We start from the raw sequence: 111,947 nt of genomic DNA, 5'->3' as shown, positions 1-111,947 counted from the left end.
AGGTGAACAGTTCCTCGTACTCATGCGTCAGCCGGTTGCTGCGCAGCGAGCGGTCTTCCAGGTCATGCTTGTTCGCCTGGGCGGCGGCCAGCGCCGCGGTCCGCTGGCCGCGCGCCGCGTCGATCAGGCTGTGCGCCATCCAGCTCTCGGTCATCACGCTGCGCGGATGGCCCAGCCACTGGCAGTCCTGGTCGGCGCGGGCCAGCCAGGTGGCGGCGGTGTCCAGGTCGCCGGCGGCCACGGCCAGCCAGGTGCGGATGTGGAAGGCGCCGGCGCGCAGCTGGCCGGGTGCGTCACCGCTGCGCAGCTGGGCCGCGTCGGCAAAGCGCTGCAGCAGCGGCCGCACGCCGGGCAGGCCGGTCAGCAGGCTGAGGAAGAAGCAGCGCTCCCAGGCCTGCAGGTCATCGCAGCGCTCCAGTGCGTCGAGCATCGCCGCCAGGTGCGGTGCCACGTCGTGGGCGCGTTGCTGGGCATAGGCGCCCCAGGCGCTGCAGAAGCCGACGAAGGCCCGGGTGGCCGGGTCCATCACGGCCGTGTCCAGGCCATCCAGCGTGCGCACCGCGCCGGCCAGGTCGCCGGTGTTCTGCCGCGCCAGGCAGGCATAGGCGCGCGGCAGCAGGGCCTGGGGCTGCAGGCCGGCGCGGTCCAGGCCGTCGGCGGCGGCGGTCATGGTGGCGGCCATGCCGTCGAAATCGAAGCGCGAGAAGGCGATCACGCCCTCCAGCATCCCCAGGCCCGGCCGGCGCGCACGCTCGGCGGCCGGGAGCAGGGCCAGCAGGCGCTCGGCATCCGGGCTGCCGCCGGCATGCACCAGGGCCGGCCCGCGCTCGGCCAGCAGGTCGGCGGCGCGGTCCCAGTCGCCCGCGCGGGCCAGGTAGCCCACCGCCCGCACCAGGTCGCCTTCATGGTCGGCGGCGCGGCGCAGCAGGTGGGGCAGCTCGCCGGGGTGGTCGCGCTGCAGCCGGCTTTCGAGGAAATCGCGGAACAGGTCGTGCAGCCGCAGCGTGGGCTCGTCGGCGTCCAGCGTGGCCACGAACAGGCCGCGCCGCTCCACCTCGTCGAGCAGGCGGGCGGTGTCGGGCAGGCGGCTGACATGGGCGCAGCGCGCGGCCGTCAGCTCGGGCAGCACCGCGCAACGCAGCAGGAACTGGCGCAGGTCGGCCGGCATGTCGTCCAGCACCTCGGTGGCCAGGAAGTCGAACAGGTGTCGCAGGGCCGGCGGACCGCCGCTGCGCTGGCTGTGGCCAGCGTGCAGGGCCTGGGCCGACAGGCTCAGCCGCAGTCCGGCAGCCCAGCCATCGGTCTGCTGCAGCAGGGCCTGGGTGGGCGTGGCGGCCTGGTCCAGGCCCAGGCTCTGCACCAGGGCCTCGGCTTCGCCGGCCGAGAAGCGCAGGTCGGCCTGGCGGAATTCGGCCAGCTCGCCGCTGGCCCGCCAGCGCGCCAGTGTCAGCGGCGGATCCACCCGGCTGGCGATGGCCAGGCCCCAGTGGCCAGGCAGGCGCTCGATCAGCATCTGCAGCAGCTGGAAGACCTGCGGGTCGGTGATGCGGTGGGCATCGTCGATGACCACCAGGCCGCGGGCCGCGCCGGCGCCTTCCAGCGCGTTGACCACCTCGTGGGCCACCGCGCGCAGGCCGCGCTGGGCCAGGGCCAGCGTGCCCAGCGCCTCGGGCGCCACCCGCCAGGGCAGGCCCAGCGGCGCCAGGGCGGTGGTCAGGCAGACCAGGAAGCGCTGCAGCTGGTCGTCGGCATCGGCCGACACCCAGGCCAGCGCGGTGCCCGGCGGCAGCAGGCGGATCTGGCGGGTCAGCGCTGCGGTCTTGCCGCAGCCGGCCGGCGCCACCAGCAGCGTCAGCGGGTGCTGCTGCAGCGCGGTGTCCAGCGCCTGCTCCAGCGCCGGCCGCGCCACCAGGCTGGTGCGCAACCGCGGCGGCTGGATCTTGGCCAGCGCAAACGACGACGGCGGCTCCAGCGATGCGGACATGGCGGGATTCTGCAGCAGGGCCAGCGCACCATGGCCCGGGCCATGGCCCGTCGTGGCCCGGGCGGCTGGCTCCTTCGGCCGATGTGGCGCAGGCGGCGTCTCAGCACACTGCCTGGCACCACAACCACCGATCCACCGGAGACCCACCATGACCACCGACACCTTGTTCGCCACCGAGACCCGCACCCCGGCCAGCCCCGCCGCACGCGCCGCCGCGCCGGCCGCCGCCGTTGCACAACGCCTGGACTTCTACGCGCCCATCCACAAGGCCCTGCGCAGCTGCATGCTCGACACCCTGCTGCGCTGCGGCCGGCTGGACGTGCAGGACAGCGCCGAGATGCAGGCCACGCTGGGCCGGCTGGACGGCCTGCTGCGCTTCTGCAGCCGGCACCTGCAGCATGAGAACGACTTCGTGCACCCGGCGCTGGAGGCCCGCCGCACCGGTGCCTCCTGGCGCATCGCCGGGGAGCATGTGGAGCACCAGCACCACATCGCCGCGCTGGGCGATCTGGCGGCGCAGCTGCGCGCCGCCGGTGCCGACAGCCGCCCCGCGCTGGCGCTGCGGCTGTACCGCCAGCTGGCGCTGTTCGTGGCCGACAACTTCCAGCACATGCATGTGGAGGAGACGGCCCACAACCAGGCGCTGTGGGCCACCCACACCGACGGCGAACTGACGGCCCTGCACGACCGGCTGCTGGCCAGCATCCCGCCCGCGGACATGCTGGACGACCTGCGCTGGATGGTGCCGGCGCTGACGCCGCAGGAGCGCGCCGGTCTGCTCAACGAGATCCGCCAGACCATGCCGCCCGAGCCGTTCGCCAACCTGGTCGATCAGCTGCGCCCGCACCTGGACCACGCCGCCTGGGCCAAGCTGGCCCCGGCCATCGGCCTGCCGCAGCAGCCCGGCCTGGTCTGCTTCGCCTGATTGCACTTGACAGGGGGACTTCCATGAAACGCTGGATCCAGATCAGCCTGCTGGCCGCCACCGCGCTGGCCACCCTGGGCGCGGCCGGCCTGGCCACCGGCGCCTGGCTGGGCGACCGCAAGGCCGCCCGCCGGATCGACGTGGCCGTGGCGCCGCTGGCCGTGCCCGCCGATGCCACCGCGCTGGCGCGTGGCCGCTACCTGTTCGCCAGCCGGGGCTGCACCGAATGCCATGGCGACAACGGCGCCGGCCGCCGCTTCATCGACGACCCCGGTGGCCTGGTGGTGAAGGCGCCCAACATCAGCCCCGGCCCGGGCAGCGTGGTGGCCGGCTACACCCCGGCCGACTGGGCGCGCGCACTGCGCCACGGCGTCAAGCCCGACGGCCGGCCGCTGTTCATCATGCCCAGCGAGGACTACGCCGGCTGGAGTGACAGCGACCTGGGCGCCCTGGTGGCCTATCTGCGGCAGATGCCGCCGGCCGCCGGCACCGGCATGGAGGCCCGGGTGCCGATGCTGGTGAAGACGCTGTACGCGGCCGGCGTGATCCGCGACGCGGCCGAGAAGATCGACCACCAGGCGCCGCGGCCGGCGCTGGCACCGGCGCCCGGATCGGCCGCGCACGGCGCCTACGTGGCCGGCATGTGCGTGGGCTGCCATGGGGCACAGCTGGCCGGCGGCCGCATCCCGGGCGCCCCGCCCAGCTGGCCCGCCGCGTCCAACCTGACGCCCGGCGCCGGTGGCGTGATGGCCCGCTATGCCGATGCGGGCCAGTTCATGGCCATGCTGCGCACCGGCCACCGGCCCGACGGCAGCGCGGTGAGCCCGGTGATGCCGTTCGCCGCGCTGCGGGCCATCGACGATGCCGACGCCGTGGCGCTGTACCAGCACCTGCGGCGCCTGCCGCCGGTGGACGCCGGCGGCTGAGCCACCGTCAGCCCCGGTGCAGCACGGCCTGCACCACCTGGGCCAGCCGGTCCAGATCGACCGGCTTGGTGAGGTAATCGGCAAACCCGGCCTGGCGGCCGCGCTCCACCGACGCCGGCAGCGCATCGGCACTGACGGCCACCGCCGGCACGCCGCGGGTGCGCGGGTCGGCGCGCAGGCGCTGCAGCAGGGTGAAGCCGTCCATGCCGGGCAGCTGGATGTCCAGCAGCACCAGCTGCGGCGGGTCGGCGGTGGCCATCGCCAGGCCGTCCAGCGGCTGGCTGGCGGTGCGCAGTTCCAGCCCGGGCAGGCGCTCGAACATGGTCTCCATCAGCAGCAGGTTGACCGGGTTGTCCTCGATGTAGAGCACCACCGGCCGCTGGCCAGTGGACTGGGCGCTGCCGCCCGTCGCCAGTGTCGCAGCCGGGCCGGCGGGCATGGCCATGCCCAGGTCAGCGGCAGCACCACTGGCCGGCGGCAGCTGCAGCCAGAAGGTGCTGCCGGCACCGGGCGCGCTGCGCACGCCGATCTCGCCGCCCATGGCCCGCACCAGGCCGCGGCTGAGCGCCAGTCCCAGACCGGTGCCTTCCACCGGCGTGGCATTCGCGTCCAGCCGCTCGAAGGCGCTGAACAGCCGGGCCTGCTGGTCGGCGTCCAGGCCCGGGCCAGTGTCCTGCACGCTGATGCGCCAGCCACCGCTGCCGGAGCCGCCGCCGTCCACCGCCAGCGCCTGGCAGTGCAGCTGAACCCGGCCCTGCGGCCGGTTGTACTTGATGGCGTTGCCCAGCAGGTTCAGCAGCACCTGCTTCAGGCGCACCGGGTCGGCCTGCACCGCGGCGCCGTCCGCCAGGCCCTCGGGCGCGGCGGGCAGGGCGATGCCATTGGCCCGGGCCAGCGGCTGCAGCAGGGCCAGCGCCTCGCCCAGCACCGGCGCCAGCGGCACCGGCTGCAGCTGGATCGTCAGGCTGCCCGATTCGACCACCGCCAGGTCCAGCACCTCGTTGATCAGCTTCAGCAGGTGTTCCGCACCGTGCAGGATCTCGGCCATCTGCTGCTGCTGCTGCGGCGCCAGCGGGTGCACCGTGTCGGTGGCCAGCAGCTGGCCGAAGCCGAGGATGGCATTCAGCGGCGTGCGCAGCTCATGCGACATGCTCGACAGGAACTGGCTCTTGGCGCGGTTGGCGCGCTCGGCCTCGTCGCGGGCAGCCACCATCGCCGCCTCGGCGGCCTTGCGGGCGCTGATGTCGATGGCGAAGGCGAACACCTGGCGCCGGCCGGTGGCGGCGTCCACGCTGACCGCATGGGTGACCTGCAGGAACACCGGCGGCCGCTGGGCGGTGGCGGCGTATGCGCTCTCGCTGTTGACCGGCACGCCGGGCTGCAGCGTCGCGACCAGCGCCCGCAGCCGGGCCGCGCGCTCCGCGCCCAGCACGTCGTCCATCAGCCGGCCCACGATGTCGGCCGGCTGCCGGCCGACCAGTTCGGCGAAGCGCTGGTTGACGTAGGTGTAGCGGAAGTCCTGGTCGGCGACGACGATGAAGCCGGGGAAGGCGTCGAGCAGGCTGCGCTGCTCGCGCTCGCGCGCCGCCAGGGCGCGCAAGGCGGTGATGTAGGCCGTCACATCGGCAAAGGTGCGCACCCTGCCACCGGTCGGCAGGTGGCGGGTGCGCACCTCCAGCAGTTGCCCGGCGCGCGTGCTGCGCACGTACAGGTCGGGCATGTCGTCCGGGTTGTCCGGCACGGCCAGGGGGCTGCCGTGGGCGTCCATCAACTCCAGCGCCTGGGCGACATCGCCGCGCGCGGCCTGGAAGCGGCGCAGGCTGTTCAGCGTGGTCCGCGGGTGGAACTCGCTGGCCGGCAGGTCCAGCAACTCCAGCAGGCGCTGGTTGTGCGCCAGCAGCCGGCCCTGGCCGTCGTAGTGCACGATGCCCTGGCTGATGCTAGCCAGCGTGGCCTCCAGGGCCTGGCTCTTCTGGAGCAGCGCTTCGCTGGTCTCGCGCAGCTGGCGCTCGGCGCGCTTGCGTTCGCTGATGTCGGTCCACAGGCCCACCGAGCCGACGCGCCGGCCGTCGGCATCGACGATGGGCGTGGCCTGGTTGAAGCAGTCGATGAGGCTGCCGTCGGGCCGGCGCAGCGCGATCTCGTAGCCGCCGCCGCTGCCGCCGGCGCGCCGGGCCAGTTCACGCTCGAAGATGGCGCGGTTGTCGCTGTCGACGAAATCGAAGATGCTGCGGCCCAGCAGCGCACCGCGCGGCTGGCCCAGGATCTGGCACATCGCCGGGTTGGCGTCGACGGTGCGGGCCTGGTTGTCGATGAACCAGAAGCCCTCGCTGGTGGTCTCCACCAGCACCCGCAGCAGGTGGTGCTGCCGGGCGTCGGCGCTGCGCAGGGCCACGTTCTCGCACACCAGGCGGTAGGCGCGGCGGCCGGTCAGCGCAAAGAAGCCCAGCGCCAGCAGCACCGCCAGGCCCATGACCGGTGGCACGCCCTGGTCGTTGAACAGCAGCCGGCCTGCCAGCGCCACCATGGTGGGCACGCCGAACAGCAGCGCGGCCGTGATGTCGTAGGCGTTGAGGATGAAGTTGCTGGCGCAGATGCCGGCCAGCATCATCACCAGCAGGGCCAGGTACAGCGGGTCGCCGCTGGTCATGGGCAGCAGGCTGGCGGCAGCCCACACCAGGCCGTGGCCGAGGAAGTTGGCGCGGAAGCGCCGCAGCCAGCGGGGCTCAACCGTGGCTGGCGGGCCGGCACGGACCATCGCACGCCACAGTGCCCAGCGCCAGGCCAGCACGCCCACCAGACTGGCCAGCCAGCCCAGCAGCAGGCCGTGCGGAATGGCCGGCCAGAGCATCGCGGTCAACAGCAGGGCCAGCACCAGTGCGCCGGCGCTGGCCCAGGGCACGTTGGCGCCATGCATGGTCAACTGCTGCGCCTGCAGCTGCTGCGCGGTGGCCGCCGCATCCGGCGGGCCGGTGGTGTCGAACGCGGCGGCGAAGGCGGATTGCATGGGCGGCTGCGGCGGGGCAGGGGGGCTCAGCGCAGCCGCACCCAGCGCAGCTCGACCGTGTCGCTGGGCCAGGGCGTGGCCTGCACCCGGCTGGCCATGGCCCAGTTCAGCTTGCGGCGGTACAGCGGCAGCAGCGGCAGGTCGTCATGGATCAGCCGCAGCGCCACGCCCACGCGGGCGCGGCGGCGGGTGAGGTCGGGCTCGGTGCGCACCGCGTCGATCAGCGCATCGAGCTGCGGGTTGCTGTAGCGGCCGGCATTGAAGGTGCCGCCGCCAGCGGGGTCGAAGGTGCGGAACAGGCCGTTGAGGGTGGTCCAGGGATCGGTCTGCGGTGTCCAGCCGAATTCCATGAAGCTGGCCGTGCCCTGGGTCAGCTTGGGGAAGAACTGGTTGGTCGGCGCGCTGCGCAGCTGGGTGCGGATGCCCACCTGGCTGAGCATGGCCGCGGCGGCCTGGCAGACGGCCTCACGCCAGGCGATGTTCACGCAGTCGAGCGTGACGCTGAAGCCACCGGGGTAGCCGGCCTCGGTGAGCAGGGCGCGTGCCCTGGCGGGGTCGAAGGGCAGGCGGCGGTCCAGCTCGGGCAGGTGGCCGTCGACCAGCGGCGCGATGAAGCTGCCGGTGGGCGTGCCCTGGCCACGCAGCACCTTCTGCACGATCAGGTCGGTGTTGACCGCATGGGCCACGGCTTGCCGCACCCGCCGGTCCTTGAACGGGTTGCGGCCTTTCACGTCGCTGCCGGCCAGCTCGTCGCGGGCCTGGTCGAAGGCCAGGTACTGGGTGCCCAGGTCGGTGACCGCCACCACCCGCAGCCGCGGATCGCGCTGCAGGCGCTCCACGTCCTGGAAGGGCGGGTCGGGCACCAGGTCCACCTCGCCCGAGGTCAGGGCAGCCAGGCGGGTGGCATCGCTGCGGATGGTGAGGAAGGTGACGCCGGCGAGGTTGCCGTTGCGCGCATCGGCGCGGCCCCACCAGCCATCGTGCCGGGCCAGCTGCACCTGCACGTCGGGCTGGTAGGCCACCAGGCGGAACGGGCCGGTGCCGTTGGCATGGCGCACCGCGTGGGTCTCCTGCTTGCCGTTGAAGTCCTGCGCCTTCTCGACGCCGTGCTTCTGGCTCCAGGCCTGGCTCATCATCGCCACCTGCAGCAGCTTCTCGGGCAGCACCGCGTCGGGTGCATCCAGCTCGAAGTCGACCGTCAGCGCGTCGACCTTGCGCACGCTGCGGATGCCCTTCAGGGTGAAGGCGCGCTGCGAGGTCGGCCCCTGGGCGCGCTGGATCGAGAACACCACGTCGTCGGCGGTGAAGGCGCTGCCGTCGTGGAAGCGCACACCGCTGCGCAGGAAGAAGCGCCAGGTGGCCGGGGCGGTCATCTGCCAGCGGGTGGCCAGCGCCGGCTCCAGCTTGAAGTCGGCATCGCGGTTGACCAGCGCATCGTGGATCTGGAAGGCCACCCGCGCGTGGTACAGCAGGGCCACCGCATGCGGGTCCATCGACTGCGGGTCGAAGGCGCTGGCGATGCGCAGCATGCCGACTGCCGGCGTGGCGCCCAGCGCGGCCGGCGCGCCCAGCAGCAGGGCCACCAGCAGCGTCATCGGCACCGACAGCAGCACCCGCGGCCACGGCCGCCAACCCGGCGGGCGCCCGGCGGCAACGGGACGCGGCAGGCCGGCGGGGACAGTGGCAGGATGCATGGCGGCAGTGGACAGGCGAGCGTTGGCGCGGGGTGGCGCAGCACCGCGCCATGCACTGATTGTGGCCCGCCGCGGCCGGCCCACCCGCCGCCGCGCCCGGTGGTCTGTGTGCACTGCTACGCTTGCCCCATGCCGATCCACGCGCCCACCGACGCGCCACCCCAACCGCCCCTGGCGCTGCGGCTCTGGCCGTGGCTGGGGCAGCTCAGCGCGGCCAGCTGGCGCGGCGACATCCAGGCCGGCCTGCTGGGGGCGCTGCTGGTGCTGCCCCAGGGCATCGCCTTCGCGGCGCTGGCCGGGCTGCCGCCGGCCATGGGCCTGGCGGCTGCAGCGCTGCCCTGCGCGGTGGCGGCCCTGGGCGGCGCCAGCCGGCATGTGATGTCGGGGCCGACCAATGCCACCGCGCTGGCGCTGGGCGCGATGCTGGTGCCGCTGGCCGCCGGCGACCCCAGCCTGCTGCTGCCGCTGGCCCTGGGGCTGACCCTGCTGGTCGGCCTGCTGCAGATCGGCCTGGCCGTGGCCCGGCTGGGGACCTTGGCCAACTTTGTCTCGCCGGCGGTGATGCTGGGCTTCACCACCGGCGCGGCCGGGCTGATCGCCTGGTATGCGGTGGCCGGGCTGCTGGGCGCCGAGGGCCGGGTGTCGCCCTGGCAGGCCTGGCAGCACGGCGTGGCGCCGTCGGCCCTGGCCGTGGGCGGGCTGACGCTGGTGGCTGCGCTGGCCGGCCGGCGCTGGTGGCGCAGCGGGCCCTACCTGCTGCTGGCGCTGTTGCTGGGCATCGCCGCCGGCTGGTGGTGCACCCGGCATCCGCTGCCGGGGCCGCTGCCGCTGCTGGTGGGCAGCCCGCCATCGGCCCTGCCGCAGTGGCGCTGGCCCTGGGAGGATGCCGACCGGCTGCTGCCGCTGGGTTCTCCGCTGCTGCAGGCGGCACTGGCGCTGACCATCGTGGCCCTGGGCCAGTCGATGGCCATCGCCAAGACGCTGGCCACACGCACCGGCGATGCGCTGGACGCCAACCGCGAGTGCCTGGGCCAGGGCCTGGGCAACCTGGCGGCGGCCTGCAGCGGCGGCATGGTGGTGTGCGGCTCGCTGAACCGGTCGGTGCCCAACCTGGAGGCCGGCGCCCGCACACCGATGGCCGCGGTGGCCGCGTCGCTGCTGCTGGTGCTGCTGGTGGCGCTGGCCGGGCCAGTGCTGGCCTGGATCCCGCTGGCCGCGGTGGCGGGTCTGCTGCTGACGGTGGCCTGGTCGCTGTTCGACCATGCGGCCTGGCGGCGGGTGTGGCGCGACGACGCCAGCGAGTTCGCGGTGGCCGCGGCCACGGCGCTGGCCACGCTGACGGTGCAGCTGGAGATGGCGGTGCTGGCCGGCGTGATGCTGTCGCTGGTGGTCTACCTGTACCGCAGCGCCCGGCCGGCGCTGCGCACCATGGGCTTCGACCGCCAGGGCGCAGGCCGGCCCTTCGTGATTCTTGGCGATGTGGGCGACGTGGGCGAGTCCATCGCGCCGCCGCCGGGCACGCTGCCCGAGTGCCCGCAGCTCAAGCTGTTGCGCATGGAGGGATCGGTCTGGTTCGGTGCGGTGACGCATGTGGCCGACCGGCTGCGCGGTCTGCGCGAGCGTGCTGCCGCCAGCCCCACCGGCCAGCGCCACCTGCTGGTGATGGCCAAGAGCATGAACACCATCGACCTGGCGGCGGCCGAGATGTGGGAGACCGAGCGCAGCCGCCGCGCCGAGCTGGGCGGTGCGCTGTACTTCCACCGGCCGCGGCCGCAGGTGCTGGCGCTGTGGCAGCGCACCGGCTTCCTCGACCGGCTGGGCCGCGACCATGTCTTCCCCGACAAGCGGCGCGCCATTGCCACCATCGTGCCGCAGCTCGATGGCGCGGTGTGCAGCCGTTGCCGCCACCGGGTGTTCGAGGAATGCGTCTGGCAACCGGGCGCGCCGATCGACGCCGGGCTGTGAGTGCCGGCTCGGGCCGGCGGTTCAGCCGGGCAGCCGCGCTGCCGCGGCGCCGTCGTTCCAGCCGAACGCTGAGCACGGCGGGTCCCGGCCGATGGCGTCGATGGCGTGGTGCACGCAGGTCACCATGTTGCCGGGCAGGGCCGGCTGGTCGCACCAGGACGGGTCGCTGCACTTGTGCGGCTCCAGGTTGAACAGCGTGCCCTGCCTGTCGACGTGGCCAGCCACCACGCTGTCGTTGCCGTCCACGCAGCCGGCGTTGAAGCGCGGCGGCAGCAGGATGCTGCCGTGAACCTGCAGGCTCAGGTGGACGTCCGGGATCAGGCGGAAACGCGCGTGCACCGCGGCGCTGCTGGCCGCCTCAGCCATGCTTGGCGGCGAAGGCCTGCGCCACCTGTTGCGCCAGCACCGCCTGATCGATGTCGGCCAGCCGCTGGACGTTGATGCAGCCCTTGCCGGTCTTGAACTTGCCCAGCGCGGGCGGGGTTGGAGCCGCACCACCGTCCATCAGCCCGTCGAAGACAATCTCGGCTTTCGGGATGAGAACCCCACGGCGCAGATGGTGCCGGTCTTGCCACCGGCCGGCGGATAGCGGTGGGTGCCGAAGCCGACAATCGCCGTGCCCCACATCGCCGGTGCCTGCCCGGTGGCCCGGGCCGTCAGCTGCACCAGGGCGACGCAATCCTGCCGGCGTGCCGGGTCGGCGATGTCGGCCAGGTGTGGTTCAAGACGCAGTGGCACGACCTGGCCTGCTGTCTCCCCGTCCGAAACGAGGTGGGAAAGCCGCAGCGCGCGCGGCGCGTCACCGGGGTGGTTTCGGGCCCCGCCAGTGTGGCACCGCGGCGGGACGCCGGCTCGCTGCGATCGTGGGACGACCGGGTGGCTGGCTGGGGTGCGGGGATGGCCTCAGGCATCGGCGCAGGGCTCGGTCACGGGATGGACGCGCCGATCGCAGCAGCAATTTTGGGGATGTCGCCAGCGGCCGGCGTCGCGAGAATGCCGGGCTCGATCTGCGAGGGGGAGTCCGATGTCCACGAAACCGATGGTCTCGATGAGCGACCTGCGTCCCGGCGACCTGCTGCTGCACGCCAGCAAGGGTGAGATCTCCAAGCTCATCATGTGGGCCAGCGACAGCGACTACAGCCACATTGCCATGGTGTTCGAGCCAGGCTTGATTGCCGAGGCGCGGTCGGCGGGCGTGCTGTTTGCCGAGCGGCTCGACGCGCGCGTTCAGAACATCGGCAAGGCCTTCCACTTCATCGATGTGCTGCGTCCGCGCCAGCCCGATCCACTGCCGGCCGATGTGCTGCAGGCGTTGCAGGAGAGCGCCCGTCGCCTCGAGGATGCGCACTTTGCGTTGAACCAGATGCTGGAGCTCGGGCTGATCTGCGCCCTGCGCAACAAGATGCCGGGTGGCACCCTGGTGCAGCGCCTGGTCGGCAGCCTCCTGGCGCGCCTGGTCCGCCAGGACCCGACGCGACTCGTCTGCAGCGAGTTCCTCTACCTGGCCTACCGGGATGCGCAGACGGAGCCGCCCGGCTTGCTGGCGCCGCGCTTTGAACACGTCGCCCGCCCGGATCGCCCGTTTCCCGCCGATTTCGACCTGTGGGAACTCCTGCGCGAGTACCAGAAGGCCAGCGGCGCGGAACCCGAGGGTGTCGTGCAGGAGATGCTGGCCGCCGCCGGCACCGGCGGCCTCGGTGCGCTGGCGAGCTCCCTGACCGGCGCCCAAGGTGGTTCTGCCGGCCTGCAGTCGCTGGTCGTCCAGGCGCGTCAGAAATCGGTGGCCGGGCTCTTCCTCCCGGTCGGAGGGGGTGCGGTCAATCCTGAGCTGACCTTGCCCCAGGACTTTGCCGACAGCGCGTCGTTCACGTTCCTGGGAACGCTGGTGCCGTGACCATGCCGCCGTCGGCACCGCCGACCGGTGGCCTGGAGTCTGCGCGCGACCTGCAGGCGCGGTTCATCGCCAGCGAGACGCCGAAGAGCCTGCTCATCGGGCTGGCCAGTGCCTGGCTGCTGGCCGCTGGCATGTGGGGCGGCCAGCCGGATGGGCCGGCGGCGGTGCGCTGCTTTGGCTGGGCTGGCGTGATCAGCCTTCTGCTGCTGCGCGGCTGCAGGATCGCTGCGCGCGTGCGGGTGGCCGAGGCCGGACAGATCGAGCACCTGAGCCGGCGCCTGCGATTCAACGCGGCACTGTTGGCCTGCCTGTGGGGTGCATCGGCGTTCCTGATGCTGCCGGGCAGCGATCTCGAACACCAGATGCTGCTGGTGGCCGCGATTGCCTTGATCACCATGGGCGGCGCGGTCGGCCGGGCGGTGCATGACCAGCAGGTGGCCTGGTTCGTGATGATCACCAGCGGCCTGTTCGCGGCCGGTCTGCTGTCCAGGCCGGGCCGCTTCCAGCTCTTCATCGGGCTGGGATACCTGCTGTTCGGCACCGTGGTGGCGCTGTTCACCCGGGCCCAGGTGAACACGCTGCAGCGCGAACGCGACCTGGCCTTGCAACTGGAGCGGGCGCGCATCGACGCCGAGGCGGCCCGCAGCGCGGCCGAACGGGCCAGCGCTGCCAAGACACGCTTCCTGGCAGCCGCCAGCCATGACCTGCGGCAACCGATGCACGCGATCGGGCTGCTGGTGGGCCTGCTGAAGGAGCGTGCAAACGCGCCGATGGAGGTGGAGGCTTTGGCGCACAAGGCGCAGCAGTCTGTGCACCTGATGGAGGACCTGTTCGGCAGCCTGCTCGACATCTCCAAGCTCGATGCCGGCGCGGTTCAACCGGACCGGACCGCAGTCTCGCTTCACGCGCTGCTGGCGCAGATCGATCAGACCTGGTCGCCACAGGCCGCTGCCAAGGGCCTGCGCCTGCGGGTGCGCATGTGCCGGGGTGCGGTGCACAGCGATGCGATGCTGCTGGGCCGCATCGCCCACAACCTGGTGGCCAATGCGGTGGCCTACACCCGGCGCGGCGGTGTGCTGGTGGCGTGCCGGCCACGTCAGGGTGGCTGGGAACTGCAGGTCTGGGACAGCGGTCCCGGCATCGCGTCAGAACACCAGGCCGCGGTGTTCGACGAGTTCATGCGTCTGGCCGCCCCGGGTGAGGGCCGCCAGGGCCTGGGTCTGGGCCTGTCGATCGTGCAGCGCAGCGCCCAGGTCCTGGGACATGCGGTGCGGCTGGCCAGCCGCCCGGGCCGCGGCTCCTGCTTCGCCGTTCACATGGCGGCGGCCCGCACTGCGCCGTTGGCGGTTCCGGGGCCGGTGCCCGACGCCTGGCTGTCAGCGCTGAAAGGGGCGTTCGTGGCGGTCGTCGATGATGACGCCACCAGCCGCGAGGCCACCGCCGCGTTGTTCATGGCACAGGGCTGTCTGGTGGTGTCCGAGGCGGGCGCTGCCGGATTGCTGGACGAGCTGGAGCGGCACCTGCGCGCGCCGGACCTGCTGCTCACCGACTGGCGCCTCGGCGCCCGGGACACCGGACAGGCGTTGCTGCTGGCGCTGCGGGCCCGGTATGACCTGCCCATCCCCGCGTTGCTGGTCACCGCCGACACGGGCCTCGAGCCCGCTGCCGCAGGGGCCGCGCCAGGTGTGGTGGTGCTGCGCAAGCCTGTCTCCGCGCGCCGCTTGCTGGTCGCGGCCCATGAACTGCTTGCCGGCCCTAGCGGATGGTCTCGAACAGCGGCACCAGCGGAGGCAGCAGCGCCACCTGCAGCAGAACTTCCTGCAGCCGCTTGGCGCCCGTCTTGGCCTTGATCGCCGAGACCTGCGAGCGCACCGTGGTCACCGACACGCCGTGCGCCACGGCGATCTCGCGCGGTGCGCGCCCAGCCAAGACGGCAGCGAGCACGTCCGACTCGGCGGGCGTCAGGCCGTGGAGGGTGCAGAACTGCTGGGTCGTGAGCCGCGCGCACACGGCGCGTCGCCCCAGCAACAGCATCACCGACGGGTTCCCGGCCTCGCCGTCCTGGCCCACCGGGACCACGGCCACGCTGACGCGCCGTGCACCGTTGGCGAACGTCAGCAGCCGGCGATGCCGCTGGGTCTGAGCGACATGCACGGCGCTCCTCAAGATGCTGGTCTGGGCCGCATCCTGCGCCACGATCTCGTTCGCCCGCAGGCCAAGCGGTGCGTCGGGCTCGGCGAGCTGCAGACGGGCGGTGCGGTTGCATTGCCAGCCCAGGCCCGCACCGCCGAGCGCGATGCCGTAGTCGATCTGGTCCAGCACATGCATCAGCACCGACAGGTCGGTGTGGCTTGCAGGCTGCATGGGTTGCCAGGTCGGCAGGGTTTGCGTGTCAATCCAGGCCATCGCGTCCTCCTTGTCGTGAGCCCCGTCTCGGGACGCGGCAAGCCGGCATTGCAGCGCGGCGTCGGCGGTACGTCGATTGGCCGTTTGGCTCATCCAAGTGGCTGGGCCGACACACGTGGCCAGACACGCCTGTCTGGCCGGCCCAGGCGATAGCATGCGTCGGCAACCTGGAGAGGGCTCGGCGATGAAGGTGCTGCTCGTGGATGACCATCAGCTGTTCCGGGAAGGCATGGCGCTGCTGCTGCAGCCCTTGGCCGATCCGCTGCAGGTGCTGGGCGCCGGCTCTGCCGAAGCGGCGCTGGAGTTGCTCGCGGCCCATCCCGATGTGGATCTGGTGGTGATGGACCTGGGCATGCCCGGCATGGGCGGGCTCAGCGGCATGGCACTGATGCGCGTCCGGCATCCAGCCGTGCCGTTGGTGGCCCTGTCTTCGGTCGATGACAAGCCTACCGTGCTGCAGGCGCTCGATGCCGGCGCCATGGGGTTCGTGCCCAAGAGCGCCAGCGCCGGTGTCATGCTGGCCGCGCTGCGCCTGATCCTGTCCAACGGCATCTACCTGCCGCCGTCGGTGTTCCTGGCGGCCGAACCGGCCGCGGCCGGATTTCAGGCGCCCGGCCCCAGGCATCCCGAGCAGTTGGGCCTGACGCCCCGTCAGGCGGATGTGCTGTACCTGATCCTGCAAGGCAAGCCTGCCAAGCTGATCGAACGCGAACTGGGCCTGTCTGCCGGCACGGTGAAGGCCCATACCTCGGCGGTGCTTCGGGCCTTGAATGTGACCACCCGCACGCAGGCGGTGGTGGCGGCCGGGCGGCTGCAGCTGCGGTTCAGCGCCCCAGCAGCGGCGACGCCGGCATCCGGCTAAATGCGGACTGCGGACTTCCCCCGGACCCTGTCAGGCGCCTGCGCCAAGAAAAAAGGGCCTGGCGTGCGCCAGGCCCTTGATCCGTCGTCTGTGGTGCCGGTGACCGGAATCGAACTGGTGACCTTCGCATTACGAATGCGCTGCTCTACCGACTGAGCTACACCGGCGTGTGTAGCCCATGAGTATAGCGTGGGAAGCTGCGGTGCAGCCTCAGGCGCGTGTGGCGTCTGCCGCAGCCTGGTGCAGTTCGGTGACGCGCTGCACCTCGTTCTTCGAGCCCAGCACCACGCTCACCCGCTCGTGCAGCTTGGTCGGCACGATGTCGAGGATGCGCTGGCGGCCGTTGGTGGCCTGCCCGCCGGCCTGCTCGATCAGGAAGGCCATCGGGTTGGCCTCGTACATCAGGCGCAGCTTGCCGGGCTTGTCGGGCTCGCGCTTGTCCCAGGGGTAGAGGAACACGCCGCCGCGCGACAGGATGCGGTGCACGTCGGCCACCATGCTGGCCACCCAGCGCATGTTGAAGTCCTTCCCGCGCGGGCCTTCCTTGCCGGCCAGGCAGTCGTCGATGTACTGCCGCACCGGCGGTGCCCAGTGCCGCATGTTCGACATGTTGATGGCGAACTCCTTGGTGTCGGCCGGAATGGTGACCTCGTTCTCGGTCAGCACCCAGCTGCCGGTCTCGCGGTCCAGGGTGAACATGGCCACGCCTTCGCCGACGGTCAGCACCAGCATGGTCTGCGGGCCGTAGACGCAGTAGCCGGCCGCGGCCTGCTGCTTGCCGGGCTGCAGGAAGTCCTCTTCGCTGACGCCGCGGGTGTTGGTGACCTTGCGCAGCACGCTGAAGATGGTGCCGATGGACACGTTGACATCGATGTTGCTGCTGCCGTCCAGCGGGTCGAACAGCAGCAGGTACTCGCCCTGCGGGTAGCGGTTGGGCACCACGTGGATGGTGTCCATCTCCTCGCTGGCCATGGCCGCCAGGTGGCCGCCCCATTCATTGGCCTCGATCAGCACCTCGTTGCTGATCACGTCCAGCTTCTTCTGCACCTCGCCCTGCACGTTCTCGGTGTCGGCGCTGCCCAGCACCTCGCCCAGCGCGCCCTTGTTGACGGCGATGGCGATGCGCTTGCAGGCGCGGGCCACGATCTCGATCAGCAGCCGCAGCTGCGCCGGGATGTGGCCATGCTCACGTTGCTGTTCGACCAGGTACTGGGTGAGGCTGATGCGTTTCATGGTGCGGTGGGGTGGTGCGGATCAGGAGTCGAGCGCCTTGGTGACGATCTCGCGCACGTCGTCGCTCAGGCGCGGGGCGGCGGCCACGCGGGCCACAGCCTCGCGGGCGGCGCTGCGCCAGGGCTCGGCCAGGGCGCGCCAGCGGTCCATGGCCCGGGCCAGGCGGGCCGCCAGCTGCGGGTTGATGGCGTCGAGCTCGAGCACGCGGTCGGCCCAGAACACGTAGCCGGCCGCATCGGTGCGGTGGAAGGCGGCCGGGTTGTCGCGGCAGAAGCCGCTGAGCAGGGCGCGGGCGCGGTTGGGGTTCTTCAGCGAGAAGTCGGCATGCTGCATCAGCGCCTTCACCCGCTGCAGGCCGCCACCGCTGGCCGGCTCATTGGCCGTGGCCTGCAGGTTGAACCACTTGTCGATGACCAGGTCGTCACCGGCGAACAGCGCATGGAAGCGCGCCAGCGCCGGTTCGGCCAGCGGCGACTGTGCATCCACCAGCGCCGACAGCGCGCCGAAGCGGTCGGTCATGTTGCCGGCATCCTTGAACCGCTGGTAGGCGCGGCCGGGCCACACGGTGTCGCCAGAGGCCACCGCATCGAGCACCAGCATGCGCAGGGCCTGGTTGGCCAGTGCCCGCTGGCCCGCCTGCGCGGCATTGGGGCGGTAGCCTTCGCGCACCTGGTGGGCCTCGAAGGCCCAGACCCAGTCGTCACGCAGCGCGCTGGCCAGCTGCCCGCGCAGCTGCTCGCGCAGGCGGTGGATGCGCTGGGGGTTGACCTCGCTGCCGACCACCTCGGCCACATAGACCTCGCTGGGCAGCTGCAGCACCTGGTCCTTGAAGGCGGGGTCCAGCGTGTCGTCGCGCAGCACCCGGCGCAGTGCCTGCAGGTAGGCGTCATCCAGCGGCGGCAGGTCGGCATCGCCCGGCAGGGCGGCCAGCAGCCGACCCAGCGACAGCCGCTGGCCGGCCTCCCAGCGGTTGAAGGCGTCGGCATCGTGCTGTAACAGCACCAGCAGCGCGGCATCGTCCAGGCCGTCGTCCAGCGTGACCGGCGCCGAGAAGCCGCGCAGCAGCGACGGCACCGGCGGCGCCTCGACATTGACGAAGGTGAAGGTCTGCTCGGCCTCGGTCAGCACCAGCACCCGCTCGGTGCCGGTGGCCTGGGCCTCGCCCTCCAGCTTCAGCGGCAGGGCGCGGCCATCGTCGGCGGCCACCAGGCCCATCAGCACCGGCACCAGGCCGGGTTGCTTCTCCGGCTGGCCAGGCGAGGGGGCGCCACTCTGGCGCAGCGTCAGCGTGTAGCGGCGGGCTGCCTCGTTGTAGCTGCCGCGGGCCTGCAGCCGCGGCGTGCCGGCCTGGGCATACCACTGCTTGAAGTGGCCCAGGTGGCTGGCCAGCGCGCTGCCGGGGTTGGCATCGGCGATGGCCTGGGCGAAGTCGTCACAGGTCACGGCCTGGCCGTCGTGGCGCTGGAAGTACAGGTCCATGCCGGCGCGGAAGCCGGCGCGGCCCACCAGCGTGGCCATCATGCGCACCACCTCGGCGCCCTTTTCATAGACGGTGGCGGTGTAGAAGTTGTTGATCTCGCTGTAGCTGTCGGGCCGCACCGGATGGGCCATCGGGCCGGCATCCTCGGGGAACTGCACCGCGCGCAGGTTGCGCACCGCATCGATGCGCAGCACGGCGCGGGCCGACGCGCTGCCGGCCATGTCCATCGAGAATTCCTGGTCGCGGTAGACGGTCAGGCCTTCCTTCAGGCTCAGCTGGAACCAGTCGCGGCAGGTGATGCGGTTGCCGGTCCAGTTGTGGAAGTACTCATGCGCCACCACGCTCTCGATGCCGGCGAAGTCGTCGTCGGTGGCGGTGGCGGGGCTGGCGAGAACGTACTTCGTGTTGAAGATGTTCAGACCCTTGTTCTCCATCGCGCCCATGTTGAAGTCGCCGACGGCGACGACCATGAAGCGCTCCAGGTCCAGCGGCAGGCCGAAGCGGGCTTCATCCCAGGCCACGCTGGCGATCAGCGCGTTCATCGCATGCTCGGTCTTGTCCAGGTCGCCACGGCGCACATGCACCTGCAGCAGGTGCTCCTTGCCGTTGCGCGCGGTGATGCGCTGCTCGCGGCAGACCAGATCGGCCGCCACCAGGGCGAACAGGTAGCTGGGCTTGGGGAAGGGGTCGTGCCACTTCGCCATGTGCCGGCCGTTGGGCAGGTCGGCCTGCTCCAGCAGGTTGCCGTTGGACAGCAGCACCGGGTACTTCGCCTTGTCCGCCCGCAGGGTGACGGTGTAGACCGCCATCACGTCGGGCCGGTCCAGGAAGTAGGTGATGCGGCGGAAGCCCTCGGCCTCGCACTGGGTGAAGAAACCGCCGCCGCTGGTGTACAGGCCCGACAGCTGGGTGTTCTTCTCCGGCGCGCAGGTGTTGCGGATCTCCAGCGTGAAGCTGGGTTGGTCGGGCGGGTTGTCGATGACCAGCAGGCCGTCGTCCTGGCGGAAGCTGACGCTCTCGCCGTCGGCGAGGCAGCGCAGCAGCACCAGGCCATCGCCGTGCAGCACCAGCGGCGCGCCGGGCGCGGCGTCGGCATGGCGTTCCACGGTCAGCCTGCTGGCGACGATGGTCTTGGCCGGGTCCAGGTCGAAGGTCAGCTCGACGCTGCGGATCCAGTAGGCCGGCGCCGCATAGTCTTCGCGGCGGATCACGGTGGCGGGGCCTTCACGCATGGCGGGAGGTTCCAATCAGGGTGGGTTGGGGGCGGCACGCGGCAGTGGTTGCCGCGGTCCGCCAGGGTCAGAGCCCGGCCTTCAGGCTGGCCTCGATGAAGGCATCCAGGTCGCCGTCCAGCACCTTCTGCGTGGCCGAGATCTCGACGTTGGTGCGCAGGTCCTTGATGCGGCTGTTGTCCAGCACATAGCTGCGGATCTGGTGGCCCCAGCCGACGTCGGTCTTGGTGTCCTCCAGCTTCTGCTGCTCTTCCATGCGCTTGCGCATCTCATGGTCGTACAGCCGGCTGCGCAGCCGCTTCCAGGCGACATCGCGGTTGCTGTGCTGGCTGCGGCCGTCCTGGCACTGCACCACGATGCCGGTGGGGATGTGGGTGAGCCGCACCGCCGAGTCGGTCTTGTTGATGTGCTGGCCACCGGCGCCGCTGGCGCGGAAGGTGTCGGTGCGCACATCGGCCGGGTTGATGTCGATCTCGATCGAGTCGTCCACCTCGGGGTAGACGAACAGCGACGCGAACGAGGTGTGGCGGCCGCCGGCGGAATCGAACGGGCTCTTGCGCACCAGGCGGTGCACGCCGGTCTCGGTGCGCAGGTGGCCGAACGCGTAGTCGCCCTCGACCTTGATGGTGGCGCTCTTGATGCCGGCCACGTCGCCGGGGGTCTCGTCTTCCAGCGTGGCCTTGAAGCCCTTGCGCTCGCAGTACTTCAGGTACTGGCGCAGCAGCATGCCGGCCCAGTCGCAGGCCTCGGTGCCGCCGGCGCCGGCCTGGATGTCGACGAAGCAGTTCAGCGGATCGGCCGGGTTGCTGAACATGCGCCGGAACTCGAGCTGCTCGACGGTCTGGCGCAGCTCGGCCGCGTCGGCCTCGATCGCGGCCAGGTCGTCGAAGGCCTCGTCGGCCTTGGACATCTCGTAAAGCTCGGTGTTGTCGGCGAGGTTGCTCTTCAGGTGGTCGATGGTGCCGACCACGTCTTCGAGCGACTTCTTCTCGCGGCCCAGCTCCTGGGCGCGCTTGGGTTCGTTCCAGACGCTGGGGTTCTCCAGCGCGGCATTGACTTCATTCAACCGCAGGGATTTGCGGTCGTAGTCAAAGATACCCCCGGAGCTGCTCGGTGCGGGCGCTCAGATCGGCGAGCAGCGTGCCGATGGCGTTGACTTGTTCGATGTCCATGGAGGGTGCGTGATGCGGTTTGATCGAGGGCGGATTCTCGCATGGGGGTGTGCCGGCGCGTGCCGGCATGCGGGTCTGGCCCGGGTGCCATCCGCCACGGCTTTGGTTAGCATCCGCCGCCCATGAGCCGACCCGATACCCCAGCAGCCTACTGGAGCCAGACGCTCCGGCTGAGTGCCGGGCTGCTGGGCCTGTGGCTGCTGGTCACCCTGGTGGTGTGCCTGCTCGGGCCCAGCCTGCGCTTCAACTTCTTCGGCTGGCCGTTCGGCTTCTGGGCCACGGCCCAGGGTGCGCTGCTGGTGTTCTGCGCCATCGTCTGGGTCTACGCGTTGGCGATGGACCGGCTGGACGCAGCCCACGGCCGGCCGGCCGGCGATTGAGCCGGCCGCTGCCGCGAGCCGCCGTCAGGGCAGGCTGATGGCCAGTGGAATGTCCACCGTCTGGCCGTGCAGCTGCACCCGCGCCCGGGCCAGCACCGTCTGCCCGGCGGCAAACACCCCGGCCTGGCCGGCGTCGATGCTGAAACGCAGGCGGTAGGTCGGCAGGCCCAGGCTCATCAGTTTCCCCAGGCTGCCGTACAGCGGAATCAACTGCTCCACCGTCTCGGCGTAGAGCATCGCGCCACCGCCGGCCGTGGCCAGGTGGCTGAGGGCCTCGACGTCGATGCGGCCGCTCAGGCCGATGGTGAACAGCCGCACGCCGTCGGCCCGGGCGGCGTCCACCACCTGCTGACGGCGCGTGGCGCAGGCGGCGGCACCGGCGCAGTCGGTGTCGGCGCCGTCGGTGAACACCACCAGGGCACGGGGCAGGCCGGTGCGCAGCAGCGGGCTGGCCACCAGTTGCAGGCGCATGGCGTCGATGGTGTCGTGCAGCGGCGTCTGCCCGCCGCTCTGGCCGGCCAATGCATCCAGCGCCGGGAAGGACTGGGGCGCCGCGGCAGCGTCGGGCACGGCGCCCAGCAGCGTCAGCGGCTGCAGCGGCAGGCGGGCGCCGGGCCCGCGGGCAAAGGCGCCCAGCAAGGCCTGGTCACCGGTTGCCAGCGTGCTGATCAGCGCCTTGGTGGCGTACAGCCGGGCGTTCAGGGGGTCGTTGTCGGCAATGCTGCCGCTCTGGTCGATCAGCAGGCCCACGGTGTGGGCAGCCACCGGCAGGGCGGGCACCAACTGCAGGCTGGTGGCCGCGGCATCGGGCTGGTAGGCATGGTCGGCCGGCGCCTGGCGCAGGCAGTCGGCCACCGCCGTGGCGGCGTCGGGCATGCACGGAAGCAGCTGGAAGTCGCCCGCCACCAGGCCCGTGACCGGCTGGGCATCTGCGCCCACCACCACCAGCTCCACCTCGAACACCAGGCTGCGGCCGTCGGCCGACCGCTGCGGCGCCACGCCGCTGCGGGTGGCCAGTGCGCCGCCGGCGGCGGCGGTGGCGCGCTGCAGGGTGACTGGCGCCGTGGTGACCACGCCGTTGGACACCAGAACCTCGGTGACCTGGGGCACGAACGTGGGCACGCTGATCGTGAACGACTGCGTGCCCGGCAGGACGGCGACGTGGCCCACGCCCTGGCTGTCGGTCAGCACCGCGGTGGCGCCGGCGGTGGCCGGCAGCACGCTGGCACCGGCCACAGGGACGCCGTAGGCATCCCGCACCACCAGCCTGGCCACGCCGACCTGGCCAGCCGGCTCGTCGGCACCGCCGCCACCGCCGCAGCCGGCCAGCACCGCGGCACCGGCCGCCAGCGCCAGCAGCCTCGGCCACCGTGCGGGCGGGGTTGTCGATCGAATTGTTCGCATGCTGCATCCCATCGGGTGGGCGCCCGGCGGCAGCTGCCCGGCGGGCAGCGCCACCGTCGGGCACCGATGGTCTGAGCCTGACGGCCGCACCGCGGCCGGCGCCTAGGACGGCGCCGATGCGGCTGTAGGACGCCGCCGCGTGCCCGCGGCCGTCAGCGCGGCGCCGCCACCGGCGGCCCCAGCGCGCGCAGCACATCGCGCACGTACTGCGCCCGGTCCTTGGGGTCGGCCATCTCGCGCTCGATGCGCAGCTTGTCGTTGCCGGCGAGCTTGATGTTCTTGTTCTTCTGCACCAGGGCGATGATCTTCATCGCGTCGATCGGGGGGTTGGGTCGGAAGGTGATGTTCATCAGCTTGGGGTTGGCATCGATCTTGGCCACGCCGTAGGGCTTGGCCAGTACCCGCAGGCGGTGGGTGTCGAACAGCGTCTGCCCCTGCGCCGGCAGCTTGCCGAAGCGGTCGGTCATCTCCTCCAGCAGCACATCCAGCTGCTCGGCCTTGTCGGCGGTGGCCAGGCGCTTGTAGAGGTTCAGCCGCACCTGCACATCGCCGCAATACGCATCGGGCAGCAGGGCGGGGGCATGCAGGTTGATCTCGGTGCTGCCGCCGAACACGCCGGTGGGGCTCAGCAGGTCGGGCTCCTGGCCGGCCTTCAGCGCCCGCACGGCCTCGGCCAGCATGTCGTTGTAGAGCTGGAAGCCGACTTCCATCATGTTGCCGCTCTGGTGCTCGCCCAGCACCTCGCCGGCGCCGCGGATCTCCAGGTCGTGCATCGCCAGGTAGAAACCGGAGCCGAGTTCCTCCATGCTCTGGATCGCATCGAGCCGCTGCTGGGCCTGCTTGGTCAGCGTCTCGGTGTCGGGCACCAGCAGGTAGGCATAGGCCTGGTGGTGGCTGCGGCCCACCCGGCCGCGCAGCTGGTGCAGCTGGGCCAGGCCGAACTTGTCGGCTCGGCTGATGACGATGGTGTTGGCGCTCGGTACATCGATGCCGGTCTCGATGATGGTGGAACACAGCAGCAGGTTGTGGCGCTGGGCGATGAAGTCGCGCATCACCGCTTCCAGCTCGCGCTCGGGCATCTGGCCGTGGGCCACGGCGATGCGGGCCTCGGGCAGCAGCTCGGCCAGGCGGTCGCGCCGGGCCTCGATGGTGTCGACCTCGTTGTGCAGGAAGTAGACCTGGCCGCCGCGCTTGAGCTCGCGCAGCACCGCCTCGCGGATCACGCTGTGGCCCTCGCTGCGCACGAAGGTCTTGATTGCCAGACGCCGCTGCGGCGCGGTGGCGATGACCGACAGATCCCGCAGGCCTTCCAGCGCCATGCCCAGGGTGCGGGGGATGGGCGTGGCGGTCAGCGTCAGCACATCCACCTCGGCGCGCATGGCCTTGATCGCCTCCTTGTGGCGCACGCCGAAGCGGTGCTCCTCGTCGATCACCAGCAGGCCCAGGCGCTTGTACTTCACATCGGGGCTCAGCAGCTTGTGCGTGCCGACGACGATGTCGACCGTGCCGTCCTCCAGCCCCTGCAGCGCCTGCTTCACCTCCTTGGCGGTGCGGAAGCGCGACATCTCGGCAATGCGCACCGGCCAGCGGCCGAAGCGGTCGACCAGCGTCCGGTAATGCTGCTCGGCCAGCAAGGTGGTCGGCGCCAGGATGGCCACCTGCTTGCCGCCGATCACCGCGATGAACGCGGCGCGCAGCGCCACCTCGGTTTTGCCGAAGCCGACATCGCCGCAGACCAGCCGGTCCATCGGCTGCGGGCTGACCATGTCCTGGATCACCGCATGGATGGCGGCGCGCTGATCGGGGGTTTCCTCGAAACCGAAGCTGCTGGCAAAGGCCTCGTAATCGTGCGCGCTGTAGCGGTGGGCATGGCCTTCGCGCGCAGCGCGGCGGGCGTACAGGTTCAGCAGTTCGGCGGCGGCATCGCGCACCTGCTCGGCGGCCTTGCGGCGGGCCTTGTCCCACTGGCCGCTGCCCAGCCGGTGCAGCGGCGCCTCGTCGGCGCTGACGCCGGTGTAGCGGCTGATCAGGTGCAGCTGGGCCACCGGCACATACAGCGTGGCCTTGTCGGCATAGGTCAGGTGCAGGAACTCGCTGGCGCCGTCGCCCAGGTCGATGTGGATCAGCCCTTGGTAGCGGCCGATGCCGTGGCTGGCATGCACCACCGGGTCGCCCACCTTCAGTTCCGACAGGTCCTTGATCAGCGCATCGACGCTGCTGGTCTGCTCCTGCTTGCGGCGGCGGCGGGCCTGCGGCGCGCTGGCGAACAGCTCGGTCTCGGTGATGAACTGGATCGAGACCGGCGGTTGCGCACCGGGCTCGAACCAGTGGAAGCCCGCGGCCAGTGGCGCGGCGGTGATGCAGAACTTCTCGTCGCTGCCTTCGAACTCGGCCAGCGTGCTGACGCTGGGCGGGCTGATCTGGTGGTCGCGCAGCAGTTCCAGCAGGCTCTCGCGCCGGCCATCGCTCTCGGCGACGATCAGCACCCGTGCTGGCGTGCTCTCCAGGTGGCGGTTGAAGGCGGCCAGCGGCTCGGTGGCATTGCGGTCGGCGGCGATGGCCGGCAGCGGCCGCGCCCAGTCGGTGGGGTCGTTGCCGCGCAGCGCCAGCGTGGCATGGCGGTTGGCGTTGGTGAAGAACTCGTCGCTGCGCTGGAAGATCTCTTCCGGCGCCAGCACCGGCCGGTCGGGGTCGGCGGCGATGAAGCGGTGGCGGTCGCGGGTGTCGGTCCAGAAGCGGTCCAGCGCCGCGTCCACCTCGCCATGCAGCACCAGCATGGCCTGCTCTCCGAGGTAGCTGAAGATGGTGCCGGTCTGCTCGAAGAACAGCGGCAGGTAGTACTCGATGCCGGCGGTGGCGATGCCCTGGGCGATGTCCTTGTAGATGCGGCTCTTGGTCGGGTCGCCATCGAGCTTCTCGCGCCAGCGCTGGCGGAAGGTGGTGCGCGCCGCCTCGTCCATCGGGAATTCACGCCCGGGCAGCAGCCGCACCTCGGGCACCGGGTACAGGCTGCGCTGGGTGTCGGGGTCGAAGGTGCGGATCGAGTCCACCTCGTTGTCGAACAGGTCGACCCGGTAGGGCACCAGGCTGCCCATCGGGAACAGGTCGATCAGGCCGCCGCGCACCGCGTATTCGCCCGGCGACACCACCTGGCTGACATGGTTGTAGCCGGCCAGCGTCAGCTGCGACTTCAGCGCCGCCTCGTCCAGCTTGGTCTTCTGCTTGAACCGGAAGGTGGTGCCGGCCAGGAAGCTGGGCGGCGCCAGGCGCGTCAGCGCGGTGGTGGCCGGCAGCAGCACCACGTCCACATCGCCGGTGTGGATGCGCCACAGCGTGGCCAGCCGCTCGCTGATCAGGTCCTGGTGCGGACTGAAGCTGTCGTAGGGCAGGGTCTCCCAGTCGGGGAACAGCGCCACCCGCAGGCCGGGCGCGAAGAACGGCAGCTCGTCGGCCAGGCGCTGGGCATCGGCCGGCTCGGCGGTGACGATGGCCAGCAGGTGCTTGTCTGCTGCGCGGGCCTGGCCCAGCCGCGCCAGCAGCAGGGCATCGCCCGATCCGGTGGGGCGGGGCAGGGTGAAGCGCTTGCCGGCGGCGATGGTGGGCAGTTGCATGGGGGCCTGGAGCGACAGAAAACGGCAACACGCCCCGGAGCGTGTGCTCGGGGGCGTGACTGGGCTGAATTCTAGAATCCGGGCGATGACAGACCACAACCAGGGGCCAAGCCCCCGCTGCTACGCGCTGGTGCCCTGTGCCGGCAGCGGCAGCCGCGCCGGCCTGCTGCAACCCAAGCAGTACGCCAGCCTCGCCGGCCGCAGCGTGGTGGCCCACACCCTGGCGGCGCTGGCGCAGGTGGACCGCCTGGCCGCCACGCTGGTGGTGCTGGCGCCTGACGACGGCCAGTTCGAGGACGCCGCCCCTGGCTTCACCGGCCCGCGTGCCTGGGTGGCCCGCTGTGGTGGCGACAGCCGCGCCGCCACCGTGGCCGCCGGCCTGGCCGAGCTGCAACACCGCGGCGCCCGGCCCGACGACTGGGTGCTGGTGCACGATGCCGCCCGCTGCCTGCTGCGCGCCATCTGGGTCGATCGGCTGATCGACGCCTGTCTGGACGACGCGGTGGGCGGCCTGCTGGCCTTGCCGGTGGCCGACACCTTGAAGCAGGCCAGCCCGGCCCATGAAGGTGGCGACCGCGTGGCCGCCACCATCGACCGCAACGCCAAGTGGGCCGCGCAGACGCCGCAGATGTTCCGCCTGGGACAGCTGCGCGAAGCGCTGGCCACCGCCGGCGCGGCCGTCACCGACGAGGCCAGCGCCATCGAGGCCCTGGGCCTGGCGCCACGCCTGGTGCCCGGCGACCAGGAGAACTTCAAGCTCACCTTCCCCGGTGACTTTGCGCTGGCCGCGCGCCTGCTGGCCACACGGGAGGTCGCTGCATGAGCATCCCCACACTGCGCATCGGCGAAGGCTGGGATGTGCACCAGCTGGTCAGCGGCCGGCCGCTGGTGCTGGGCGGCATCACCATCCCGCACAGCCACGGCCTGCTGGGCCATTCCGATGCCGATGCCCTGCTGCACGCCATCACCGACGCCCTGCTCGGCGCCGCCGCGCTGGGCGACATCGGCCGGCATTTCCCCGACACCGACCCGCAATTCAAGGGCGCCGATTCCGGCGTGCTGCTGGCCGAGGCGGCGCGCCGGGTGCGTGCCGCCGGCTGGCAGATCGGCAACATCGACAGCACCATCGTGGCCCAGGCGCCCAAGCTGGCGCCGCACATCCCGGCGATGGTGGCGCGCATCGCTGCGCTGCTGGGTCTGGAACCCGGACAGGTCAACGTGAAGGCCAAGACCGCCGAGAAACTGGGCCCGGTGGGTGAGGGCCGGGCGATCGAGGCCCGCGCCGTCTGCCTGCTGCTGCAGGCCTGAGCACCGGCGTCAGCCGTCGGTGCGGGTAGTGGTCTGCTCGGCGCGCACGTGGCGGGCGCGGCGCATCCGCAGGTGCACCACCAGACCGCCTTCCGGCGCGTTGGCCACCTCCACCTGGCCGCCCATGCGCTGCATCGCCTTGTCGACGATGGCCAAGCCCAGGCCGGCGCCGGTGGCGGCGGTGCGGGCCGCATCGCCGCGGAAGAACGGCGTGGTCAGCTGGCCCAGCTTCTCGGGCGCCACGCCGGGACCGTGGTCGCGCACGGTGCAGATCACCCAGCCGCCGGTGCGGGTGTTGCTGACGGTGACCATGGCAATGCCGGTGTCGGTGGTGCGGCCGTAGCGGCGGGCGTTCTCGAACAGGTTGCTGAACACCCGGCCCAGTTCCACCTCGTCGGCCAGCACCTCCAGGTCGATGCTCACCCGCGAGGTGATGCGGATCTCGGAGGGATCGCGGAACGAGGCCGCCTCCTTGTCGATCAGCTTGGACAGCAGCACCGGCCGCAGGTGGGTCTCGCCCGGGCGGGCGTAGTCCATGAACTTGTCGATGATGGCGTCGAGCTGGTCGATGTCGCTGGCCATGTTGCTGCGGGCCTCGTCGTCGACCACGCTCATCTCGGCTTCCAGCCGCAGCCGCGCCAGCGGCGTGCGCAGGTCGTGGCTGATGCCGGCCAGCATCACCGCGCGGTCTTCCTCCACCTTGGCCAGCTCGCGGGCCATGCGGTTGAAGCCCATGTTCACCTCGCGGATCTCGCTGGTGATGGTGGTCTCGTCCAGCCGCGAATCGAATTCGCCGCCGCGGATCTTGCTGGCTGCGAACGACAACTGGCGCAGCGGCTGATTGATCAGCTGGGCGATCAACACGACGCCGGCCAGCGTGGCCAGCGCGGCGCCCAGCACCCACAGTAGGCCCTGGCGGTCGGGTGGCGGCGGCACCAGACCGGCCGGCACCTGCAGCCACCAGGCCTCGCGCTCGACCACGAAACCGAACCACAGGCCCGGCGCACCGTTCAGGCTGCTGGCGACCACCAGCTCGGGGCCCAGGCGGCGGCGCAGCTCGCCGGCCAGGCGGGCCAGGGGGCCGCCTTCGGCCGGCACCGTCCAGACATCGGCCACCGCCCGGGCCTGCAGCAACAGGCCCTCGCGGGCGGCGAGGTTCTTCAGCAGCACCGGGCGGTTGGCACGGTCGCTGGTGCGCAGGGCCTCTGCGCTCAGCCGCAGCAGGCTGGTGAGGTGCGGCACGTTGCGCGGGCCCAGCCAGCCTTGCACGTCGACACTGCGCAGCGTGAAGCCCCACGCCGCCGCGATGGCGGCCAGCAGCAGCAGCAACAGGAAGAACGTGCGCCAGAACAGGCTGAGCGCGACCTTCTGCTGGGTCAAGGGATTACCCGGGAGTCAGGTGGACGGGGTCACAAGGGTACACCGCACCACCGCGCTGCCGGCTCAGCCTGCACCGTCCGGCACGAAGACATAACCCACGCCCCACACGGTCTGGATGTAGCGCGGCTGCGAGGGATCGGGCTCGATCAGCTTGCGCAGCCGCGAGACCTGCACGTCCAGGCTGCGGTCGAAGGGCTCGAAGTCGCGGCCGCGGGCCAGCTGCGCCAGCTTGTCGCGCGACAGCGGCTGGCGCGGGTGGCGCACCAGGGCCTTGAGCATCGAGAACTCACCGGTGGTCAGCGCGATCGGCTCGCCGTCCTTGGTCAGCCGGCGCAGCGACAGGTCGAACTCGAACGGCCCGAAGTTGACGACCTGGGCCTCCTTGCTGGGTGCGCCGGGGGCTTCCTGCGCCGGACGGCGGCGCAGCACCGCATGGATGCGCGCCAGCAGCTCGCGCGGATTGAAGGGCTTGGGCAGGTAGTCGTCGGCGCCCACCTCCAGGCCGACGATGCGGTCCACATCCTCCACCTTGGCGGTGAGCATGATGATCGGCGTGGTGTCGTTGGCTGCGCGCAGGCGGCGGCAGATCGACAGGCCGTCCTCGCCCGGCAGCATCAGGTCGAGCACGATCATGTCGATGTTCTCGCGCGTCAGCAGCCGGTTCAGCGCCTTGCCGTCCTCGGCCAGCAGCACGTCGAAGCCTTCCTGCGTGAGGTAGCGGCGCAGCAGGTCGCGGATGCGGGCGTCGTCGTCGACGACGACGATGCGGTCTGGGCGGGCGTTGGCAGGGGCGGTCATGCGGGGCTCCCATTTGTAACAACGGCATTGTGCAGGCCGGTGTCCGGGCGCCAGGCCCGGTTCTGACCCTCTGTTACAACTGTGCGCGGCAGGTTGCTTCCCGCCGTGAAGTCAACCACGCAGCAGGCTGCCGCGCTGTGGGTGTGGCGGCTGCAGCTTGCACCGCCGCCGGCCTGGCCGGCTCCGCTCCTTCCTGCGAGACCCTCGATGACTCTCCGCCGCCTCCCCCTCCTGCTGCCCCTGGCCGCTGCCCTGCTGGCCGGCCCGGCGCTGGCCCAGACCAACCCGGTGACGGTGTGGCAGGCCGCGCCGCAGAACGTGGTCAACCTCAGTGCCGAGGCCAGCCGCGAGGTGCCGCAGGACCTGATCGCCATCACCCTGGCGGCCACCCGCGAGGGCAGCGACGCCGCCGCTGTGCAGAGCCAGTTGCGCCAGGTGCTGGATGCCGCGCTGGCCGAGGCCCGCAAGGCTGCCCGGCCCGGCGGCGTGGAGGTGCGCACCGGCAGCTTCAACCTGTCGCCGCGCTACGCCGCCAAGCCGGGCACGGCGCCGGTGATCAGCGGCTGGCAGGGCCGCGCCGAGCTGGTGGTGGAGGGCAGCGACACCGCGGCCATCAGCCAGCTGGCCGGCCGGCTGAACAGCCTGACGGTGGCGCGGGTGGGCTACGGCCTGTCACGCGAAGCGCGCGACAAGGTGGAGGCCGAGGTGGCCGCCCAGGCCATCGGCCGCTTCAAGGACCGGGCCGAGGCCCATGCGCGGCAGTTCGGCTTTGCGAGCTACAGCCTGCGCGAGGTGTCGGTCAACGGCAGCGAGAGCGGTGCGCCGATGCCGGCGCCGATGTACAGGATGGCCGCTGCCGCGGCGCCGATGGCCGAGGCGGGCCAGCCGGTGGAGCCGGGCCGGACCACGGTGACGGTTTCGGTCAACGGCAGCATCCAGCTGTCGCCCAGGTAGTCACTGGGCCGTCCAGCCGCCGTCCATCGCCCAGGCCTGGCCGCGCACGTTGTCGGCAGCCGACGAGCACAGGAACACCGCCAGCTCGCCCAGCTGCTCGGGCGTGGTGAACTGCAGCGACGGCTGCTTTTCGGCCAGCAGCTGGCGCTTGGCCTCGTCGTTGGAGATGCCGGCCGCGGCGGCACGCGCGTCCACCTGCTTCTGCACCAGCGGCGTCAGCACCCAGCCTGGACAGATGGCGTTGTGGGTGACGCCGGTGGTGGCGCATTCCAGCGCCGCCGCCTTGGTGAAGCCGACGATGCCGTGCTTGGCCGCGACGTAGGCGGATTTCTCGGCCGAGGCCACCAGGCCGTGGGTGGAGGCGATGTTGATCACCCGGCCCCAGTTGCGCGCCTTCATGCCCGGCAGCGCAGCGCGGGTGCTATGGAAGGCCGACGACAGGTTGATCGCGATGATCGCGTCCCAACGGTCGACCGGGAAGTCCTCGATCTTGGCCACATGCTGGATGCCGGCGTTGTTGACGAGGATGTCGACCGCGCCGAACTCGGCCTCGCAGGCCCGCACCATGGCCTCGATCTCGGCCGGCTTGGACATGTCGGCGCCGTGGAACGACACCCGGCCGCCCAGCGCCGCCACCGCGGCCTTGGCGCCGTCGACATCGCCGAAGCCGTTGAGCATGATGTGGGCGCCCTGGCGGGCCAGCTGCAGGGCAATGCCCAGTCCGATGCCGCTGGTGGAGCCGGTGACGAGGGCGGTCTTGCCTTTGAGCATGTGCTTCTCCGAAAACATTCGATCGATGGGGGCGGGCCGGCGGCGGATCGTCCGGCCCTTGCTGCGATGATTATGGGCAAGGAGACCCGCACCATGGCTGACACCGCGCCACCCACCCCCCGCCTGAAGCATGTGCAATGCCTGGGCAGCGGCGGCCTGCACCGCATGGCCTACTGGGAGTGGGGCGACGCCGCCAATCCGCGGGTGCTGGTCTGCGCCCACGGCCTGTCGCGCCAGGGGCGCGACTTCGACACGCTGGCCGCCGCGCTGTGCGGCGAGTACCGCGTCATCTGCCCCGACGTGGTGGGCCGCGGCCAGAGCGACTGGCTGGCCGACCCGATGGGGTACGCCATCCCGGTCTACGTGGCCGACATGGTCACGCTGCTGGCCCGGCTGGACGCGCAGACGGTGCACTGGGTCGGCACGTCGATGGGCGGGCTGATCGGCCTGGGCCTGGCGTCGTTGCCCAACAGCCCGGTGCAGCGCCTGGTGCTCAACGATGTGGGGCCGGTGATCGAATGGGCCTCGCTGCAGCGCATCGGCACCTACCTGGGGCTGCCGGCGCACTGGCCCAGCGTGGAGGCGGCGGCCGATGCGCTGTGGGCCATCAGCCAGGGCTTCGGCCCGCACAGCCGCGACCAATGGCTGGCGCTGACCCGCCCGCAGCTCAAGCCGGACGGCGACGGTTTCAAGCCCCACTACGACCCGGCGATCGCCGTGCCCTTCCGCCTGGTCACGCCCGAGCTGGCCGAGGCCGGCCAGGCCGCGCTGTGGGCCAGCTACGACCGGCTGCGCTGCCCCACGCTGCTGATCCGCGGTGAGCAGTCCGATCTGCTGTCGGCCGCCACCGCCGAGGTGATGACCACGCGCGGCCCGCGGGCCCGGCTGGTCGTGCTGCCCGGCGTGGGCCATGCGCCCACTCTGGTGCAAGCGGACCAGGTGGCTCTGGTGCAGGAGTTCTTGCGCCAGCCATGAAGACCGAGCCCCAGGCGCCGCAAGCGGTGCCGCATCCGTCGGCGCCGATCGTCGCGCTCACCGGCAGCGGCCCCGGCGGCGCGGCCGACAGCGCCGAGGCCGAGCACGCGGCACTGCAGCGCGCCCGCGCCTTTGCCGAGCCGCTGCTGACCGGCCGTCTGCTCGACACCGGCGAGGATGCGCTGGCCCATGCCGATGGCGTGGCCGACATCCTGCAGGCCATCGGAGCCGGGCCGGGCATGCGGGCGGCGGCCTACCTGGTCTATGCCGGCGACTTTCTGCAGAAGCCCGAGGAGGTGGTGGCCAAGGCCTTCGGCGAGAGCTATGCCGGCCTGGTGGCCCACACCCGCAAGCTGGTGCAGATCCAGCGCGCTGCCCGCGAGGCGCAGGTCGAAGCCGAGCAGCGCGCCCAGCAGACCGAGCGGGTGCGCAAGATGCTGCTGGCGTTCTCGCGCGATTTGCGGGTGGTGCTGCTGCGCCTGGCCTCGCGCCTGCAGACGCTGCGCTGGCATGCGGCCAGCAAGGTGCCGTGCCCCCAGCTGCTGGCGCAGGAGAGCCAGCAGGTCTTCGCGCCGCTGGCCAACCGCCTGGGCATCTGGCAGATCAAGTGGGAGATGGAGGACCTGGCCTTCCGCTTCCTGCAGCCGGCCGAGTACAAGCGCCTGGCCCAGGCCCTGGCCGAGAAGCGGCTGCAGCGCGAGACCGGTATCGAGGCGGCGCGCGGCCGGCTGCAGGCCGAGCTGGCGGCCGCCGGCATCGATGCGCAAGTGCAGGGCCGGCCCAAGCACCTGTACAGCATCTGGAAGAAGATGCAGGGCAAGGGCCTGGCGCTGGACCGGGTGTTCGACCTGCGGGCGCTGCGCATCATCGTGGCCGATGTGCCGGCCTGTTATGCCGCGCTGTCGCGGGTGCATGAATGCCACCGCCCGGTGCCCGGCGAGTACGACGACTACATCGCCCGGCCCAAGTCCAACGGCTACCAGAGCCTGCACACCGTGGTGCTGTTCGACGAGCCCGACGGTGCCGCCGGAAGCGGCCGGCCGGTGGAGGTGCAGATCCGCACCGCGGCCATGCACGAGCATGCCGAACACGGCGTGGCGGCGCACTGGGCCTACAAGGAGGCCGGCGCCAAGGGCTATGCCGGCGTGCTGGCGGCCGGCGAGTTCGAGGAACGGGTGGCCGAGGCGCGCAAGGCGGTGCTGCGCCAGCTGCTGGCCTGGGAGCGCGAGTTCGTCGACCAGCGTGCCGGCCAGACCAGCGACCCCGGCGTGGCCGGTCCGTCCTTCGAGGACCGCATCTACGTCTTCACGCCCCAGGCCACGGTGATCGAGCTGGGCGCCGGCGCCACGCCGATCGATTTCGCCTACGTGCTGCACACCGACCTGGGCCACCGCTGCCGCGGCGCCCGGGTCGACGGCGTGATGGTGCCGCTGAACACCGCGCTGGCCAATGGCCAGACGGTGGAGGTGGTGGCGGCCAAGGAGGGCGGACCGTCGCTGGACTGGCTGAATGCCGAGCTGGGCTACATCCGCAGCCCGCGCAGCAAGGCCAAGGTGCGGGCCTGGTTCAACGCCCAGGCGATGCAGACCACCATCGCCCGCGGGCGGGAGCTGGTGGAGAAGCTGCTGCAGCGTGAAGGCCGCACGGCGATCAAGCTCGACGACCTGGCCGCGCAGCTGGGCTTCAAGGGCGCCGACGCGCTGTTCGAGGTGGTCGGCAAGGACGAGTTTTCGCTGCGCAACATCGAGCTGCTGTTGCGCCCGGCCCCGGCCGTGCCGGCCGAGGACGACGGCATCCACCTCAAGCGCACCCGCGCCACCGAGGGTGGCGTGCTGGTGGTGGGCGTGGAATCGCTGCTCACGCAGCTGGCCCGCTGCTGCCGGCCGGCGCCGCCGGATGCCATCGGCGGCTATGTCACCCGTGGCAAGGGCGTGGCCATCCACCGCAGCACCTGCCCCAATTTCCGCCACATGGCCGAGCGCACGCCGGAGCGGGTGATCGCCGTGGCCTGGGGCGATGCTGGCGACAACGCCGCCTACCCGGTGGACGTGGTGGTGGAGGCGGCCGACCGCTCCGGCCTGCTGCGCGACATCAGCGAGGTCTTCGCCAAGGACAAGGTCAATGTCACCGGCGTGCACACCCAGTCGGTCAAGGGTCCTGGCGGGAAGGGTGGCAGCACCGCCTACATGACCTTCACGGTGGAACTGGCCGACGCCACCCGGCTGAATGCGGTGCTGCGCGCCGTGGCCCAGGTGCCGGGCATCCGTCACGCCCGCCGGCGCTAGGCGGCTGCCGGACGCGTGTTATAGTCCTGGGCTTCGCAGGCGCGTAGCTCAGCTGGTTAGAGCACCACCTTGACATGGTGGGGGTCGTTGGTTCGAGTCCAATCGCGCCTACCAAATCGCAAGCCCCGAGGTTCGATCGAACCTCGGGGCTTTTTGCTTTGGCGGCACGCAGATCGGCGAGCGTGCCTCGATTCGGGAAAACCGAAGTCGGACTGCGGTGCGCCCTGGTTGGTTCGGCGGCGATCCGTCTCCACACTTGCGCCACCTCAACATCCAAGCAGTCTCCCACCATGTTCTACGCACTCAGCTGGTTCATCGTCGTCCTGCTGCTCGCCTGCTGGTCCCTGGCCGCCTGGGCCTTGCATGCCGTGGTGGTCTGGGCAGTGTCCAGTGCAGGGGCGCTGTCCGGCGCCGCCTCGGGCATCAACGGCATCGCCCTGCCGGCCTGGCTCGCGCCCTGGGTGCCGGCCGAACTCATGCAGGGCCTGACCGAACTGATGACCGGCCTGGGCCCCTGGGTTGCCAGCCTGCTGCAGTCGGTGCCGGCGCTGGCCGGTGGCGTGACGGTGCTGGCCTGGGTGGTCTGGGCCCTCGGCGCCTTCCTGCTCCTGCTGCTGGGCGCCGGGCTGCACCTGCTGATCGCGCTGTGGCGCCGCCGCGGTGGCGGCGGGCTGACGCCGCCAGCGCCCAGGCCGGCCGTCTGAACGGCACACGGCGGCACTGACCAGGCCGCCTCCAACTTCCTCGCTGCACGACGCGCTCAGCCTGCTGGGCGGCGCGGGACGTGCTGTGCGCCTCATCGTCTGAACAACCCACCATGGACATCCTGCATCCCTTCCTCACGGCCGATTTCATGGGCACGCCGGCCTGGATCTGGCTGGCCTTCGTCGGCATCGTCGTCGGCCTGCTGGCCTTCGACCTCGGCGTGCTGCACAAGGACGACCAGGAGATCGGCGTTCGCGAGAGCCTGCTGCTGTCGGCCGGCTACATCAGCGTGGCGCTGGTCTTCGGCGCCTGGGTGTGGTGGTACCTGGGCGCGCAGAGCGGCATGGACTACTACACCGGCTTCATGATCGAGAAGTCGCTGTCGATGGACAACGTCTTCGTCATCGCGCTGATCTTCAGCTTCTTCGCGGTCCCGCGGCAGTACCAGCACCGGGTGCTGTTCTGGGGCATCCTGGGCGTGATCGTGCTGCGGGCCATCATGATCGCGCTGGGTGCCACGCTGGTCAGCCAGTTCAGCTGGGTGCTGTACCTGTTCGGCGCCTTCCTGGTCTTCACCGGCATCAAGATGTGGATCATTGCCGACCATGTGCCCGACATCGCCGGCAACCCGCTGCTGAAGTTCCTGAAGCGCCACATGCGCGTCACCGAAGGCCTGCGCGGCAATGCCTTCTGGGTGCGTGAGCCCGATCCCAAGACCGGCAAGCTCGAACGCTTCGCGACGCCGCTGTTCCTGGCCCTGGTGCTGGTGGAGTTCGTCGACCTGATCTTCGCGGTCGATTCGGTGCCGGCGATCTTCGCGATCACGACCGACCCGTTCATCGTCTACACCAGCAACATCTTCGCCATCCTGGGCCTGCGGGCGCTCTACTTTGCGCTGGCGGCGATGATCCACCGCTTCAAGTATCTGAAGTACGCGCTGGCGCTGGTGCTCATCTTCATCGGCAGCAAGATCTTCCTGGTCGGCATCATCGGCAAGATCCCCGCGGTGGTCTCGCTGAGCGTGACCTTCGGCCTGATCGCCGGTGGCGTGCTGGTCTCGCTGTGGAAGACACGCGGGCAGCCGGCCGAGGGCGCGACGGTGTGAGGCCGCGCACCAGCCCGGGCGCTACCGCAGGGTCCGGTCGAAGAAGGCGGTGATCTCGGTGCCCAGCTGCTGCAGGAAGCCGGCCCGGTCAAAGCCCGGCGGGTCGGCGGCGATGTCGCCGTCGGGGCTGGGGATGGGCACGCCGGGCGTGTCCATGAAGGCGAAGTGCCAGGCGTTGGGGACCGGGCGCAGGTTCGGTGCCGGCAGATTGGCTGCCACCCAACCGGCATGGAAACGCGGCACCAGGAAGCGGTCGCGCTCGGCCACGTAGACCAGGGTCGCCGGGCGGACCGCAGCCAGCGATGCGGCCGTCAGCACCACGCCTGCCGGCGCCATCGCCACCACGGCGCGCACGCGGGCGTCTGCCAGCGGCGGTGCATCGGCGGGCGCGGGCGGCAGAGCCCGGTCGGCGCGGCCCATGCTGCAGAAGATCGGATCCTGGGCGGCCGCCGCCCTGCAGTGCTGCTGCAGCCGGGCCAGATCGGGCTGGCCACCGGCCAGTGCCAGCACCGTGTAGCCACCTGCCGAATGGCCCAGGGCGCCGACGCGGGGGCCCTGGCTGTCGGTGGCGATCCGGTCTTTCCAGGCCGGGTCGGCCAGGATCGCGTCGATCACCCGGGAGGCCTGCCGCGGCCGCTCGTCGAAGTAGCGCTCGGGCGTGCGTTCGATCAGCGTGTGCTCCTGCCAGTTGTCGCCGGGGTGGCGCATCGCGGCCACCAGGTAGCCGTGGCGTGCCAGGGCCTGGGCCACGGCGCTGTGGCCGAGCTCGCTGCCACCGATGCCGTGGCTCAGCAGGATCAGCCCCTTGACCTGGTCGACCGGCCGGGCGCCGATGGCCACGTCGAGCGTGAACGGGCCCATCGGGATGGTGCGCGGTGCGGCCAGCGTCGGATAGAACAGGGCGACCGTGGTCCTGGCATCTGCAGGGGTGGCGCCGGGTGTCTGGACCTGGGTCCAGCCCGCCTCGAAGGCCTGCACCTGCACCGTGACGAGCAGGCTGGCCAGGACGGTCAGGAAACGGTGGTGAAGACGGGTCATGCTGTGCTCCAGGGGGTGGTGTGTGCAACGCATGTTCGGCGCGCCCCGACCGCGGCCAGGCGGTCTCGCGACGAAACGCCGCGCCGTGTCGCCAGCCGGCTGCGTTGCCGATCCGGTTGCAGCCACCCACGGCCGCGCAGCGCGCTGGCCCGCCGGTTTGACACAGCGCAAGTCCCGCCTACAATGCAAACGCATTCGTCAATGTTGAATTGACATCCACCCAGGAGACACGATGAGCACCAAAGCCTTTGCCAGTCAGGCCGATCTGGAAGAGAAGAAGGTCACCTTCGCGCAGCTGTCCGAGCACGCCTGGGCGTACACCGCCGAAGGCGACCCGAACACCGGCATCATCATTGGCGACGATGCGGTGCTGGTGGCCGACACCCAGGCCACGCCGGCGATGGCGGCCGATGTCATCCGCCGCATCCGCGAGGTGACCGACAAGCCCATCCAGTACGTGGTGCTGACCCATTACCACGCGGTGCGGGTGCTGGGCGCCTCGGCCTACCAGCCGCAGCAGATCATCGCCAGCCAGGACACCTACGACCTGATCGTCGAGCGTGGCGAGGCCGACAAGGCCAGCGAGATCGGCCGCTTCCCGCGGCTGTTCCGCAATGTCGAGACGGTGCCCGCCGGCATGACCTGGCCGACGATGACCTTCACCGGCAAGATGACGCTGTGGCTCGGCAAGCTGGAAGTGCAACTGCTGCAGCTGGGCCGCGGCCACACCAAGGGCGACACCGTGGTCTGGCTGCCCGGTGAGAAGACCCTGCTGTCGGGCGACCTGGTCGAGTTCGACGCCACGCCCTATGCCGGCGATGCCTACTTCCAGGACTGGCCGCAGACGCTGGACAACATCACCGCGCTCAAGCCCCAGGCCCTGGTGCCCGGCCGTGGCCCGGCACTCAAGGGCGATGCCCAGGTGCAGGCCGGGCTGGAGGCCACCCGCAGCTTCATCCGCGATGTGTGGACCAACGTGCAGGCCGGTGTGGCCGCCGGCCAGGACCTCAACGCTGTCTACAAGGCCACTTACGCGGCGCTGAAGCCCAAGTACGGCCACTGGGTGATCTTCGACCACTGCATGCCCTTCGATGTGACCCGCTGCTACGACGAGGCCACCCAGTACCGCGACCCGCGGGTGTGGACGGCCGAGCGCGACCAGCAGATGTGGGCCACGCTGGAGGGCTGACATGGCGGCGCTCGGCTACGACAGTGACGGCGCCACCATCCAGCGCCACAGCTTCGGCTACCAGCGCAGCACCGACCAGGACGCGCCGGTGCCGGTGCGCCACCCGGTGGTGGTGGTGGGCGCAGGCCCGGTGGGCCTGAGCCTGGCCATCGACCTGGCCCAGCGTGGACAGCCGGTGCTGTTGCTCGACAACGACCACCGGCTGTCCACCGGCTCGCGCGCAATCTGTTTTGCCAAGCGCACGCTGGAGATCTGGGACCGGCTGGGCGTGGGCGATCCGATGTGCGCCAAGGGCGTGGAGTGGAACGTCGGCAAGGTGTTCAACGGCCACGACCTGCTCTACCGCTTCGACCTGCTGCCCGAACCCGGCCATGAACGGCCGGCCTTCATCAACCTGCAGCAGTACTACGCCGAGGCCTACCTGGCCACGCGCGCCGCCGAGCTGCCTGGCATCACCATCCGCTGGCAGAACACCGTGGTCGGCAGCACGCCGCAGGACGACGGCGTGCTGCTGGACGTGGACACGCCCGATGGGCGTTACCAGCTGCAGGCCGACCACCTGGTGGCTTGCGATGGCTCCCGCTCGCCGCTGCGGGCACTGCTGGGCCAGGAGAGCAAGGGCCGCGTCTTCCAGGACCGCTTCCTGATCGCTGATGTGCGCATGCAGGCCGACTTCCCGGCCGAGCGCTGGTTCTGGTTCGACCCGCCCTTCCACCCCAACCAGAGCGTCTTGCTGCACCGCCAGCCCGACAACGTCTGGCGCATCGATTTCCAGCTGGGCTGGGATGCCGACCCGGAGGTGGAGAAGCAGCCCGAGCGCATCCAACCCCGGGTGGACGCGATGATGCGCGCCGCGCTCGGCCGCGATGTGCCGTATGAACTGGAGTGGGCCAGCGTCTACACGTTCGCCTGCCTGCGCATGGACACCTTCGTGCACGGCCGGGTGCTGTTTGCCGGTGATTCGGCGCATGGCGTGTCGCCCTTCGGTGCACGCGGTGCCAACTCCGGCGTGCAGGATGCCGACAACCTGGGCTGGAAGCTCGACCTGGTGCTGCGCGGCGTGGCACCACCGGCCCTGCTGGCGACCTACGGGCCCGAGCGGGAGTACGCCGCCGACGAGAACCTGCTGAACTCCACACGCGCCACCGACTTCATCACGCCCAAGAGCGCAATCTCGCGGCTGTTCCGCGACGCCACGCTGGACCTGGCCCGTACCCACCCGTTCGCCCGCCGCATCGTGAACAGCGGTCGGCTGTCGGTGCCGGCCACGCTGCGCACCTCGCCGCTGAACACGCCCGACACCGATGACTTCACCGGCGCCATGGTGCCCGGCGCGCCGGCGGTGGATGCGCCGCTGTCGGACGCCGAAGGCGGTGGCTGGCTGCTGCGCCGGCTGGCCGGCAACGGCTTTGCAGCGCTGGTGTTCGATGGCGATGGCGCCGCTGTCAGCGCGGGTGCCGAGGGCATCCTGCCGGTGGACGTGATCCGCCTGTCCGCTGCCGGCACAGCAGCCCAGCGCTACGACGCCAGCCCCGGCTCCGTGGTGCTGCTGCGGCCCGACCAGCATGTCTGCGCCCGCTGGCGCGCCCCCACCGCCGCCGACGTGGCCGCCGCACTGCGCCGCGCGCTGGCGCTGCATTGAGGAGCCTTGCCATGCCACTGATCACCGAGCCCCACCTCGACGCGCCCGACAGCTTCTATGAGGCGCTGATCGAGGCCCACCGTGATCTCACCGAGGCCCAGAGCCATGCGCTCAATGCGCGCCTGGTGCTGCTGCTGGCCAACCACATCGGCCAGCTGGATGTGCTGCAGCAAGCGCTGGCCGCTGCCCGCGCCAGCGGCCGTTGACCGTTCCACCGGAGCCCCCATGCCAGAACTTGCCTACCAATCCGGCTTCGGCAACCAGTTTGCGACCGAGGCCGTGCCCGGTGCGCTGCCCCAGGGCCGCAACAGCCCGCAGCGTGCGCCGCTGGGGCTGTACGCCGAGCTGATTTCCGGCAGCGCCTTCACCGCGCCGCGCCACAGCAACCAGCGCACCTGGGTCTACCGCCGCCAGCCGTCGGTGGTGACCGGTGCGTACGCCCCCTATGCCCAGCCGCATTGGGTGACGGGCGCGGCCGCCGGGCAGGTGGCGCCGCCCGATCCAATGCGCTGGCACCCGATCGCCATTCCCGATGCGCCGGTGGACTTCATCGACGGTCTGCGCACCATCGTCGTCAATGGCGACCCCGACGCCCAGACCGGCATGGCCGCCCACCTGGCGCTGATGAACCGTTCGATGGACGGCCGCGCCCTGGTCAATGCCGACAGCGAGATGCTGGTGCTGCCGCAGCTGGGCCGGCTGCGCTTCGTCACCGAGCTGGGCGTGCTGGAGGCCCAGCCGGGCGAGGTGGTGCTGCTGCCGCGTGGCATCGCGTTCCGCGTGCTGGTCGACGGCCCGTCGCGCGCCTATGTGTGCGAGAACCACGGCGCACCCTTCCGCCTGCCCGAGCTGGGGCCCATCGGCAGCAACGGCCTGGCCAACCCGCGCGACTTCCTGGCGCCGGTGGCCGCGTACGAGGCGCGACAGGATGCGCCCTGCGAGATCATCCGCCGCTACGGCGGCGCGCTGTGGCGCAGCACCCAGCCGCGCACGCCCTTCGACGTGGTGGCCTGGCACGGCAACCTGACGCCGGTGAAGTACGACACGGCGAAGTTCATGGTCATCGGCTCGATCAGCTTCGACCACCCCGATCCCAGCATCTTCACCGTGCTGACCAGCCCCACCGACACGCCGGGCACCGCCAACTGCGATTTCGTGATCTTCCCGCCGCGCTGGATGGTGGGCGAGGACACCTTCCGCCCGCCCTGGTACCACCGCAACGTGATGAGCGAGTTCATGGGCCTGGTGCACGGCCAGTACGACGCCAAGCCCGAGGGCTTCAAGCCCGGTGGCATGAGCCTGCACAACTGCATGGTGCCGCACGGCCCCGATGCCGAGGCCTTCGACAAGGCCAGCCACGCCGCGCTGGCACCGCACAAGCTGGACCACACCCTGGCCTTCATGTTCGAGAGCCGCTGGCGCTTCAAGCCGACCGCGTTTGCACTGGGCTGCGGCGCGCTGGATGCGCGTTATGCCGATTGCTGGCAGGGCCTGCAGGACAATTTCAAGCCATGACCACCCTCGACCACACCCACGATCCGGAGCTGCAGAGCTGGGTGCCTTCGGCCAATGCGGCCGAGGGCGATTTCCCGATCCAGAACCTGCCGTTCGGCCGCTTCCGGCGCGCCGGCACCGCGGAGGCCTGGCGCATCGGCGTGGCCATCGGCGACCAGGTGCTGGACCTGCGGGCCGCTGCCGCGCAGTCCGGCTGGGCGGCAGACGTCGCACCGCTGCTGGTGCCGCTGGCCGCGGGTGATCTCAATGCCTTCATGGCGCTGGGCGGCGCGGCACGCCGCACCTTGCGGCAGGCGCTGTCGCAGGCGCTGGCCGCCGGTTCGCCCCAGCAGGCGGCGCTGGCCGGCTGCCTGGTGCCGCAGGCCGGTGTGGAACTGGGCCTGCCCTGCCGCATCGGCGACTACACCGATTTCTACGTCGGCATCCACCATGCCACCGCGGTGGGCAAGATCTTCCGGCCCGACAACCCGCTGCTGCCCAACTACAAGTGGGTGCCGATCGGCTACCACGGCCGGGCCTCGTCGGTGGTGCCCAGCGGCACGCCGATCCGCCGCCCGCGTGGGCAGACGGCACCGGCGGCCGGCGCCAGCACGCCCGGCTTCGGCCCCAGCCAGCGGCTGGACCTGGAGCTGGAGCTGGGCTACTTCATCGGCGCCGGCAATGCCCTGGGCACGCCGATTGCCATCGACGACGCGGAGGACCAGGTCTTCGGCGTGGCGCTGTTCAACGACTGGTCGGCGCGCGATCTGCAGGCCTGGGAGTACCAGCCGCTGGGCCCGTTCCTGGCCAAGAACTTCGCCAGCAGCGTGTCGCCCTGGCTGGTGACGCTGGAGGCGCTGGCGCCGTTCCGCGCCCCCTTCACCCGGCCTGACGGCGACCCGCAGCCGCTGCCCTACCTGGACAGCGCGGCCAACCGCGCGGCCGGCGCGCTCGACATCCAGCTGCAGGTGCTGCTGCAAACCACCGCGATGCGCGAGGCGGGCATGGCCCCGGCCCTGCTGTCGACCAGCAACGCCGCCCAGGCCGCCTACTGGACACCGGCGCAGCTGGTGGCCCACCACACCGTCAACGGCTGCAACCTGCAGCCGGGTGATTTGCTGGGTTCGGGCACGCTCAGCGGGCCCACGCTGGCGCAGGCCGGGTCGCTGCTGGAGCTGTCGCAGGGCGGCAAGCAGCCGATCACGCTGCCCAATGGCGAGACGCGGGTGTTCCTGCAGGACGGCGACACGCTGATCCTGGCCGGCCATTGCGAACGGCCGGGCGCCCGGCGCATCGGCTTCGGCCACTGCGCCGGCACGGTGCTGCCGGCGCTCTGAGGGTCAGGCGTCCGGCGACCGCACCACCAGCACCTTCAGCGCCCGGTCGGGCGATGCGTCGGCAAAGGCCGGCGGGTTGGCCAGGCGTTCGATGACCTGCAGGCCGGGCGCTTCGGTGGCCAGGGCATCGCGCAGGAAGCCTTCGCCCAGTTCGGGCGCGTTCAGGCACAGCAGCGCGTGGCCGCCCGGCACCAGCAGGCCGGGCAGGCGGCGCAGCAGGCGGGGGTAGTCCTTGGTGGCGACGAAGCTGCCCTTCTGGAAGCTGGGTGGGTCGAGCACCACCAGGTCGTACGGCCCGCTGCGGCCCAGCTTGCCCCAGCTGTTGAACACATCGTGCGGCAGGAAGCTGGCGCCGCTGGTGATGCCGTTGAGCCGGTGGTTCTGCTGGCCGGTGGCCAGCGCGCCGGCGGCCATGTCCACGTTCACCACCTGCTGCACGCCGGCCAGCCGCGCCACCACCGAGAAGGCGCAGGTGTAGGCGAACAGGTTCAGCATCTTGAGCCCCGGCCGGCCGGCGGCCCAGGTCTGCAGCCAGCGGCGGCCGGCGGCCATGTCCAGGAACAGGCCGTGGTTCTGGCCGCGCAGCACATGCACGCCGTAGCGGGCGCCGCCTTCGGTCACCACATGCGGCTCGGGCACGCTGCCGGCCATCAGCTGGGTGGTGGCCTTGCCGGTGCCGCGTTGCTGGTAGACCCAGGCCAGTGGCGTGTCCGGCGCCAGCTGCTGCCAGCGGGCGGCCAGGGCGCCGTGCAACTGCGTCAGCGCGGCATCGTCCAATGGCTGGAAGCTGGTGAGCACCAGCACCGGCGGGTACCAGTCCAGCGCCAGGTGCTCGCTGCCCGGATGCAGGCCCCCGCGGCCGTGGAACAGGCGCGTGGCGTCGGTGGGCAGGCCCATGGTGGCGATGGCGTCGAGCAGGGCTTGCATCGTCTGTGGGGGGCGTCTGTGGAGGCGTCTGTCGGTGCGTCAGGGCGGGCCCGCATGGTAGCGGCCCGGCCTTCACAAGCCGCCTTGGCAGGCCCTGGCCGCAGCCGCAGGTGCGTTGGCAGCCGATGGCGTCTAAGCTGCGGGTCACCACTGACCAGGAGTTCCCCATGCACGCTGCCGACCTGCCGATCACCGCCCTGCGCGAACTGCTCGACAGCCGCGCGCTGTCCTGCGCCGCGCTGGTCGATGCCCTGATCGCCCGCACCGAAGCTGCCGGCGCGCTGAATGCCTACACCCGCTTCGACGCGGCGGCCTTGCGCGCCCAGGCGCTGCAGGCGGATGCGCGGATCGCGGCGGGTGAGCGTCTGCCGCTGCTCGGCATCCCCATCGCGGTGAAGGACAACGTCGATGTCTTGGGCTTTCCCTGTGATGCCGGCACCGCGGCCCTGCGTGGCCAGCCGGTGTCGGCCGATGCGGACCTGGTGCTGCGCCTGCGTGCCGCCGGGGCGCTGATCACCGGCAAGACCGGCCTGCACGAGCTGGCCTTCGGCATCACCAGCAACAACGCGGTGTCGGGCGCGGTGCACAACCCCTGGGACCTGCAGCGCATCGCCGGCGGCAGCAGCGGCGGCTCCGGCGCGGTGGTGGCGGCGCGCCTGGTGCCTGCGGCCATCGGCACCGACACCGGTGGATCGGTGCGCGTGCCGTCGGCCTTGTGCGGCGTGGTCGGTCTGCGCCCGACCGTGGGGCGGGTGTCGGGGGTGGGCATCGCGCCGATCTCGACCACCCGCGACACCGGCGGCCCGATGGCCCGCAGCGTGCGCGACTGCGCGCTGCTCGACGGCGTGCTGACGGGCGACGCCACGCCGCTGGCCATCACCGGCCTGCAGGGCATCCGCATCGGCGTGCCGCGCCAACCATTCTGGGCCGATCTCGACAGCGGCGTGCAGGCCGTGGCCGAGGCGGCGCTGGCCGCGCTGCGCCAGGCCGGTGCCGATCTGGTGGAGATGGATCTGCCCGGCGTGGTGGAGGTGGCATCGGCGGTCGGCTTCCCGATCGCGCTGTTCGAGTTCGTGCGCGACATGCGGCACTACCTGGCCAGCCGCGGGCGCGGCATCACGCTGGAAGCATTGATTGCTGGTGTCGGCAGCCCGGACGTGGCGGGCGTCGTCGACGGCCTGCTGACCGGCGGTGGCATTCCGGAGGCGGTCTATCGGCAGGCCATGGTGGACCGGCAGCGGCTGCAGGCGCTCTACCGCGACGCCTTCGCGCAGCACCGCATCGAGGCGCTGGTCTTCCCCACCACGCCGCGCACGGCGGCCCGCATCGGCGAGGACGAGACGGTCGAGCTCAATGGCCGCCAGCAGCCCACCTTCCTGACCTTCATCCGCAACACCGATCCCGGCAGCAATGCCGGCATCCCGGGCATCAGCCTGCCGGCGGGGCTGGCGGCTGGTTTGCCCGTGGGCCTGGCGCTGGACGGTCCGGCCGGCAGCGACCGGCGCCTGCTGGCCATTGCCGCGGCGGTGGAAGCGGTGCTGCCACCGGCCCCCAGCGCGCCGCTGGCCGTCTGACCCGGCTCAGCGGTGCCGGGCCAGGGCCTGCAGGAAGGCCTCGGCCTGGGCCAGCTGGGCCAGGCTGACGTATTCATCGGCCTGGTGGGCCTGGGTGATCGAGCCCGGTCCGCAGACCACGCTGGCGATGCCGGCGCTCTGGAACAGGCCGGCCTCGGTGCCAAAGCCGACCAGCGTGGTGCGGTCGGTGCCGGCCAGCTGCTGGGCCAGCCGCACCGCGGGGTCGTCCAGGGCCGCCTGGAACGGCGGCACCGCGCACAGCGTCTCGAAGCGGATGCCGGTGGCGGCATCGACGGCCTGCATGGCCGGCACCAGGCTGGCCGCATGGTCTTCGACGCGGCGCTGCAGCGCGGCCACGTCGGTGCCCGGCAGGGCGCGGAATTCATAGTGGAAGCGGCAGTCCTCGGGCACCACGTTGTCGGCGATGCCGCCTTCGATCACGCCCACCGCGGCCGTGGTCCACGGCACCTCGAAGCCCGCATAGCGCGGACCGCGCGCCGCGAAGTCGTCGGCCATGTCGGCCAGCCCGGCAACCAAACGCGCGGCCGCCTCGATGGCGTTCACCGCGATGTGCGTCTGTGATGAATGCGCGGCGCGGCCCTTCACGCAGCAGCGCCAGCGCGCCACGCCCTTGTGGGCGATGGCCGGGACCATCGAGGTCGGTTCGCCGACGATGCACAGCCGCGGCAGCGCCGCCTTGGGCAGGCCCGCCTCGGCCAGATCGGCCAGCAGCGTCTGGGCGCCGAAGCAGCCCACTTCCTCGTCGTAGCTGAAGGCGTAGTGCAGGGCGTGGGGCAGGTCGGCGTCCAGGAAGGCCTGTGTCTGCGCCACCACCAAGCCGATGAAGCCCTTCATGTCGGCGCTGCCGCGGCCGTACAGGCGCGGCTCGCCGGCCACCGTGCGCAGGTCGGCGCCCAGCGGGTCGACGGTCCAGGCCTGGCCGTCCCAGGGCACGGTGTCGGTGTGGCCGGAGAGGATCACGCCGCCCGGCTTGCCTTCGCCCAGCGTGGCGAACAGGTTGGCCTTGCGCCGGCTGTCGTCCCAGCTCAGCCGCAGCGGCACGCCCAGCGTGCGCAGGTGGTCGGCGATGCACTCGATCAGCGGCAGGTTGGACTCGCGGCTGATGGTGTTGAAGCGCACCAGGCGCTGCGCCCAGGCCAGGCCGGCGGCGGACGGGGTGGTTGCTGCGGTCATCGGGCGACTGTAGCGGCTACGATGCCGCGCCATGACAGCCAGCCCCCAAGTCGATGCACCGTCCATCCACGCCGCTGCCGCGCGCATCGCCGGCCATGTGCGCCGCACGCCGCTGCTGCGCCTGCCCGGCGCGGCGCTCGGCGTCGATTGCGCCGAGCTGTGGCTGAAGCTGGAACACCTGCAGCGCAGCGGCAGCTTCAAGGCGCGCGGCATGTTCAACCGCATGCTGGCGCAGCCGCTGCCGGCCGCCGGGGTGGTGGTGGCCTCGGGCGGCAATGCCGGCATTGCGGTGGCGACGGCCGCGCGTGCGCTCGGCGTAGCCTGCGAGGTGTTCATCCCCGAGATGACCAGCCCGGCCAAGCGGGAGGCGCTGGCGGCGCTGGGCGCACGGGTGGTCGTCGGTGGCGCCGCCTATGCCGACGCCCTGGCCGCCTGCCTGCAGCGCCAGCAGGAGACCGGCGCGCTGCTGATGCATGCCTACGACCAGGCCGAGGTGGTGGCCGGCGCCGGCACGCTGGCGGCCGAGATCGAGGCCGATGCCGGCCTGCCCGGCCGCGTGCTGGTCAGCGTGGGCGGCGGCGGCCTGATCGGTGGCATCGCGGCCTGGTGGGCCGGGCGGGTGCGGGTCGAGGCGCTGGAGCCGGTGGGTTCGCCGACCCTGCATGCGGCCCGGGCCGCCGGGCGCCCGGTCGATGTGGACGTCGGCGGCGTGGCGGCCGATGCGCTGGGTGCGCGCCGCATCGGCAGCATCGCCTGGCCCCTCTGCCAGCAGCAGGTGGCTGCTGTGCACCTGGTGGCCGACGCCGATATCCTGGCGGCGCAGCACCTGCTGTGGCGTGAACTGCGGCTGGCGGTGGAGCCGGCCGCGGCGCTGGGCCTGGCGGCCCTGCGCGCCGGGCTGGTGCGGCCACGGGCCGACGAGCCCGTGGCGCTGGTGCTGTGCGGCGCCAACGTCGACCCGGCGACCCTGGTTCAGAGGTAGGTCGAGGCCAGCCCGCCGTCCACCGGCAGGTTGATGCCGCTCACCCAGCGTGATGCATCGCTGCACAGGAAGGCCACCACAGGCGCCACCTCGTCGCTGAACGCCGGGCGCTTCATGCGGTGGGCGTCCTTCTGCACACGCTCCTGGCCCAGCATCTGCACGAAGTCGCCCAGGATGGGCGTGAACACCGGGCCCGGCGCCACGCAGTTCATGCGCACACCCTTGGACAGGAACAGTTTCTGCGACTGGGTGATGGTCCAGACGATCAGCGCTTCCTTGAAGTACTGGTAGCAGGTGGCCTGCGCCACCGGCTGGCGGGCCAGCCAGGCCAGGCCGGCCTCGAACGACGGCGTCTCGGCCAGCGCCTTGTGCACGTCCAGCCGCGCCGGCCACTCGGCGCCCAGGATGGACGCGATGTTGACGATGCTGCCGCCCGCCGGCATGCGCTCGGCCAGCTGCAGCGCCAGGTGGCGCACGCCCAGGTAGTTGACGCGGGCCACCGCATCGGCCGGCGCGGTGCCGGGCACGCCGGCGATGTTGCACAGCGCATCCACCCGCTCGGGCAGCTGGCGGATGGCCGCGTCGATGGCCGCCTGCTCCGACAGGTCGGCCTTGACGAAGCCGTCCAACGTCAGCATCGGGTCGTTGCGGTCGATGCCGATCACCTGCGCGCCCTGGCTGCGCAGCAGCCGCGCGGTGTCGGCGCCGATGCCCGAGCTGACGCCGGTGATCACGATGGTCTTGCCTTGCACGGTCATGGGGTGGTTCTCCTGGGGGTGGGGGGGGATGGAAGGGAAGGGCGTTCCGTTGCGGTGCGGGCCTGGCGCTGCTGCCACAGGCCCACCAGGCCTTGCGGCAGCCACAGCGCGCAGGCGGCGGCCACGCCGCCCAGGCCGGCCAGGTACCAGGCGCCGAGGTGGCCCACGATTTCCTGCAGGCCGAACAGCAGCAGCGCGCCGACCAGCGGGCCGGCCATGCTGCGCAGGCCGCCCACCAGCACCATGAACAGCATCAGCACCGACCACTGCACGCCGAAGTTGGTGCGCGGCAGGAAGGTGATGGCGCTGGCCAGCCAGGCCACGCCGGCCAGCGCGCAGCCGAAGGCGCCCAGCAGGTAGATGGCGCGCCGCGTCGGCATCACCCGCACGCCCAGGGCTGCGGCGGCCTCGTCGTCGTCGCCCAGGGCGCGGGTGGCCGTGCCCACCGGGCTGCGCAGCAGCCACCACACCGCCAGCAGCATGGCCGCCAGCGCGCCCAGCGCGAACCAGTAGCCGATGTTGCGGCGCAGGACAGGCTCGACCGCGTTCAGCGCGATCAGCGAGGTGCCGGTCTCGCCCTGCACCAGCGGGTCCAGCATCACCAGGATGCGGATCACCTCGGCCACCACCCAGGTGGCGATGGCGAATTCGCCGTCCTTCAGCCGCAGCAGGAAGACCGACAGCACCCAGGCCACGCCCACCGCACCCAGGGCCCCGGCCAGCAGCGCCGGGTAGGCCGGCAGGCCGCCGTCCACCAGCCGCAGCGCGACGTAGGCGCCCAGCCCGAAGAAGGCCTGCTGCCCCACCGAGACCAGGCCGGCCTGGCCGGCCATCAGGCCCCACATGGCTGCCAGCAGCATCAGGATGAACAGGCCGGTGAGCTTGTCCACCACGCTGGCGCCGGCGGCCAGCGGCAGCAACGCCAGCAGCAGCCCGGCTGCGATGCAGGCCGCCCAGCGGGCGGTGGATCCCTGTCGTGCGCTCATGCCTGCACCCCCGCCTTGGCCGGCTGGCCATGGGCCGAGCTCGACGCGCTGCGCTGCCAGGGCCAGGCCGGCAGGCCCAGGCCGTGGCGGTGCTGCCGCCACAGCCGTGCCCCCAGCACCGCCAGGAACAGCAGGTGCCCGGCCAGGTGGAAGCCCTGCGGCGACACCAGCGCCCCCAGGCTCTGCGCCAGGCCCAGCAGGATGCCGCCCAGCAGCGTGCCCCACAGCGAGCCGATGCCGCCGATCACCACCGCCTCGAAGGCCTGGATCAGCAGCAGCGGCCCGGCATAGGGCTCCACCGTGGCCCGCGCCGCCAGCAGGCTGCCGGCCAGGGCGGCCAGGGCCACGGCGATGGCCGCGGCCGCCCGGTGCACCCGGGCGGCATCCACGCCGCACAGCGCGGCGGCCTCGGGGTCGCTGGCGGCGGCGCGGATGGCCCGGCCCAGCCGGGTGTGGCTGAGCATCGCCTGCAGCCCGGCCAGCACCATCACCGCCAGCAGCAGCGTCAGCACCGGCAGCTGGCCGACGACCAGGCCACCGGGCAGCGTCCAGCTGGCCCAGGACAGGCTGCCCAGCGCATCGGCCAGCGACCGTGCCTCGGAGCCGAACACGCCGTACAGGCTGTTCTGCAGCAGCGCGCCCAGCCCGAAGGTGACCAGCAGCGGCAGCAGCACGCCGGCACTGACGGTGCGTGACAGCACCCAGCGCTGCAGCAGCGCGCCCAGCAGCGCCATCGGCGGCAGGGCCGCCAGCACCGCGGCCCACCAGGGCAGGCCGGCCTGCACCAGCGCCAGCACCAGGAAGGCGCCGACGATGGCCAGGTCGCCGTGGGCCAGGTTGATGATGCGCATGACGCCGAACATCAGCGACAGCCCGGCGGCCAGCACGGCGTAGTAGCCGCCCAGCAGCACCCCTTGCACGATGGCGTCGATCATGTGGTGGGCTCCATGCCGAAGTAGGCGGCGGTGATGGCCTCGCGGCTCAGGTCCTGGCAGCGGCCGGCCAGCACGATGCGGCCCTCGCGCAGGCACAGCATGCGGTCGGCAAAGGCCAGGGCCCGGCCCAGGTCCTGCTCGACCAGCAGCAGGGTGGTGGCGGCCTCGCGCCGCAGCTGGCGCAGGTTGTCGTAGACCTCGTTGACGACCAGGGGCGACAGGCCCAGCGAGATCTCGTCGAGCAGCAGCACATCGGGGTGCGTCATCAGCGCCCGGGCGATGGCCGCGGCCTGGCGCTGGCCGCCCGACAAGGCCGCGGCCGGCCGGTCGAGGATGGTTGCCAGGCCCGGCAGGGCGGTCAGCACTCGGTCCAGCGTCCAGGCGCCGCCGGCCGGTTCGGGCCGGTCGCCGCTGCGGTGCTCGGCGGCCACGTGCAGGTTCTCGCGCACCGTCATGTCGCCGAACAGGCGCCGGCCTTCGGGCACCAGGGCCAGGCCCTGCTGCACCCGGCGGTGTGCCGGCCAGGCGCTGACATCCTGGCCGCGCAGCAGCACCTGGCCGCCCTGGGCCGGATGCACGCCGGCCAGGCAGCGCAGCAGCGTGGTCTTGCCGGCGCCGTTGGCACCGATCAGGGCCACGGCCTCGCCCGGCGCCAGCTGCAGCGAGACGCCGCGCACCGCCACCAGCGGCCCGTGGCCGGCCACAAGCTGCTGCACCTGCAGCAGCGGGGTGGTATTGCTCATGCGGCGGCACCTCCCAGGTAGGCCTGCACCACGCGCGGGTCGGCCATCACCGCCTGCGGCGCGCCTTCGGCCAGCACCGAGCCGGCATCCATGCACACCAGGCGCGTCACCACCTTCAGCAGCGCATGCAGCACATGCTCGATCCACACCAGGGTGAGGCCCTCGTCGCGCAGGCTGCCGACCAGGCCCACCAGCTGCAGCAGCTCGGCCTCGGTGAGGCCGCCGCCGATCTCGTCGAGCAGCAGCACCCGGGGCTGGGTGGCCAGGGCGCGGGCCAGCTCCAGGCGCTTGCGGTCCAGCAGGCCCAGGCTGGCCGCCGGGCGCGCCGCCAGCGCGGCCAGGCCGCAGCGGCCCAGCGCCTGGCGCACGGCGGCATCGGCCTCGGCGCCGCGCAGGCCGGCGCCATGCTGGGCGGCCACCAGCACGTTGTCCTGCACCGTCATGCCCAGGAAGGGCCGCGGCACCTGGTGGGTGCGGGCCAGGCCGGCGCGGCAGCGCCGCGCGGCATCCCAGTGGTCGATGGCCTGGCCGTCGAAATGCACCTGGCCGGCGCTGGCCGGCAGGGTGCCGGCCAGCACGCCGAACAGCGTGGTCTTGCCGGCGCCGTTGGGGCCGACCACGCCCAGCGCCTCGCCGCGCCGCACGGCGATGTGCACGCCGTGCAGCACCTGCAGCGGCCCGAAGTGCTTGGCCAGCCCGCGGCCGGCGAGCAAGGTGTCCTGGTCCATGGCGTGCCGTGCCGTGGCCGTCAGGCCTTGACCGCGTAGGGCTTCATCGTGCCGGTCAGCGGCACCTTGGGATGGTCGGCGTTGGCGACGATCTCCAGCCCGAACTTGTTGCCGCCGCCCAGGCCGCGCACCCACTGCACGCCCACCAGGCCGGTGGTGGCGCAGTTGGGCACCGGGCCGCTGGTGAAGTCGATGTCGCCCACGGCGGTCTCGGCCTTCAGCTTGCCCAGCGTGGCCGCCAGCGCGGCCCGGTCGCCCGGGTTGGGGCAGGCGCGCACGGCCGCCACCGCGGCATCGAACAGCGATGCGGTGGCGCCGATCTGCTGGTTCCAGCCCTTGCCGCTGGCCTTCTCGTAGGCATCGGCCAGCTGGGCGCTGCCCAGGCCGGTGGCCGGCGACTTGAACGGGAAGCTGCGGTGCCAGTAGGCGCCGGCATGCAGGCCGTTGCCCAGTGCGCCCAGCGCGTCCAGCTCGGCGGCGAACAGGCCGGCCTTGGCCATCTGCACGATCTTCACCTGCTGGGCCAGGCCGCGCTGGGCCGCCTGCCGCCAGAACACCGCGAAGTCGGGCGGGAACGGGAAGGTGTTGAAGATCTCGATGCCCTCCTTGCGGAAGGCGGCGATCTGGGCCGAGAAGTCGGTCAGGCCGTTCTGGTACGGACCGGCGTCGAAGACGCTGTAGCCGGCCTTCTGCAGCGCCGGGATCAGCAGGCCGCGGATGGCGTTGCCGTCGGCATCGGCGGGCAGCAGCATGCCCACCTTCTTGTTGGTGGTCACCTTGCTCCACTGGTCGGTGTAGAGCTTGGCGAAATTGCCCACGCCGAAGCAGAAGTGGTACGTCCACTTGAACGGCGAGGGCTCGCCCGGCTTGGCACCGCGGCCGAAGTAGAAGGCCTCCCAGGGGCTGGTGGTCGACAGCGCCGGCACGCCGGCGGCTTCGCAGGCATCGGCCACCGGGTTCACCGTCTCCGGCGTGGAGGTCGACAGCACGAAGTCCACCTTGTCGGCATTGACCAGTTCCTTGGCCATGGCCGCGGCGCGCACTGGGTTGCTCTGGGTGTCCTTGGCGATGAACTCCAGCGTCCAGCGCTTGCCGCCGGCCTCCACCGAGCTGCTGTGCCGGCGCACCTGGTCGAGCACGAAGCCATCGCCTTCGCCGAACAGCGCCAGCGGCCCCGAGCGCGGGCTGACCACGCCGATGCGCAGGGTGTTGCCCTGGGTGCGCCCGATCATCGGGAAGGCGGCCAGGCCGGTGGCGGCGCCGGCCTGCAACAGCTGGCGGCGGGTGCTGCCAACGGGCTGCTGCGGGTTGGAATCGGTCATGCGTGTCTCCAGTCGTGTCGTGAACGGCCCGCGGTGGGCCGGATGGTGTTGCCGGGGCCGGCCGCAGCCGGCCCGTGTCAGAACGGGAAGCCGGGCAGGCTGGCCTTCACCGTCACCCACTGCCAGCGGGTGTATTCGCCGATGTCGGCCGGGCCACCCACGGCGCTGCCGTTGCCGCCCAGGCCGGGGCCGCCGAACGGGTTGGTGCACTCGTCGTTGACCGTCTGGTCGTTGATGTGGACCATGCCGGCGTTCAGCCGCTCGCCGATGGCCATGGCGCGTGCCACGTCGCGGCCGATCACCGCGGCGGCCAGCCCGCCCTGGCTGTTGTTGGCCAGCGCCACCGCCTCGTCGTCGGTGCGGAAGGTGACCAGGTTGACCAGCGGGCCGAACGGCTCCTCGTCGAAGGCGCGCATGCCCGGCTGCACGCCGCTCAGCACCGTCGGCCGGTAGCACAGGCCCTCGTGCGTGCCGCCGGCCTCGAGCGTGGCGCCCTGGCGCACGCTGTCGTGCACCAGGGCATCGAAGCGCTGCAGCTGCTTGGCGTCGATCATCGGGCCCAGGGCCACGCGGCCGCTGGCGCCGTCGCCCACCGGCAGGTGCTGGGCCTTGCCCACCAGGCGCTGCTTCAGGCCCTCGGCAACGGCCTCGTGCACCAGCACGCGGTTGCTGGCCATGCAGATCTGGCCCTGGTGGAACCAGGCGCCGAAGGCCACCGCGCTGGCCGCGGCGTCCAGGTCGGCATCGTCCAGCACGACCAGGCTGTTGGTGCCGCCCAGCTCCAGCGACACCTTCTTCAGGTGCTGGCCGGCCAGCGCGCCGATGCGGCGGCCCACGCCGGGCGAGCCGGTGAAGGCGATCATCGGCACCCGCGCATCGGTGACCAGGGCCTCGCCGGCGGCGGCGTCACCCGGCAGCACCTGCAGCAGGCCGTCGGGCAGGCCGGCGCGGCGGAACACCTCGGCCATGACCACGCCGCCCGAGACCGGCGTGCGCGGATCGGGCTTCAGCACCACCGCATTGCCCAGCGCCAGCGCCGGCGCCACCGAGCGGATGCCCAGGATCAGCGGGAAGTTGAACGGCGAGATCACGCCGACCACGCCGTGCGGCACGCGCTTGGCGATCGACAGCCGGCCCGGCGTGCTGGGCAGCACCTCGCCCTGGGCCTGCATCGGCAGGCCGGCGGCGATCTGGCACAGCACGATCGCCTCCTTCACCTCATGCTGGCCCTTGGGCAGGATGCCGCCGGTCTCGCGGGCGATGGCCAGGGCCAGCTCGTCGAAGTGGGCCTGCAGCAGCTGCGCCGCCCGCAGCAGCACGGCCGCGCGGTCGCGCGGCGCGGTGGCGGCCCAGGCCGGCTGGGCGGCATGGGCCCGGCCAATGGCCTCGCGCATGTCGTCGGCATCGGCGATGCCGGCGCTGGACAGGGCGGCGCCGGTGGCCGGCTCGGGCACGGCACGTGCACCGCCACGTGGCAGCAGCCACTGGCCGTTGTCGAACACACGGCCGCCGAAGGTGGCGGGGTCCAGCAGGTGCAGGGGGTCTGAGGCTCCCATGGGGTCGGTTCTCCGGGGTTGCTTGAAAGGACACGGCCGATCGCCGTTGCCCTGACAGGTGCAACCGCGGTGCCCGTGCCGGCCCGCCGAGGGCCGCCGGCCAGCCAGACGGGGCTGCAGCTCCGAGGGAGAGATCAGGACTTTCCCGGGTGTCGTTCAGCGTCCGCCGCAGCGGTGCGCGCAACGCGTTTACCCGCGACCCCACTTGATGAAATGAGCAAACCGCACCGACACTGGCGTTTTCGATTCACCAAATCAGCCATGCCCGCGTCGTCCATCCCCCGCATCTCCCTGGCCGAGGTCTCGCGCACCACCGGTGCGCTGATGCGCCGGGGCGATCCGTCGCCCAACGACGCCAAGATCCAGCCGCAGCTGTCGGACATCACCGAGTGCCTGTTCTTCTCGCCCGGCGACGGCCGCATCTGGCTCAACGACCAACGCATGGTGCTGATGCACACCGGTTCGCTGGGCACGCTGCGCCGCGAGCTGATCGACACCCTGGGCCTGGAGCGTGCCCGCGGCCTGCTCACCCGCACCGGCTATGCCTCGGGCGCGCGGGATGCCCAGCTGGTGCGCGAGCGCTGGCCCGACGGCGACCTGGTGCCGGTCTTCATGGCCGGCACCCGCCTGCATGCGCTGGAAGGGGTGGTCAAGGTGGAGCCGGTGGAGTTCGAGATCGACCCCGAGCGCGGCCACTACCACGGTGAATTCATCTGGCACCACTCGACCGAGGACGACGAGCACATCAAGTCCTACGGCCTGGGCACCGACCCGGCCTGCTGGATGCAGCTGGGCTACGCGATGGGCTACGTGACCGGCCTGATGGGCCGGCTGGTGGTCTTCCGCGAGGTCGAGTGCCGGTCCACCGGCGCGTCGCTGTGCCGGGTGGTCGGCAAGACCGCCGAGGCCTGGGGCGATGTGTCCGACGACATGCGCTACCTCAACGCGCAGGATTTCCTGGCCACCAGCACCCATGGCGCCGCGCCTCCTGCGGTGCTGGGCACCACCGCCCTGGCCGATGGCGCCGACAGCGGCATGGTGGGCGTCTCGTCGGCGTTCAAGGCTGCCTGCCACATGCTCAGCCGGGTGGCGCCCACCCAGGCCACGGTGCTGTTCACCGGCGAATCCGGCGTGGGCAAGGAGATGTTCGCGTCGATGCTGCACCGCGTCAGCCCGCGGCGCGACCGGCCCTTCGTGGCTGTCAACTGTGCCGCCATCCCCGAGAACCTGGTCGAGTCGGAGCTGTTCGGTGTGGAGCGCGGCGCCTTCACCGGCGCCAGCGTCTCGCGGCCTGGCCGCTTCGAGCGGGCCGATGGCGGCACGCTGTTCCTCGACGAGATCGGCACGCTGAGCCTGGTCAGCCAGGGCAAGCTGCTGCGCGCGCTGCAGCAGGGCGAGGTGGAGCGGGTGGGCGGCTCGCGCACGGTCCAGGTCAACGTGCGGGTGGTGGCCGCCACCAATGTGGACCTGCGCGCCGAGGTGACCGCCGGCCGCTTCCGCGAGGACCTGTTCTACCGCCTGGATGTGTACCCCATCCACCTGCCGCCGCTGCGCGAGCGGCGCGAGGACATCCCGCTGCTGTTGAGCCACTTCCTGCACCTGTTCGCCAACCGGCATGGCCGGCGCCTGGCGGGCTATGCGCCGCGCGCGGTGCGCACGCTGATGGGCTACGCCTTCCCGGGCAACATCCGCGAGCTGCAGAACATGGTCGAGCGCGGCGTCATCAGCGCCGACGAGGGCGGCGTGATCGACCTGCCCCACCTGCTGCGGCGCGAGCAGCTGGCCGATGGCACGCTGCTGTCGATCAACGCCAGCGGCGCGCTGGCGGGTGATGCCGCCGCGCCGCCCGAAGCGGCCGCCGCCAGCCTGTTCGACCGCATCGCCGAGCCCGGCAGCGGCACCGTCGACCTGGAGGCGGTGCAGCAGCAGCTGATGCGCGACGCGGTGGCGCGCTGCCAGGGCAACCTGTCGGCGGCGGCGCGCCTGCTGGGGCTGACCCGGGCCCAGCTGAGCTACCGGCTGCGCAGCGCCGGCGCCGGCCAGGGGCAGGGCATGCAGCCGGCCTGAAGGCAGCCTGCAGATCCATCGAACGCCGGGCCGGTGCCTCGGCGCTACGCTGCAGGCGCATGACGATGCCGCTTTCCCCCCGCCGCCGCGCCCTGCTGGGCGGCAGCGTGGTCGCCCTGGCCGCCGGCCTGCACGACCTGCTGCGCTTCAGCCATGCCGCCAGCGCGCCCGAGGCGCCCGACGGCCGGCCGCGCCTGCAGGGCACGGCCCCCGCGCTGTTCATCGGCCACGGCAGCCCGATGAATGCGCTGCAGGACAACGACTTCACCCGCCACCTGCGCCGCTGGGGCCGCGAGCTGGGTCTGCCCAAGGCGGTGCTGATGGTCTCGGCCCACTGGCTGACCGAGGGCCAGACCGCGGTGATGGTCGATGCCCAGCCCTCCACGCTGCACGACTTCGGCGGCTTTCCGCCAGAGCTGTTCGCCCAGCGCTATCCGGCGCCCGGCGCACCCGACTGGGCCGCGCGCACCGCCGGCCGGCTGGCGCCGCGGGCCATCGGCCGCCACCAGGGCCGCGGCCTGGACCACGGCGCCTGGACGGTGCTCAAGCACCTGTACCCGGCCGCCGACGTGCCGGTGTTCCAGCTGTCGATCGACATCACCCGCCCGGCGGCGTACCACCTGGCGGTGGGCAAGGCCATCGCGGCGCTGCGGGCCGAGGGCGTGCTGGTGATCGGCAGCGGCAACATCGTGCATAACCTGGGCGACACGGTGCGCGGTGCCACGCCGTCGGTGCGCGGCCTGCGCGACTGGGCCGATGACTTCGACCAGCGCGCCAAGGGCGCACTGGAGGCCGGCGACACCGCCGCGCTGCTGGCCTATGAGCGCCTGGGCCCGCACGGTCAACGCGCCGTGCCCTTCCCTGACCACTACTTCCCGCTGCTCTATGCGCTGGGCACCGCCCAGGCGGGCGAGCGGGCGCGGCAGGTGTTCGAAGGCTTCCAGTCGGGCACGCTCAGCATGCGCTGCGTGCAGTGGGGCTGATCAGACCAGCGGCGCCGCCTCGGTCTCGGGGTGGCCGGCCAGGCGGCTGTGCCACATCACCCGCGGCAAGGTGAAATCCCAGGGCTCGGCGCGGTGCAGCAGGCAGCGGTTGTCCCACAGCACCACATCGCCGGCGGTCCAGTGGTGGGCCACCACCCGCGGCGGCTGGCAGGCCCAGGCCACCAGGTCTTCCAGGAAGCGCTCCGATTCGGCCTCCTCCAGCCCGGGGATGGCATGCGCGTGGCGGCCGATCAGCAGCGACAGGCGGCCGGTCTCGGGGTGGCGCTTGACCAGCGGGCGCAGCGGCGTGGCGGTGGTGTCCATGCCGTAGCCGACATAGGCCGAACCTGCCTGCTGCACATGGCCCAGCTTGCTCTGCGAGTAAACCAGCGAATGACGCGCCGACCGCTGGTGCACCAGGGCACGGGTGGCGTCGTCCAGCGCGTCGTAGGCGGCGCGCATGTCGGCAAAGCAGGTGCGTCCGCCGGTGGGCGGCACCACCTCGGCCGAGAACACCGCACCCTGGGCCATCACCGGCATGTAGGTGCTGTCGGCATGCCAGGCCATGTTGCCGACGATGACCTTCATCATGTCGTCCCACTCGGCCGGGCTGTGCTGGCGCACCGTGCCGTCGGCCTTGACGTTGGAGATGGCCACGATGTCGCCGCCGCCGATGCGCTCGATCGGCCCGAAGCGTTTGGCGAAGCCGATCTGCTCGGCATTCGTCAGAAACTGCCCGGGAAACACCAGCAGCGCGTGCTGCAGCCAGGCGGCATGCAGGCGGGCGAAGCCGGCATCGTCGAGCGTGGCCAGCCGCAGGCCGGTGACGGTGGCGCCAAACGTGGCGTCGGCGATCGGGGTGATCTGCATGGCGGTGCCGTCCGGGTCGGCAGCGCCGGGCGGGTCAACGCTGGCGCTGGTAGGTGACGAAGGCGTAGCCGCAGGCCGGCGGGCCGGCGCTGTGGCGCTGATCACGCGATTCTTCGACGAATCCGCCGCCGCGCCAGTCGGGAAAGCAGGTGTCGCCAGGCAGGTCGGCGTCGATCTCGGTCAGCAGCAGGGTGTCGGCCAGCGGCAGGGCCTCGGCGAACAGCTGGCCGCCGCCGATCACGAACACCCGCGCCGCACCGGTGGATGCTGCCGCCTGGCGGGCCTGCGCCAGCGCATCGGCCAGGCTGTGGGCCACCTGGGCGCCATCCGACTGCCAGCCGGCCTGGTGGGTGACGACGATGTTGGCGCGGCCGGGCAGGGGCCGGAACCGCACCGGCAGCGAATCCCAGGTGCGGCGGCCCATCACCACCGGGCAGCCCATGGTCTGGCGGCGGAACCAGCGCTGGTCTTCCGGCTCTTTCCAGACCAGGTCATTGCCGCTGCCGATGGTGCGCCGGCGGTCGACGCTGGCAATGAGCAGCAGGGGGATGTGCGTCACACCGCCACCGGTGCCTTGATCAGCGGATGGCTCTGGTAACCGTGCAGCACGAAGTCCTCGAACCGGTAGCCGTCGATGCTGTCGGGCCGGCGCACGATCTCCAGCGTCGGGTAGGGGTAGGGCGCGCGGGCCAGCTGGGTCTGCACCTGCTCGACATGGTTGTCGTAGATGTGGCAGTCGCCGCCGGTCCAGATGAAGTCGCCCACGTCCAGGTCGCACTGCTGGGCCAGCATGTGGGTCAGCAGGGCGTAGCTGGCGATGTTGAACGGCACGCCGAGGAAGATGTCGGCGCTGCGCTGGTAGAGCTGGCAGCTGAGCTTGCCGCGGCCGCCGGGCACGGTGGCCGGCGCCACGTAGAACTGGAAGAAGGCGTGGCAGGGCATCAGCGCCATGGCGTCCAGGTCGGCCACGTTCCAGGCGCTGACGATGATGCGGCGGCTGTCGGGGTTGGTCTTGACCTGCTGCACCACCTGGGCGATCTGGTCGATGTGGCGGCCATCGGGCGTGGGCCAGCTGCGCCACTGCACGCCGTACACCGGGCCCAGGCTGCCGTCGGCGCGGGCCCATTCGTCCCAGATGGTGCAGCCGTTGTCCTGCAGCCATTGCACGTTGCTGTCGCCGCGCAGGAACCACAGCAGCTCCACCACGATGGCTTTCCAGAACACCTTCTTGGTGGTGACCAGCGGAAAGCCCTCGTTCAGGTCGAAGCGCATCTGGTGGCCGAACACGCTGCGCGTGCCGGTGCCGGTGCGGTCGCCCTTGGCCACGCCATGGGTGAACACATGGCGCATGAAGTCTTCGTACTGGTGGCGGGTGGGGCGGGTCATGGCGGACAGGTCGGGGCGGCTGGGATCCGATTATCCGGTGGAGCGGGACGGCTTCAGAGGCCGTGCGAAATCGCGCGCAGCAGCGCATGCAGTTCGGCCCGGGCGGCGGCGGTGCCGTCGGCAGGCAGCCCCGCGGGGTAGGTGACGACCCGGTGCGTGCGCACATCGAACGGCAGGTCGACCGCCGGTCCATCGGCTGCGCCTGCCGCACGCATCAACACCACCGGTTTGCGCAGCGCATGCGCGAATCCCACTTCGTAGAGCACATTCGGGTTCTGCTCGTCCACCACGGCCACCACGCAGCGTGCCGCTTCGATCTCGGCGCGCAGCGTGTCGACGATGTCGCCGACGGAGGGGGTGTGGTCCATGCGCACGGCCAGCAGGTGGGCGCCGGCGATCGCCGGTTCGATGATGCTGGCATACAGCGGCAGGTGGCGATCTGCAAAGGGCATGCACACCAGGCAGGTGCCGCGCGCGCTGCGCAGCAGCGTGGCCGCCACCTCGGCAGCGAGGCTGTCGATCTGCGCGGTCGTCAGCAGGTCGAGGTCGATGTCGGACCAGCGTTGCCACTGTGCTGCGTCGATGAAGAACTCGTCGCGGATGTCATCGCCGAATTCGGTCCACAGGTGCTGAGAGGCACCGCCCATGAACGGCAGCGGCAGCATCGGCTTGTCGATCTGCAGCGCCAGGCGGGCAAAGTCGGTCGTGCCCTGTCCGCCGCCGCCGACACACAGCACGTCCGACTTGGCGATGATCTGGGCCTGCCGGTTCATCAGGCTTCGGCCCCGCACCACGACGCGGCGTCCCAATCCCAGCAACGATCCAGGCAGGCTGCCGTCGCGTTTCCTCACCAGAAAGCTCGTGACCCGGCGGTCGACGTCCGATGCGGGCAGTCGGTCGGCGAACGACTGGGCCACCGTCATGGTGAACGACCGCCGCCCGCGTGCGATCTGACCAGCGTACCCGCTGGTGGCCACCGCGACATGCAGTTTCGGGGCCAGGTGTCCGCCAAGGCACTCGCACAAAGTCTGCTGCGCGGGCGTGATCGCGCCCGAGCCCAGAAACGCGACCTGCAACCCCGGAGCGCGCATCAGCTGCCATTGGCGGGCGTCATCGGCGTCGTTCATGGCCTCAGCGGTAGGAGCGCCAGTCGAACACCATGCGCAGCCCCAGCGACCAGATGGTGCGCAGTTCAACCGGCGTGTTGACCGGGCCGACTTCGCGGGCATGGCCGGGCACGTCCGCGCTGGTGAACAGCTGGAACAGCACGCTGGAGCTCTGGTTGCCGGCGAAGGCGCGGTAGGGCCGGTATTCCAGGATCGGCAGGTCGACCAGCGTGGAGCGCAGGCGCACCAGCCGGGGCGGGTCGCCGGGCCTCAGGCCGGGAGCGACCAGCTGGTCGTCGTTGCTGCGGCCGAAGCGGGTGACACCCAGCTCGCGCCCCAGCACGAGCTGGAAGCGCCCCACCGCCGTCGCCATGCCCAGCTGCCAGGGGATCAGGCCACCGTTGCTGGCCGTCACCGCCATCGCTGCGTAGGCGTCGGGCGCGGCCAGCGCCAGTGGCGACAGCAGCAGCAGATCCCCGGGCACCAGGAAGAACGGCGCGCGCAGGCGCAGGCTGGGCCCGGTGCGCGCCGGCACTGCTGCCAGGATGCCGCCGCCGTCGACCAGCACCGACCGGGGCAGGAACTTGTTGCTTGATGCCGTGTCGGCCCGCATGCCCAGTGCGGCATACACCAGGCCATCGCCCGAATCGCCGATCACGCCCTCCAGGCCCAGGCCGAGCCGCAGCGAGACATCCAGCCCGGTCATGCGGCCGCGCTCGGTCTGCGCGGGGTCGAAGCCGTTGCGCAGCTGGCGGTGGTCGATGGCGCCGGCCAGGCCGATGAACGGGCCCAGCTCGGCGCGGAAGCGCGGCATCGCGCCCAGGCCCGGGCCCAGGCCGGGCACCGGCGTGGGCTTCTGCACCGCGGTGAACAGCGCGCCGGTGGTTTCGGCCTGCTGCAGCACCGCCGGCCGCGGCGGCATGCGGCTGTTGCGGCAGACGTCGAAGCCGTCGGCCTCGGCCGGCGCGGTGTCGGCCTGCGGCACCAGGTCGGCCGGCAGGATGCCCTGGGTGGCGTCGATCACCTGGGCCAGGCTCTGGCGCACCGACTCGGCCGCCAGGGCGGCGTCTTCGGGCCGCATGTGGGCATCGCCCATCACCACCACCGGCGGGCCGCCCTGGCCCCAGGTGGAGATCTCCAGGCCGTGCTCGTTGTAGTAGTCGTGCGTGCCCTTGCGCTGGGAGGCGTCGCCCCAGGTGCCGGCGATGTGGCCGGCGGCAAAGGTGTCCTGCAGGAAGTGCAGCGCAAAGGCCTCGTCGGCCAGCGCGGCCAGCAGCAGGGCGCGCCGCGCTTCGGGCGTCAGTGTCTCGCGGGCCAGGCGGGCGGCCTTCTGCAGCGCGCTCAGGTGGTGGTGGCGGTAGACGCCCACCGCGTTGATCTCGGCGCCCGGGGCCACCGCGGTGCGGCCGTAGCTGGCCTCGTCACTGGTGGCCTGGGTGCGCGCCAGCAGGAAGTGCGCGGTGCTGGCATTGGCGCGGGTGGCATAGCCCGGGTCGGCGCGCTGCATGCGGATGTCGGAGACCCGCAGCGCGTTCAGCCGCTCGGCCCGGTGCTCCGAGCTCTGCATGCGGCGGCGCAGATCGGGGCCGATGGTCTCGGGGGTGATTTCCACCGGCTGCGCCGAGGCCGGCGGCACCACCGGGATGCGGGCCAGGTCGGCCTTCAGCTGGGCCGCCACGTCGGCCACTTGCAGCACCCAGTCCGACCGCAGCGCGGTGTCCAGCAGTTGCCGGCTGGAGCAGGCATGGTCGCCGGCGAGGGCCGTCAGCGCCGCAAAGTCCAGGCACAGCGGCGCCACGCCCTGCTTCTCGAAGGCCGACAGCCGGCACAGGCGCGCTTCATGGCCGGTGCGGGCTTCTTCCCACAGCCGGTCGAAGGCGGCGCGGCGCTCGGGCACCAGGGATGTCACGGCGAGCACCGCGATGTCGCGGTGCTCCGGGTAGACCCAGGCCTGGGCCGATGCGGCCAACAGCCCGCCGGCCAGCGTTGGCAGCGCCCGTGTCCATGCCGTCTGCCTGCGTGTCATTGCCCCACCCCGCCGCCACCCGACCGGCCCGCCCCCGGGCATCCCTGCGGGCGATGTTGCCACGCCGGCCACGCGCCCGGCGCCACCACAATGCAGGCCATCGTGGTGCCGCATTGGCGGCGAGGCGCGTGGACATGACACACACACCGGGTTGGGACGGCGGGCTGCGTTGGCCGCTGGTGGCCCTGCTGGCCATGCTGCTGTGGCTGGCCGGCTGCGCCACGGTGCCGCCGCCGCCGGCGCCCAAGCTGGCGCACAGCACCGCGCTGCCGCCGCGCGCCGACGGCCTGCTGGCCGCGGTGGAGCAGCAGATCGCCGGCCAGCATGGCGCCGAGGTCTCGGGCTTCCGCCTGCTCGACAGCAACGCCAACGGCCTGCGCTACCGGCTGGCGGTGATCGACGGCGCCAGGCATTCGCTGGATGTGCAGTACTACGTCTGGTTCGCCGACGCCGCCGGCCAGCTGCTGATGACGCGGGTGATCGCCGCGGCCGACCGCGGCGTGCAGGTGCGCATGCTGTTCGACGACCTGAACACCATGCTGCGCGACATGGGCAGCCCCGAGCTGCGCGACGCCATGCTGGCCCGGGTGGATGCCCATCCCAACATCGAGGTGCGGGTGTTCAACGCCTGGCGCGAGCGCGGCTGGCTGGGCCGGCTGGGCGAGGGCATCAGCGACTTCGCGCGCATCAACCGGCGCATGCACAACAAGCAGATGGTGGCCGACAACCGCACCGCCATCCTGGGCGGGCGCAACATCGGCGACGAGTACATGGGCCTGAACCCGGCCTTCAACTTCCATGACCTCGATGTGCTGGGCGTGGGCCCGGTGGCGCGCCAGGCCAGCGCGGTGTTCGACCGCTACTGGAACAGCAGCTGGGTGCGCCGCCTGCCGCCCCCGCAGCCCGGTGCCGATGCCCGGCGGCTGACGCCGGCGATGATCGAGCTGCCGCCCGCCGCCGCGGCCCACCCCGCCACCCGCGCCATCGCCGCCGGCCAGCGCGACTGGACGGCCGACATGCTGGCCCTGGCGCACACGCTGACCCCGGGCCGCAGCGCGGTGCATGCCGATCCGCCGTCGCGCGCCGAGGGCTCGGCCAACCGCATGCCGGCGGCCTACCGGGCGCTGATGCGCTCGGCCCAGCGCGAGGTGCTGATCAGCAATGCCTACGTGATCCCCGACGCCGGCTTCATGGCCGACCTGCAGGACCTGGCAGCCCGCGGCGTGCGGGTGCGCATCCTCACCAACTCGCTGTCGTCCAACGACGTGCCGGCCGTCAATGCCCACTACGGCCCCTGGCGCCAGCGCCTGCTGCAGGCCGGCGTGCAGCTGCACGAGCTGCGCGCCGACGCCGCCATCCAGGCCGCGGTGGTGGACACACCGCCGGTCAAGTCGGGCTTCGTCGGCCTGCATGTGAAGGCCATGGTGGTCGACCGGCAGCGCAGCTTCATCGGCTCGATGAACCTCGACCCGCGCTCGGAGATCTTCAATTCCGAGATGGGCGTGGTGGTCGACAGCCCGGTGCTGGCTGCCCAGCTGGCCCGGCACCTGGAGCGTGACATGGGCCCTGACAACAGCTGGCAGGTGGTGGCCGCGCCCGAGGGCGGCCTGCACTGGCACAGCAGCGCCGGCACGCTCGCCAGCGAACCCGCCCGCCATGTCTGGCAGCGGGTGCAGAACCTGCTGTTCAAGCTGCTGCCGGCCTCGTACTACTGAGCGCGCCCGGATGTCGCCCTGGCGCCGCCGACTGGCCCTGCTGGCCGTCTGTCTGGGCACGCTGGCCGGTCCGCTGGACACCACGGTCAACACCGCCTTTCCAGTCATCAGCGCGGCCTTCGCGCTGTCGCCGCAGGCGATCCAGTGGGTGGTGATCGCCTTCGTGCTGACGCAGACCTGCCTGACCCTGGTCTTCGGCCGGCTGGGGGATCTGTTCGGCCACCGGCGCATCTTCGCCATCGGCCTGGCCACCTGTGCCGTGGCCCACCTGGCCGTTGGCCTGGCGCCCGACTTCCCGACCCTGGTGGCCATGCGGGTGCTGCAGGGCCTGGGCGTGGGGCTGGTGGTGTCGTGCGGAGCGGCCCTGGCCACGCTGGCCTATCCGCCGGCCGACAAGCAGCGCGTGCTGGCCCTGTACGTGGCCAGCACCAGCCTGGCCATGGCCGCGGGGCCGTGGCTGGGCGGCGTGCTGATCGATGCCCTCGGCTGGCCGGCGGTGTTCATCTTCCGCGCGCCCCTGGCCTTGCTGGTCTGGCTGGCCCTGCCCTGGGTGCTGCCGGCGCCGGCCGGTCCTGCGCGCGCAACACCGGCGCCGGCTTTCGACTGGGTGGGTGCGGTGGGTCTGTCGGCCGTGCTCTGCGCCCTGGTGCTGGGCCTGGCCGAACTGGCCCGGCCTGCGGGCCGCGTGGCCGTGGGGCTGGCCGGCCTGGGTGCGGGCCTGCTGGGCGCGGTGCTGTGGGTGCGGCATGCCGACCGCACGCCGCATCCGGTGCTGCGGCTGGCGCCGTTCCGCGCGCGCCTGTTCACGGGTGTGCAGCTGGCGTCGGTGGCGCTGAGCCTGGCCAGCTTCGCCAACCTGCTGCTGCTGCCGTATGTGCTGACCCGCGGACCGCAGGCCCTGCCGATCGGCACGGCCGGTCTGCTGCTGGCGCTGTACCCCGGCGGCGCCGTCGTCGGCAGCCTGCTCGCCAGCCGCCTGGGCCGGCAGGCCGGTGCCACCCGGCTGATGGTCTGGGGCCTGGGCGGCGGCGCCATCGGCCTGCTGGCCACGGCGCTGCTGCTGGTGCCGGCGCCCTGGTTGCTGGCCGGGCTGCCACCGGCGGCGCTGGGCGTGGGCATGGCGGTCTGCGGCATCGGGCAGGGCCTGTTCCAGGTGGGCTACATGGACACCACCACCAGCCTGCTGCCGTTGCACGAGCGTGGGGTGGCCGGCAGCCTGGTCAGCGTGACGCGGCTGCTGGGCATCGCCCTGGGCGCGGTGGGCATCGGCTGGTTCGATGCCTGGAGCGGCAGCACGGCGCTGAGCTTTGCGGTACTGGGAGGCGCGCTGGCGTTGCTGGCACTGCGCTGGGGGTGGGTGTGGCGGCGCATCGGGGCCGGCTGAACGGCGACAGGCGCCGGGGCGCGGACGTGGCCGGAGGCCTGGGCCTCTGATCGACCCGGCGTGCGCGTGTCGGGGGCTCAGAGAACCCGCAGCACCTCGAACTGCTGGCGGCTGCCACCGACCTGGATCGACACCTCGTCACCGTCGCACTTGCCCAGCAAGGCCTGGCCCAACGGGGCGTCGGTGCTGATGACCTGCACCCGCTGCGCGCCGCTGACCAGCGTCATGCTGCCCCCCGCCGGGCCGAGAAACAGCTGTTGCTGCTGGCCGCCGGCATCGACCAGGCAGACCAGCGCGCCGCGCTGGATGCCCAGGCCGGCGTCGTACGGGCCGGGGCGGAACTGGCGCCAGGTGGCCATCGCCGCGCGGATGGCCTCGGCCCGGCGCGCCTGGCCGGTGGCCAGGTACGACGCTTCCAGCCCCAGGGTGTCGTACTTGTTCTCGGCGATGTTCTCTTCGTGCGTCGCCGTTTCATGGGCGGCCCGCACGGCTTCTTCGGCTTGCAGCAGGTCGCCGGCCAGGCGTTCCAGCACCTGTTGCTGCAGTGCGGCCTTGTCCACGGCGGCGCTCAGGTGCCGCGCAGGGCGCCGGCTGCCATGGCGATGAAGCGGGCGTGGTGCGCAGGGTCCAGCCAGCGTGTCACCACCACCGCCTGCAGCGCGGGATCCACCCAGACCATGTGGCCGCCGGCGCCCTGCATGAACACCGCGTCGGCCGACGCGCCCGGGAACAGCCGGCCCTCGGGGTTCAGCCACACCAGCCAGCCGTAGAACGGCGCGATCGCGGCCGGCTGGCCCATGCGGCGCACCCAGTCCGCGGGCAGCAGCGCGCGGCCCTGGTGGGTGCCGCCCTCCAGCAGCAGCTGGCCCAGCCGGGCCAGGTCGCGAGCGCTGACCGTCACGCCGCCGCCCCAGTGCGTGCCGCCAGGCACCGAGGGCAGGCGCCGGCCGTCCAGCGTGACCCAGGCGTCGTCGTAGCCTTCCCAGCGGAAGCTGTCCTGCGCACCCAGCGGTTGCAGCAGCGCGTCCTGCATCACCTGCTGCAGCGGCTCGCGGAACAGGTGCAGCAAGGCCAGCGACAGCTGGTTGATGCGCACGTCGTTGTACTCCCAGTACGTGCCCGGCGCCTGCAGCGGGCGGTTGCCACCCTTGGGGCCGCCGGCGGGGCGCGGGTCGTGGGCCACCTTGCGCCAGCGGTCCACCTGGTCAGGCAGGCCGAAGCAGCTGCCTTCCCATTCGCTGGTCTGTTCCAGCAGCTGGCGCCAGGTGATGGGCGCGTTGTGCGGCGTGTCGAAGCCGATGCCGGGCAGCTGGGCGGCCACCGGCCGGTCCACATCGGGCAGCAGGCCGCGCAGTTGCGCCACGCCGGCCAGCAGGGCCAGGCAGGTCTTGGCCACGCTGAAGGTCTGGTCGGATCGTGCGGGCTGGCCCCAGCTGGCGATCTCGGCGCCGTGCTGCCACACCACGCCGCTGCAGGGCCCGCGTTCATGCACCGGGCCACGCAGGCGGTTCCAGGGCGGCGGATCGTCGTGGTGCACGCCGAAGCGCAGCGGCTCGCGCAGCGGGTCACGCGTCCAGGGCGTCTCGTGGGCGTCGGCGAAGGCGGTGGCCTGTGCCAGGGATCGCAGGGCAGGTGTGGACATGCCCGGCAGTCTAGAGGCCCTGGTCAGGCCGCTCAGGCCGCTTCGCGGTCGTCCAGCCCGAACTGCATCGCCGCCAGCCGCGCATACAACCCGCCGCGGGCCACCAGCGCATCGTGCGTGCCGATGTCGACGATGCGGCCGGCCTCCATCACCACGATGCGGTCGGCCCGCTGCACCGTGGCCAGCCGGTGGGCGATGACCAGGGTGGTGCGGCCCGCCATGGCCCGCTCCAGCGCGGCCTGCACCATGCGCTCGCTCTCGGCGTCCAGCGCGCTGGTGGCTTCGTCCAGCAGCAGCAGCGGCGGGTTCTTCAGCATCGCCCGGGCGATGCTGATGCGCTGGCGCTGGCCGCCCGACAGGCGCACGCCGCGCTCGCCCAGGTAGGTGTCGTAGCCCTCGGGCAGGGCGGTGATGAAGTCGTGCGCAAACGCCGCCTGGGCGGCGGCGATGACCTCGGCCTCGGTCGCCTCGGGCCGGCCGTAGCGGATGTTCTCCAGCGCGGTGGTGGAGAACACGGTGGAATCCTGCGGCACGATGCCCACGCGCTGGCGCAGGTCGGCCAGGCTGGCCTGGCGGATGTCGACGCCGTCGAGCGTGATGGCGCCGCTGCCCACGTCGTAGAAGCGCAGCAGCAGCTGGAACACCGTGCTCTTGCCCGCGCCGCTGGGGCCGACGATGGCCACCGTCTCGCCCGGCGCCACCTGCAGGCTGAAGCCCTGCAACGCCGGCAGCCGCGGGCGTGACGGGTAGTGGAAGCCCACGTCCTGGAAGGCCACCGCCGCGCCGGCCGGGCGGTGCGGCAGCGCCAGCGGGGCGGTGGGCTCGGCCACCGGGCTGCGGGCGTCCAGCAGCTCCATCAGCCGCTCGGTGGCGCCGGCAGCGCGCAGCAGGTCGCCGTACACCTCGCTCAGCACCGCCACGCTGCTGACCAGGATGATCACGAACACCACTGTCTGCCCCAGGTGGCCGGCGGTGATGGTGCCGGCGGCCACCGCCTGCGTGCCCTGGTACAAGCCCCACAGCAGCGCACCGAAGGTGGCGGTGATGATGAAGCCCACCAGCAGCGCCCGCACCTTGGTGCGCTTGCGCGCCGTCTCGAAGGCGGCCTCGGTGGAGCTGTTGAAGCGCTGCGCCTCGCGCCGCTCCTGCACATAGCTCTGCACCACGGGGATGGCGTTCAGCACCTCGGCGGCGATGGCGCTGGAATCGGCCACCCGGTCCTGGCTGGCGCGGCTGAGCTTGCGCACCCGGCGGCCGAAGTACAGGCTGGGCAGCACCACCAGCACCAGGATGCCCAGCACCTGGGTCATCACCACCGGGTTGGTGACGATCAGCATGGCCATCGCGCCGGTGCCCATCACCACGTTGCGCAGGCCCATGCTCAGGCTGCTGCCCACCACCGTCTGCACCAGGGTGGTGTCGGTGGTCAGGCGGCTCAGCACCTCGCCGCTGGCATTGCTCTCGAAGAACTCCGGGCTTTGCTGCACCACATGGCCGTAGACGGCATTGCGCAGGTCGGCCGTCACCCGCTCACCCAGCCAGCTGACCATGTAGAACCGCAGCGCCGAGAACAGGCCCAGCGCCGCGCCCACGCCGAACAGCGCCAGGAAGTGCCCGCGCAGCGCCATCACCCGCTCGGCCGGATCGGCCGCCACCACGCCTTGGTCGATCAGCGACTTCAGCGCCACCGGGAAGGCCAGCGTGCTGACGGCCGCCAGCACCAGGAACAGCCCGGCCAGGGTGATCTGCAGCCGGTAGGGCCGCAGGAAGGGGCGCAGGCCGGAGAGGGAACGGGGCGTCTTTGCGGCGGGGCGGTCGTTGTCTTTCTGGGCCATGGCCGGCAGTGTAGGGGTCGACCTCTGGGCGGCATGGATGGTTGCCAGCAAGCCCTGCGGAAATGCATGCTTGGGCAATCATTGCCCTGGCAATAATGTGCGATGGCCGATCCTGCCCCGACCACCGCCGCCTTCTACACGCCCGAGACGATCCGGCCTGACAACAACATCGGCCTGCTGATGAAGCGGGCCCTGCAGTCGATCCGCCAGACCATCGACCGCGAGCTGGCACCGCATGACCTGACCCAGGCGCAGTGGCTGCCGCTGGTGCGCATCGCCCATGGCGGCTGCACCACCATCGCCGCACTGGCGCGCGACCAGGCCATCGACCCCGGCGCGATGACCCGCGCCGTCGACCGGCTGGAGGCCAAGGGCCTGCTGCGGCGCGAGCGCTCGGCGGCCGACCGCCGTGTCGTCACCCTGGTGCTGACCGAGAGCGGGCGTGCCGCCGCCGCACTGGTGCCGCCGGTGGCCGTGCAGGTGCTCAATGCCCACCTGGCCGGCTTCAGCCCGGCCGAGTGGCAGCAGCTGATCGGCCTGCTGCACCGCCTGCTGGCCAATGGCGACACGCTGCGGGAGCCGGCATGACAGCTGCCCCGCGCCAGACCCTGGCGACCGCACTGGCTGCTGCGGCGCTGCTGGCCGGCTGCGCCCAGCCCGGCCCGCCCATCGCCCAGGCGCCGTTGCTGGCCCCGTCGGCCGCCGGCCTGGGCGACGCGGCCGGCGCCTTTCCCGACACCCGCTGGTGGACGGCGCTGGGCGACCCGGCACTGGATGCCCTGGTCGACACCGCCCTGGCCGGCCAGCCCGGCCTCCAGGCCGCCGCCGCCCGGCTGGCCGTGGCCGATGCCGCGGTGGCCCTGGTGCAGGGCGGTCAGGGCCCGCAGGCCGGGCTGTCGGCCGATGCCACCCGCCAGCGCTTCAGCGGTAACGGGCTGATCCCGCCGGCGGTGGCCGGCAGCGTGCGCAACACCGCCAGCATCCAGGCCAGTGGCCACCTGGCGCTGGATTTCTTCGGCAAGCACGATGCGGCGCTGGCCGCCGCCATCGGCCGCCATCGCGCCGCCGCCGCCGAGGCCCAGGCTGCGCGCAGCCTGCTGGCCGCCCAGCTCACCCAGGCCTGGGTGGGCCTGGCCCGGCTGCTGGCCCAGCGCGACATCGCCACCCAGGCCCAGGCCCAGCGCCAGGCCCTGCGGGACCTGACGGCCCAGCGGGTGGCCGCCGGGCTCGACACCCAGGGCGCCCTGCGCAGCGCCGACGGCCCGGTGCCTGAAGCCCGCGGCCAGATCGCCGCACTGGATGGCCAGATCGCCGCTGCCCGCCACCGGCTGGCAGCCCTCAGCGGCCAGGCGCCGCAGGCGCTGGATGCCGCCGCGCCGCAGCTGGCCGCGCTGCGCCTGGCGCTGCCGCCGGCGCACCTGGGCGCCGACCTGCTGGGCCGCCGCGCCGATGTGGTGGCCGCCCGCTGGCGGGTGGAAGCTGCCGCCCAGGGCGTGGCCGCCGCGCGGGCCGATTTCTACCCCGACATCAACCTCAATGCCGCCGTCGGCCTGAACGCGCTGGGCCTGGACCGGCTGCTGAACCTGGGCAGCCGCCAGCTCAGCGTCGGCCCGGCGCTGCGCCTGCCGCTGTTCGACGGCGGCGTGCTGCGCGCCCAGCTGCGCGGCCGCGCCGCCGAGGCCGATGCCGCGGTGGCCGCCTACAACGCCGCGGTGCTGGATGCCGCCCGCGAGGTGGCCGATGCCGCCGCCAGCCTGCGCAGCCTGGCCCAGCAGCAGGCCGAGCAGGCGCAGGCCCAGGCTGCGCTGGCCGATGCCCGCGCCATCGCCCAGCAGCGCTTTGCCGCCGGTCTCGGCAACCGCCTGCCGGTGCTGCAGGCCGATGCGCTGCTGCTGGCCCAGCAGGCCCAGGCGCTGGATCTGCAGGCCCGCCAGCTGGAGGCCCAGGCCGCCCTGGCCCAGGCCCTGGGCGGCGGCTGGGCCGACAGCCCGGCCACCGCCGCGGCCGTGCCCGCCACCACCCACACCGCCAGCCGCTGACGCCAGCGGCCGCGCCACGCCCCCTCCAAGCTCCCATGGCCGACACCGCCCCCGCACCTGCCGCCCCCGCCGCGCCCAGCGCCACACCGGGCGCTTCGCCGCCGCAGGCCGCACCCGCCACCCGCCGCCGCGTGCTGGGCCTGATCGGCCTGGCCGTGCTGCTGGCCGGCGCCGGCTGGGCCGCCTGGCACTGGCTGGAAGGCCGCCACAACGAGACCACCGACAACGCCTATGTGCAGGGCAATGTGGTGCAGATCACGCCGCAGGTGGCCGGCACGGTGGTGGCCATCCTGGCCGACGAGACCGACCCGGTGACCGCTGGTGCGCCGCTGGTCAGGCTCGATGCCGCCGATGCCCAGGTGGCGCTGGCCCGTGCCGAGGCGCAGCTGGCGCAGACGGTGCGCGGCCTGCGCGGCACCTATGCCAACAGCGCCACCCTGGCCGCGCAGATCGGCCAGCGCGAGGCCGAGCTGGCGCGCACCGCCAGCGAGCTGGCCCGCGCCCAGGCCGACGTGGCCCGCCGGGCGCCGCTGGTGGCCAGCGGCGCGGTGGGCCAGGAAGAGTTCGCCCATGCCCAGGCCCAGCTGGCCGCCGCCCGCAGCAGCCAGGCCGCGGCCCAGGCCGCGCTGGCCACCGCCCGCGAAGCCCTGGCCGCGCAGCAGACCCAGACCGAGGGGGTGGCCCTGGCCCAGCAGCCGGCGGTGGCCGAGGCCGCCGCCCGGGTGCGCGAGGCCTACCTGGCGCTGCGCCGCAGCACGCTGCCGGCGCCGCTGGCCGGCGTGGTGGCCAAGCGCCAGGTGCAGATCGGCCAGCGGGTGGCCGCCGGCACGCCGTTGATGACAGTGGTGGCACTGGACCAGCTGTGGGTCGACGCCAACTTCAAGGAGCCGCAGCTGGCGCGGCTGCGCATCGGCCAGCGCGCCACCCTCACGGCCGATGTCTACGGCCGCCAGGTGCAGTACACCGGCCGGGTGGCCGGCCTGGGCGCCGGCACCGGCGCGGCCTTTGCGCTGCTGCCGGCGCAGAACGCCACCGGCAACTGGATCAAGGTGGTGCAGCGGGTGCCGGTGCGCATCACGCTGGATGCGGCCGAGCTGGCCAGGCACCCGCTGCGGCTGGGCCTGTCGATGCTGGTGTCGGTGGATGTGTCCGACCCTGCCGGCGCAACGCTGGCCACCGCCGCCCGCAGTGTGCCGGTGGCCCAGACCGCGGTGTTCGACGTGCTCACCGCCGCGGCCGATGCCGAGGTGGCCCGCATCATCGCCGCCCACGGCGGCCCGGCGGCGCGCGCCGCAGGCCCGGCGCGCCGCTGATGGCCGCCCCGCCGGTTCCGGTGGAACACCCGCCGCTGCAGGGCAGCGCGCGGGTGCTGGGCACGGTGGCGCTGTCGCTGGCCACCTTCATGAACGTGCTCGATTCGTCGATCGCCAATGTGTCGATCCCGGCGATCGCCGGCGACCTGGGCGCCAGCCCGTCGCAGGCCACCTGGGTGATCACCAGCTTCGGCGTGGCCAATGCCATCGCCGTGCCGCTGACCGGCTGGCTGACCCAGCGCTTCGGCGCGGTGCGGCTGTGGACCACCAGCGTGCTGCTGTTCGTGCTGGCCTCCATGCTCTGCGGCCTCGCCACCTCGCTGGAGATGCTGGTGGCCGCCCGGGTGCTGCAGGGCCTAGTGGCCGGCCCGCTGATGCCGCTGTCGCAGACGCTGCTGATGGCCAGCTATCCGCGCGCGCAGGCCGGCCGCGCGCTGGCCTTCTGGGGCATGACCACCCTGGTGGCGCCGGTGGTCGGCCCGCTGCTCGGTGGCTGGCTGACCGACAACCTCAGCTGGCCCTGGATCTTCTTCATCAACCTGCCCGTGGGCCTGCTGGCGGCTGCCGTGGGGTGGGGCCTGTACCGCGCGCGCGAAACCCCTACCCGCCGCCTGCCGATCGACACCATCGGGCTGGCCCTGCTGGTGCTGGGCGTGGGCGCGATGCAACTGGTGCTGGACCTGGGCCCCGAGGCCGACTGGTTCGAGAGCACCGAGATCGTGGTGCTGGCGGTGGTGGCGGTGATCGGCCTGGCGGTGTTCATCGCCTGGGAGCTGACCGACGCCCATCCGGTGGTCGACCTGCGGCTGTTCGGGCAGCGCAACTTCTGCGTCGGCGTGCTGGTCACCGGCATCGGCTACGGCCTGTTCCTGGGCAATGTGGTGCTGTTGCCGTTGTGGCTGCAGCAGTGGATGGGCTACACCGCCACCCAGGCCGGCATGGCGCTGGCGCCGGTGGGCGTGCTGGCCATCCTGCTGTCGCCGCTGGCAGGCCGCAAGGTGACGCAGTGGGATCCGCGCTGGATGACCACGGCCGGCTTCGTGGTCTTCGCCGTGGTGATGTGGATGCGTTCGGGCTTCACGCCGCAGACCGACATCGCCACCATCATGGTGCCCACCCTGCTGCAAGGTGCGGGGCTGGCGTTCTACTTCATCCCGCTCACCACCATCAGCCTGGCCGGCATCCCGCAGGCACGGCTGCCGGCTGCGGCGGGGCTGTCCACCTTCGTGCGCATCGCCTCCGGCGCGATGGGGGCGTCGATCGCCACCACGGTGTGGGAGTCGCGCGCCGTCATGCACCACGCCCATCTGGTGGAGCAGCTGCAGCCGGGCAGCGCCGCGCTGGCCAGCGCGCTGGCCGGGCTGCAGGCCGCCGGCCTGAGCGAGGCCGCCGCGCTGGCCCAGGTCACGCGGCTGATCGACCAGCAGGCCCACACCCGCGCGGCCGACGACATCTTCCTGGTCTCGGCCTGGCTGTTCCTGGGCCTGATCGCGCTGATCTGGCTGACCCGCCGGCCCGCGCCGGTGGCCCCCGTGGCAATCCCGGCTGGCAAGCCCGGCTGAATCCGTTCCAATGCGGCATGCGGTTGTTGCCCGCATGCCCTGACCATTCCGTACCCCATGCATCCGAAGTTCCAGGACGACCTGCTCCACCGCCATCTCCATGCCCTGCTGGGCCCCCTGGAACCCGATGCCCTGGCGCTGCTGGAACGCAGCCTCGCATGGCTCACCGTGCCGGGCGGCCAGACGCTGATGCGCCAGGGCGACCTGGGCGATGCGATGTACCTCGCCATCAGCGGCCGCTTGCGCGCCTATGTGCGCGGCGACGACGGCCAGGAGCAGGTGGTGCGCGAGATGGCCCGCGGCCAGATCATCGGCGAGATGAGCCTCTACACCGACCAGCCGCGCTCGGCCACGGTGGTGGCCATCCGTGATTCGGTGCTGGTGCGGCTGGACAAGGCGGCCTTCCACACGCTGCTGTCCAGCAGCCCGCGGCTGTCGATGCTGATGACCCGCCAGCTGATCCACCGCCTGCAGGCGCCGGCGCCCCGTGCCGACCAGTCCCGCCCGGTGGTGCTGGCGCTGCTGCCGATCACCGCCGGCATCGATCTGCCCGGCTTTGCCGCCAGCCTGGCGGCGCAGCTGGCCACCCAGGCCACCGGCAGCGATGGCCGGCCGGCCGGCGTGTGCCTGGTGGATGCGGCCGAGCTCGACCGGCAACTGGGCCAGCCCGGCCTGGCACGCAGCGCCGTGGGTGCCGATGCACAGGCCGAGCAGCGCATCAGCGCCGCGCTGGATGCGCTGGAAGCCGCGCACGACCTGGTGCTGCTGCTGGCCGACGACCAGGCCACGCCCTGGACGCAGCGCTGCAGCCGCCGCTGCGATGAACTGCTGCTGCTGGCCGATGCCGACGCGCCGCCGCAGCTGCACGACAGCGAGACCCGCTTCCTGATGCCGGCCGACGGCAGCGGCGCGCAGCGCAGCGAGGCCGCCCAGACCCTGGTGCTGCTGCACCCGGCCGAGCGCCGCAGCCCCTTGCACACCCACCGCTGGCTGGACCGGCGCCCGCTCACCGGCCACCTGCACATCCGCCCGGCGCTGCCGCGCGACATGGCCCGGCTGGCCCGGCTGCAGGCGCGCACCGCGGTGGGCCTGGTGTTTGCCGGCGGCGGTGCCCGCGGCCTGGCCCACCTGGGCATCCTGCAGGCGCTGCAGGAACGCGGCATCGAGATCGACGTGGTGGGCGGCACCAGCATCGGCGGCGTGATGGCCGCGCTGACGGCGCTGGACCGGCCGCTGGACGAGACCCTGGCGGTGGCCCGCACCGCGTTCCGCGGCAACCCCACCGGTGACTTCAACTTCCTGCCGCTGGTCTCGCTGATCGCCGGGCGGCGGCTGCGCCGGGTGGTGCACACCGCGATCGAGTCGCTGGCCGGCGCGCCGATCGACACCGAAGACCTGTGGAAGACCTTCTACTGCGTGGCCAGCAACTACAGCCGCGCCTGCGAGCAGGTCATCAGTCGCGGCCCGCTGCAGCGCGCGCTGCTGGCCAGCGTGGCCATCCCCGGTGCGCTGCCGCCGGTGCTGCACGACGGCGAACTGCTCTGCGATGGCGGCACCTTCAACAACTTCCCGGTCGACGTGATGCGCAACCAGCGCGGCGTGGGCCAGGTCATCGGCGTCGACCTGAGCCAGAATGCGCCCCGCCGCATCGAGCTGCAGGAAGTGCCCGGCACCTGGGCGCTGCTGCGCGACCGGCTGCGCGGCAAGCGCAAGCGGCGCTACCGGCTGCCGTCGCTGGTGGCGTACCTGATGAACGTCACCATCCTCTACAGCAGCTCGCGCCAGCGGCTGGCGCGCCAGCAGACCGACCTGTACTTCAACCCGCCGCTGCACCGGGTGGGCATGCTGCAGTGGCACCGCTTCGACAGCATCGTGGCCCAGGGCCTGGCCCACGGCCAGCAGGTGCTGGGCGCGCTGGACCCCGCTGCGGCCACCGCCGGCACGGGTGACTGAGCCCCCCGGCCTGGCGCCGGACGACCGCCACCGCATCAACCGCCAGGGCATCGGGTGGATGCTGCTGGCCATGACCGCCTTCATGGCCAACGATGCGCTGGTCAAGGCAGTGGGTGCGCGGGTGCCGGCGGCGCAGCTGATCGTGGTGCGCGGCATGGTCGCCATCAGCCTGATCTGCCTGGTGGCCTGGCGCATGGGCGTGCTGGGCCAGGTGCGCAGCCTGTTGCACCGCGGCGTGCTGGGGCGTGCGGCCTGCGAAGGCGCCGGCACCTTCCTGTACCTGGCGGCGCTGTTCAACCTGCCGCTTGCCAATGTGACGGCGATCAACCTGTCGGCGCCGCTGTTTGTCGCGCTGCTGGCCTGGCTGCTGCTGGGCGAGGCGGTGCACCGGTCCCGCTGGGCGGCCATCGGCGGCGGCTTCATCGGCGTGCTGCTGGTGGTGCAGCCGCAGGCGGGCCAGTTCAACCAGCATGCCTGGCTGGCGGTGGCGGCCACGGTGCTGTACTCGGTGCGCGACCTGCTCACCCGCAGCCTGCCGCCGGCCGTGCCGTCGATCCTGGTCACCCTGGCCACCGCCGGCACGGTGTGGGCGCTGGCCTGCGCGGTGCTGCTGGTGCAGGGCCCGGTGCCGATGGCCGGCCGCGACATCGGCCTGCTGGCGCTGGCAGCGGTGTTCCTGTCGACCGGCTACTTCGCCATCATCGCCGCCACCCGCCAGGCCGAGCTGTCGGTGGTGGCGCCGTTCCGCTACGTCGGCCTGCTGTGGGCCCTGCTGCTGGGCTGGGTGGTCTGGGGCGACGTGCCCAACCTGCTGGCCTGGGTGGGCATGGTGTGCCTGGTGGCCGCCGGCCTGGCGATGGTCTGGCAGCAGCGCCGGCGCTGAACCGGGGGCGCTGCCGGCGCGGTCATTCGATGTCCAGCGGCGGCCGCCACTGCGCCACCGGCACCAGGCGCCAGCGCCCCGCCCAGGTGCCCAGCACCAGCGAGCCGGCGCCGATGGCCAGCACCACGCCCAGCTGCGGCCAGAACACGCCGTCGTAGGCGCCGAACAGGCTGGCCCGGAAGGCCGACACCACCCAGGTCAGCGGCACATACGGGTGCATGGTCTGGAAGACGTCGTCGCTCAGCTCGATCGGCAGCAGCGCACCGGCCGCCGACACCTGCACGATCAGCAGCAGCACCGCCGCCGCCTTGCCCAGGTCGCCCAGCAGCCGCACCAGCGCGAAGACCAGCAGCAGGAAGGTCAGCGAGGCGCTCAGCAGCGTGAGGGCGAACAGCCCCGGCTGCGGCAGCGGCACCTGCAGCACGCCCACCAGCATGGCCAGCATCAGCAGGGCCTGCAGCAGCACCGCCAGCACCGGCAGGGCCAGCTTGCCGGCCACCTGCGCGGTGCGCGGCAGGCCGGCCAGCGGCTCGACGATGCGCCGGAAGTGCACCAGGAAGGCCGCCATCACCGCGCCCACCCACAGCGCCAGCGGCACGAAGTTGGGCGTGAGCGCGGTGCCGTTGTTGGGCACCGGCGCCACCACCTCCACCACCGGCTCGACCGACAGCGCCAGGCCCTGCGCGCTGCCGCCCGGCGCGTCCACCGCCAGTGGCAGGCTGTCGTGCAGCAGTTGCAGGCCCACGCCCAGCCGCCCGGCGCCGTCCAGCAGGCGGTCCAGTCCGGTCTGCAGCGTGTCCTGCGCCAGCGCCAGTTGCCGCACGCCGGTCTGCAGGGCATCGCTGCCACGCGACAGCTCGCGCACGCCGTCGACGAAGCTGTCCAGCCGTGGTTCGTCGAGCAGGCGTGCGGCCAGCGACGAGGCCGCCGTTCCCGCACGCTGGGTGCCCTCGGTGAGCGCGGCCATGGCCTCGTCCATGCGCTGCGCGCCCACCTGCAGGCGGCTGCTGCCGTCGCGCGCGGCGTCCAGGCCCGCCACCAGCTGGCGGCTGCCGAGTTCGATCGGGGCCAGGCCCTCGAGCAGCCGGCTGCCGAACAGCGGCACCTCGTCCACCGCCGACTTGTACTGGTCCAGGCCACCGGCCAGCTCGCGGCTGCCGGCGGCCAGGGCCTCGATGCCGCGGGCCAGCTCGCGCTGGCCGTCGGCCAGCTGCCGTGCGCCCTGGCGCAGCGCCGCCAGCTCGGTGTCGGCGGGGCGCCGGGCGTCGATGCCGCGCAGCTGCGTGCCCACCTGCCGGATGCCGCTGGTCAGCTGGGGGGCGGCTTCGGCCAGTTGCGCGGCGCCGGTGCGCAGCTTGCCGGCCGCATCGGCCGCGCTGCGGCCGCCCGCCGCCACCGACTGGCCGCCGTCGCGCGCCTTGCGCAGGCCCTCGGTGAGCTCGGCCGAGCCCTGGTGCAGATCGGCCAGCGCGGTGCGCAGCGAGTCCAGGTTGCGCTGCGAGCCGGCGGCCGTGGTGAGCACCAGTTCCCAGCGCGCTTCGGCCAGCATGGTGTTGACGCGCTGCGCCACCTCGGGCGCAAACCGGCGCGCAAACCCGGCGCTGCTGTAGTTGTTGCCCTCCGAGGTGTAGATGCCCAGCTTGGCCGCGCCCGGCGCCTCGCCGGGCACGGCCTGGCGGCTGAAATCGGCCGGCACCTCCAGCACGAAGGCCAGCTCGCCCTGGCGCACGCGGCGGCGGGCGTCGGCCGGATCGGTGTAGCGGCGGTAGCTGAACTGGCCGTGGCGCTCGATGGCGGCCAGCACCTCGGCGCCCATGTTCAGGTCGCGGCCGCGGTAGCTGGCGCCGGTGTCCAGGTTGACCAGGCCGGCCGGCAGGGCGCGGGTGTGGGCCGCCGGGTCCCACATGCCCCACAGGTAGATCAGCGCATACAGGGCCGGCACGAACAGCAGGCCGACCGCGGCCACCGCCAGCTTGCGGTGGGTGGTCAGCAGCAGCCATTCATAGCGCAGCACCGCGCGCGCGGCGGACCACCAAGCCATCGGCAGATCTTCCCTGGGTGCGCGGTGTCTCCGCGCTGCGACGATTGTGCGCCGCCCAGGCACGCCCTCACAGGTTGCCGGCAAACAGCTTGCGGATGAACATCGCCTTGAAGCTGGTGGCCTCGTCCAGCCCCAGGCGCTGCAGGTAGGCCGGCGGCGCCTCCTTGCCTTCCCACAGGCTCTTGACCGCCAGCGTCACCAGCTCCACCGGGTGCTGGGTGGCGCGCTTCAGGCGCTTCAGCGCGGTGACGATGTGCAGTTCGTCGGCCGTCAGGTCGGTGCCGAACGGGAAGGCCGGCAGCAGGCCGGCCTCGCTCCAAGGGTGCAGGATGTCGTCCAATGCGGCCGGCAGGTTGTGGCGGTAACGCTCGGGCAGCACCCAGCCGGCGGGCAGCTTGCCGTGGGCCTGGGCTTCGCGGATCAGGCCGTCCTGGAAGCGGCTGTCGGCGATGGCGATCAGCCGCTTGACCACCTCGCTGTCGACCTGGCCGCGCAGGTCGGCCACGCCGTACTCGGTGATGACGATGTCGCGCAGGTGGCGCGGGATGGTGACATGGCCGTAGTTCCAGACGATGCTGCTGTGCAGGCCGTCGGCGTTGTCGTGGGTGGCGCGCAGCATCAGGATCGAGCGTGCATCGGGCAGCGCATGGGCCATGGCCACGAAGTTGTACTGCCCGCCCACGCCGCTGACCACCTGGCCGTTCTCCAGCGCGTCGCTGGCCGCCGCGCCGAGCAGGGTCACCTTCATCGTGGTGTTCATGAAGCGGGCGTGGATGCGCTGCGCCCGCTTCAGCTCGGCATCGCCCGGATGGCCGCCGTAGAGCTGGTTGATCACGTCGATGCGGGTCATGTCGATGCGCGCCAGTTCCTGCGGCGGCATGCTGCGCAGCCGCTCATAGAAGGCATTCGGCCCCAGGAAGAAGCCGCCGGTCATCACGATGCCGTGCGCCAGCCGCGCGCCCAGCAGGTGGCTGCACAGGGTGCCGACGGCCTGCGGGTCATCCAGGTCGGTGCTGCAGCGGTGCGTGCCCAGCACCAGTTGCCGACCTTCCAGCCGGACCCCCGGGCGCAACACGCCGAAGTGCAGCAGGAAGTCGACATCGGCCGCCCGCAGCGGCGACTGGATGCGCCCGGCGCTGCGCAGCGCCGCCAGCGTGGCCGGCGTCACCGTCTCGTCGGCGATGGCGCCGCTGTTGAGCAGGCGCTGCAGCACGGCATCGGCGAACACCTCGCGCCGCACGATGCCGGCGTCGATCAGCTGCAGGAAGCCGTTGACGAACATCTCGGAGCAGCCGTACAGGCCGCGGTCGAAGCGGCCGGTCTGGCGCGGTGGCGTGCCGTTCAGGCCGTCCAGGCCGTCGGGGCACAGGCGCTGCAGGATGGCGCGGTATTCGTCGCCATGGCGCTCGCGCACCAGCAGGGCCTGGGCGATGGCGTCGCCCAGCGAGCCGATGCCGATCTGCAGCGTGCCGCCATCGGCCACCAGGCTGCTGGCATGCAGGCCGATGGCGTAGTCGGCGGTGCTCACCTTGCCGTTGGGCGGGCCGAAGAGCCGGTGGGTGGCGGCCGGGTCGGTCACCACGATGTCGAAGAAGCCCGGCGCCACCGCCGCGCCGTTGGGCATGAACGGCATCTGCCGGTTCACCACACCCACCTTCAGCAGCGGCACGCCCTCGGCGGCGAAGCGTTCGACCACCTCGAACACCACATCGGGATTGCTGCTGACCGACAGCTGCCAGCCGTCGCCCGTGCCCTGTTCGGCCACCGCCTGGGCGATCACGTTCATGCCCTGCAGCAGCATGTCGCGGGCCACGAAGGTGTAGTTGGTGGAGATGTAGCCCTGCTGCGCCACCGGGTTGGTGAGGTAGTCGCCGGTCTTCAGGAAGAACTCCCGGACCTCGATGTTCGGCGGCAGGCCGGCGCCGCGCAGCGCCTTGACGTAGTCCAGGTCGGGGTAGTCGCCGAACACCCGCTCGACCAGCGGCTCCAGGAAGTGGCGTTCCAGATCGCTCTTGCCCACCGGCTTCTCCAGGCTCAGCGCGGTGACGATGGTCAGCCGGCGGCCGGGGGTGGCCGCGATGCGGCGGTACAGCGCATTGACGAAGGCATTGGGTTTGCCGATGGCCAGTGGAATGCCCAGCACGATGTCGCCCGGCACGGCGGCCAGCACCGCCTCCACGGCGGCTTCGAGGTGGTCGATCACGCGGGGCGTGGGCATGGCGGTCTCCGGGTCGTGGTGGTTGCTGCCGCCAGTCTCGCCCGGCGCGGGGTGATGCGGCTTGACCTTGGGCAAGCGCCGCCGGGGCGGCCAAAAGTGCGCAGTCGTCCCGTCCGGGCTCCGCTCTGTGGCCCCCGCGGCGGCAGGCTTTGTGTTTGAATCGATGCAAACCATCGTGCCTGCCATGACGCCTGATTCCAAGCCTGCCGCTCCCGCGGCGATCACCGCTGCCCAGGCGCTGCAGCGCCGCCGCGCCATCAGCCTGGCGGTGACCGGTCTCGGCGCTGTCGGCCTGGGCGCGATGCTGGGCCACGGCCTGGGCCAGAGCCTGACCGCCCAGCTGCCGACCGGCTGGTCCGCCGCGCTGCCGGCGCTGGTGGGTGCGGCGGTGTCGGCGGTGCTGGTGCCGCTGGTCGGCTGGGCGGCCATCCGCATCGTGGCGCCGGCGTTGCCCAGGCCCGAGGCCCGGCCTGCCAAGCCTGCTGCGCCGGCCGCCCCGGCCACGGTCACCCGGCTGCGCCCGGTGCCGGCGGCCGACACCGCCCCGGCACCGCTGGTGGCCCCGGGTGATGCCCAGGCCCCGGCGCGCGACGCGCTGACCGGCGCCTACACCCAGCAGCATTTCGTCGCCGCCGCCGACCGCGAGTGGTCGCGCATCCGCCGCCATGGCGAAGATGCGGCGCTGCTGATGGTCGATGTCGACCATTTCAAGCGCCTGAACGACGAGCACGGCACCGCCGCCGGGGATGCCATGCTGGTCGAGATCACCCGCCTGGCCTCGTCGACGCTGCGACCGTACGACCTGCTGTCGCGCTTCGGCGGCGGCGTGCTGGTGGTCTACCTGCCGCACACCGATCCGCTGGGTGCGCTGGACGTGGCCGAGCGCATCCGCGAGCGGGTGGCCGGTCTGCGCCTGGCCTGGCAGGGCAAGAGCGTGAAGGCCACCATCAGCGTCGGCGTGGCCGGCATCGGCGCCGCCCATGCCGGGCTGGACGCCGTGATCGGCGATGCCGGTGCCGCGCTGCGCGAGGCCAAGAGCGCCGGCCGCAACTGCGTGCGCGCCGCGCCCATTCCGCCGCGGCAGAACCACACGCCGGCGCGGTCGGCAGGCTGAGCCACACTCAGCCCAGGCGCAGCGCCTGCACCCGGCCGGTCATCTCCAGGTAGCCCAGGCCGGCGCGGGCACCACCCGGCGCCAGCAGCTCGGCCAAGCCTTCCCAGTACACCGTGCCCACGCTGGCGCGACTGTCCAGCTCCTGCGCATCCAGCAGCGCACGCAGCGTGAAGCGGCCGGCCGGCGTGCTGATCGCCCAGTCCACCGGGTAGCTGGCGCCGGTGGCCGGGCTGGCCCAGCGCCGCTGTGCGGTGAACACCACCTCCTCAGGCGCGAAGGCACGCACTGCGCCGCCCGCCGGCCGGTGGCTGCCGCCGGCCCAGACCACCGAACCATCGGCCCGGCGCAGCTGGAAGGCGGTGAGCGCGCCGCCATCGGCCAGGTTGATGCCGATCCAGTCCCAGCCCACCGCGCCGGGGGCCAGCAGTTCATCGCTCCATTCATGGTCCAGCCAGCCGCGGCCGTCCAGCACCGGCCCGCCGGGCCGCAGGCGGCCGCGCGCCGCCAGCTGCGGCTGGGTGTAGTAGTGGCTGGCCTGCTGCGGCTGCGGTCCCTTGCGGGAGAAGCCGGCGTCGCCCTGCAGCAGCAGCGGCTGGCTGGGCGTCAGCTGCAGGTCCAGCGCGATGCCGGCTTCGGGCGCCGGCAGGGCGGCGGTGTAGGCGCCGCTGGCGGCATCGCGCACGAAAGTCCAGCGGCCCAGGGCCACGCGGGTGTCGGCGCGGGCGGCACGGGCCTCGGGCAGGGCCTCGTCGCCTGACCAGCGGGCGATGCGCTGGGCATGGTCGTGGCGCTGGGCGGTCACGTCGGTCACCGCGGCATGGGCGAACAGCAACTGCCGCGGCGCAAAGCGGCCGGGCAGATCGCCCGCCACGCCGGTGCGGCTGCGGAAGAAGGTGACCTGCCAGCCCAGCAGTGCGCCGCCGCTGCCGGTGAGCCAGCCGGTGGCATACCACCATTCGATGCGCGCGCCAGGGTGGGCACCGTGGTCACGCGGGAAGCGCAGCTGGCGGCCGGCAGCGATGCGGTCTTCTTCCGCTGTGGCGCGAGCCGGCCGGGAGGCCGCCAGTGCGGGTGCGCCTGCCAGCCAGGCCAGCAACCGCCGCCGCCGCGGGCTCACCAGTCCTCCTTCACGGCCAGCACGGCCGAACGGCCGGCCGCGCGGCGGGCGCTCCACAGCGCGGTGGCCACACCGGCGGCCAGCACCGCGCCGGCCAGCGCCGCCAGCCGCGGCACCGGCACGGACAGCGGCATGGTCCAGTGGAAGCTCTGCGGGTTGACCACATGCACCAGCACCACCGCCATCGCCAGACCCAGGGCCAGGCCGATCAGCGCGCCGGCGGCCAGCCAGGCAGCCGCCTCGGCGCCCACCAGGGCGATGACCTGGCGGCGCGTCAGCCCCAGGTGGGCCAGCAGGCCGAACTCCTTGCGGCGGGCCAGCACCTGGGCCGACAGGCTGGCCGCCACGCCCACCAGCCCCACGCCGATGGCCACCGCCTGCAGGTAGACGGTGACGGCGAAGCTGCGGTCGAAGATCTTCAGCGACAGCGCCCGCAGGCTGCTGGTGCTGGCGATGTCCAGCGGCAGGGCGCTGCCGGCGGCCTGCTGCAGCGCCGCCTCCACCGCCGCAGGTGCGGCGCCGGGCGCCAGCCACAGCGCCAGGTCGTTGACGCGGGTGTCGCCGGTCAGCCGCTGGTCGTCGGCCGCCTCGATCGCCACCGCGCCGAACTGGCGGGCGTAGTCGCGCCAGATGCCGCGCACGAAGAAGCGCACGGGACCGGCGCCGGGCAGGGTCAGGGTGATGGTCTGGCCGGGCTGCCAGCCGTGGATGGCCGACGCCGGTTCGCTGACGAAGGCGCCCACCAGCCCGGACGCATCCGCCGGCACCGGCAGCACCGCGCCCAGCATCGGCAGGCTGCTGCCATCGGCGCCCAGCGGGCGCGACAGCAGTGTCAGCGCCGGCTGCTGCGGGTCGATCACCAGCGGCCGCTGGCGGGTGGCCACCACCCGGGCCACGCCGGGCAGCGTGGCGGCCTGTGTCACCAGCGCGGGTGGCAGGAAGACCGGATCGGCCAGGCTGCCGCTGCCGCTGGCGCGGGCATACAGGTCGGCGGGCAGCGCGGTGTCGAGCCAGGCGCTGACGGCCTCGCGGAAACTGGCCACCATCACCGTGATGGCCACGCTCAGCGCCAGGCTGGCGACCACGCCGGCCACCGTGGCACTGGCCGTCTGGCGGGCGAAGCGGGCGCGGCGCAGCGCCAGCAGCAGCACCGGCGACGCCAGCGCGCCTTGCCGCGCCAGCAGGGCCTGCACGGCGGCCGGCACCAGCACCACGCCACCGGCCAGCAGCGCGGCCACGGCTGCATAGGCCGCCAGCGGCAGGCCGCCCACGGGCGGCAGCAGGGCCAGCACGCCGCCAGCGGCCAGCAGCGCCAGGCCGGGCCACACCGGCGCGGCGCCGCTGTCGTGCCCGCCCAGGCCCTTCAAGGCCAGCGCCGGCGACAGCGCCTCGGCCTGCCGCGCCGGGAACCACGCGCCCGCCACCGCCGCCGCCGTGCCCAGCGCAAAGCAGGCTGTCAGCGCCAGCGGCGGCCAGGCCAGTGCCGGCGCACCGCCGCCGAAGTAGCCGCCGCCCAGGTCACCGCCCAGCAGGCGCAGCGCCAGCGCCGCCAGCCCGGCGCCGCCGGCCAGGCCCAGCGCGCTGCCGGCCAGGCCCACCACCGCGCTTTCGGCCAGCACCAGGGCGCGGCGGTCCCGCGCGGCCAGGCCCAGCACGCCCAGCAGGGCCAGGGCCGGCGTGCGCTGTGCCACCGACAGCGAGACCACCGAATACACCAGGAAGCCGCCCACGAGCAGCGCCACCAGGGCCAGCACGCCGAGGTTCACCCGGTAGGCCCGCGACAGGTTGGAGACCCGCTGCACCGCGTCATCGGCCTGGGCCCAGCGCACACCGGCGGGCAGGGCGGTGGCGGCCTGCCAGGCGCCGATGTCGGTGCCCGGCTGCAGCTTCAGGTCGATGCGGGAGAGCCGGCCGGCGCGGTCGAAGCGCGCCTGGGCGGCGGCGATGTCGACCACCACCAGCGCCCGCCCGGCCGCCGCCACCGTGCCGGCCACGGTGAACACCTGCGGGCCGGCCGCGGTGGGCAGCACCAGCCGGCCGCCGGTGCGCAGGCCCAGGGCCTTCAGCGCGGCCGGGTTCAGGAAGGCGGCGTCGGGTGACAGGAAGCCGCTGCGGCCGCCGTCGGCTGCCCCGGCATCGGGCCGCGGCAGCAGGTCGGGTGCCACGCTGGCGATGGTCAGCGCATCCACGCCGGCCAGGCGTAGTGCCACGCCGGCCTGGCGCAGGCCAGGCTCGGGTGCCACCGGGGCGCCGGCCGGGTCGTCAGCGCCTTCGCGCCAGCCGCGCACGTCCAGTTCCAGCACCGGGCTGGCCTGGGCGACGGCGGCATCCAGCACCAGGCGGGCGTAGAGGGCATCGTCGAAGCCCTCGGTGCCACTGGCAGCGGCCGTGGCATCGGGCTGGCCGTTGACCGAGCGCACCGCCTGGGCGAACTCGGCCAGCGCCGAGGCATTGATCATCTGCACCGAACTGGCCAGCGCCACCCCCAGGGCCACGGCCAGCAGCGCCACGCCGTGGCGCCACGGGTGGTGGCGCCATTCGGCGAGGGAGAGCTGGAACAGGTGGCGCCACATCGGCGCGATGGTACGGGGCAGGCGCCGACCTTCCGCGCCGCGCGGCCAGCCGGCGTCAGGCCGCGGCCAGTGCCTCGCGCACGAAATCCAGCCGGTCCTGGCCGAAGAACAGGGTGTCGCCGACAAAGCAGGTGGGCGCGCCGAACACGCCGCGGGCAACCGAGGCCTCGGTGTTGGCCACCAGCGCCGCCTTCACCTCGGCATCGCCCACCAGGGCCAGGAAGGCGGCGGGGTCGAAGCCGGCCGCCTGCAGCACCGCGGCCAGCTCGGCAGCATCGCCCAGGTTGCGTGGTGCCACCCACATCGCGTGCCAGACAGCATCGGCATAGCGCTGGAAATCGCCCGGCTGGCGCAGCAGCAGGCCCGCTGCGCCGCGCATCAGCGTCAGCGTGTTGATCGGAAAGAACGGGTTGCGCTGGTAGGGCACGCCCCAGCGCCGGGCCCAGCGCGGGATGTCGGCATTCATCCAGGCGCCCTTGGCCGGCACGCTGACCGGGCTGGCATTGCCGGTGGCCTTGAACACGCCGCCCAGCAGCATCGGGTGCCAGACCAGCGTGGCGCCGGTGTCGTCGGCGATGCGCTGCACCTGGGTGGCGGCCAGGTAGGCGGTGGGGCTGCCGAAGTCGAAATGGAACTCCAGGGTCTTGGCGGGCATGGCGGGTCTCCGGGCGCGTTGGGGTGCTGGCGCGAGGTTAGCGCCAGCTGCGCGCACGGCCGTCGCCTGGGCGTCAGTCCGCGGGTGGTGGTGGCGGGCTGGCCGGGGCGGCGGCCGGTGTGGACGGTGCCGACGCCGCGGTGAAGGCCTGCAGCGGCGGCCGGCACATCTTCTCGCCATCCCATTGCTGGCCGCACCAGCACTGGCCGTCGGCGTTGATGATGCAGGTGCCGGTGCCGCAGCAGCGCGGGTCGTCGTTCATGCCGGTGTCTCCGGGGCGTTGGAAGGGCCCGCATCATCGCGGCATTGCTGCTGCAGTGCCGCCCAGCCGGCCGATCCCAGACGTTCCATCGTGGCCATGTTCACCTCGTAGATCTGCTCGGCCTCGGGGAAGGCCTCGACGGCCTTGTCGATGCTGTCTTCGCGGATCAGGTGCAGGGTGGGGTAGGGCGAGCGGTTGGTGGCGTTGGTCACGTCGTCCACCTCGGTGCCGTCGAACTGGTACTGCGGGTGGAAGCTGGCCACCTGCAGCACGCCTTCCAGGTCCAGCTCGGCCACGGTGTCTTCGGCCACGGCGGTGAAGTCGTTGTAGTCGGCAAAGTCGGTCAGCACCAGCGGGTGGATCAGCAGCGTGGTCTCCAGCTTGTCGGGCTTGGCTTCTGCCAGGCGCTCCAGTTCGGTGATCAGGTCGGCCAGCAGGGCGGCGGGGTCGGTGGCGGTGCTCACCACGTAGCGCACCAGGCCCTTGACCTGCGGCGCCTTGGCGAACGGGCACAGGTTCAGGCCGATCACGGCACGGTCGACCCAGGCACGGGTCTCGGCCAGCACGCGGGTTTGGTCGTCGGGGGTCATCGCGGGGTCTGCATCCTCAGTTGGCGGGCGGCTTCCTCGGCCTTGGCATCGTCGATGACGGCCAGCACGTCGCCCAGGTTCACGGGTGTCTTCGGCGCGGCGAAGTGGCCGGTCAGCGGGCTGTCCGGCTGCAGCAGGCCCTTCTCGTACAGCGCCCAGATCTCGCGGCCGTAGTCGGTGGCCAGCAGCTCGGGCGCAAAGCGGCCGAAGTAGTGCCGCAGGTTGGCCACGTCGCGCTCGAGCATCGCGCTGGCGTGGTTGTTGCCGGCGGCATCCACCGCCTGCGGCAGGTCGATGATCACCGGGCCGTCGGCGCCGACCAGGATGTTGAACTCGCTCAGGTCGCCATGCACCACGCCGGCGGCCAGCATGCGCACCACCTCGCGCACCAGGGTGGCATGGTGGGCGCGGGCCTCGTCGGGCGTGAAGGCCATGTCGTTCAGGCGCGGCGCGGCATCGCCGGCGGCATCGCACACCAGCTCCATCAGCAGCACGCCTTCATGGAAATTGATCGGCCGCGGCACCCGCACGCCGGCGGCGGCCAGGCGGTAGAGCGCATCCACCTCGGCGCTCTGCCAGGCGGCCTCCATCGCCTGGCGGCCGAACTTGGTGCCCTTGGCCATGGCGCGGGCCTGGCGGCTGTTCTTGGTCTTGCGGTTCTCGGTGTAGTCCACCGCCTGGCGGAAGCTGCGGTGGGTGGCTTCCTTGTAGACCTTGGCGCACACCGTCTCGCCGCCGCTTTGCACCACGAAGACCATCGCCTCTTTGCCGCTCATCAGCTGGCGCTGCACGCTGTCGATCAGGCCTTCGTCCAGCAGCGGCTGCAGCCGCGAGGGGGTTTTCATCGCGGCATTGTCGCCGGCCGGCCTGGCGGCAGTCCCGGGTGCCCGCTGGGCACCAGGCGCGGGAATGAGGCAGCATCGGTGCCTTGTCCACCCACCACGAGGAGAAGCCATGCCCTTCCGACATTGGTTGCCAATGGGCGCGTTGCTGCTGTCGTTCGCATCGGTCGCGCAGGAAGTCACGCTGACCCGGCTGGATTGCGGCAGCGGCACCAACGACCCGCGGCGCTTCACCGACACCTTCGCCTACACCGAGACGAGCAGGCCCTTCACCTTCAGCTGCTACCTGATCCGACGCGGCAGCGACGTGATGGTCTGGGACACCGGCTTCCTGCCGGGCTCGACGCCGAACGCCACCAACAAGCCGCTGGCCGACCTGCTGAGGCAGGCCAACGTCAACCCCGATGATGTGAAGCATGTGGGCATCAGCCACTTCCATGCCGACCACACCGGCCAGCTGGCGGTGCTGAAGAACGCCACGCTGCTGATCGGCAAGGGCGACTGGGACGGCATCACCGCCACCCCGCCGATGGCCGGTGCCAACGTCAAGGGCTTTGCCGAGTGGATCGCCGAGAAGCGCAAGGTCGAGCCGCTGACCGGTGACAAGGACGTGTACGGCGACGGCAGCGTGGTGGTGCTGCGCGCGCCCGGCCACACGCCCGGCCACAGCATCCTGCTGGTGCGCCTCAAGGAGATGGGGCCGGTGCTGCTGAGCGGCGATGCGGTGCACTTCATCGAGAACTACACCGGCTTCGGCGTGCCCGGCTTCAATGTCGACCGGGCGCAGACCCTGGCCTCGATCCAGCGCATGCAGGAGATCCAGAAGAACCTGAAGGCGACGGTGATCATCCAGCACGACCCGCGCGACATCGACAAGCTGCCTGCCTTCCCCGCGGCTGCGCGGTGAGCCGCCGGCGCCGGCATCCGGCCCGCCGCGCCGCCTTGGCGGCGGGCGCGCGGGCGGCGCTGCCCAGCCTGCCGGCCGTGGCGGTGTGGGGCGTGGTCACCGGCGTGGCCATGGTCAAGCTGGGCCTGGCGCTGGCGACATCGCTGGGCATGACCTTCATCGTCTACTCTGGCACCTCGCAGCTGGCGGTGCTGCCGCTGATGGCCACCGGCACCGCGGTGCTGACCATGGTGCTGGCCGCCGCGCTGGCCGGCCTGCGCTTCGTGGTCTACAGCGCGGTGCTGTCGCGCCACCTGGCGCGGGTACCGCTGCCGCTGCGGCTGGGCACCTGCTTCCTCACCATCGACGGGCCGCTGGCCGTGCTGATGCAGGCCCAGGCCCGCGGGACGCTGGTGCAGCGCGTGGCCCTGCTGAACGGCGCCAACCTGGTGACCGCAGCGGTGTGGTGTGGCAGTTCGGTGCTGGGCATCGCGCTGGCGTCGTTGCTGCCGCTGGGGCCGGAGCTGGGCTTCCTGGCCGTGCTCGCCTTGCTGGCCTTTGCGGTGCCGATGCTGCAGGGGCGGCCCGCCTGGTCGGCCGCCGTGGCCAGCGTGGCGGTGGCCGTGGCGGCCGCCGATTGGCCGCACCGCCTGGGCACCTTTGCCGCGGTGCTGGCTGGCGTGGCGGCGGCGCTGTGGATGTCGCCCCGCCCGCCGGCGGCACCACAGGCGCAGCCGGAGCAGGCTGGCTGACCCATGCACTACAGCCCGCTCGAACTGTGGCTGCTGATCGGCCTGCTGGCGCTGGTGACGCTGGGCGCGCGCAGCTTCTTCGTGCTGTTGCCGCGGCGCTGGCAGCCGCGCGGCCGGGTGGAGCAGGCGCTGCGCCACGCACCGCTGGTGGCGCTGCTGGCCATCACCGTGCCCGAGGTGACGCGCCAGCTGCCCGCCGCCTGGCAGCAGCCGCAGCCGCTCTGGGCCGTGGCCACCGATGCACGGCTGCTGTCGGCGCTGGTGCTGGTGGCGGTGGTGCGGGCCACCCGCAGCACCCTGTGGGGCTTGCTGGCGGGCATCGGCACCTTCCTGCTGGCAGGGCCGCTGCGGCCATGACCGGCGGCTGCCGACCAGCGACACTGCGCGCCCCATGACCATCCTGCTCGCGCCCATGGAGGGCCTGCTCGACCATCCGCTGCGCGAGGTGCTGACGGCGGTGGGCGGCATCGACCGCTGCGTCACCGAGTTCATCCGCATCACCGACCAGCTGCTGCCCGAGAAGGTGTTCACCCGGGTGATGCCCGAGCTGCGCCACGGCAGCCGCACCCGTGCCGGCACGCCGGTGCGGGCCCAGCTGCTCGGCAGCGACCCGGCCTGCCTGGCCGACAACGCCGCCCGCCTGGCCGAGCTGGGTGCCGAGGGCATCGACCTGAACTTCGGCTGCCCGGCCAAGACGGTGAACCGCCACCGCGGCGGCGCGGTGCTGCTGGACGAGCCCGACCTGCTGCATGACATCCTGGCCGCGGTGCGGCGGGCGGTGCCGGCGCACCTGCCGGTGTCGGCCAAGATGCGCCTGGGCCACCGCGACGACGACGGCCGCATCGACGCCGCCCAGGCCCTGGCCGCCGGCGGCGCGGGTGAACTGGTGGTGCATGCCCGCACCAAGCTGCAGGGCTACCGGCCGCCGGCCTTCTGGCACAAGGTGGCCGACATCCGCGCGGCCGTGGCCATCCCGGTCATTGCCAACGGCGAGATCTGGACGGTGGCCGATGCCCAGCGTGCGCGGGCCGAATCCGGCTGCCACGGCCTGATGCTGGGCCGCGGCCAGGTGGCCGACCCCGGCCTGGCCTGGGCCCTGCGTGCGGCCGACGGCGCACCGCCGCACCTGGTGACCTGGGCCGAGCTGCTGCCCGGGCTGGCCCGGTTCTGGGATCTGGTGGCCCTGCAGGCCGCACCGCGCCACCGCGCCGGGCGGCTCAAGCAGTGGCTGAACCTGCTGCGCCGCCGCTACCCCGAGGCCCAGGCCGCCTTCGACACCGTGCGACCGATCACCGACCCTGCCGCGGTGCAGGCGGCGCTGTTCGGGCCGGCGGCGCCGGTCAGGGCAGGTTGACGTAGTAGCCCGTCACCATCATCAGCGCGCCACCCGACATCGTGTCGCCCGAGCCGTTGACGTGGTACACGCCACGCGGACTTTCGCCAGGGCCGAAGAAGGCCAGCACATCGTGGTTGATGAAGATGCGCACGCCCAGGGCGCTGCTGGGCCCGCGCACGCCGGTGAACGGCAGGGTGGCATAGCCCGAGCCGCCGAAGCTGGACTGGAAGAAGCCGTTGGGCAGGGTGCCGGCGCCAGTGTCCACATAACCGGCGATGTGGGTGACCACCAGGCGCTTGCCTGCCGGCACCGTGCTGAAGTTGAAGCTGCACACCGTGGTGGTGCGGCAGCCCAGGTCGGACAGGGTTTCCTGGAAGGGGCTGCGGCCTGGTTCGTCGATCGACTGCACCAGGGCGGCGCGGGTCTGTGCCTGCGCGGGCAGCGCGCCCAGCAGGCTGGCTGCGGCCACGGCGAGCGCGGCCCGCAGGCATCGGATGGGGAAGCGGTGCTGTGTCATCAACGGTCTCCTTGGGTGGTCTGGGCAGGGGCGCGGCGGTGCCGGCGGGCTGCGGCGGCAGCCAGCCACGCCGTCAGGGCCAGCACGGCGCTGCCCGGCTCGGGCACGGTGCCGGTGTCGGGCAAGGTGATGCGCAGGGCATAGCGGCTGTCGCCCAGGTACAGCGGCACGCCCAGGCCGGTGAAGCCATCGGACAGGACGCCGCCGCTGTTCTCGGCCACCGACATGTTGGCGAAGACGCCGATGGCCAGCAGGTAGTCGCCTGCGGTCAGCACCGGGGCCAGCATGAAGTCGCCGCCCACGCTGAAGGCCTGCAGGTAGTTCGAGTCCAGCCAGGTGGCCGTGGCCGGGTTGGTGCCGCTGAACAGCGTGACGTAGGGGTCGATGCCGCCCAGCGCGTGGCCGGTGCTCTCGATCCGGACCTGGCCGCCCACGGCCAGATGCAGTGCGTGCAGGGCCACGTTGTTGGCCACGGCCGCGTCGTCGGTGAACTGCGCCGCCCCCAGGTCAGACGCCACCAGGGCCGTGTTGGTGCTGTCGCCGAGCGCGCCAGTGAAGGTGATGACACTGGCCAGCACCGGCCCACCCATGGCGGCCAGGCCCAGGGTGGCCAGGTGCCGAAGAGACGTGTGCGACATGTCGTGGCTCCATGCGTCCGATGTGGCCGCTGATGGAGTGTGGGGAGGAAGGGACTGCGCCGCAACGCCGAGGCGGCCTGCATCCAGGGGACACGCATCCCCTCTTCGGATGATGGTGTCAGCGCGCCGGTGCCCGCGCCAGGATCACCAGCAGCACCCCGCCCAGCACCGCCAGCGAGGCGCCCAGCAGCGCCGGCGTGAGCGGTTCGCCCAACAGGGCCACGCCGCCGCCGGCGGCCAGCACCGGCACCGCCAGTTGCAGGATGGCCGCGCGGGTGGCGGTCAGCCCACGCAGCGCGGTGTACCAGACCGCATAGCCGGCGCCCGAGGCCAGCGCGCCCGAGGCGATGGCCAGCCCCAGGCCAGCGCCATCCCAGCGCGCCTGGCCGGCCAGCAATGCGCTCACCACCAGCGCCATCGGCGTGGCACGAATGAAGTTGCCGGCCGTCACCGCCGTCGGATCACCACCCGCGGTGCGGCCACGCAGGGTGTAGACCGCCCAGGCCACGCCGGCGCTGCCCATCAGCAGCCCGGCCGACAGCGACGGCGTGGCCAGCCCCGGCAGCAGCAGCGCCACCAGGCCGGCGCTGGCGGCGGCCAGGCCCCACCATTGCAGCGGCCGCAGCCGCTCACCCCGCCACAGGCCCCAGCCGATCATCGTGGTCTGCACCACGCCGAACAGCAGCAGCGCCCCGGTGGCCGCGCTCAGGCTGACATAGGCGAAGGAGAAACCCGCGGCATAGACGAACAGCGCCAGCGCCGCCGTCCAGTCGCCGGCCGCCCAGGGCGCGCCCGCGCCGGGCCGGCCGCGGCCGCGCCAGGCCACCAGCAGCGCCAGCACCAGCGCGCCCGAGGCCAGGCGCATGCTGGTGAAGCTGGCGGGGTCGATGGCGGTGTGCTTCAAGGCCAGCCGGCACAGCAGGCTGTTGCCGGCAAAGGCCAGCAACGCCAGACAGGTGAGGGCAGCCGTGCGCAGCAGGTGGGGCGCGGCCACCATGTCAATCGGCAGCCACGGCGCGCTCGGCGCCCCAGGCGCGCAGCGCGGCCAGGGCCTCGGCCCGTGTCACCGACAGCGGCCGGGTGCGGCGCAGCTCGGCCAGCACGTCGGCGGCCACCGCGCCACGGCCGGCGGCCAGGGCTTCGTAGCGGGCGGCCACCGCGGCGGCCTGCACCTCGGCGCCCGAGAAGCCGGCGCTGGCCGCCACCAGGGCCGGCAGCTCGGCCTCGCCGCAGACGATCTTCAGCTTGCCCAGGTGGATGCGCAGCAGCGCGGCGCGGGCGGCCTCGCCCGGCAGGTCGATGAAGAAGATCTCGTCGAAGCGGCCCTTGCGCAGCAGCTCGGGCGGCAGGGCCTCGATGTCGTTGGCGGTGGCCACCAGGAAGACGCGGCTGCGCCGCTCGGCCATCCAGGTCAGCAGCGTGCCCAGCAGGCGGCGGGCGGCACCGGTGCCGTCGCCATCACCCTGGGTGCCGGCCAGGCCCTTCTCGATCTCGTCCATCCACAGCACGCAGGGCTGCATGCTGTCGGCCATGCGCAGGGCCTCGCGCAGCTTGCGCTCGCTCTCGCCCTGGAACTTGTCGTACAGCGCGCCGAAATCCATGCGGAACAGCGGCAGCTGCCAGGCCGCCGCCGTGGCCTTGGCGGCCAGGCTCTTGCCGGCGCCCTGCACGCCCAGCAGCAGCACGCCGCGCGGCGGTGGCAGGCCGGTGTCGGTGCCGTCGAGCAGCGGCGCGCGGCGCAGCGCCAGCCAGCGCTTCAGGGCCTGCAGGCCGGCCACCTCGTCCATGGTGGGCAGCTGCTGCTCGAAGACCAGCAGCTCGGCCGCGCCCAGCGAGGCCTGCTTGGCCTGCAGCACCTGGGCCAGGTCGGCGGTGGTGATCTCGCCATCGCCCAGCGCCAGCCGGGCCAGGTGGCGCACCGCCGATTCCGGCAGGCCTGCGAGGTGGCGCTGCAGGCTGTCCAGCGTGCGGGCGCAGCCGGTCACGTCCTGCCCGGCGCGCAGGCGCTGGCGGCTGATCTCCTCGCGCAACATCTGCTGCACCCGCTGCGGCGTCATCGCCTCCAGCGCGAAGCGGCTGGACCAGGGTGCCAGCTCGGGCGGCACGGGCACCGCCTGGCCCACCAGGGCCAGCTTCATGCCGTGCAGGCCGCGCAGGCCCTTGCTGGCCGACCAGGCCCACAGCGCGCGCTGGCTGCGCCGGGCCACCGCGTCGGCCAGCGCGACCAGGCGCTTCTCTTCATGCGTCTCGACCACCACCAGCGGCGTCTGGGTGTCGAGCAGGGTGGCCAGGGCCTCGGCTTGGGCGGGGGTGGGCATCGTCAGTCCCGCCCGGCCGTTCCGAAGGGACTGACAGCCCCCTCGGGGGGCAGCGAACGAAGAGAGCGTGGGGGCAGCATGGCGTGATTCTGGCCGTGGTTCAGCCCGGCACGATGCCGGTGGCGGTCAGGCGCAGCACGCGGTCGGCCCGTGCGGCCGCGGCGGCCGAGTGGGTGACCAGCAGGCAGGCCGCGCCCTCACTGCGCACCTGGGCCACCAGCACGTCGAGCATGCGCTCGGCGGTGCTGGGGTCGAGGTTGCCGGTGGGCTCGTCGGCCAGGATCAGGGCCGGCTTGTGCACCAGGGCGCGGGCCAGCGCCACCCGCTGCAGCTGCCCGCCCGACAGCTGCGCCGGGCTGCGCCCGCCCAGGCCGCCCAGGCCCACCGCCGTCAGCAGGGCCTGCACCCGGTCATCGTCGGGCCGGCCCAGCAGCAGCAGCGGCAGGGCCACGTTCTCGGCCACGCTCAGGTGCGGCAGCAGGTGGAAGGCCTGGAACACGAAGCCCAGGTGCTCCCGCCGCAGCCGGGCGCGGTCGGGCTCGGCCAGGCCGCCCACGGCAGTGCCGGCCACGGTGATGGTGCCGGCATCGGCCGCATCCAGCCCGGCGATGCAGTTCAGCAGCGTGCTCTTGCCCACGCCCGATTCACCCAGCAGCGCGACGAACTCACCGGCCGCCAGCGTCAGGTCGACACCGGCGAACACTGGCGTGTCGCCATAGCGGCGCACCAGGCCCTGCAAGTGCAGGGCTGCCGTCATGCGCCCGCCCTGCACTTGCAGCGCCGCCGTCATGCGCCCGCCCTGCACCTGCAGCGCGGCGGTCATGCGCCATCTCCTTGCAGCAGGCGGCCGATGGCGGCCAGGCCCTGGGCTGTGGCATCGGGCGCATCGCAGGTCACCACGGTGCGCTGCATGCCGCGCAGCCAGGTCAGCTGGCGCTTGGCCAGCTGGCGGGTGGCGGCGATGCCCTGGTCGCGCAGCGCGCCCCAGGCCGGGCTGCCAGGGGCCAGCGCGTCGCCGTCGGCCTCCAGCGCGGCCCAGGCCTGGCGGTAGCCGACGCAGCGCATCGCAGGCAGGTCTGGGTGCAGGTCGCCGCGGGCGCGCAGGGCGCGCACTTCGTCGATGAATCCGGCAGCCAGCATCGCGTCGAAGCGTTCGGCGATGCGGCCATGCAGCCAGGCGCGGTCACCGGGCTCCAGCGCCAGCAGCGGCAGGGCCAGGCCGGTGCTGCGGCCCGTGCCGTGGAAGGAAGAGATCGGCCGCCCGGTCAGCTGGAACACCTCCAGCGCCCGCTGGATGCGCTGGGCATCACCGGGCGGCAGGCGGGCGGCGGTGGCGGGGTCGACGCTGGCCAGCTCGGCATGCAGCGCCGGCCAGCCCTCGGCGGCGGCGCGGGCGTCCAGCGCGGCGCGCACCGCGGCATCGGCCGGCGGCATTGCATCCAGGCCGTCGGCCAGGGCCTTGAAGTACAGCATGGTGCCGCCCACCAGCAGCGCGGTGCGGCCGCGCTCGGCGATCTCGGCGACCAGCCGGGTGGCATCGGCCAAGAACTGCGCGGCCGAGTAGGCCTGTGTCGGGTCGATGCCGTCGATCAGGTGGTGCGGCACGGCGGCGCGCTCGGCGGCGCTGGGCTTGGCGGTGCCGATGTCCATGCCGCGGTAGACCAGGGCCGAGTCGACGCTGATGATCTCCACCGGCCAGCGCTGGGCCGCGGCCAGGGCCAGTGCGCTCTTGCCGCTGGCCGTGGGGCCGGCGATGCCAATCGCGCGGGGGATCGCCGCCGGGCGTGTCATGCCGGTTGCAGCCTGTCGCCGTGGCGGTGCACCAGGGTCCAGGCCACGCCCACCGTGGCCAGCGCGGCAGCGGCCATGCCCAGTGCAAAGGCCCGGACCGTGCCGGCGGCGCCGGCGGCCCCGGGCGCCAGCGCCTGGCCCAGCCACAGGCCGATGCCGAAGGCCACGGCCGACATCGCAAAGCCCGCCAGCGCCGACACCAGCCCCGCGGCCCGCGGGAACGGCCCCACCACGCCGGCCTGGCCGCAGGGCATGTGCACGCCGTGGCCCAGCGCGTACAGGCACACCGGCGCCATCACCGCCAGCACGGACGGATCACGCCGCTGCGCCAGCAGCACCAGGGCCACGCAGGCGGCCAGGGTGATCCAGGCGGCACGGCCGACGGAGCCCGCCAGGCCCAGCCGCGGAATCCAGCGCCGGCACAGCAGCGTGCCGGCGATGTAGGCCACGGCGCAGGCGCTCATCACCGCGCCGGCGGCCGCCGGCGACAGGCCCAGCGCGCCGATCAGCACGAAGCCCGAGCCGGCCAGGAAGATGAACAGCCCGCCGTAGGTGCAGCCCACCAGCGCGGCCCAGGCCCGGAAGCCCGGGTGCCGCAGCGTGGCGCCGATCTGCCGCAGCAGCGGGCCGGGGCGGGTGGCATCGGCATGGCGGTGGCGCGCGGTCTCGGGCACCTTCAGCGCGACGAACAGACCCGTGGCCGCAGCGGCCACTGCCATGCCGGCCACCGCAGCGCGCCAGCCGAAGCCGGCCACCAGCGCGCCGCCGATCAGCGGGCTGGCAATCGCCAGCGCGCCCATGCCGGTCAGCGCCCGGGCCATCACCATGCCGCCTTCCTGCGGCTCGTACAGATCCCGCACCATCGCGCGGCCGCACACCACCACAGCCGACAGCGACGCGCCCTGCAGCGCCCGGCCCAGCACCACCGCACCCACGCTGTCGGCCAGCGCGGCGAACACGCTGGCCGTGGTGTACAGCGCCAGGCCCAGCAGCAGCACCGGCCGGCGGCCGAAGCGGTCGGCCACCGGGCCCCAGACCAGCTGGGTCAGGCCGAAGGCCAGGATCAGCGCCGACATCGTCAGCTGCACCGGCGCCATCGGCGCCTGCAGATCGGCCGCCAGCGCGGGCAGGGCGGGCAGCATCAGGTCGGTGGTGATCGGCTGCAGGCCCATCAGCAGGGCCAGCACCATGGCGGCGAACCCATGGGACATGCGGACCACCGGCGCGCCCGGCACCGATGCGGAATCGGCCGCCGGCATCAGAAGCGCTCGTCGGGCCGCAGGTAGCGCCACTGCCCGGGCGGCAGCTTGCCCAGCACCACGCTGCCGATGCGCACCCGCTTCAGGCCGGTCACCTCCAGGCCCACCAGCTCGCACATGCGGCGGATCTGGCGCTTGCGGCCCTCGCGCAGCACGAAGCGCAGCTGGTCCTCGTTGGCCCAGCTGACCCGCGCGGGCTTCAGCCGCCGGCCGTCCAGCTCCAGCCCGTGGTGCAGGGCGCGCATGGCCTCGCCGTTCAGCCAGGGTTCGCCTTGCGGCGCCGGCCGCAGCGGCCGCACCCGCACCAGGTATTCCTTCTCCACCGGGCTGTCCTCGCCGATCAGCGCCTTGGCCACGCGGCCGTCCTGGGTCAGCACCAGCAGGCCGGTGGAATCGATGTCCAGCCGGCCGGCCGGTGCCAGGCTGCGCAGGTGGCCGTGGTGGAACTTCAGCGGTGTCTTGTCCTCGGCCCAGCGGTTACCGGCGGTGACCAGGGTGACGGCCGGCTGGTAGCCGTCCTCGGCCTGGCCCGAGACATAGCCGATCGGCTTGTTCAGCAGCACGGTGACCCGCTGCGCCTGTTGGGTGCGCGCCAGCGGGTCGATGTCGATGCGCGCATCGGGCGCCACGCGCAGGCCCAGCACGGCCACCTGGCCGTTCACCCGCACCCAGCCGGCCTCGATCCATTCATCGGCCTCGCGGCGCGAAGCCAGGCCACGCTCGGCCATCACCTTCGACAGGCGCACGCCGTCGCCCTGCGGCGCGTCGGGCCCGGATTGCTGTGTACTCATGGCGGCAATTGGACCACGCCACAATCCAGCCCATGCCCCACCACCCCGACCGTCTGATCCCGCTGCAAGGCGTCAGCAACTTCCGTGACCTGGGCGGCTATGCCGGTGACGGCGGCCGCCCGCTGCGCTGGCGCCGGCTGTTCCGCAGCGACCATTTCGGCGCGCTGACCGAGGCCGACCGCGCCCAGCTGGCGGCGCTGGGCATTGCCCGCAGCTTCGACTTCCGCGGCGTGGCCGAGCGCGCCGCCACGCCTTACGAGCTGCCAGGTGCCGTGCAGCACCCGCTGTCGATCGAGCCCACGGTGGTGCAGCGCCTGCAGGCGCTGGCGGCTGCCGGCAGCAGCGTGACGGTGCCGGTGGTGCAGGACCTGATGGCCGACCTGTACCGCGCCCTGGTGCTGGACCAGGCCCACCGCTTTGAAGAGCTGTTCGCCCACCTGCTGGACGCACAGGCGCCGGTGGTCTTCCACTGCACCGCCGGGAAAGACCGCACCGGCGTGGCCGCCGCGCTGATCCTGCTGGCCCTGGGCGTGCCGCGTGACGTGGTGCTGGCCGACTACCTGCTGACCAACCAGCACTACCGCCATCCGGCGCTGCCGCAGACCGAGACCCCGATCGAGGTGCTGAAGGTGCTGTGGCGGGTGGACGACATGTTTCTGCAGGCCGCGCTGCAGACCATCGACGCCCAGCCAGGCGGCCTGCCGGCCTACCTGGACAAGCGCCTGGGCCTGGGCCCGGCGGCACTGGCAGCGCTGCGGGCGCGCTACCTGCAGCCGGCCTGAGCGGCCAGCCCCAGTTGGGGGCTCACCAGGGCCCGTCGATCAGTTCCAGCGCCTTGTTGGCCACTGCGGTGCCCACCTGGCGGCCCAGTGCGCGGCCGCTCAGGTCGCTGCGCTCCCAGTGGATGCCGGTCACCCGGCGCGAGAAGCCGGCAGCGTCGGCCGCCTCGCTGAGCGAGCGCCAGACGAAGGTGATGTCCGTGGCCGGCAGGCCGGGGTCGGTGCGGAAGGCGCCCTTGGGCACGGTGGCAGTCAGCGTGATCACATCGCTGCCGCGCACCCGGGCAATCGCCGTGGCACAGGCGGCGCTGAAGGTGCTGTGGCCGGAGACGAAGTCAGGGAACGGCGGTGAGCGGTTGGACGGCCGCTGCCAGGGAATCCAGTTCTCGCCTAAGATGGTCTGCGTGCCCTTGCCCGGGCCGCCCCATGCGCGGATCGACTGGCCGCGGAAGCGGACCGGAATCACCGAGGCCGGCCGCGCCTGGTCGTGGAAGCGCTTGGCATCCCAGGCGGCGATGCTGGCGTCCAGACCGGCCTGGGACGTGGTGAAGAACAACTTCACGTCGCGGTCCAGGTCGTTGCAGTCGATCTGCGACACCTGCTCGGCGATCTGCAGCCATTGGCCGGGCGGTGTGACGGCGCCCGGGTTCTGCGCAAAGAAGTCGCCCAGCGCCTTGCTGCGGTCATCCAGCGTGGCGCTCAGGTGCAGGACCTCGTCGATCTCGGCCTGGGTGGCGCCACGGGGGCTGAGCGATGGCCGGAAGACCGATCCCGAACTCAGCGCGAATGGCCGCACCCGGCCCCAGTGCGGGGTGAGGAACTTCTGCACCGTCAGGACGCCGGCGGAATTGGGCAGGCGCAGCGGCTGCCAACGGTCGATGTCGGTCACCAGATCGGGCGTGTTGACGCTCTGGTAGCCGGTCCAGTCGCTGTAGGCGCCCACGGCCAGGTCACCGCGCATGTTGGCGCCGTCGTTGTTGCGCGACGCGATCACCTTGCCCGCCACATTGCGGCCGACGGAGCCGGCCGACAAGCCGCCCAGCGACAGCCAGGCGTCGCTGATGCTGGACTGCAGCAGCGGATCGAACAGCGAGACCTGGGTGGGGAACAGCTCGGTCAGCACGCCGTGGGCGGCATGGCTGATGGCCACCCGCTTGTTGATGCTGTTCCATTCCAGCGCCAAGCGCCTGGACAGCCCGGGCTGGGTGAAGTAGGCCCAGGCGTCGTAGTGGGCCCAGGCGTTGTAGATGGCCTCGTGCACCATGGCCAGCGACCGGGCGGCGATGGTCACCGGCATCACCGTGTTCTGCACGGCCTGCAGCATCACGCGGTTCCACTGCACCACGATGCTGGGGGTGCTGGTGGCATGGGCCGGACCTGTGGCGGCGAGCGCGGCGCCTGCGGCCGCGGTGCGGGTGAAAAAGTCGCGACGGTGCATGCGGGTGACCCTGGACAGCGGAGGGCCAGGGCTGGCACTCCATCTCACCGTTTATGGCATGTTTGTCAGATACCGCGAATCCCGCGTTTCGGCGGTTGATGCCGATTCAGCGCCCGCGCAGGAACATGGTGTCGAGTTCGCGCAACGTCAGCTGCCGCCAGGTGGGCCGGCCGTGGTTGCATTGGTCGGACCGCTCGGTGCGTTCCATGTCGCGCAGCAGGGCGTTCATCTCGGGCAGGGTGAGCTGGCGGTTGGCGCGCACCGCACCGTGGCAGGCCATGGTGGCCAGCAGGTCGTCACGGGCGCGCTGCACCACCCGGCTGGCCTCCACTTCGCCCAGCTCGGCCAGCACGGCGCGGGCCAGCGCCACCGGGTCGGCGTCGGGCAGGGCGGCCGGGCGGGCGCGCACGGCCAGCACGCCCGGCGACAGCGGCGCCACATCCAGGCCCAGGGCGGCCAGCGCGTCGGCGCAGGTCTCGGCTGCGGCCAATTCGGTGGGCGTGGCGGCGAAGGTGGCGGGGATCAGCAGCGGCTGGCTGGGCAGGGCCTGACCGGCACCGTCGCCCTGGGCGGCCTTGAGACGCTCGTAGACGATGCGCTCGTGCGCGGCATGCATGTCGACCACGACCAGGCCCTGGGCGTTCTCGGCCAGGATGTAGGCACCGGCCAGCTGGGCCAGGGCGCGACCCAGTGGCCACGCCTCGGCGGCTGCGGGCGGGTTGGCGGAGATCGCGGCAGCGGGCATCGGCACGGTTGTCGCGCCGGCCAGTGCGTCGGCGCCAGGCCAGCGGGGCGCCGGCTCCTGCGCGTACAGCACGGCCAGGTCCTGCAGACCGAGGCGGACCTGCCCGCCGGCCACCGCCGGCGCCCAGACCGGGCGCGCCGGCGCCGTGGCCGTGCCGCCGCCGTTGAAGTCGTCAGGGAGGTCGGCGAACGGCATGGCGGCCGGAGCCGGCTGCAGGGCGGCCGCCACGGCCGGCGCGCGCGAGGGCGCCAGCGCTTCCTCCACCGCGTGGCGCACCGCCTGGTGGACTTCGCGGCCATCGCGGAAGCGCACCTCGATCTTGGTCGGGTGCACGTTCACGTCCACCCGCAGCGGATCGATGGTGACGAACAGCACCCAGCTGGGCTGGCGGTTGCCGTGCAGCACATCGTCGTAGGCGGCGCGGGCACCGTGGGTGATCACGCGGTCGCGCACGAAGCGGCCGTTGACATAGGCGTACTGCTGGTCGGGCCGGCTGCGGGCGGCATCGGGCAGGCCGACACGGCCATGCACATGCACCGGGCCCAGGTGCAGGTCGACCGGCAGGCTCTGGGTGATGAAGTCGGCGCCCAGCACGTCGGCGATGCGCTGTGCCGCGGCCTGGGACGGGCCGCCGCCGGTGGCGCGGCGCCACTGCGCCACCAGCTTGCCCTCGTGCCAGACGGCAAAGCCGACCTCGGGCCGCACCAGGGCGTGGCGGCGCACGGCCTCCAGGCAATGCGCCAGCTCGGTGGCGTCGGTCTTCAGGAACTTGCGCCGTGCCGGCGTGGCGAAGAACAGCTCGCGCACTTCCACGCTGGTGCCGGTGGCGCGGGCGGCGGGTTGCAACTCACCGCTGCGGGCATCCAGCCGGCTGGCGTGGGCGGCATCGGCGGTGCGGCTGGCCAGGCTGAGATCGGCGATCGAGGCGATGGCGGCCAGCGCCTCGCCGCGGAAGCCCATGGTGCCCACGGCTTCCAGATCGTCAAGGCTGGCGATCTTGCTGGTGGCGTGGCGTTGCACCGCCAGCACCAGCTGGTCGGCCGGGATGCCGCTGCCGTCGTCCTCGACGACGATGCTGCGCACGCCGCCAGCGAGCAGGCGCACGGTGATCTGTGTGGCGCCGGCGTCCAGCGCGTTGTCGACCAGCTCGCGCACCACCGAGGCGGGCCGCTCCACCACCTCGCCGGCAGCGATCTGGCTGATCAGCGCATCGGGCAGGGCCTGGATGCGACGCGGGGCAGTGGCCGATGTCATGACCGGATTATCCGGGGCGGGTGGCGCGTCATCCCGGCCCCGGATAATCCGCCGCCATGGACGCCATCATGACCCTGGTCGACTTCATCCTGCATGTCGACCGCCACCTGAAAGAATTTGTCGACGCCTACGGTGGCTGGGTTTACGCGCTGCTGTTCCTGATCATCTTCGTCGAGACCGGGCTGGTGGTGATGCCCTTCCTGCCGGGTGATTCGCTGCTGTTCGTGGTGGGTGCGCTGGCCGGTGCCGGGTTGTTGAACTACCCGCTGGTGATGGCCCTGCTGCTGGTGGCCGCGGTGGCGGGCGACCAGGTCAACTACAGCATCGGCCGTTATTTCGGCCCGAAGGTCTTCGCCTGGCCGGACTCCCGCTGGTTCAACCGCCGCGCCTTCGAGCAGGCCCATGCTTTCTACGAGAAGTACGGCGGCATCACGCTGGTGCTGGCGCGCTTCATGCCGTTCGTGCGCACCTTCGTGCCCTTCGTGGCCGGCGTGGCCGAGATGAGCCGCGGCAAGTTCAGCTTCTACAACATCACCGGCGCCATCTTGTGGGTGGTCGGCCTCGTGACGGCTGGCTATGTCTTCGGCAACGTGCCCTGGGTGCAGGCCAACCTCAGCAAGATCATCTGGGCCATGATCATCATCCCCGGCCTGATCGCGATCTTCGGCGCCTGGAAGGCGCGGCGTGCGGCTGTGGCTTGAGGCTGCTGCGGGCTCGTTGCGGAACTTGCCGGTTCGCCATCTTCAGCGCGATCGCGCAGAACCCGAAGACCGCTACGAGCCCAAAGTTGCCGGATCACCAACCAGCCGCTGCCCCATCGCTGCGTGGATCAAAGGCGCCCTCGATGCGTCCGTCGGGATGGCGCACCAATGCACCGGCGTGGCCCATGGTGTCACTGAAGGCATCGGCGACCAGTTCCACCGTGTGGCCGGCAGCGCGCAGTTGTGACACCAGGGACGGGTCGAAGCGTGGCTCCAGTTTCAGGCTGGTCGACACGTCGCCCCAGGTGCGGCCCAGCAGCCAGCGCGGTGCGCTCACCGCCTGCTGCAGCGGCTGGCCAAAACGGGCATAGCGGGTGTAGACCGCGGCCTGGGTCTGCGGCTGGCCCTCACCACCCATGGTGCCGTACGGCATCACCCGGCCATCGGCAAAGCGGGCCAGCGACGGGTTCAGCGTGTGGAAGGGCTTGCGGCCGGGCTGCAGGTGGTTCAGCGCCTTCGGATCCAGCGCAAAGCTGATGCCGCGGTTCTGCCAGCAGATGCCGGTGTCCGGCACCACCACGCCCGAGCCCCATTCCCAGTAGACACTCTGGATGAAGCTGACCGCCCGGCCCTGGCCGTCGATGGCACCCATCCAGATGGTGTCGCCCGGTGCCGCCGGCTGCGGCCAGGGCAGGGCGCGCTGCATGTCGATGGGGCGTGCCCGCGCATCCAGCGCACCAGGTTCCAGATAGCTCTGCGGGTCGGCCGGCAGGCGGCCACGGTCGGTCACCACCCGGTCGCGCACCAGGAAGGCCTGCTTGGTGGCTTCCACCAGGCCGTGCAGGTGGTCGAAGCCCTCGGCCTGCTGCACGCTCAGCCGGTCGAACAAACCCAGGATCAGCAGCGCCGCCAGGCCCTGGGTCGGCGGCGGCAGGTTGAAGACCTCGGCCTCCTGCAATTGCACCCGCAGCGGCGCCACCAGCAGGGCACTGTAGGCGGCCAGATCGGCGGCCGTCACCGGGCTGCCCACGCTGGCCAGACCGGCGGCGATGCGCGCGGCCAGCGTGCCGCGGTAGAAGCTGTCCAGCCCGTCCTGGGCCAGGGCCTGCAGCGTGGCGGCCAGCGCCGGTTGGCGCAGCAGGCTGCCCACCGCCGGCACGGTGCCGCCCGGCATGTAGGTGTCGGCAAATCCAGGCTGGGGCCGCAGCTCTGCCAGCTTCTGGTGGTTCAGGCCGTGCTGGCTGACGCTGACGGTGCAGCCCTGCTCGGCATGGCGGATGGCGTCGGCCAGCAGCCGGGCCAGCGGCAGCGGCGCCTGCCAGCCGGCGGTGCTGGCCAGGGCCCGGGCCCAGCCGCCCACGGTGCCGGCCACCGTCAGTGCGGCCAGCGGGCCGCGGCTGGGGATGGCCTGGGTGTGGCCCTGGCGGGCATACCAGCCGATGTCGGCCGCCGCGGCGGCGGGGCCGCAGGCATCGATGGCCAGCGGCGGGGCGCTGCCTTGCGCGGGATCATGGATCAGCCAGAAGCCGTCGCCGCCGATGGCGTTCATGTGCGGGTAGACCACGGCGATGGTGGCGGCCGCTGCCACCATCGCCTCCACCGCGGTGCCGCCGTCGCGCAGCACGTCGCGGCCGGCCTGGGCAGCCAGATGGTGGGGGGCGACCACCATGCCGCCCAGGGCGGTGTGGGTGTGGATCATGCGGGGCTCCGGTGCGGGGTTGGGGGGCGCTGTCATTCTGCCGGCACAGTGCGCGCTGGCAGAATGCCGGGTTTTGCATCAACCAGCCCGCGACCACGCGGCGCGACGAGGGAACCACACCATGATGGACGAGAACGACGATGGCGCCCGCGTGGGCCTGTGGGTGGTGCTGGGCATCATCACGCTGCTGCTGTTCGGGCTGATCTTCGGCCTGGGCTTCCGCGCCATGCAGGCCAAGAAGGCGCCCGCGCCGGCTGCGGCTGCCGCACCGGCCGTGGCCGTGGTGGTCGATGTGCTGATCGAAGGCCCGCTGGCCGGTGAGATCGTCGGCAAGCTGTTCTTCGAGGTGGCCAAGGCCGAGCTGCCGGCCGATGCCACCGCGGCGCTGGCGCCCGTGCTGCAGGCGCTGGCCGCCAATCCCGGCAAGAAGCTGGTGATTGCCGGCTTCCATGACCCGAGCGGCGACCCTGCCGTCAACCACGAGCTGGCCAAGAACCGCGCCAAGGCCGTGCGCGCGGCCATCACCTCGCAGGGTGTGGACGCCGCCCGCGTGGCACTGCGCAAGCCCGAGCAGACAGCCGTCGACGGCCCGGCCGACGAGGCCCGCCGCGTCGAGATCCGGCTCGTCGACTGAGGCTGGCTACAGCGCCCGCTGGCGTGCCAGCGGCGGGTTGCGCGCGAAGTACCGGCGGATGCCGGTGTGCAGCGCCTCCACCAGCTGGTCCTGGTAGGCCTCGCTGCGCAGCTTGGCCTCTTCGTCGGGGTTGGAGATGAAGGCCGTCTCCACCAGGATGCTGGGGATGTCGGGCGCCTTCAGCACCGCGAAGCCGGCCTGCTCGACGCTGCGCTTGTGCAGCGTGCCCACCTTGCCGATGCGCTCCAGCACCTCGCGGCCGATCTTCAGTGAATCCTTGATCTGCGCGTCGGTGCTCATGTCCAGCATCGCGCGCAGCACCTGGGCGTCCTTCACCGCCACGGTGTTGACGCCGCCCACCACATCGGCGGCGTTCTCCTTGTTGGCCATCCAGCGCGCCGCCGCGCTGCTGGCGCCGGTGGACGACAGCGCGAACACCGACGCGCCCCGCGCCTGCGGCGTGAAGAAGGCATCGGCATGGATGGACACGAACAGGTCCGCCTGCACCCGCCGGGCCTTGCGCACCCGTTCGCCCAGCGGCACGAAGTAGTCGGCATCTCGGGTCAGCATCGCGCGCATGCCGGGCACGCTGTTGATGCGGTCGCGCAGCTTCAGTGCCACGGCCAGCACCACGTCCTTCTCGCGCAGGCCGGTGGGACCGATGGCGCCGGGGTCCTCACCGCCATGGCCGGGATCGATGGCCACCACCACCAGGCGGTCGATGCGGCGCTGTTCGTCGGGCGCCAGCGGCGTGTGGGCCGGGGCGGCGGTCATCTGCGGCGGCGTGGGCGCCGGTGCTGCAGCGAGCGCTGTGGCCACCACCGGCGCCGGCGCCGGCCGCAGCGGGCCCGACGCGGGCTGGGCCGACACCGGCGCGGGCTGCTCGATGCGGGCGATGAAGCTGCCCAGCGCATCGTCCAGCCCGCGTTCGGCCTGGCCGGTGGCCGCCTCGCGCTGGTTGATCAGGTCCAGCAGCGGATCACGCGCCTCGGTGGGGAACAGGTCGAACACCAGCCGGTGCTGGTAGGCCGCCACCGGCGCCAGCGTCAGCTGCTGCGGTGCCACCGGCTGCTTCAGGTCGATCACCAGGCGCACCACCCGCGGCTGGTTCTGGCCCACCCGCACGCCGGCGATGAACGGGTCGTCGCTGCGCACCTTGCCCACCAGTTCGCGCAGCGCCGGGCTCAGCTCCAGGCCGTCGATGTCGACCACCAGGCGCGGCGGGTTCTCGGCCAGGAACTGCCGTGCGGCCAGGGCCTGGTCGCTCTCGATGGTGACGCGGGTGTAGTCCTGCGCCGGCCAGACCCGCACGCCGACGATGCTGGCGCCGAAGGCGATGTCGGCCGCGCCCAGGCCCAGCGCCAGGGTGCCCATCTGCAGCAGCGCCTGGCGGCGTGTGGTGGCGTCCTTCATGCCGACCGCGGCGCCAGCAGGGCCACGCCCCGCGGCGTGTGGGCGGTGGCGGTGACCTGGCGCAGGGCATCGTCCAGCGGTGCGATGGCCAGGTCCAGGTCGGGCACGGGCAGCAGGCCAGCGGCCTGCTCGGGCCATTCGGCGATCTTCAGGCCCGGGCGGGCGAACACATCGCGGAAGCCGGCGTCCTCCCACTCCCGCGGGTCGGTGAAGCGGTAGAAGTCGAAGTGCGCTGCCTCGCCGCCGCCGGGCAGGCCGTGCGGCTCCATCACCGCATAGGTGGGGCTCTTGATCCGGCCCTGCACGCCCAGCGCGCTCAGCAGGTGGCGCACGAACGTGGTCTTGCCGGCACCCAGCGGGCCGTGCAGGGTGATGAACGCTGCGGTGATGCCAGGTTGTGCCGCCAGGCCGGCGGCAAAGGCCGCGCAGGCGGGCTCGTCGTCCCAGGTCAGGACCCGGGTTTCTAGAATCGGCAGATGGGCGACAGGCGTGGTCAAGGGCAGGCAGGGCCGGTGGAGGTGGAGCGGTCGCGGCCGCCCGTGGACCCGGCCGCGCTGCTGCTGCAGGTGCAGGCCTGGGGCCAGGCGCTGGGATTTTCACAGATCGGTGTGGCCGACGTGGACCTGGCCAGCGCCGAGCCCGGCCTGCTGGCCTGGCTGGCCGCCGGCCACCATGGCCGCATGGCCTACATGGCCGCCCACGGCCTGAAGCGCGCCCGCCCGGCCGAGCTGGTGCCCGGCACGCTGCGGGTGATCACCGCCCGCATGGACTACCTGCCCCGCACCACCAACAACATCACCGCCGATGACTGGCAAGCGCAGGAGGCCGCCCGCCTGGCCCAGCCGCAGCAGGCGGTGGTCTCGGTCTATGCCCGCGGGCGGGACTACCACAAGGTGCTGCGCCAGCGCCTGCAGACCCTGGCCGACCAGCTGCAGCAGGCGGTGGGGCCGGTGGGCCACCGGGTGTTCACCGACTCGGCGCCGGTGCTGGAGGTCGAGCTGGCCGCGCGCAGCGGCATCGGCTGGCGTGGCAAGCACACCCTGCTGCTGCACCGCGAGGCGGGCTCGATGTTCTTCCTGGGCGAGATCTACATCGACCTGGCCCTGCCGCTGACGCCGCCGGTGAGCGGCCATTGCGGCGCCTGCAGCGCCTGCATCACTGCTTGCCCCACCCAGGCCATCGTGGCGCCCCACCGGCTGGATGCGCGCCGCTGCATCAGCTACCTCACCATCGAGCTGGACGGGGCGATCCCGGCCGAATTCCGCGCTGCCATCGGCAACCGCATCTACGGCTGCGACGATTGCCAGCTGGCCTGCCCCTGGAACAAGTTCGCCCAGCGCAGCCCGCTGCCGGATTTTGATGAGCGCCATGGCCTGGGCAGCGCCAGCCTGCTGCAGCTGTGGGACTGGGATGAGGCCGCCTTCCTGCGCCACACCGAAGGCAGCGCCATCCGCCGCATCGGCATCGGGCGCTGGCGGCGCAACCTGGCGGTGGCGCTGGGCAACGCCTGGCGGGCCACCGGCGATGCGGCGCTGGCCGACGCGCTGCAGCACGCGCTGCCGGCGGCCGATGCGCTGCTGGCCGAGCACATCGGCTGGGCACTGGCCCAGCGCGCCCTGCCGGCGGTCTGATCCGATGTCCACCGCACCGACAGGGCGGCGGTGGCGCTGCGATCATCGTGCTCCCCGAGCTTCCGCGCCCGCCATCCATGCAACGCCGACTTGTCCTGCTGGCCCTGGCTGCCAGCCCCGCCATGTCCCATGCCGTCGAGGAACCCGACTACACCGTCGAACGCACGCTGGATGCCGGCAATGCCATCGAGCTGCGCCGCTACGCCGGCTATGCGGTGGCCGAGGTGACTGTTCCCGGCCCGGCCGACAGCGCCGGCAACACCGCCTTCCCGATCCTGGCCGGCTACATCTTCGGCGGCAACCAGGGGTCCCGCAAACTGGCGATGACGGCCCCGGTCACCCAGGCGCCGCAGAAGCTGGCGATGACCGCGCCCGTCACCCAGACAGCGGCGGGCGACAACCATGTGGTGCAGTTCGTGCTGCCCAAGGGCGTGACCGCCGAGAACGCGCCGGTGCCCAACGATGCCCGGGTGCGCCTGCGCGACGTGCCGCCACGGCGGCTGGCGGCGGTGCGCTTCTCCGGCTTCTGGAACCAGGCCAACTATGCCGAGCACCTGGCCAAGTTGACCGCGGCCATGCGCGCCGCCGGCCTGCAGCCGGCCGGCGAGCCGGTGCTGTCGCGCTACAACCCGCCGATCACGCCCTGGTTCCTGCGCCGCAACGAGATCTGGATCGATCTCGCCTGATCAGGTGTGTGTCACCCAGCTGGCGTGCTCGGCACTGTCCAGGTGGGGCAGGGTGTTGAAGGTGACCAGCGCCAGCCGCTTGGGGTTGACCGCAAATTCACTGACTGCGCTGTTGCGGATGCGCAGGTTCAGCTCGATGCTGGTCTCGGCCGGCGCGCCGAGCACCTGGGCCACCACGGTTGAAATCGGCCCACCGCTGCTGACGATCAGCACGTCACCGTCGGGGACCGCCCGAACCCGGGCCAGCGCATCGTGGATGCCGCCCACGAAGTCGGCGTAGCTGGGCATGCCCTGCGGCTGGGTGCGCCCGGCCATCCAGGCGGCCAGGCCGTCGCGCAGGATGCGGAAGTGCTGGCGGTAGGCCTCGGGCGTGTCGGCCTTGGCCAACGGCTGCGGGTGGATGGCGGCGATCACCGCATGGCTGTCGTACTCGTTCAGCCCGGGCAGCTGCAGCGTGGCCTGGCGCTGGCCGAGTCCTTCGGCGATGGCGTCGTAGCTTTGGATCTGGCGCTGCAGCGTGCCGGTCAGCACCGCCGCAAAGCGCCTTCCCTTGGTGGCGAAGTAGCGACCCAGCTGGGTGCACTGCTGCACCCCCAGCGGGCTCAGCTGGTCGTAGTTGTCGGCGCCGAACGAGGCCTGCCCATGGCGCACGAGGTAGAGGGTTCCCATGGCGCGGGATTGTGGCCAGCGGCCCGGAGCGCCTTTGTCGCGGCGGCGACCGGACGCCGGCTCACCAGCTTGGTGCGGCGTCCTGCGCCAGGCTGGTGCAAGTCAGCCGGCGCAGAGAAAAAAAACCCCCCGACGCAACACGCCGAGGGGTTGGACCAAAGGGCCTGCGCCCTGCTGAGGAGATAGACAGACACTGTTGCAGAGTGTCGAGCCTTCAACAGCAAGCGCCGTGCCCGCCGGCTGGCTGATGCCGCTCAGGCGGCCTTCTCCACATGCCCGTGGCGGGTGTAGAGGAAGTCCAGCACCTGCTTGCGGCAGTGCACGTAGTCGTGGTCTTCGGCCAGCTCCACCCGGTTGCGCGGTCGCGGCAGGTGCACTGGGAGGATCTCGCCGATGGTGGCGGCGGGGCCGTTGGTCATCATCACGATGCGGTCACTCAGCAGCACCGCCTCGTCCACATCGTGCGTGACCATCACCACCGTGCTCTGGGTGCGGGCCACGATCTTCAGCAGCTCGTCCTGCAGGTGGGCGCGGGTCAGCGCATCCAGCGCGCCGAAGGGCTCGTCCATCAGCAGCACCTTGGGCTCCATGGCCAGCGCACGGGCGATGCCCACCCGCTGCTTCATGCCGCCCGACACCTCGTGCGGCCGCTTGTGCAGCGCATGGCCCATGCCCACCAGGGCCAGCGCGGCGGCGGTGCGCTCCTTCAGCCGGGCCTTGGGCTCGGTGGCGCCGAACACCCGCTCCACCGCGAGGTAGACGTTGTCGAAGCAGGTCAGCCAGGGCAACAAACTGTGGTTCTGGAACACCACCGCCCGCTCCGGGCCGGGCGCGGCGATCTCGCGGTTGTCGCAGATCAGCACGCCGCTGCTGGGCAGGGTCAGGCCGGCGATCAGGTTCAGCAGCGTGCTCTTGCCGCAGCCCGAGTGGCCGATCAGGGTGACGAACTCGCCCTTGGCCACGGTGAGGTGGA

At 72.3% G+C, this 111,947-nt stretch carries 96 protein-coding genes and 2 tRNA genes (2 of these 98 only partly in view); 42 read left to right on the top strand and 56 right to left on the bottom strand.

Going from position 1 to position 111,947, the window contains the following annotated elements:
- On the bottom strand, positions 1-1,984 hold the 5' portion of the coding sequence (locus FFT10_RS28560; RefSeq protein WP_137731876.1) for a helix-turn-helix transcriptional regulator. Its footprint begins 722 nt before the window's first position; 1,984 of the gene's 2,706 nt are visible here — the first part of the coding sequence; the start codon lies at positions 1,982-1,984; its stop codon lies beyond the left edge, outside the window.
- Positions 1,985-2,132: 148 nt separating this feature from the next.
- Here FFT10_RS28560 and FFT10_RS06060 point away from each other — a divergent pair, with 148 nt between their 5' ends.
- A complete protein-coding gene (locus FFT10_RS06060) occupies positions 2,133-2,909 on the top strand; it encodes a hemerythrin domain-containing protein (RefSeq protein ID WP_228026971.1) in 777 nt (258 codons plus the stop codon).
- 23 nt (positions 2,910-2,932) lie between these two features.
- Complete coding sequence (locus FFT10_RS06055) at positions 2,933-3,835, top strand: c-type cytochrome (protein ID WP_137731875.1); 903 nt, start codon at positions 2,933-2,935, stop codon at positions 3,833-3,835.
- Positions 3,836-3,842: 7 nt separating this feature from the next.
- Here FFT10_RS06055 and FFT10_RS06050 read toward each other — a convergent pair whose 3' ends face one another.
- Positions 3,843-6,842, bottom strand: coding sequence for a PAS domain S-box protein (locus tag FFT10_RS06050; RefSeq protein WP_137731874.1), 3,000 nt, complete (start codon positions 6,840-6,842; stop codon positions 3,843-3,845).
- 26 nt (positions 6,843-6,868) lie between these two features.
- Positions 6,869-8,536 carry an ABC transporter substrate-binding protein gene (locus FFT10_RS06045; protein ID WP_137731873.1) on the bottom strand — a complete coding sequence of 556 codons (1,668 nt, stop codon included), beginning with the start codon at positions 8,534-8,536 and terminating at the stop codon, positions 6,869-6,871.
- 129 nt (positions 8,537-8,665) lie between these two features.
- Here FFT10_RS06045 and FFT10_RS06040 point away from each other — a divergent pair, with 129 nt between their 5' ends.
- The gene (locus FFT10_RS06040; RefSeq protein WP_137731872.1) at positions 8,666-10,501 is read left to right on the top strand and encodes a SulP family inorganic anion transporter; all 1,836 of its coding nucleotides are present in this window, start codon (positions 8,666-8,668) and stop codon (positions 10,499-10,501) included.
- A 21-nt stretch (positions 10,502-10,522) separates the two neighbouring features.
- On the opposite strand, the gene FFT10_RS06035 is transcribed toward FFT10_RS06040, so the two are convergent.
- Entirely contained in the window at positions 10,523-10,867 is a 345-nt protein-coding gene (locus tag FFT10_RS06035) for an NUDIX hydrolase (RefSeq protein WP_194150897.1), read from the bottom strand.
- Positions 10,860-11,006 (bottom strand): hypothetical protein, encoded by a 147-nt coding sequence (locus FFT10_RS27630; RefSeq protein ID WP_154694079.1) that lies wholly within the window; start codon positions 11,004-11,006, stop codon positions 10,860-10,862. The genes FFT10_RS06035 and FFT10_RS27630 overlap by 8 nt, the downstream gene beginning before the upstream one ends.
- A gap of 519 nt (positions 11,007-11,525) precedes the next feature.
- Between FFT10_RS27630 and FFT10_RS06030 the strand changes: the two genes are divergently transcribed.
- Together FFT10_RS06030 and FFT10_RS06025 are read left to right on the top strand one after the other, a co-directional pair.
- Positions 11,526-12,395 (top strand): C40 family peptidase, encoded by an 870-nt coding sequence (locus FFT10_RS06030; RefSeq protein ID WP_137731871.1) that lies wholly within the window; start codon positions 11,526-11,528, stop codon positions 12,393-12,395.
- 2 nt (positions 12,396-12,397) lie between these two features.
- Positions 12,398-14,245 carry an ATP-binding response regulator gene (locus tag FFT10_RS06025; protein WP_228026989.1) on the top strand — a complete coding sequence of 616 codons (1,848 nt, stop codon included), beginning with the start codon at positions 12,398-12,400 and terminating at the stop codon, positions 14,243-14,245.
- Here the strand turns inward: FFT10_RS06025 and FFT10_RS06020 are convergent.
- Entirely contained in the window at positions 14,151-14,801 is a 651-nt protein-coding gene (locus FFT10_RS06020; RefSeq protein ID WP_162520702.1) for a helix-turn-helix transcriptional regulator, read from the bottom strand. The genes FFT10_RS06025 and FFT10_RS06020 overlap by 95 nt on opposite strands.
- Positions 14,802-14,877: 76 nt before the next feature.
- On the opposite strand from FFT10_RS06020, the gene FFT10_RS06015 reads away from it, so the two are divergent.
- Positions 14,878-15,663: a response regulator gene (locus FFT10_RS06015; protein ID WP_228026970.1), complete on the top strand. Its 786-nt coding sequence runs from the start codon at positions 14,878-14,880 to the stop codon at positions 15,661-15,663.
- 91 nt (positions 15,664-15,754) lie between these two features.
- On the opposite strand, the gene FFT10_RS06010 is transcribed toward FFT10_RS06015, so the two are convergent.
- From FFT10_RS06010 to prfB, 4 genes are all read right to left on the bottom strand, one after another.
- Positions 15,755-15,830, bottom strand: a tRNA-Thr gene (locus FFT10_RS06010).
- A gap of 43 nt (positions 15,831-15,873) precedes the next feature.
- On the bottom strand, positions 15,874-16,896 hold the full coding sequence (locus tag FFT10_RS06005) for a class 1 fructose-bisphosphatase (RefSeq protein WP_137731867.1): 1,023 nt from the start codon (positions 16,894-16,896) through the stop codon (positions 15,874-15,876).
- Between the two features lie 21 nt (positions 16,897-16,917).
- Positions 16,918-19,608 carry an aminopeptidase N gene (pepN, locus tag FFT10_RS06000; RefSeq protein WP_137731866.1) on the bottom strand — a complete coding sequence of 897 codons (2,691 nt, stop codon included), beginning with the start codon at positions 19,606-19,608 and terminating at the stop codon, positions 16,918-16,920.
- 67 nt (positions 19,609-19,675) lie between these two features.
- A protein-coding gene (prfB, locus tag FFT10_RS05995; protein WP_137731865.1) for a peptide chain release factor 2 occupies positions 19,676-20,780 on the bottom strand; the annotation gives its coding sequence in 2 pieces (ribosomal slippage) (positions 19,676-20,698 and positions 20,700-20,780; 1,104 coding nt in all).
- 122 nt (positions 20,781-20,902) lie between these two features.
- Between prfB and FFT10_RS05990 the strand changes: the two genes are divergently transcribed.
- Positions 20,903-21,160 carry a DUF4212 domain-containing protein gene (locus FFT10_RS05990; protein WP_137731864.1) on the top strand — a complete coding sequence of 86 codons (258 nt, stop codon included), beginning with the start codon at positions 20,903-20,905 and terminating at the stop codon, positions 21,158-21,160.
- 24 nt (positions 21,161-21,184) lie between these two features.
- On the opposite strand, the gene FFT10_RS05985 is transcribed toward FFT10_RS05990, so the two are convergent.
- Both FFT10_RS05985 and mfd read right to left on the bottom strand, forming a co-directional pair.
- Positions 21,185-22,564, bottom strand: a complete 1,380-nt coding sequence (locus FFT10_RS05985) for a VWA domain-containing protein (protein ID WP_162520701.1) — start codon at positions 22,562-22,564, stop codon at positions 21,185-21,187.
- 152 nt (positions 22,565-22,716) lie between these two features.
- A complete protein-coding gene (gene mfd, locus FFT10_RS05980) occupies positions 22,717-26,175 on the bottom strand; it encodes a transcription-repair coupling factor (protein WP_137731862.1) in 3,459 nt (1,152 codons plus the stop codon).
- 85 nt (positions 26,176-26,260) lie between these two features.
- On the opposite strand from mfd, the gene ispD reads away from it, so the two are divergent.
- Complete coding sequence (ispD, locus tag FFT10_RS05975; protein WP_137731861.1) at positions 26,261-26,998, top strand: 2-C-methyl-D-erythritol 4-phosphate cytidylyltransferase; 738 nt, start codon at positions 26,261-26,263, stop codon at positions 26,996-26,998.
- A complete protein-coding gene (ispF, locus tag FFT10_RS05970) occupies positions 26,995-27,483 on the top strand; it encodes a 2-C-methyl-D-erythritol 2,4-cyclodiphosphate synthase (protein WP_137731860.1) in 489 nt (162 codons plus the stop codon). Before ispD ends, ispF begins: the two co-directional genes overlap by 4 nt.
- Positions 27,484-27,492: 9 nt before the next feature.
- Here the strand turns inward: ispF and FFT10_RS05965 are convergent, their stop codons facing one another.
- Both FFT10_RS05965 and ompR read right to left on the bottom strand, forming a co-directional pair.
- A complete protein-coding gene (locus FFT10_RS05965) occupies positions 27,493-28,863 on the bottom strand; it encodes an ATP-binding protein (RefSeq protein ID WP_137731859.1) in 1,371 nt (456 codons plus the stop codon).
- Between the two features lie 63 nt (positions 28,864-28,926).
- Positions 28,927-29,661, bottom strand: coding sequence for an osmolarity response regulator transcription factor OmpR (gene ompR / locus FFT10_RS05960; protein WP_137731858.1), 735 nt, complete (start codon positions 29,659-29,661; stop codon positions 28,927-28,929).
- 207 nt (positions 29,662-29,868) lie between these two features.
- Between ompR and FFT10_RS05955 the strand changes: the two genes are divergently transcribed.
- Positions 29,869-30,615, top strand: a complete 747-nt coding sequence (locus FFT10_RS05955; protein ID WP_137731857.1) for an SIMPL domain-containing protein — start codon at positions 29,869-29,871, stop codon at positions 30,613-30,615.
- On the opposite strand, the gene FFT10_RS05950 is transcribed toward FFT10_RS05955, so the two are convergent.
- A complete protein-coding gene (locus tag FFT10_RS05950) occupies positions 30,616-31,386 on the bottom strand; it encodes a 3-hydroxybutyrate dehydrogenase (RefSeq protein ID WP_137731856.1) in 771 nt (256 codons plus the stop codon).
- Positions 31,387-31,479: 93 nt separating this feature from the next.
- Here FFT10_RS05950 and FFT10_RS05945 point away from each other — a divergent pair, with 93 nt between their 5' ends.
- The 5 genes from FFT10_RS05945 to FFT10_RS05925 all read left to right on the top strand — a co-directional run bounded on the left by FFT10_RS05945 (position 31,480) and on the right by FFT10_RS05925 (position 36,456).
- The gene (locus tag FFT10_RS05945) at positions 31,480-32,361 is read left to right on the top strand and encodes an alpha/beta fold hydrolase (RefSeq protein WP_137731855.1); all 882 of its coding nucleotides are present in this window, start codon (positions 31,480-31,482) and stop codon (positions 32,359-32,361) included.
- Positions 32,358-34,646, top strand: coding sequence for a RelA/SpoT family protein (locus tag FFT10_RS05940; RefSeq protein WP_137731854.1), 2,289 nt, complete (start codon positions 32,358-32,360; stop codon positions 34,644-34,646). The genes FFT10_RS05945 and FFT10_RS05940 overlap by 4 nt, the downstream gene beginning before the upstream one ends.
- Before the next feature lie 37 nt (positions 34,647-34,683).
- A tRNA-Val gene (locus tag FFT10_RS05935) sits at positions 34,684-34,760 on the top strand.
- Between the two features lie 176 nt (positions 34,761-34,936).
- Positions 34,937-35,350 carry a hypothetical protein gene (locus tag FFT10_RS05930; RefSeq protein ID WP_137731853.1) on the top strand — a complete coding sequence of 138 codons (414 nt, stop codon included), beginning with the start codon at positions 34,937-34,939 and terminating at the stop codon, positions 35,348-35,350.
- A 113-nt stretch (positions 35,351-35,463) separates the two neighbouring features.
- On the top strand, positions 35,464-36,456 hold the full coding sequence (locus FFT10_RS05925) for a TerC family protein (protein ID WP_137731852.1): 993 nt from the start codon (positions 35,464-35,466) through the stop codon (positions 36,454-36,456).
- A 21-nt stretch (positions 36,457-36,477) separates the two neighbouring features.
- Here the strand turns inward: FFT10_RS05925 and FFT10_RS05920 are convergent, their stop codons facing one another.
- Positions 36,478-37,494 carry an alpha/beta hydrolase family protein gene (locus tag FFT10_RS05920; protein ID WP_137731851.1) on the bottom strand — a complete coding sequence of 339 codons (1,017 nt, stop codon included), beginning with the start codon at positions 37,492-37,494 and terminating at the stop codon, positions 36,478-36,480.
- Between the two features lie 232 nt (positions 37,495-37,726).
- Here FFT10_RS05920 and FFT10_RS05915 point away from each other — a divergent pair, with 232 nt between their 5' ends.
- The 5 genes from FFT10_RS05915 to fahA are packed head-to-tail and all read left to right on the top strand — an operon-like array spanning position 37,727 to position 43,156.
- Complete coding sequence (locus FFT10_RS05915; RefSeq protein ID WP_137731850.1) at positions 37,727-38,683, top strand: MBL fold metallo-hydrolase; 957 nt, start codon at positions 37,727-37,729, stop codon at positions 38,681-38,683.
- Between the two features lies 1 nt (position 38,684).
- A complete protein-coding gene (locus FFT10_RS05910) occupies positions 38,685-40,325 on the top strand; it encodes an FAD-dependent oxidoreductase (protein ID WP_137731849.1) in 1,641 nt (546 codons plus the stop codon).
- Positions 40,326-40,336: 11 nt separating this feature from the next.
- Positions 40,337-40,531, top strand: coding sequence for a DUF2783 domain-containing protein (locus FFT10_RS05905; protein WP_137731848.1), 195 nt, complete (start codon positions 40,337-40,339; stop codon positions 40,529-40,531).
- Positions 40,532-40,550: 19 nt separating this feature from the next.
- Complete coding sequence (hmgA, locus tag FFT10_RS05900; protein WP_137731847.1) at positions 40,551-41,840, top strand: homogentisate 1,2-dioxygenase; 1,290 nt, start codon at positions 40,551-40,553, stop codon at positions 41,838-41,840.
- Positions 41,837-43,156: a fumarylacetoacetase gene (gene fahA / locus FFT10_RS05895; RefSeq protein WP_137731846.1), complete on the top strand. Its 1,320-nt coding sequence runs from the start codon at positions 41,837-41,839 to the stop codon at positions 43,154-43,156. Before hmgA ends, fahA begins: the two co-directional genes overlap by 4 nt.
- 3 nt (positions 43,157-43,159) lie before the next feature.
- Here the strand turns inward: fahA and FFT10_RS05890 are convergent, their stop codons facing one another.
- On the bottom strand, positions 43,160-44,083 hold the full coding sequence (locus FFT10_RS05890) for a class I SAM-dependent methyltransferase (RefSeq protein ID WP_137731845.1): 924 nt from the start codon (positions 44,081-44,083) through the stop codon (positions 43,160-43,162).
- Between the two features lie 167 nt (positions 44,084-44,250).
- Between FFT10_RS05890 and iaaH the strand changes: the two genes are divergently transcribed.
- A complete protein-coding gene (gene iaaH, locus FFT10_RS05885; RefSeq protein ID WP_137731844.1) occupies positions 44,251-45,657 on the top strand; it encodes an indoleacetamide hydrolase in 1,407 nt (468 codons plus the stop codon).
- A gap of 6 nt (positions 45,658-45,663) precedes the next feature.
- On the opposite strand, the gene argE is transcribed toward iaaH, so the two are convergent.
- Positions 45,664-46,851 (bottom strand): acetylornithine deacetylase, encoded by a 1,188-nt coding sequence (gene argE, locus FFT10_RS05880; RefSeq protein ID WP_137731843.1) that lies wholly within the window; start codon positions 46,849-46,851, stop codon positions 45,664-45,666.
- Between the two features lie 31 nt (positions 46,852-46,882).
- On the opposite strand from argE, the gene FFT10_RS05875 reads away from it, so the two are divergent.
- Complete coding sequence (locus FFT10_RS05875; protein ID WP_137731842.1) at positions 46,883-47,833, top strand: threonine/serine dehydratase; 951 nt, start codon at positions 46,883-46,885, stop codon at positions 47,831-47,833.
- On the opposite strand, the gene FFT10_RS05870 is transcribed toward FFT10_RS05875, so the two are convergent.
- The 7 genes from FFT10_RS05870 to FFT10_RS05840 all read right to left on the bottom strand — a co-directional run bounded on the left by FFT10_RS05870 (position 47,824) and on the right by FFT10_RS05840 (position 54,861).
- Positions 47,824-48,591 carry a coniferyl-alcohol dehydrogenase gene (locus FFT10_RS05870; RefSeq protein ID WP_137731841.1) on the bottom strand — a complete coding sequence of 256 codons (768 nt, stop codon included), beginning with the start codon at positions 48,589-48,591 and terminating at the stop codon, positions 47,824-47,826. The two genes, FFT10_RS05875 and FFT10_RS05870, sit on opposite strands and share 10 nt — an antisense overlap.
- Positions 48,588-49,577: a branched-chain amino acid ABC transporter permease gene (locus FFT10_RS05865; protein ID WP_137731840.1), complete on the bottom strand. Its 990-nt coding sequence runs from the start codon at positions 49,575-49,577 to the stop codon at positions 48,588-48,590. The genes FFT10_RS05870 and FFT10_RS05865 overlap by 4 nt, the downstream gene beginning before the upstream one ends.
- The gene (locus FFT10_RS05860) at positions 49,574-50,512 is read right to left on the bottom strand and encodes a branched-chain amino acid ABC transporter permease (RefSeq protein ID WP_137731839.1); all 939 of its coding nucleotides are present in this window, start codon (positions 50,510-50,512) and stop codon (positions 49,574-49,576) included. Before FFT10_RS05860 ends, FFT10_RS05865 begins: the two co-directional genes overlap by 4 nt.
- Positions 50,509-51,255 carry an ABC transporter ATP-binding protein gene (locus FFT10_RS05855; protein ID WP_137731838.1) on the bottom strand — a complete coding sequence of 249 codons (747 nt, stop codon included), beginning with the start codon at positions 51,253-51,255 and terminating at the stop codon, positions 50,509-50,511. The genes FFT10_RS05860 and FFT10_RS05855 overlap by 4 nt, the downstream gene beginning before the upstream one ends.
- The gene (locus tag FFT10_RS05850; protein ID WP_137731837.1) at positions 51,252-51,983 is read right to left on the bottom strand and encodes an ABC transporter ATP-binding protein; all 732 of its coding nucleotides are present in this window, start codon (positions 51,981-51,983) and stop codon (positions 51,252-51,254) included. Before FFT10_RS05850 ends, FFT10_RS05855 begins: the two co-directional genes overlap by 4 nt.
- A gap of 20 nt (positions 51,984-52,003) precedes the next feature.
- A complete protein-coding gene (locus FFT10_RS05845; protein WP_137731836.1) occupies positions 52,004-53,305 on the bottom strand; it encodes an ABC transporter substrate-binding protein in 1,302 nt (433 codons plus the stop codon).
- Positions 53,306-53,382: 77 nt separating this feature from the next.
- Positions 53,383-54,861, bottom strand: a complete 1,479-nt coding sequence (locus tag FFT10_RS05840) for an aldehyde dehydrogenase family protein (RefSeq protein WP_137731835.1) — start codon at positions 54,859-54,861, stop codon at positions 53,383-53,385.
- 261 nt (positions 54,862-55,122) lie between these two features.
- Here FFT10_RS05840 and FFT10_RS05835 point away from each other — a divergent pair, with 261 nt between their 5' ends.
- Positions 55,123-56,928, top strand: coding sequence for a sigma-54-dependent Fis family transcriptional regulator (locus FFT10_RS05835; RefSeq protein ID WP_137731834.1), 1,806 nt, complete (start codon positions 55,123-55,125; stop codon positions 56,926-56,928).
- 65 nt (positions 56,929-56,993) lie between these two features.
- Positions 56,994-57,911, top strand: coding sequence for a 4,5-DOPA-extradiol-dioxygenase (ygiD, locus tag FFT10_RS05830; RefSeq protein WP_162854847.1), 918 nt, complete (start codon positions 56,994-56,996; stop codon positions 57,909-57,911).
- Here the strand turns inward: ygiD and sdpA are convergent, their stop codons facing one another.
- From sdpA to FFT10_RS05805, 5 genes are read right to left on the bottom strand one after another with little or no spacing between them, the layout of a single operon-like run.
- Complete coding sequence (sdpA, locus tag FFT10_RS05825) at positions 57,912-58,781, bottom strand: (S)-phenoxypropionate/alpha-ketoglutarate-dioxygenase (protein ID WP_137731832.1); 870 nt, start codon at positions 58,779-58,781, stop codon at positions 57,912-57,914.
- 34 nt (positions 58,782-58,815) lie between these two features.
- Complete coding sequence (locus FFT10_RS05820) at positions 58,816-59,331, bottom strand: dihydrofolate reductase (RefSeq protein ID WP_137732073.1); 516 nt, start codon at positions 59,329-59,331, stop codon at positions 58,816-58,818.
- Between the two features lie 5 nt (positions 59,332-59,336).
- Complete coding sequence (locus FFT10_RS05815) at positions 59,337-60,167, bottom strand: thymidylate synthase (protein ID WP_137731831.1); 831 nt, start codon at positions 60,165-60,167, stop codon at positions 59,337-59,339.
- A 53-nt stretch (positions 60,168-60,220) separates the two neighbouring features.
- Positions 60,221-61,294, bottom strand: a complete 1,074-nt coding sequence (locus FFT10_RS05810) for a TIR domain-containing protein (RefSeq protein WP_137731830.1) — start codon at positions 61,292-61,294, stop codon at positions 60,221-60,223.
- Between the two features lie 4 nt (positions 61,295-61,298).
- Positions 61,299-63,299, bottom strand: a complete 2,001-nt coding sequence (locus FFT10_RS05805) for a hypothetical protein (RefSeq protein ID WP_137731829.1) — start codon at positions 63,297-63,299, stop codon at positions 61,299-61,301.
- A gap of 134 nt (positions 63,300-63,433) precedes the next feature.
- Between FFT10_RS05805 and FFT10_RS05800 the strand changes: the two genes are divergently transcribed.
- Positions 63,434-65,014 (top strand): phospholipase D-like domain-containing protein, encoded by a 1,581-nt coding sequence (locus tag FFT10_RS05800; RefSeq protein ID WP_137731828.1) that lies wholly within the window; start codon positions 63,434-63,436, stop codon positions 65,012-65,014.
- A 10-nt stretch (positions 65,015-65,024) separates the two neighbouring features.
- Positions 65,025-66,398: an MFS transporter gene (locus FFT10_RS05795; protein ID WP_162520700.1), complete on the top strand. Its 1,374-nt coding sequence runs from the start codon at positions 65,025-65,027 to the stop codon at positions 66,396-66,398.
- Positions 66,399-66,475: 77 nt separating this feature from the next.
- On the opposite strand, the gene FFT10_RS05790 is transcribed toward FFT10_RS05795, so the two are convergent.
- Genes FFT10_RS05790 through FFT10_RS05780 form a run of 3 tightly spaced genes read right to left on the bottom strand, consistent with a single transcriptional unit; the run spans position 66,476 to position 69,875 of the window.
- Entirely contained in the window at positions 66,476-66,958 is a 483-nt protein-coding gene (locus tag FFT10_RS05790) for a GreA/GreB family elongation factor (RefSeq protein WP_137731826.1), read from the bottom strand.
- An 8-nt stretch (positions 66,959-66,966) separates the two neighbouring features.
- Positions 66,967-68,040, bottom strand: a complete 1,074-nt coding sequence (locus FFT10_RS05785) for a serine hydrolase domain-containing protein (protein ID WP_137731825.1) — start codon at positions 68,038-68,040, stop codon at positions 66,967-66,969.
- 32 nt (positions 68,041-68,072) lie between these two features.
- Positions 68,073-69,875, bottom strand: a complete 1,803-nt coding sequence (locus FFT10_RS05780; protein ID WP_137731824.1) for an ABC transporter transmembrane domain-containing protein — start codon at positions 69,873-69,875, stop codon at positions 68,073-68,075.
- A 102-nt stretch (positions 69,876-69,977) separates the two neighbouring features.
- On the opposite strand from FFT10_RS05780, the gene FFT10_RS05775 reads away from it, so the two are divergent.
- The 6 genes from FFT10_RS05775 to FFT10_RS05750 are packed head-to-tail and all read left to right on the top strand — an operon-like array spanning position 69,978 to position 77,625.
- Positions 69,978-70,463 (top strand): MarR family winged helix-turn-helix transcriptional regulator, encoded by a 486-nt coding sequence (locus tag FFT10_RS05775; RefSeq protein ID WP_137731823.1) that lies wholly within the window; start codon positions 69,978-69,980, stop codon positions 70,461-70,463.
- A complete protein-coding gene (locus FFT10_RS05770; RefSeq protein ID WP_137731822.1) occupies positions 70,460-71,914 on the top strand; it encodes an efflux transporter outer membrane subunit in 1,455 nt (484 codons plus the stop codon). The genes FFT10_RS05775 and FFT10_RS05770 overlap by 4 nt, the downstream gene beginning before the upstream one ends.
- Before the next feature lie 35 nt (positions 71,915-71,949).
- A complete protein-coding gene (locus FFT10_RS05765; protein ID WP_137731821.1) occupies positions 71,950-73,227 on the top strand; it encodes an HlyD family secretion protein in 1,278 nt (425 codons plus the stop codon).
- A complete protein-coding gene (locus FFT10_RS05760; RefSeq protein ID WP_137731820.1) occupies positions 73,227-74,789 on the top strand; it encodes a DHA2 family efflux MFS transporter permease subunit in 1,563 nt (520 codons plus the stop codon). Before FFT10_RS05765 ends, FFT10_RS05760 begins: the two co-directional genes overlap by 1 nt.
- Before the next feature lie 57 nt (positions 74,790-74,846).
- Positions 74,847-76,742 carry a patatin-like phospholipase family protein gene (locus tag FFT10_RS05755; protein WP_137731819.1) on the top strand — a complete coding sequence of 632 codons (1,896 nt, stop codon included), beginning with the start codon at positions 74,847-74,849 and terminating at the stop codon, positions 76,740-76,742.
- Entirely contained in the window at positions 76,735-77,625 is an 891-nt protein-coding gene (locus FFT10_RS05750; RefSeq protein ID WP_137731818.1) for a DMT family transporter, read from the top strand. The genes FFT10_RS05755 and FFT10_RS05750 overlap by 8 nt, the downstream gene beginning before the upstream one ends.
- Positions 77,626-77,647: 22 nt before the next feature.
- Here the strand turns inward: FFT10_RS05750 and FFT10_RS05745 are convergent, their stop codons facing one another.
- Positions 77,648-79,666, bottom strand: a complete 2,019-nt coding sequence (locus FFT10_RS05745) for a YhgE/Pip domain-containing protein (protein WP_137731817.1) — start codon at positions 79,664-79,666, stop codon at positions 77,648-77,650.
- Positions 79,667-79,733: 67 nt separating this feature from the next.
- A complete protein-coding gene (locus tag FFT10_RS05740; RefSeq protein ID WP_137731816.1) occupies positions 79,734-81,884 on the bottom strand; it encodes an acetyl-CoA hydrolase/transferase C-terminal domain-containing protein in 2,151 nt (716 codons plus the stop codon).
- A gap of 184 nt (positions 81,885-82,068) precedes the next feature.
- Here FFT10_RS05740 and FFT10_RS05735 point away from each other — a divergent pair, with 184 nt between their 5' ends.
- Positions 82,069-82,998 carry a GGDEF domain-containing protein gene (locus tag FFT10_RS05735; RefSeq protein ID WP_162520699.1) on the top strand — a complete coding sequence of 310 codons (930 nt, stop codon included), beginning with the start codon at positions 82,069-82,071 and terminating at the stop codon, positions 82,996-82,998.
- 7 nt (positions 82,999-83,005) lie between these two features.
- Here the strand turns inward: FFT10_RS05735 and FFT10_RS05730 are convergent, their stop codons facing one another.
- The 6 genes from FFT10_RS05730 to FFT10_RS05705 all read right to left on the bottom strand — a co-directional run bounded on the left by FFT10_RS05730 (position 83,006) and on the right by FFT10_RS05705 (position 89,040).
- Positions 83,006-84,115: a lipocalin-like domain-containing protein gene (locus tag FFT10_RS05730; RefSeq protein ID WP_373282464.1), complete on the bottom strand. Its 1,110-nt coding sequence runs from the start codon at positions 84,113-84,115 to the stop codon at positions 83,006-83,008.
- A complete protein-coding gene (locus FFT10_RS05725; RefSeq protein WP_137731814.1) occupies positions 84,112-86,688 on the bottom strand; it encodes an FtsX-like permease family protein in 2,577 nt (858 codons plus the stop codon). The genes FFT10_RS05730 and FFT10_RS05725 overlap by 4 nt, the downstream gene beginning before the upstream one ends.
- 55 nt (positions 86,689-86,743) lie before the next feature.
- Complete coding sequence (locus FFT10_RS05720) at positions 86,744-87,343, bottom strand: 2-hydroxychromene-2-carboxylate isomerase (protein ID WP_137731813.1); 600 nt, start codon at positions 87,341-87,343, stop codon at positions 86,744-86,746.
- A gap of 73 nt (positions 87,344-87,416) precedes the next feature.
- Positions 87,417-87,605, bottom strand: a complete 189-nt coding sequence (locus FFT10_RS05715) for a hypothetical protein (protein WP_137731812.1) — start codon at positions 87,603-87,605, stop codon at positions 87,417-87,419.
- Positions 87,602-88,195: a DUF1415 domain-containing protein gene (locus FFT10_RS05710; protein WP_137731811.1), complete on the bottom strand. Its 594-nt coding sequence runs from the start codon at positions 88,193-88,195 to the stop codon at positions 87,602-87,604. The genes FFT10_RS05715 and FFT10_RS05710 overlap by 4 nt, the downstream gene beginning before the upstream one ends.
- Complete coding sequence (locus FFT10_RS05705; RefSeq protein WP_137731810.1) at positions 88,192-89,040, bottom strand: PA4780 family RIO1-like protein kinase; 849 nt, start codon at positions 89,038-89,040, stop codon at positions 88,192-88,194. The genes FFT10_RS05710 and FFT10_RS05705 overlap by 4 nt, the downstream gene beginning before the upstream one ends.
- Before the next feature lie 109 nt (positions 89,041-89,149).
- Between FFT10_RS05705 and FFT10_RS05700 the strand changes: the two genes are divergently transcribed.
- From FFT10_RS05700 to FFT10_RS05685, 4 genes are read left to right on the top strand one after another with little or no spacing between them, the layout of a single operon-like run.
- Positions 89,150-89,944: an N-acyl homoserine lactonase family protein gene (locus tag FFT10_RS05700; RefSeq protein WP_137731809.1), complete on the top strand. Its 795-nt coding sequence runs from the start codon at positions 89,150-89,152 to the stop codon at positions 89,942-89,944.
- On the top strand, positions 89,941-90,675 hold the full coding sequence (locus FFT10_RS05695; protein WP_137731808.1) for an AzlC family ABC transporter permease: 735 nt from the start codon (positions 89,941-89,943) through the stop codon (positions 90,673-90,675). The genes FFT10_RS05700 and FFT10_RS05695 overlap by 4 nt, the downstream gene beginning before the upstream one ends.
- Positions 90,676-90,678: 3 nt before the next feature.
- On the top strand, positions 90,679-91,032 hold the full coding sequence (locus FFT10_RS05690; protein WP_137731807.1) for an AzlD domain-containing protein: 354 nt from the start codon (positions 90,679-90,681) through the stop codon (positions 91,030-91,032).
- A gap of 34 nt (positions 91,033-91,066) precedes the next feature.
- Positions 91,067-92,029: a tRNA-dihydrouridine synthase gene (locus tag FFT10_RS05685; RefSeq protein ID WP_137731806.1), complete on the top strand. Its 963-nt coding sequence runs from the start codon at positions 91,067-91,069 to the stop codon at positions 92,027-92,029.
- On the opposite strand, the gene FFT10_RS05680 is transcribed toward FFT10_RS05685, so the two are convergent.
- The 8 genes from FFT10_RS05680 to FFT10_RS05645 all read right to left on the bottom strand — a co-directional run bounded on the left by FFT10_RS05680 (position 92,016) and on the right by FFT10_RS05645 (position 99,325).
- Positions 92,016-92,528, bottom strand: a complete 513-nt coding sequence (locus FFT10_RS05680) for a hypothetical protein (RefSeq protein WP_137731805.1) — start codon at positions 92,526-92,528, stop codon at positions 92,016-92,018. The two genes, FFT10_RS05685 and FFT10_RS05680, sit on opposite strands and share 14 nt — an antisense overlap.
- On the bottom strand, positions 92,528-93,166 hold the full coding sequence (locus FFT10_RS05675) for a DVUA0089 family protein (protein WP_137731804.1): 639 nt from the start codon (positions 93,164-93,166) through the stop codon (positions 92,528-92,530). Before FFT10_RS05675 ends, FFT10_RS05680 begins: the two co-directional genes overlap by 1 nt.
- A 118-nt stretch (positions 93,167-93,284) precedes the next feature.
- Positions 93,285-94,163 (bottom strand): DMT family transporter, encoded by an 879-nt coding sequence (locus FFT10_RS05670; protein WP_137731803.1) that lies wholly within the window; start codon positions 94,161-94,163, stop codon positions 93,285-93,287.
- A 1-nt stretch (position 94,164) separates the two neighbouring features.
- Entirely contained in the window at positions 94,165-95,484 is a 1,320-nt protein-coding gene (locus FFT10_RS05665; protein ID WP_137731802.1) for an AAA family ATPase, read from the bottom strand.
- Between the two features lie 100 nt (positions 95,485-95,584).
- Positions 95,585-96,241, bottom strand: a complete 657-nt coding sequence (locus FFT10_RS05660) for an ABC transporter ATP-binding protein (protein WP_137732071.1) — start codon at positions 96,239-96,241, stop codon at positions 95,585-95,587.
- Between the two features lie 62 nt (positions 96,242-96,303).
- On the bottom strand, positions 96,304-97,275 hold the full coding sequence (miaA, locus tag FFT10_RS05655) for a tRNA (adenosine(37)-N6)-dimethylallyltransferase MiaA (protein WP_137731801.1): 972 nt from the start codon (positions 97,273-97,275) through the stop codon (positions 96,304-96,306).
- Positions 97,272-98,486, bottom strand: coding sequence for an MFS transporter (locus tag FFT10_RS05650; RefSeq protein ID WP_228026968.1), 1,215 nt, complete (start codon positions 98,484-98,486; stop codon positions 97,272-97,274). The genes miaA and FFT10_RS05650 overlap by 4 nt, the downstream gene beginning before the upstream one ends.
- 47 nt (positions 98,487-98,533) lie before the next feature.
- Entirely contained in the window at positions 98,534-99,325 is a 792-nt protein-coding gene (locus FFT10_RS05645) for a pseudouridine synthase (protein ID WP_137731799.1), read from the bottom strand.
- 32 nt (positions 99,326-99,357) lie between these two features.
- Between FFT10_RS05645 and FFT10_RS05640 the strand changes: the two genes are divergently transcribed.
- Positions 99,358-100,107 (top strand): tyrosine-protein phosphatase, encoded by a 750-nt coding sequence (locus FFT10_RS05640; RefSeq protein WP_137731798.1) that lies wholly within the window; start codon positions 99,358-99,360, stop codon positions 100,105-100,107.
- Between the two features lie 22 nt (positions 100,108-100,129).
- Here the strand turns inward: FFT10_RS05640 and FFT10_RS05635 are convergent, their stop codons facing one another.
- Complete coding sequence (locus FFT10_RS05635) at positions 100,130-101,542, bottom strand: vanadium-dependent haloperoxidase (RefSeq protein ID WP_137731797.1); 1,413 nt, start codon at positions 101,540-101,542, stop codon at positions 100,130-100,132.
- Positions 101,543-101,648: 106 nt separating this feature from the next.
- Positions 101,649-103,541 carry a DNA mismatch repair endonuclease MutL gene (gene mutL, locus FFT10_RS05630; protein ID WP_137731796.1) on the bottom strand — a complete coding sequence of 631 codons (1,893 nt, stop codon included), beginning with the start codon at positions 103,539-103,541 and terminating at the stop codon, positions 101,649-101,651.
- Positions 103,542-103,597: 56 nt separating this feature from the next.
- On the opposite strand from mutL, the gene FFT10_RS05625 reads away from it, so the two are divergent.
- On the top strand, positions 103,598-104,242 hold the full coding sequence (locus FFT10_RS05625) for a DedA family protein (RefSeq protein WP_137731795.1): 645 nt from the start codon (positions 103,598-103,600) through the stop codon (positions 104,240-104,242).
- A 94-nt stretch (positions 104,243-104,336) separates the two neighbouring features.
- Here the strand turns inward: FFT10_RS05625 and FFT10_RS05620 are convergent, their stop codons facing one another.
- On the bottom strand, positions 104,337-105,941 hold the full coding sequence (locus tag FFT10_RS05620; protein ID WP_137731794.1) for a gamma-glutamyltransferase family protein: 1,605 nt from the start codon (positions 105,939-105,941) through the stop codon (positions 104,337-104,339).
- A 121-nt stretch (positions 105,942-106,062) separates the two neighbouring features.
- Here FFT10_RS05620 and FFT10_RS05615 point away from each other — a divergent pair, with 121 nt between their 5' ends.
- Positions 106,063-106,575: an OmpA family protein gene (locus FFT10_RS05615; RefSeq protein ID WP_137731793.1), complete on the top strand. Its 513-nt coding sequence runs from the start codon at positions 106,063-106,065 to the stop codon at positions 106,573-106,575.
- Between the two features lie 6 nt (positions 106,576-106,581).
- Here the strand turns inward: FFT10_RS05615 and FFT10_RS05610 are convergent, their stop codons facing one another.
- The gene (locus tag FFT10_RS05610; protein WP_137731792.1) at positions 106,582-107,988 is read right to left on the bottom strand and encodes an N-acetylmuramoyl-L-alanine amidase; all 1,407 of its coding nucleotides are present in this window, start codon (positions 107,986-107,988) and stop codon (positions 106,582-106,584) included.
- Positions 107,985-108,485 (bottom strand): tRNA (adenosine(37)-N6)-threonylcarbamoyltransferase complex ATPase subunit type 1 TsaE, encoded by a 501-nt coding sequence (gene tsaE, locus FFT10_RS05605; RefSeq protein WP_373282463.1) that lies wholly within the window; start codon positions 108,483-108,485, stop codon positions 107,985-107,987. The genes FFT10_RS05610 and tsaE overlap by 4 nt, the downstream gene beginning before the upstream one ends.
- Between tsaE and queG the strand changes: the two genes are divergently transcribed.
- Both queG and FFT10_RS05595 read left to right on the top strand, forming a co-directional pair.
- Positions 108,465-109,619 carry a tRNA epoxyqueuosine(34) reductase QueG gene (queG, locus tag FFT10_RS05600; protein WP_174246079.1) on the top strand — a complete coding sequence of 385 codons (1,155 nt, stop codon included), beginning with the start codon at positions 108,465-108,467 and terminating at the stop codon, positions 109,617-109,619. The two genes, tsaE and queG, sit on opposite strands and share 21 nt — an antisense overlap.
- A gap of 77 nt (positions 109,620-109,696) precedes the next feature.
- Positions 109,697-110,305 carry an SOUL family heme-binding protein gene (locus tag FFT10_RS05595; protein ID WP_228026967.1) on the top strand — a complete coding sequence of 203 codons (609 nt, stop codon included), beginning with the start codon at positions 109,697-109,699 and terminating at the stop codon, positions 110,303-110,305.
- Here FFT10_RS05595 and FFT10_RS05590 read toward each other — a convergent pair whose 3' ends face one another.
- Positions 110,306-110,974, bottom strand: a complete 669-nt coding sequence (locus tag FFT10_RS05590; RefSeq protein ID WP_137731791.1) for a histidine phosphatase family protein — start codon at positions 110,972-110,974, stop codon at positions 110,306-110,308.
- Positions 110,975-111,228: 254 nt separating this feature from the next.
- Positions 111,229-111,947 carry the 3' portion of an ABC transporter ATP-binding protein gene (locus tag FFT10_RS05585; RefSeq protein ID WP_137731790.1) on the bottom strand. Its footprint extends 82 nt past the window's final position, so the window shows 719 of its 801 coding nt (coding positions 83-801); its start codon lies off the right edge, out of view — the gene reads right to left on this strand; the stop codon is at positions 111,229-111,231.

Origin of the sequence: Pseudaquabacterium pictum (assembly GCF_005403045.1) — a bacterium.
Classification (GTDB): domain Bacteria; phylum Pseudomonadota; class Gammaproteobacteria; order Burkholderiales; family Burkholderiaceae_C; genus Pseudaquabacterium; species Pseudaquabacterium pictum.
Note: the sequence above shows the minus strand (reverse complement) of the source record. Positions and strands in the feature narration are given on the sequence as shown.

What these genes read in the sequence shown, in the direction of transcription:
- FFT10_RS06060 (WP_228026971.1), top strand. Translation starts at nt 2,133, where the DNA reads ATGACCACCGACACCTTGTTCGCCACCGAGACCCGCACCCCGGCCAGC.
- FFT10_RS06055 (WP_137731875.1), top strand. Translation starts at nt 2,933, where the DNA reads ATGAAACGCTGGATCCAGATCAGCCTGCTGGCCGCCACCGCGCTGGCC.
- FFT10_RS06050 (WP_137731874.1), bottom strand. Translation starts at nt 6,842, where the DNA reads ATGCAATCCGCCTTCGCCGCCGCGTTCGACACCACCGGCCCGCCGGAT.
- FFT10_RS06045 (WP_137731873.1), bottom strand. Translation starts at nt 8,536, where the DNA reads ATGCATCCTGCCACTGTCCCCGCCGGCCTGCCGCGTCCCGTTGCCGCC.
- FFT10_RS06040 (WP_137731872.1), top strand. Translation starts at nt 8,666, where the DNA reads ATGCCGATCCACGCGCCCACCGACGCGCCACCCCAACCGCCCCTGGCG.
- FFT10_RS06035 (WP_194150897.1), bottom strand. Translation starts at nt 10,867, where the DNA reads ATGGCTGAGGCGGCCAGCAGCGCCGCGGTGCACGCGCGTTTCCGCCTG.
- FFT10_RS27630 (WP_154694079.1), bottom strand. Translation starts at nt 11,006, where the DNA reads ATGGACGGTGGTGCGGCTCCAACCCCGCCCGCGCTGGGCAAGTTCAAG.
- FFT10_RS06030 (WP_137731871.1), top strand. Translation starts at nt 11,526, where the DNA reads ATGTCCACGAAACCGATGGTCTCGATGAGCGACCTGCGTCCCGGCGAC.
- FFT10_RS06025 (WP_228026989.1), top strand. Translation starts at nt 12,398, where the DNA reads ATGCCGCCGTCGGCACCGCCGACCGGTGGCCTGGAGTCTGCGCGCGAC.
- FFT10_RS06020 (WP_162520702.1), bottom strand. Translation starts at nt 14,801, where the DNA reads ATGGCCTGGATTGACACGCAAACCCTGCCGACCTGGCAACCCATGCAG.
- FFT10_RS06005 (WP_137731867.1), bottom strand. Translation starts at nt 16,896, where the DNA reads ATGAAACGCATCAGCCTCACCCAGTACCTGGTCGAACAGCAACGTGAG.
- pepN (WP_137731866.1), bottom strand. Translation starts at nt 19,608, where the DNA reads ATGCGTGAAGGCCCCGCCACCGTGATCCGCCGCGAAGACTATGCGGCG.
- FFT10_RS05990 (WP_137731864.1), top strand. Translation starts at nt 20,903, where the DNA reads ATGAGCCGACCCGATACCCCAGCAGCCTACTGGAGCCAGACGCTCCGG.
- FFT10_RS05985 (WP_162520701.1), bottom strand. Translation starts at nt 22,564, where the DNA reads ATGCGAACAATTCGATCGACAACCCCGCCCGCACGGTGGCCGAGGCTG.
- mfd (WP_137731862.1), bottom strand. Translation starts at nt 26,175, where the DNA reads ATGCAACTGCCCACCATCGCCGCCGGCAAGCGCTTCACCCTGCCCCGC.
- ispD (WP_137731861.1), top strand. Translation starts at nt 26,261, where the DNA reads ATGACAGACCACAACCAGGGGCCAAGCCCCCGCTGCTACGCGCTGGTG.
- ispF (WP_137731860.1), top strand. Translation starts at nt 26,995, where the DNA reads ATGAGCATCCCCACACTGCGCATCGGCGAAGGCTGGGATGTGCACCAG.
- ompR (WP_137731858.1), bottom strand. Translation starts at nt 29,661, where the DNA reads ATGACCGCCCCTGCCAACGCCCGCCCAGACCGCATCGTCGTCGTCGAC.
- FFT10_RS05955 (WP_137731857.1), top strand. Translation starts at nt 29,869, where the DNA reads ATGACTCTCCGCCGCCTCCCCCTCCTGCTGCCCCTGGCCGCTGCCCTG.
- FFT10_RS05950 (WP_137731856.1), bottom strand. Translation starts at nt 31,386, where the DNA reads ATGCTCAAAGGCAAGACCGCCCTCGTCACCGGCTCCACCAGCGGCATC.
- FFT10_RS05945 (WP_137731855.1), top strand. Translation starts at nt 31,480, where the DNA reads ATGGCTGACACCGCGCCACCCACCCCCCGCCTGAAGCATGTGCAATGC.
- FFT10_RS05940 (WP_137731854.1), top strand. Translation starts at nt 32,358, where the DNA reads ATGAAGACCGAGCCCCAGGCGCCGCAAGCGGTGCCGCATCCGTCGGCG.
- FFT10_RS05930 (WP_137731853.1), top strand. Translation starts at nt 34,937, where the DNA reads ATGTTCTACGCACTCAGCTGGTTCATCGTCGTCCTGCTGCTCGCCTGC.
- FFT10_RS05925 (WP_137731852.1), top strand. Translation starts at nt 35,464, where the DNA reads ATGGACATCCTGCATCCCTTCCTCACGGCCGATTTCATGGGCACGCCG.
- FFT10_RS05920 (WP_137731851.1), bottom strand. Translation starts at nt 37,494, where the DNA reads ATGACCCGTCTTCACCACCGTTTCCTGACCGTCCTGGCCAGCCTGCTC.
- FFT10_RS05915 (WP_137731850.1), top strand. Translation starts at nt 37,727, where the DNA reads ATGAGCACCAAAGCCTTTGCCAGTCAGGCCGATCTGGAAGAGAAGAAG.
- FFT10_RS05910 (WP_137731849.1), top strand. Translation starts at nt 38,685, where the DNA reads ATGGCGGCGCTCGGCTACGACAGTGACGGCGCCACCATCCAGCGCCAC.
- FFT10_RS05905 (WP_137731848.1), top strand. Translation starts at nt 40,337, where the DNA reads ATGCCACTGATCACCGAGCCCCACCTCGACGCGCCCGACAGCTTCTAT.
- hmgA (WP_137731847.1), top strand. Translation starts at nt 40,551, where the DNA reads ATGCCAGAACTTGCCTACCAATCCGGCTTCGGCAACCAGTTTGCGACC.
- fahA (WP_137731846.1), top strand. Translation starts at nt 41,837, where the DNA reads ATGACCACCCTCGACCACACCCACGATCCGGAGCTGCAGAGCTGGGTG.
- FFT10_RS05890 (WP_137731845.1), bottom strand. Translation starts at nt 44,083, where the DNA reads ATGCAAGCCCTGCTCGACGCCATCGCCACCATGGGCCTGCCCACCGAC.
- iaaH (WP_137731844.1), top strand. Translation starts at nt 44,251, where the DNA reads ATGCACGCTGCCGACCTGCCGATCACCGCCCTGCGCGAACTGCTCGAC.
- argE (WP_137731843.1), bottom strand. Translation starts at nt 46,851, where the DNA reads ATGACCGCAGCAACCACCCCGTCCGCCGCCGGCCTGGCCTGGGCGCAG.
- FFT10_RS05875 (WP_137731842.1), top strand. Translation starts at nt 46,883, where the DNA reads ATGACAGCCAGCCCCCAAGTCGATGCACCGTCCATCCACGCCGCTGCC.
- FFT10_RS05870 (WP_137731841.1), bottom strand. Translation starts at nt 48,591, where the DNA reads ATGACCGTGCAAGGCAAGACCATCGTGATCACCGGCGTCAGCTCGGGC.
- FFT10_RS05865 (WP_137731840.1), bottom strand. Translation starts at nt 49,577, where the DNA reads ATGAGCGCACGACAGGGATCCACCGCCCGCTGGGCGGCCTGCATCGCA.
- FFT10_RS05860 (WP_137731839.1), bottom strand. Translation starts at nt 50,512, where the DNA reads ATGATCGACGCCATCGTGCAAGGGGTGCTGCTGGGCGGCTACTACGCC.
- FFT10_RS05855 (WP_137731838.1), bottom strand. Translation starts at nt 51,255, where the DNA reads ATGAGCAATACCACCCCGCTGCTGCAGGTGCAGCAGCTTGTGGCCGGC.
- FFT10_RS05850 (WP_137731837.1), bottom strand. Translation starts at nt 51,983, where the DNA reads ATGGACCAGGACACCTTGCTCGCCGGCCGCGGGCTGGCCAAGCACTTC.
- FFT10_RS05845 (WP_137731836.1), bottom strand. Translation starts at nt 53,305, where the DNA reads ATGACCGATTCCAACCCGCAGCAGCCCGTTGGCAGCACCCGCCGCCAG.
- FFT10_RS05840 (WP_137731835.1), bottom strand. Translation starts at nt 54,861, where the DNA reads ATGGGAGCCTCAGACCCCCTGCACCTGCTGGACCCCGCCACCTTCGGC.
- FFT10_RS05835 (WP_137731834.1), top strand. Translation starts at nt 55,123, where the DNA reads ATGCCCGCGTCGTCCATCCCCCGCATCTCCCTGGCCGAGGTCTCGCGC.
- ygiD (WP_162854847.1), top strand. Translation starts at nt 56,994, where the DNA reads ATGCCGCTTTCCCCCCGCCGCCGCGCCCTGCTGGGCGGCAGCGTGGTC.
- sdpA (WP_137731832.1), bottom strand. Translation starts at nt 58,781, where the DNA reads ATGCAGATCACCCCGATCGCCGACGCCACGTTTGGCGCCACCGTCACC.
- FFT10_RS05815 (WP_137731831.1), bottom strand. Translation starts at nt 60,167, where the DNA reads ATGACCCGCCCCACCCGCCACCAGTACGAAGACTTCATGCGCCATGTG.
- FFT10_RS05810 (WP_137731830.1), bottom strand. Translation starts at nt 61,294, where the DNA reads ATGAACGACGCCGATGACGCCCGCCAATGGCAGCTGATGCGCGCTCCG.
- FFT10_RS05805 (WP_137731829.1), bottom strand. Translation starts at nt 63,299, where the DNA reads ATGACACGCAGGCAGACGGCATGGACACGGGCGCTGCCAACGCTGGCC.
- FFT10_RS05800 (WP_137731828.1), top strand. Translation starts at nt 63,434, where the DNA reads ATGACACACACACCGGGTTGGGACGGCGGGCTGCGTTGGCCGCTGGTG.
- FFT10_RS05795 (WP_162520700.1), top strand. Translation starts at nt 65,025, where the DNA reads ATGTCGCCCTGGCGCCGCCGACTGGCCCTGCTGGCCGTCTGTCTGGGC.
- FFT10_RS05785 (WP_137731825.1), bottom strand. Translation starts at nt 68,040, where the DNA reads ATGTCCACACCTGCCCTGCGATCCCTGGCACAGGCCACCGCCTTCGCC.
- FFT10_RS05780 (WP_137731824.1), bottom strand. Translation starts at nt 69,875, where the DNA reads ATGGCCCAGAAAGACAACGACCGCCCCGCCGCAAAGACGCCCCGTTCC.
- FFT10_RS05775 (WP_137731823.1), top strand. Translation starts at nt 69,978, where the DNA reads ATGGCCGATCCTGCCCCGACCACCGCCGCCTTCTACACGCCCGAGACG.
- FFT10_RS05770 (WP_137731822.1), top strand. Translation starts at nt 70,460, where the DNA reads ATGACAGCTGCCCCGCGCCAGACCCTGGCGACCGCACTGGCTGCTGCG.
- FFT10_RS05765 (WP_137731821.1), top strand. Translation starts at nt 71,950, where the DNA reads ATGGCCGACACCGCCCCCGCACCTGCCGCCCCCGCCGCGCCCAGCGCC.
- FFT10_RS05760 (WP_137731820.1), top strand. Translation starts at nt 73,227, where the DNA reads ATGGCCGCCCCGCCGGTTCCGGTGGAACACCCGCCGCTGCAGGGCAGC.
- FFT10_RS05755 (WP_137731819.1), top strand. Translation starts at nt 74,847, where the DNA reads ATGCATCCGAAGTTCCAGGACGACCTGCTCCACCGCCATCTCCATGCC.
- FFT10_RS05745 (WP_137731817.1), bottom strand. Translation starts at nt 79,666, where the DNA reads ATGGCTTGGTGGTCCGCCGCGCGCGCGGTGCTGCGCTATGAATGGCTG.
- FFT10_RS05740 (WP_137731816.1), bottom strand. Translation starts at nt 81,884, where the DNA reads ATGCCCACGCCCCGCGTGATCGACCACCTCGAAGCCGCCGTGGAGGCG.
- FFT10_RS05735 (WP_162520699.1), top strand. Translation starts at nt 82,069, where the DNA reads ATGACGCCTGATTCCAAGCCTGCCGCTCCCGCGGCGATCACCGCTGCC.
- FFT10_RS05725 (WP_137731814.1), bottom strand. Translation starts at nt 86,688, where the DNA reads ATGTGGCGCCACCTGTTCCAGCTCTCCCTCGCCGAATGGCGCCACCAC.
- FFT10_RS05720 (WP_137731813.1), bottom strand. Translation starts at nt 87,343, where the DNA reads ATGCCCGCCAAGACCCTGGAGTTCCATTTCGACTTCGGCAGCCCCACC.
- FFT10_RS05715 (WP_137731812.1), bottom strand. Translation starts at nt 87,605, where the DNA reads ATGAACGACGACCCGCGCTGCTGCGGCACCGGCACCTGCATCATCAAC.
- FFT10_RS05710 (WP_137731811.1), bottom strand. Translation starts at nt 88,195, where the DNA reads ATGACCCCCGACGACCAAACCCGCGTGCTGGCCGAGACCCGTGCCTGG.
- FFT10_RS05705 (WP_137731810.1), bottom strand. Translation starts at nt 89,040, where the DNA reads ATGAAAACCCCCTCGCGGCTGCAGCCGCTGCTGGACGAAGGCCTGATC.
- FFT10_RS05700 (WP_137731809.1), top strand. Translation starts at nt 89,150, where the DNA reads ATGCCCTTCCGACATTGGTTGCCAATGGGCGCGTTGCTGCTGTCGTTC.
- FFT10_RS05690 (WP_137731807.1), top strand. Translation starts at nt 90,679, where the DNA reads ATGCACTACAGCCCGCTCGAACTGTGGCTGCTGATCGGCCTGCTGGCG.
- FFT10_RS05685 (WP_137731806.1), top strand. Translation starts at nt 91,067, where the DNA reads ATGACCATCCTGCTCGCGCCCATGGAGGGCCTGCTCGACCATCCGCTG.
- FFT10_RS05680 (WP_137731805.1), bottom strand. Translation starts at nt 92,528, where the DNA reads ATGACACAGCACCGCTTCCCCATCCGATGCCTGCGGGCCGCGCTCGCC.
- FFT10_RS05675 (WP_137731804.1), bottom strand. Translation starts at nt 93,166, where the DNA reads ATGTCGCACACGTCTCTTCGGCACCTGGCCACCCTGGGCCTGGCCGCC.
- FFT10_RS05670 (WP_137731803.1), bottom strand. Translation starts at nt 94,163, where the DNA reads ATGGTGGCCGCGCCCCACCTGCTGCGCACGGCTGCCCTCACCTGTCTG.
- FFT10_RS05665 (WP_137731802.1), bottom strand. Translation starts at nt 95,484, where the DNA reads ATGCCCACCCCCGCCCAAGCCGAGGCCCTGGCCACCCTGCTCGACACC.
- FFT10_RS05660 (WP_137732071.1), bottom strand. Translation starts at nt 96,241, where the DNA reads ATGACGGCAGCCCTGCACTTGCAGGGCCTGGTGCGCCGCTATGGCGAC.
- miaA (WP_137731801.1), bottom strand. Translation starts at nt 97,275, where the DNA reads ATGACACGCCCGGCGGCGATCCCCCGCGCGATTGGCATCGCCGGCCCC.
- FFT10_RS05650 (WP_228026968.1), bottom strand. Translation starts at nt 98,486, where the DNA reads ATGTCCCATGGGTTCGCCGCCATGGTGCTGGCCCTGCTGATGGGCCTG.
- FFT10_RS05645 (WP_137731799.1), bottom strand. Translation starts at nt 99,325, where the DNA reads ATGAGTACACAGCAATCCGGGCCCGACGCGCCGCAGGGCGACGGCGTG.
- FFT10_RS05640 (WP_137731798.1), top strand. Translation starts at nt 99,358, where the DNA reads ATGCCCCACCACCCCGACCGTCTGATCCCGCTGCAAGGCGTCAGCAAC.
- FFT10_RS05635 (WP_137731797.1), bottom strand. Translation starts at nt 101,542, where the DNA reads ATGCACCGTCGCGACTTTTTCACCCGCACCGCGGCCGCAGGCGCCGCG.
- mutL (WP_137731796.1), bottom strand. Translation starts at nt 103,541, where the DNA reads ATGACATCGGCCACTGCCCCGCGTCGCATCCAGGCCCTGCCCGATGCG.
- FFT10_RS05625 (WP_137731795.1), top strand. Translation starts at nt 103,598, where the DNA reads ATGGACGCCATCATGACCCTGGTCGACTTCATCCTGCATGTCGACCGC.
- FFT10_RS05620 (WP_137731794.1), bottom strand. Translation starts at nt 105,941, where the DNA reads ATGATCCACACCCACACCGCCCTGGGCGGCATGGTGGTCGCCCCCCAC.
- FFT10_RS05615 (WP_137731793.1), top strand. Translation starts at nt 106,063, where the DNA reads ATGATGGACGAGAACGACGATGGCGCCCGCGTGGGCCTGTGGGTGGTG.
- FFT10_RS05610 (WP_137731792.1), bottom strand. Translation starts at nt 107,988, where the DNA reads ATGAAGGACGCCACCACACGCCGCCAGGCGCTGCTGCAGATGGGCACC.
- queG (WP_174246079.1), top strand. Translation starts at nt 108,465, where the DNA reads ATGGGCGACAGGCGTGGTCAAGGGCAGGCAGGGCCGGTGGAGGTGGAG.
- FFT10_RS05595 (WP_228026967.1), top strand. Translation starts at nt 109,697, where the DNA reads ATGCAACGCCGACTTGTCCTGCTGGCCCTGGCTGCCAGCCCCGCCATG.
- FFT10_RS05590 (WP_137731791.1), bottom strand. Translation starts at nt 110,974, where the DNA reads ATGGGAACCCTCTACCTCGTGCGCCATGGGCAGGCCTCGTTCGGCGCC.